This is a genomic window from Robertmurraya dakarensis (assembly GCF_900156875.1).
Classification (GTDB): Bacteria; Bacillota; Bacilli; order Bacillales; family Cytobacillaceae; genus Robertmurraya; species Robertmurraya dakarensis.
Genome location: NZ_LT707408.1, coordinates 1,166,796 through 1,282,138, shown reverse-complemented (window position 1 = coordinate 1,282,138; position 115,343 = coordinate 1,166,796). Strand labels below are relative to the sequence as shown.

Genomic DNA, 115,343 nt, shown 5'->3' with positions numbered 1-115,343 from the left:
TCCCCAAAGGATAGTTCGTTCGCGAAGGAAACCAATGAAGGTTCACAGACGATGGCTGCTCTTAATTTTGTCAGCTCCCCTTCACTCATCATTGGGTACTTTTTATAAAGGAACTTTGAAACGGTAAGTTCTAGAACAGCATCTCCTAGAAATTCCAGCCTTTCATTATCCTCATAAGGCTTTTTGCGATGCTCATTCACATATGATGAATGGGTGAAAGCTTGTTTTAGCAATTTTTCATTAGAAAATTGAACTTCTATTTTTTCTTGAAACTCTTTAAATTGTTTTTCACGATCACGAAATGTTCGTGTGTTCTTTCCTCTGCCGTTCTTCATTTTTGCATCCACCTTGATAAATTTTTCGATACCTACAAGTTTACGAATATTCTCTTTAAAACGCAAAGTTTCTTAGCCTATTTCTCTCGATTTCATTATACAGAAGAAAGCCCCGTTTTAAAACGGAGCTTTTTTCATGGTCTAACGATTATGCATTACTTTTTATGTAATTAACAGCGTCACCAACTGTTGAAATTTTCTCAGCGTCATCGTCAGAAATTTCCATTCCGAATTCATCTTCTAATTCCATTACTAATTCCACTACATCTAGTGAATCAGCGCCTAGATCTTCTTTAAAAGATGCTTCAAGAGTTATCTGTGACTCTTCCACACCAAGGCGGTCAACGATAATTTTTGTTACACGTTCTAAAACATCTGCCATGCTTGTTCACCTCCTCTCAAGACATTATAGAGTATTTAGTGGTAATAATAAACTTTATTTCTAAATTTTTTATTCAAAAATAACTACATGACCATTCCGCCATCAATATGAAGTGTTTGTCCGGTCATATAGCGGCTGTCATCTGAAGCCAGGAATACAACAGCATTTGCAATATCCTTTGGTTCACCTAGACTTCCAAGAGGGATTTGTTTCAGCATTTCTGCTTTCAGGTCTTCACTTAATTTGTCAGTCATATCTGTTGTGATGAAACCAGGCGCGACCGCGTTGACCGTAATTCCTCTTGTGGCCAATTCTTTTGCAGTTGTTTTCGTAAGACCGATTACTCCTGCCTTTGCAGCAACATAGTTTGCTTGACCAGGATTTCCGCTAACTCCCACGATGGAAGAAATGTTGATAATTCGGCCGCTTCTTTGTTTCATCATTTGGCGTGTAACCGCCTTTGTACAAAGGAAGACTCCTTTTAGATTAGTATCAATAACAGCATCCCATTCATCTTCCTTCATTCTCATCAGCAGGTTATCTCTTGTAATCCCTGCATTGTTGACAAGAATGTCAATAGTACCAAACTGTTCAATGGTTTTCTTAACCATTTCAGTAACAGAATCACTGTCAGCTACATTAGCTTGGATAGCAAAAGCCTTGCAGCCAATACTGCGAATTTCTTCGACCACTTCATTGGCACTTTGTTCACTTCCAGAAAAATTAACAGCAACATTTGCTCCTTGCCTTGCTAATTCAATTGCAATTTCACGACCTATTCCACGAGATGCTCCTGTTACTAATGCATTTTTACCTTGAAGTTTCATTTTACTTCCTCCTTTAATGCATTCATAACTGATGTTAGCGACTCTTCATCAGAAATAGCATATGTCTTGGCTGATCGCTCAACTTTCTTAACGAGACCTGATAAAACTTTCCCTGGTCCAATTTCAACGAACGTATCAACGCCAAGTTCGATCATCTTACGAACAGAGTCCTCCCATAGCACAGGTGAATATAACTGTTGGATAAGCTTTTCTTTTATATCCTCTTTTTCAGTCATTTCAGAAGCTGAGACATTCGCAATGACTGGTACTTCAGCATTGATAATATTAATTTCATCTAGAACTCCCTGCAGTCTTTCTGCTGCTGGCTTCATTAGACTAGAATGAAACGGTCCGCTCACCTCTAACGGAAGGACACGTTTAGCACCAGCTTCTTTAGCTTTTTGAGACGCAAGCTCAACCCCTGTACGAGACCCAGAAATAACAATTTGTCCAGGACAATTGATGTTTGCCAGCTGTACGGGATGTCCTTCAGATGTTACATTCTCTGTAACTTCTCGTAGAATGTCTCGGTCTATACCAAGAACTGCTGCCATCGTACCTTCTCTGTTCGGGACAGCTTCTTCCATGAATTCTCCTCTTTTCCGAACAGCATAGACGCCGTCCTCAAAAGAAATCGCATTTGCTGCAACAAGAGCTGTATACTCTCCAAGACTATGACCCGCTACGTAATCTGGTTTGATCCCTGATTTTTTGAATGCTTGCAGAATGGCGATGCTGGTTGTCATTAAAGCTGGCTGTGCATTTGTTGTTAGTGTAAGCTCCTCCTGTGGTCCTTCAAAAATAATAGTTGAAAGAGGATGTTTCAGTTTTTCGTCCGCTTTTTTGAATATAGAATGGACTTCTTCGTTTGACTCTGCAAACGACTTCCCCATTCCAACTGTTTGTGAACCTTGACCTGGAAAAATAAATGCAATCTTACCCATACAATCTCCCCTTCAAAAAAATTTTTATTTACACTCTATTGTTTTTCCACTGCTTCCTTAATCAATAGCGAAACGTCCTTTTCAATCATATTCCTCGTTTGACGTATCGCATTGTAAAGCGCATTTGCATCAGAGGAACCGTGAGCTTTTATCACAGGAGCTTTCAAGCCAAAAAGACCTGCTCCACCATACTCAGAATAATCCAGCTTAGACTTTAGTTCTTTTAGATCCGGCTTTAAAACAGCAGCTGCTAGTTTCGACTTTAAGCTTGACGTAAGAGTGGCTTTGATCATTTTAAACATCGAAAGTGCTGTACCTTCAATGGTTTTCAGTACCATATTACCTGTGAAACCATCTGTTACAACAACATCCGCTACTCCTTCTAGTAAATCCCGGGCCTCCACGTTCCCGACAAACTGAAGTCCTGAATTTTGAATAAGTGTAAAGGCTTGCTTCGTAAGATCATTGCCTTTCTTTTCTTCTGTACCTATGTTCAAAAGACCGACCCTGGGATTCTTTATCCCTCTAACTTTTTCACTATAAATAGAACCCATGATCGCATTTTGCAGCAAGTGCTCCGGTTTTGCATCAACATTCGCTCCCACATCTAAAAGCAGGAAGCCTTCACCGCCAATAGTGGGCAAAGTAGGAGCTAGAGCAGGCCTCTCAATTCCTTCTATCCTGCCTACTACAAACAACCCTGCTGCCATTAATGCACCCGTGTTACCTGCAGAAATACAACCATCAGCTTGGCCGTCTGCAACTAATCCCGCTGCCAGTACCATAGAGGAGTTTTTTTTGCGTCGTACAGCTCTAACTGGTTCATCTGTCGCCAATATCACCTCATCGGTATGAATAATGGAGATTCGCTCATCATTAGAAAGGAACTGTTTGATTTGACTCTCGTTCCCTACAAGTACGATCTGTAAATCATCAAAGGCTTGAACGGCTTTCATAGCTCCTAAGACGATCTCTTTTGGAGCATTGTCACCGCCCATAGCATCCACTGCTAACTTCATGTATGTATCCCATCCTAATTATTAGATTTTGTGTTCTTAACCTGGTGTTCTATATGTTTGAACGATACATTTCAAAATCACCTTTGAAAACAAGTTCACTATTTACAAAGCTATTCACTTCTACTAGCGTTCTGCCGCTGGCTCGATCAATTCTGATCACTTTCGCTTTAGCAACAACTCTTTCATCTTCCTTTACTGCCCGGGTGAATCGAATATTTGCTTTGGCGGTTAGAGCCAGCTCATCATTAATTACCGCTACCGCTAACGAATTAGCCTGTGCGAACAAATGATGGCCTCTTGCTATTTTATTTCTTTTAAAGACATGTTCTTTTTTTATATCAAGAATGGAAATCGCCGCTTGATCGAGTTCCATATCAATTATTTCTCCAATCACTTCATCAATGGGCAAGGATCGAACCTCATCCTCAAATCGTTTTTCTGCAACATGTTTGATTCGTTCCCTCAATTCCGGGATAGACAACTCCAGCCGATCAAGACGAATCGTTTGAACGCTTACTGAAAACTTATCAGCAAGCTCCTCATCCGTAATAAACGGATTTTCTTTAATCGTTTGCGTTAACAAGGATTGCCGTTCTTTTTTATTTCTTTTCATTTTTTCCGCCACCGTCCGAGATATTAAGACTAGGTACTAATAGTAGTATATGATTAAAAAAAGCAGATTGCAAGAGAGAACTCTGTTCTTCTTGTCATCTGCTTTTAGCTGTCTCAAACTCTATGCTTCCTCGTTTTTGACACCTTTAAATCCTAATCTAACTTCTCTCCCTTTAAAACCTCAGATTCTTGCAGATATCCTCTTAAAGTTTCGTATTCAGGTGAATTCCAAAAAGCTTCTGACCGGATTAACTCGGCTGCATCGTTCCTCGCTGTTTCTAATGCTCGGTAATCATGTACCATATCGGCTACTTTAAATTCAGGCAGACCGCTTTGTTTTTTTCCAAAAAAGTCCCCTGGTCCTCTTAACTCTAAGTCTTTTTCACTAAGAACAAACCCGTCGTTTGTTTCTGTCATAATTTTCATTCTTTCCTTGCCGACTTCCGTTTTCGGATCCGCCAGCAATATGCAGTACGATTGTTCACTTCCCCTGCCGACGCGGCCGCGCAGCTGATGCAGCTGGGATAGCCCAAACCTCTCTGCATCATAGATCACCATCATCGTAGCGTTTGGAACATTCACTCCTACCTCAACAACGGTTGTGGAAACAAGAACCTGCACATCATTGCTGCTAAAAGACTTCATAACACTGTCTTTTTCATCCGAAGTCAGTCTTCCATGCATTAATCCAACATGATATCTATTTCCAAAATAAGCAGTTAATGAAGCGTGAACATCGATTGCATTTTGAACATCAAGCTTATCTGATTCTTCAATCAACGGACAAATGACATAAGCTTGTCTGCCTTGTATCAATTCTTTTTCCATAAAGCCTAGAACACGATCCAGCATGTCATGCTTAGCCCAATACGTTTCGATCACCTTTCTCCCGGCAGGCATCTCATCGATGACCGAGACATCCATTTCACCAAACACTGTTATCGCAAGCGTTCTTGGGATTGGCGTTGCAGTCATAAATAGAACATCCGGATTTTCCCCCTTCTCCCTGAGTATCCGCCTTTGCTCTACTCCAAATCTGTGCTGCTCATCTGTAATGACGAGCCCAAGCTTATGAAAGACTACCTCATCTTGGATAAGGGCATGTGTTCCTATTAGTAAATGTATTTTCCCATTAGAAACCTTCTCTAGTATTTCTTTACGCCTTTTTCCTTTAACAGAGCTAGTTAACAAATCACATTCTATATCAAAAGGCTGGAGCATACTCTTCAATGATTCCGCATGCTGTTCAGCAAGAATTTCAGTCGGTACCATAAGAGCCCCCTGAAATCCGGCAGTTATACTTGCATATAAGGCAATCGCAGCTACTGCCGTCTTACCAGAACCAACATCACCTTGAAGAAGCCGATTCATTCGATAAGGAGATTTTAAATCTGCAAGGATCTCATTCACAACACGCTTTTGAGCATTAGTCAGCTGAAAAGGTAAACTCTCTAAAAATAATTTTAGTTTTTCTAGATCATACTTTTGGATAGTACCCTTGGATTGCTCTCTCTCAAATTTCCTCAAAGCTTGCATTTTTAATTGAAAATACAAAAACTCCTCATAAACAAATCTTCTTCTTGCCTGCTTCACATCATTGCTGTTTAGAGGAAAGTGGATAGCACGAATAGCTTCTCTTCTATTCAACAGTTTATAATTAAGAAGAAATTCCTTTGGTAAAGTCTCTGTGATGCTTTCCCCATATTGGTTTAGCGCCAACTGGATGAACCGTCTAACCCCTTTAACAGTAACCGACCCTTTCACATGGTAAACAGGTTCAAATTCATTATTTTTCTTCATTTCACCTATCTTCGTCTGCGATGCAGTTATCGTGCGGCGATGCGCGTCCCATTTACCTGTAACAGTAAGCGTTTCGTTGATCGAAATTTTGTTTTTCATATACGGCTGGTTAAAATACACAACTTGTACCAAAAACTGATTTACTAATAATCGAATCGTTAATCTTGAACGTTTCCTTCCATAATACACCAGGGATGGCTCACTATGGACAACCCCTTCTACAGTAACTTTTTCTTCATGCTTAACTTGCGATAAATCTTTGAGGCGGTAATCCTCATATCTGTAAGGAAAATATTCTAATAAATCTTTAACGGTCCGAATATTCAAATCAGATAATGCTTCTGCCGTTTCTTCTCCAATCCCTTTCACATCCGTAACTGGTTGTTTTAGTCCATTGTCTTTCACTTGTTTTTGAGCGGTACAATTGCCGCCACTCCTCCTCACACAATATCAAAAATTTATAATACAAAAGCATGACTTTGCAGCCATGCTTTCGTAAGTTTTCATTTAAATCTTATTCAATCGAGAAAATAAAAGCATATAATGGTTGTTTGCCATCATGTGTTTCTATTTCAACATCCTCGAACTCTGTCTCTATATACTCAACTAGGGCATTTACATCTTCATCCGATGCATCTTCCCCTTTTAGTATTGTTAATATTTCTGCATCTTCATCGAGCATATTTTTCAAAAGCTCCTTAGCAGCTTTCAGTTTATCTTTATCTTTTATTATGATTTTCCCATCGGCAATTCCCATGAAATCATCTTTTTCAATGCTTAAGCCTTCTATACTTGTATCACGTACTGCATAAGTGATTTGTCCTGTTTTCACATGCTGGATCGCTTCCACCATGCCATCTCTATTTGCTTCTAGATCTGCTGTAGGATTGAACGCTAATAGAGCAGCCATCCCTTGAGGAACCGTCTTCGTTGGTACCACGACAACATCTTCTTCACATACTTCAGCAGCTTGTTCTGCAGCCATAATAATATTTTTATTATTAGGCAGGATTAGCACTCTCTTCGCATTGATTTCTTTAATGGCCTTTACAATATCTTCCGTGCTAGGGTTCATAGTCTGCCCGCCCTCAATCACGGCATTTGCTCCAATACTTCGGAAAAGCTCTGCTATTCCACTTCCCATCGAAACCGTAACGATGCCATACTCTAGTTTTTCTTTTTTCTTTTTAGCTGGTGGCGCAGCAACAGGAGAACCGACAATATTTGAATGCTGCTCACGCATGTTTTCAATTTTCATATTGATTAAGCTTCCATATTGTTGCCCATATGTTAATACAGCCCCAGGCTGTTCTGAGTGAATATGTACTTTAACCACATTTTCATCCGCTATGACTAGTAGAGAATCACCATAACTGCTTAGATCATCTCGAAAAGCCTCTTCCGAAAATGGCTTTTGATTTAATTTATCTTCTTCGAAACGAACCATAAATTCTGTACAATAACCAAACTCAATATCTTCTGTATTGATATGCCCTTGCACGGACTTATGGTGTTCGGCATTTACTAATTCATCCATTGACGGCAGTTCTTCTGGTGAATCCGGGAGTTTTTCTCCCTTTAACTCCGCCAAGAACCCTTCATAAACAAACAAAAGTCCTTGACCGCCACTATCAACGACCCCAACTTCCTTCAAAACAGGAAGCAAGTCAGGTGTACGTTTTAAGGATGCTCTTGCCTCTTTAACAACTTCTTCCATGATGCCGATTATATCATCACTTTTATTTGATGCTTCAATCGCTTTTTTTGCGGAATCTTTCGCAACCGTTAAAATGGTACCTTCAACCGGCTTCATAACTGCTTTATAGGCCGTTAAAACTCCCGCTTCAAAAGCCGCAGCAAATTCAAAAGCATTTATTGATTCTTTATTTTCAATTGATTTTGAGAAACCTCGGAAGAGCTGGGATAAAATAACACCTGAATTCCCTCTAGCTCCCATTAACAGACCTTTCGAAAGGGAAACTCCTACCTTTCCAATATGGTCTTGAACATTATTTTTAACCTCTTTTGCTCCAGAGGTCATAGATAAGTTCATGTTTGTTCCAGTATCTCCATCCGGAACAGGAAAAACGTTCAATGCATCCACATATTTTGCATTTGAGGATAAATGGTTAGCTCCTTGAATGACCATTTCTGCAAAACGCTTTCCGTCTAGAATTTTAATAGACACAAACTTTCCTCCTCACTACGGGTTCGTTACACGAACTCCTTGAACGTAAATATTTACCGAGTCAACGGCTAACCCTACCGTTTTATCTAAAGTGTACTTTACTTTAGATTGAACATTATGAGCAACCTCGGAAATTTTCGTTCCATAACTTACAATAATGTACATATCAATATGTACTTCATCATTTTCTTGACGGACAATTACTCCGCGAGTGAAATTTTCTTTACGTAGAATTTCTGTTAATCCATCTTTAATTTGGTGCTTTGAAGCCATTCCTACTATACCATAGCAATCTATTGCTGCTCCACCTGCAATCGTAGCAATTACATCATTTGAGATATCAATTTGTCCGAAATTTGTTTTTAATTCAATGGACATGAATCGTTCCCCCTTTGGAATTTACTCCTTAGCTAAAGCCATTTTACTATAAGCATCTCAAATTTAAAAGTGTAACCTAAATTTAAACCTTTCTACAGCTTAAAGAAACTATTATATAATCGGGATAGATGCCTATTTAGCAATATCTTTTTGTCAAGGTAATTTTCTTGAAAGACAACTATTGCATTCCAATTAGTTGTGTGATAAATTATTAAGGTATCTTTTAATGACCGAAAAATACATTCATTTTTCGCATTAAATTTTAAAGCAATGAAATATTGCCATAATAACATTGAAAAATTAGCTTCACCTTTCACTGTAAAGGAGGGAAATAATATGCCACGTAAATGTGTTGTAACTGGGAAAAAGACAACTACAGGTAATGCACGTTCTCACGCTATGAACGCTACAAAGCGTAAGTGGGGTGCAAACCTTCAAAAAGTACGTATTCTTGTAGACGGAAAGCCTAAGCGTGTTTGGGTTTCTGCAAGAGCGCTAAGATCAGGTAAAGTAGAACGCGTATAATATGCCGTCCTGCTCACCAAAAAAAGCATCCACTTTGGATGCTTTTTTCTATCTATAGCATAACCACATTAATAAAAAAACACACCCCATAAGTTCATGAGGTGCCTCGAAGTCATTTTTATAGATTGTATCCAATCCGTATGATGAATCGATCATTGCATTAATCCTTTTTAAAAGTCCCTAACATGGCGCGGACAAGGCCGCCTAAAAACTTCGGCAGTTTAATTGTATAAAATTTCATAATGTCCCTCCTTACCATCTCACCCATACAATTCACAACATTTGCCAATATCAGCATATTCAAAGGATAAAAATGAGTACTTTTCATTGAAAAAATTTTTTAATCACAACTTCTTATCACCATTAATATGCCTTCTCTAAAAGAAAAAGTACCATAATCGTTAAGAAGTTCATTACTAATACATAGTGTCGAACCTAAAGGAATATGCCGGTCTTTTAGAGGATATTTGAACCCCTCGAGTGTAAGCCTATCTACAGCTGAAGATACAGGAATAAAAGAAACGTATTTTTTTTCACTTATTTTATTTAAACGATGGATACCTGGATAAGTTACAAATATAATGTTTTTTTGATCGATTATTTCAACTTGATAAGGAAGTTCCTTTAAAGCCGGCTTTAAAATTAACTGAACATTAGCAAAGAAGTGATCTAGACGTCCTCCAGTACCACCAAAAATCCTTATTTTATCTGGATTTTGTCCGATCGCCCAATTTAATGCATGTTCCGTATCCGTTTCATCCTTTTCTTCCTCATATGTCATTAATTGATTTACTTTCTTCTTAATGGCGTATAGTTCATCTGAAGAAACGGAATCAAAATCACCGAAACCGACTGCTGGCTTAATACCTGCCTCCAACAATACTGTGACGCCTTTGTCAACTCCAACCCAAACACAATTATGATCATTATATTGCGTTAAATCAGGAAGATGGTCAGTTGGTCCTCCAGCTACTATATTAATTATCATACAAACCACCTTACTAGAATGATTATAGAAGAAGAGCCAGCTGAAGGGATTTTCAGCTGGCCTAAATAAATGTGCCTGAACAGGGCAGTCAATACTACATTAAGCTCTTAATGCTTCTATGGCTTTCTTACGGTCTGGCTGATTGTATACTGCAGACCCAGCCACTAATACATTTGCTCCTGCTTCAATACAAAGCTTTGCAGTTTCTGTATTAACGCCTCCATCCACTTCTATTTCAAGCTGTAATCCTTTAGAGTCAGCCATTTCCTTTACTTGCTTAATCTTCGTTAACACGGATGGAATGAATTTTTGACCGCCAAAACCAGGGTTTACTGACATTAACAATACCATGTCCACATCCTCGATAATATGCTGTATCGAGTCTGCAGGTGTTGCTGGATTTAATACAACACCAGCTTTTACTCCCTGAGCTTTGATGTTCTGAATGGTACGATGCAAGTGCCGGCACGCCTCAACATGTACAGTTATATAATCCGCTCCAGCTTTCGCGAAGGCTTCTACGTATTGATCAGGATTTTCAATCATCAGATGAACATCAAGCGGGAGCTTCGTTACTGGTCTAATCGCTTCAACAATTAATGGACCAATCGTGATGTTGGGAACAAAATGTCCATCCATTACATCGACATGGATATAATCAGCTCCTCCTCTTTCAACATCTTTAATTTCCTCTCCCAATTTTGAAAAATCAGCTGATAATATTGATGGTGCAATCTTAACCATGATTAATACCTCGGCTTTCTATCTTTAATTTCTTGTAAAAATTGTTTGTAATGATCATACCGATACTGTGGAATTTCCCCAGCTTCTACAGCATCCTTTACAGCACATTTTGGTTCCTTTATATGCAAACAAGCTCTAAATTTGCAGTTTTCGCTCTTCTGTTCAATATCGGGAAAGCAATAATTCAAGTCCTCTGCTTCAATATCTGTGAAATCTAATGAACTAAAACCAGGCGTATCAGCTACCAAACCTGCTCCAACATGGATTAATTCAACGTGACGGGTCGTATGCTTTCCCCGGCCCAAATGGGATGAAATATCATCCGTCTTAATACTTAAATCCGGTCTTAAGACATTTAATAAAGAAGATTTTCCAACACCTGATTGTCCTGCAAAAACAGATATCTTACTTTCTAGCAGCGGGATTAACTGTTCTACTCCATCCTCTGTTTCCGATGAGGTCAATAGCACTTGGTAGCCTGCACTTTCATAATCTTCCTTATATTGCTCAATCGTCTTACGCTCATCACTTGTAGCCAAATCCAGTTTTGTCACACAAATAATAGGGCGTATTCCATTGAACTCCACCAAAACCAAAAATCTATCTAAAAGTGCAGGACTGAAGTCAGGTTCGACAGCAGAAAAGACTAGTATCGCTTGATCTACGTTTGCAATCGGAGGACGAACTAGCTCATTCTTTCTTTTTCCGATTTCTAAAATATAACCTTCTTGGTCATTTTCAGCCTGAAATACAACTTCATCCCCGACTAATGGGGTAACCTTATTCTTTCGGAAAACACCGCGGCCCCTGCATTGAATAACCTCGTTTTCTGCTGTCAAAACATAATAAAATCCGCTTAAGGCCTTAATAATTTTGCCCTCAGGCATACATACACTCCTTTTTAGTTTTCTATTTGATTGATTATTCATCTTCTGGGTAAGGTACAGGCTCCTCAATTATAGCCTCATCATCCCGAACTACTTTATAGCTGCCCGATGTTCCTTCCGCAATCGTTAACGTAATTGTTTTGGTTACGGGACTCGTAATTTCAAAAGAATCAAAAGGAACAGTTATATCATTGTTCATATCCTCAATTAAAATTTGGACAGTTTGAGGCATTCCTTCTTCAATTGGTTCATATGGGATGTCAATTTCGACCTGCACATGTTTGACAAGTACCTCTTTTTTTCCTTTTGATAAAGTAACTGTCACCTTATCTCCCTTTTGTAACTGAGTTCCTGCTGGCGGGTTCTGTTCGATCACTAAGCCGCTTTGAATCGTATCATGATGCTGACCTTCCTCTAAGATAATAATGTTCAAACCACTAGAGTCAGCATATTCCGCTAATCCTTTATCATTATACCCACTTAGATCCTTTAGTCGGATTGGTTCCGGCCCCATACTGACCGTAAATTCTAAAATTTCCTCCTCCGGAATAACTTCATCTCCTTCAGAAAGATTTTGTTCTAAAATCACTCCAACTGCTTTCTCTTCGTGAAAAACTTCTTTTTTTCTAATATCTTTAAAATTCAGATCTTCCAGCTGGCTGTATACATCCTCGTAAGACATGTCTACATAATTTTCTATCACAAATTTATTCTTCCCAGTACTCACATATAAATTAACAGGACTTCCCTCTTTAACAAAACTGTGAGCCTTTGGTTCAGTTTTGAAAACTGCACCTTCCTCAATCTCTTCATGAGGTTCTTCAATTGTTTCTCCAATAATAAAACCATCTTCTTGGAGTTTCTTTTTAGCCTCTTCCAATGTATAGTCTGTAACATCAGGTACCTCGATGTCCTTTGGAACCAATAAATCAGGAAGAACCGTGACTGCTAAAATCATAAGAATAATCAGAATTGCAAAGGTAGATATTAATATAGCCGGCCACTTTTTCCGCTTTTTTTGGGTCTTCTCGGTTATCGATTGATCACCAGGTGAATCTTTAACGGCCACATCATCACTTTGATCCTTGCCATGTACAATGGTTTCATCAAGATTATCAAAAGTTCTGTCATCGGTGATGATTGGGATTGCTTTGGTTGCATCATCATCTACAGGGACCGTAAACTTTTCCTCATCCCATCTTGATGGATCTAGGGCTGTTCTTAGGTCTTGTTCCATTTCTTCCACACTATCATAACGATGAAAGGGATCCTTTGCTGTTGCTTTTAAAACAATATTCTCGACACTTTGAGGGATATCGGGATTCCAGCGTCTTAAAGAAGGTGTTTCAGATTGAAGATGTTTTAATGCGATTGACACGGCAGATTCACCTGAAAAAGGAAGCCTCCCTGTCAATAATTCAAACATAACAATTCCTAAAGAATAGATGTCCGACTTCCTATTTGCCATCCCGCCGCGTGCTTGCTCAGGAGATAAATAATGGACAGATCCGAGAACGGAATTAGTCTGCGTAATACTTGTTGCGCTTAGCGCCATGGCAATCCCAAAATCAGTTATTTTTACATTTTTTTCATAATCTATTAAGATATTTTGCGGCTTTATGTCGCGATGAATAATATGATTTTGATGCGCATGTGAAATTGCGGAGGTTAACTGCTGCATAATTTCCAATGCTTCCTGTATCGGAACAGGAGACTGCTGTTGTATGTATTGTTTTAATGTTTGGCCATCCACATATTCCATGACAAGATAATAAATTGAATCCTCTTCCCCAACATCAAATATATTAACTATGTTTGGATGCGCTAAGCTGGTAGCTGATTGAGCCTCTCTGTGAAATCGACGAATAAACTCTTCGTCATCAGCAAAATCGAGGCGGAGAATTTTAACAGCGACATCGCGATCTAAGATCATATCATGAGCAAGGTATACATTTGCCATACCTCCGCCACCAATCATTTCTAGAATCTTATAGCGGCCGCTTAGTCTTTTTCCTATCAGCATCTATGTCACCCTCTCTCGTTGTAATCATCATATTGGAGAATAATCAGGGTGATATTATCCTCTCCGCCATTTTCATTTGCTATCTTTATTAGGGAGGCTGCTTTCTCTTCTAGGGAGTCTTCACTTTCTAATACTTCAATCATCTTCTTTTCACTAACTTTATTTGACAGCCCATCGGAGCACAAAAGAAGGTAATCTCCTTCTTCGAACATAATCGTCTTAATATCAATTTTGATTTCTAACTCAGTACCTAGTGCCCGTAAAATAACATTTTTCCTTGGATGATGTTCAGCATCTTCTTTTGTTATTTGTCCTGTTCTAACAAGTTCATTTACCAGTGTGTGGTCTTCAGTCAGTTGTTTATATCCAATATCATTGAGGATATAACATCGGCTGTCTCCAACATGAGCAATCGTTGTAAACGTACTCGTCACGATCACTGCTTCAATGGTTGTTCCCATCCCATCGCATTCTGGATTCACCCTGGCATGTTCGTAGACCAGTTTATTGACCTCTTGAATATGATTTTTCAGCCACTGTTCCGCCTGATCGGCCGTTTCAATTCCTTTCGTTTCCTCCCACATCTTTTGGAGATGATTAACAGTCATTGAACTTGCCACATCCCCAGCACGGTGACCGCCCATGCCATCTGCTACAATGGCAAGGCGGTTTCCATCCAGGTTTGTAAAAATTCCTCCGTTATCTTCATTATTTTGACGAATACGACCACGGTCTGTCATAAACACCGCATTCACAGCTTTCACCTCGTCTCCTCTTTTCTCTCCTTTGCACGCAGCTGGCCACAAGCTGCTTCAATATCATGGCCTTGTTCCCTGCGAATCGTTACATTCACACCATGCTGTTTTAGTGTTTTTTCAAATAAAAAGATTTGTTCTTTTGGTGTGCGCACATAATCTCTCTCCGGTACATAGTTAACAGGGATCAAATTGATATGGCACTTAACTCCCTTTACAAGCCTTGCTAATTCTTCAGCATGCTCTACTTGATCATTAACTCCTCCAAATAAACCATATTCAAAGCTGATTCGTCTGCCGGTTTTTTCGATATAATACTTTACGGCTTCCATTAACTCAGGAAGCTTGTATGCTCTATTAATTGGCATTAGTCTGCTTCTAAGTTCAGTATTGGGTGCGTGCAAAGAAATAGCAAAATTAATTTGCATATTTTCATCAGCAAATTTATAGATTTTTGGAATGATTCCACTTGTTGAGACAGTAATATGACGAGCCCCGATATTTAACCCTTTATCATGATTAATGATCTTAAGGAATGACATCATCGAATCATAGTTGTCAAACGGTTCCCCAATTCCCATAATGACAACCGAACTTACTCTCTCATCAGTTTCATCTAGTGCTTGTTGAACTTTTACGACTTGCGATACAATTTCTCCTGCTTCCAGATTTCTTTTTAACCCTCCAAGAGTAGAGGCGCAAAAAGTACAGCCTATCCGGCAGCCGACTTGGGTCGTCACACAAACAGAATTTCCGTAATCGTGGCGCATTAAAACCGTCTCAATGGAAAAACCATCGTGGAGTTCGAATAAAAATTTGATCGTTCCATCAGAAGATGTATGCTGGATGATCGTTTTTAACGCTGTAATAGAGAATTGATCCTCTAGTTTTTCTCGCAATCCTTTTGAAAGGTTGGTCATCTCCTCAAACGTCGAAATTCTTTTTACATAAAGCCAATCAAAAATTTGATCTGCCCTAAAAGGTTTTTCATTATTTTCTTTTAACCATTCCTTTAATTCATGCAATTGTAAGGAATAAATTGATGGTTTCTGTACAATCGTTTCTGCTTTTTCCATAGTTGTTTGTTCCAATTCTTATCCCTTCTTCCTTAAACAAGCAATATAAAATCCGTCAGATCCAAAATCCTGTGGCAAGATTTGTAAAGAAAAGTCTTCCGCTAACGGTCTTACTGCCTCTGGTAGTCGTTCCTTTAGTGTCCTGTCGCCTTCAAACTCTCCATGCTGTTCTAAGAAAAGTTTAATGACATCATCATTTTCTTCTCTATCAACCGTACATGTGCTGTATACGACTATACCATCCTTTTTCAATAACGGCGTAATCGATTCTAAAAGGCTCAACTGGATTTGACTTAGATTTGTCACATCTTCTTCTTTTTTTGTATATTTCATATCAGGCTTTCTTCTCATTACACCTAAACCTGAACAAGGTGCATCGATTAAAATTCGATCAAATGATTCTTTTTGAAAATGTTCTTGAACTTTTCTGCTATCCATCGCATTTGTACTAATATTAGAAAGACCAAGGCGGATAGCATTCTCAGAGATCAGTTTTACCTTATGCTCATGGAGATCCAGTGAAATCACTTCTCCGCTATTTTGAAGCTTTTCCGCTATATGAGTAGACTTGCCGCCTGGTGCTGCACAAGCATCGAGGACCTTTTCATCTTTTTCCACACCAAGAGCATATGCAACGATCATAGAGCTTTCATCTTGAATTGTGATATATCCTTCTCGAAATGCTTTAGAATTAGCTAAATTTCCACGTAAACATTTAATAGCTTCCGGTATGATCGGACTCTCTTCTACCTCATATCCCTCATCTCGAAGCAAGGCTAAGCATTCATCCCGGCTGATTTTTGTTGTGTTTACACGGGCGGTTTGCAGCGGTGCTGTTAGATTGATCTCACACATTTCTTTTGTCTTCTCGAACCCAAACTGTTTAATCCAGCGTTGTACTAGCCAAAGCGGATGACTAGTCTCGATCGAAATTCTTTCAGCACGGTCTCCAATGTTATCCAGGCTCGGAATCCCTTCCCTTTGTATACTGCGCAGAACCCCATTTACCATGCTGGCGATACCTTTATGACCTCTTTTTTTGGCAATCTCAACCGCCTCATAAATAGCAGCGCGATCTGGAATTCGATCCAAATAAATCATTTGATAAAGGGTGAGTCTTAACAGCTGCCTCACCCAGTCATCTATTTTACGTCCTTTTTTTATAAATGCTTGCAAATAATAATCAAGCGTCATTTTTCTTTGCAGTGTTCCATATGTAAGTTCAGTCAGCAGCCCAATATCTTTAGGATCAATTTCGTTTTTCTTAATCGTGTTGTTTAAAAGTAAATTAGAGTACGACTGATTTTTTTCAATGGTTTCTAAAAGAGTTAATGCGCTTTCTCTTACATTCCCTTTACGACTCATGAATATCTCCTAATCTGTCTCCAACAACAAGCTTTGAACCTGCTCCTCTTAAAAAATCTCCAGCTTTCATGCGTTTTTTTCCTGACGGTTGGAGATCGATGATTTTTATTGCTGTATCATTCCCCGTAGATACAATAAATCCATCCTCTTTTATTTCGATAACTTCTCCAGGTTTTCCCTTTTTAGCACCTTGTGTTTTTTCAACCTGCCAAAGCTTAAGAACTGTTTCCTTCAAAATGGTATAAGCTACCGGCCAAGGATTCATTCCGCGAACATGGTTATAGATTTCCTCTCCCGTCTTACTCCAATCCACTTTTTCCTGCTCACGTTTGATCGTATAGGCGAAAGTTGCTTCTTCCTCCCGCTGTTGAATGGGTTGAAGTTCACCATTGATCAGCTTCGGGAGGGTTTCAGAAAGTAGATTTGCACCAGCCTCACTGAGCTTATCATGCAGAGTTCCCACATTATCGTCTTCTGTTATCGGCACTTCAATTTGCGTTAAGATGTCTCCAGCATCAAGCTTTTCAGCCATATACATGATCGTTATCCCTGTTTTCTTTTTACCCTGTATGATCGCATAATGCATTGGTGCACCACCGCGCAGTTCCGGCAGCAAGGAAGCATGTACATTAATACATCCATATTTTGGAGCATCCAATAGCTCCTTCGGCAGAATTTGTCCAAATGCAGCTGTTACGATTAAATCCGCCTTAAGTGCTAGAATCGGTTCCAGGCTCTCACGGTTACGAATCTTTTCAGGCTGTAAGACAGGAATCCTATATTCCTCTGCTGCCACCTTAACAGGCGGTGGAGTCAACACCTTTTTCCGGCCAACTGGGCGGTCGGGCTGCGTCACTACGGCAATCACATCATACCCATCGTCCATCAGCCTTTTTAATACTGGAACAGAAAAGTCCGGTGTACCCATAAATACTATCTTTGTCATTCTTCTTCCACGCCCTCTAATTCTTCTTCTTTTAAATACTTGCTGACTTTTGAAGTAAATAACACCCCGTGCAGATGATCAATCTCATGTTGAATCGCTCTTGCCATATAGTCTTCTGCTTCTATTTGATAATATTTTCCTTTGCGGTTCTGCGCTTTCACTTTTACAAAAAAAGGTCGTGTTACTTCTCCAAACAGCCCTGGAAAACTCAAACATCCTTCTGGGCCTGTCTGCTCTCCTTTTGTTTCCAGTATTTCTGGATTAATTAATTCAATCGTCCCAGTCTCATCTCCGATATCGACAATCGCAATTTGTTTATCAATCCCAATTTGCGGGGCAGCAATGCCGACTCCATCAAACTCAATCATGGTGTCATACATATCATCCAATATTTTTCCAAGTTTCTTATCAAATTGAGTCACAATCTCACATTCTTTTTCTAAAACTTCAGCTGGGTACATTACAATTTTTCGAACAGCCAAACTATTTCCTCCCATTATCAAATATCACAGGCTTCCATCAGCAGGACACCTTGCCAGTCGGTTACCTTCACAACCAATGAGCAAGCCTTTGATGGAAATTTCGCTTTATTCATCTATTTTCAACTAAAATTGAGTTCTTCATTACATTTCGCCCTATTTTAGCAGATTTTCTTCTCACATTAATATATAAGGATTTAAATCAATCGATATTTGCAAGCCGCTTGATGCCATTTCCTGCTGATAATGGTCAAGTAATGACTTTAATATCCTGCTAAGGTCTGGTTCCCGCTTGTATTTTATCAAACATTGATATCGATATCTATTATTGATCCGCGGGATCGGTGAAGCAACAGGGCCTAGTATAATCGCATCCTTCGAAACCCTTGTACCAACATATTTTGCAATATTTTCTGTTACCGATACCACCTTCATGACATTTTCATGAGAGATGGTAATAAGCGTAATATAGTAGAAAGGCGGATAATGATGCAGTTTTCGCATCATCATTTCTCGATCAAAAAAGCGGTCAAAGTTTTGCTCACCAGCTAATTCGATGCTGTAATGTTCAGGAGTATAGGTCTGGATAATAACCTCTCCTTCAAGCTCATGCCTTCCTGCCCGCCCGCTAACCTGCGTTAGAAGCTGAAAAGTTTTCTCTGATGAGCGAAAATCTGGCAGGTGCAGCATTGTATCCGCCGACAAAACCCCCACCAATGTAATATTTGGAAAATCAAGACCTTTTGCAATCATTTGCGTTCCAAGAAGAATATCTGCTTTCCCCGCCTGAAAATCATCCAAAAGCCTCTCGTGAGACCCTTTCCGGCTTGTTGTATCAACATCCATTCTAATAACTCTCGCCTCAGGCAGGATTTTCCCTAGTTCTTCTTCGACCTTTTGCGTACCTGTTCCAAAGTAACGAATATGCTCACTGCTGCATTCTGGGCACTGCTTCGGTACAAAAGATTCATAGCCGCAATAATGACATTTCATTTGTTGATTTGCACGATGGTAGGTTAAGGAAATATCACAATTAGGACAATTAATCACATATCCACAATCCCGGCACATAACAAAGGATGAATGACCGCGTTTATTTAAAAAGAGAACAATCTGCTCTTTTTTCTCTAGTCTTGCTTTTATTCCTTCTAATAATGATCGCGAAAACATCGACCTGTTGCCCTCACGCAGCTCTTCTCTCATATCAATTATTTGAACGGAAGGTAAAGCGTGATTATTCATCCGCTTTGGTAATGTCAACAATTCATATACACCTTTTTTTGCACGAGCAAAGGATTCTAACGAAGGGGTAGCGCTTCCCAATACAACCGGACAGCGGTGAAAGATCGACCGTTGTACCGCTACATCTCTAGCATGGTAGCGAGGGTTATCCTCTTGCTTGTAGCTTGTCTCATGCTCCTCATCAATAATGATGATCCCTAGATTTTCAAAAGGTGCAAAAATCGCTGATCTTGCCCCAACTACAACGCTGACTTCTTTTCTTTGGATTTTTCTCCATTCATCGTATTTCTCCCCTAAAGAAAGACCGCTATGAAGAACAGCCACTTTGTTTCCAAACCTTCCTTTAAAACGTTTGACCATTTGAGGAGTAAGGGAAATTTCAGGAACAAGGACAATCGCCTCTCTGCCTTTTTCAATTACCTGCTGGATCGATTGCAAATAAATCTCTGTCTTTCCACTGCCTGTAACGCCATATAGCAAAAATACTTTCTGAAGCTTTTCCTCAATAGTTGTGAGAATTGGACGTATAGCCTTTTCCTGATCCTCCGACAACGGTAGAGGCTTCGTTGTATCAAACTTTCTGTCTTCGTATGGATCACGGTAAACTTCAAGAGACTTCTCTAACAATATGTTTTTTTTGACCAAGCTTTTTACTGTAGCCGAAGAAATTCCCAATACACTCAACAATTCACGTGACTCTATCTGCTTCGGATGATCTATAAAAAAATTCAAGACTTCCTTTTGCTTTGAAGCATTGGCAGGCATTTCATTCATAAGGTTGATTAATTCTTCCTTAGTAACTTTAGGTAAAAGATATTTGATCGTCTTCTTTTTGATTCTTTCTTTTACTTCGTAAACTACTTCTATCTTCCCTCTGTTAGCTTCTTTTTGCAGAATCGATAATAGTCCTTGATTTGATGCTTCGTCCCAAGAATATGTATCATTGTTCTTAAAGATCGCTTGCAATGGTGCTGCAAGGGATTCCGGAGTTACCGAGGGCATGATTCTTAATTTTTTCTCATATTTTGCTTTTAAAGCAGCGGGCAGCATCACTTGAAAAGCTGAGATTTTATAGGCAAGTGTCTTGTCCGTTAACCAATCTCCAAGCTCTAATAACTCATCCGTCAAGACCGGGTATAGGTCCATCGGTTCAATAATTTCCTTTAATTTCTTAAAATCAGATTGAGGCTTAATAGAAACAACAAAACCTTGTATTTTTCGTGGACCAAATGGAACCACGACCCTCATTCCAGGTTTTATAACATCATTCAAACTTTCAGGTATTTTGTAATCAAAGCTGCGGTCCGTTTGTTTAGCCGGGACATCTACGATGACGCTTGCTATCATTTTTCCTGGCCATCCTTAAAAAATTCAGATGCTTCTATTAGTATTTTTTTTGCAACCTCTTGCTTAGACATTAATGGAAGTTCTAGCGATTTTCCGTTTCTTTTGAATATCGTAACGATATTAGTGTCATGCCCAAAGCCAGCACCTGCCGCTTTCACATTATTTGCTACAATCATATCAGCATTTTTCTTTAACAATTTCCCTTGTGCATACTCTTCCACTTGCGTTGTTTCAGCAGCAAACCCAACAAGAACTTGCTTTGTTTTCTTTTGTCCGAGGTCAAATAATATATCCTTCGTTCTTTCTAGTTCTAACACTTGTTCTCCTGGCTGTTTTTTCATCTTTTCATCATGAGTCAATTTTGGCCGGTAGTCAGCCACCGCCGCTGTCTTAACCACCATATCAACACTTTCGAATTCATTCATCACCGCACCGTACATTTCTTCGGCACTCTCAACTCGAACCACTTTAACCCCTTGAGGGGGTTCAATCGATACAGGCCCTGATACCAAAATCACCTCAGCACCAAGAGCTTTAGCTTGTTCGGCAATCGCATAACCCATTTTACCCGTCGAAAGATTCGTAATATAACGCACGGGGTCAATTTTTTCACGTGTTGGCCCTGCTGTCACCATAATTCGTTTGCCTTTAAGAGTTTCTCCAGGACTTCTAAAAAACTCCCTTAAAATCTCAACGATTTTTTCAGGTTCCTCGAGGCGTCCTTTACCAACATAACCACAAGCTAAATGACCTTCACTTGGTTCAATGAATTGATATCCGAAACGATGCAGTGTGTCGATATTTTTTTTCACAGCAGGATGATCATACATATGAACATTCATAGCTGGCGCGATCCATATCGGTGAAGTAACAGCAAGTAATGTAGTCGTAACCATATTATCGGCAATACCATTTGCCAGCTTTCCTATGGCATTTGCAGTGGCAGGCGCAACTAAGACTAAGTCAGCCCAATCCGCTAGATCGATATGTGCAATCACTTTGGAATTTTTCTCATCAAATGTGTCTATGTAAACGTCATTTCTTGATAGTGCTTGAAAAGTTAATGGAGTGACAAACTTTGCTGCAGAGTCACTCAAGATAACCTTAACATTAACCCCCGCTTGTGATAGTTTACTTGTCAAAGCTGCTGCTTTATAGACCGCGATACCTCCAGTAACGCATAATAGAATATTTTTCCCGTTCAGCATAGTGGACCACCATCCCTTGTCTATCATCTTTATTCCATTATGCAAGAATTGTCGGTTCATTGCATTAATTTTATTCCCACAAACAAAAAACAACCTAGCAATTAGGTTGTCGTTTTGATCTGCCTACTCTTGTACAGCTTCTTCTTTTACAACTCGGTAAGTAAGTGAGTCTGCGTGTATTTCTTCTAGTGCTTTACCAACTTGTTTATGAGAAACATACTTATCAAGGAGAGGTCTTGCACCTTGTTGTAAAATGCGTGCCCTTTTTGCAGCCACTGACACTAATGAATACTTCGAATCAATTTTAGTCATTAATGAATCGATTGATGGATATAGCATACTAATTAACCTCCAGCATTTTTCTATATTTTGGTTCCACTCGCTCTCTGCGCAAATGCTCCGCAATCACGATTGCTTTAATGCGTTCAACCGCATTTTCAACTTGATCATTTTCAACTACATAATCATACAAGTGCATCATTTCAATTTCTTCTTTCGCGACGGTCATTCGATTATTAATAACATCTTCTGTCTCTGTTCCTCTTGTCACAATGCGATTTTTTAATTCTGACAAGCTAGGTGGTACCAAAAAGATAAACAAACCATCCGGGAATTTTTCACGGACCTGCTTTGCCCCTTCAACCTCAATTTCGAGAAAAACGTCTTTACCTTTATCTAAAGTCTGTCGGACATAATCTACTGGTGTACCATAGTAATTCCCGACAAACTCAGCATACTCTAACAATTTTCCCTGGCTGATCAACTCTTCAAATTCTTCTCTTGTCTTAAAAAAATAATCAACTCCATCTACTTCTCCTTCACGAGGAGATCTCGTTGTCATGGAGATGGAATATTCGAAATCTGTATTGCCTTGAGAAAAGATCTCTTTCCGAACAGTTCCTTTCCCCACTCCAGATGGGCCAGAGAGAACTATTAATATACCCTTTTCCTGCATGAATTGATCCTACCCTTCATCCATTATTTCATCACGATCATTTAAACGGGCTGCGACCGTCTCCGGCTGGACAGCAGAAAGAATAACATGATCACTGTCCATGACAATGACTGCGCGTGTCCGCCTTCCATAGGTCGCGTCGATAAGTGAGCCACGATCTCTCGCATCTTGAATAATTCTTTTTATTGGAGCAGATTCAGGACTTACAATGGAGATAATTCGGTTTGCAGAAACAATATTTCCAAAACCAATATTGATTAATTTGATTGACATGTTTCTCCCCCAATTATAGTTATTTATTTTTTCCTTATATACCCGTTTTTAAACGAATACTACTCTATATTTTGCACTTGCTCTTTCATTTTTTCTAGTAAGCTTTTCATTTCGACCACAACATTCGCAATTGCAGAATCATTCGCTTTTGATCCGATCGTGTTTACCTCCCGGTTCATTTCCTGCAGGAGAAAGTCCAGCTTCCTTCCAATTGGATCATGTAATTGCAAGTTTTTTTGAAATTGGTCAATATGGCTTCCTAATCTTGTTAATTCCTCGTTGATATCTGCCTTATCAGCAAAAATAGCTACTTCATTCACTATTCTTGCTTCATCAATGATTCCATTTGTAAACTCTTCCACTCTCTTCTTCAAGCGTTCAGCATAATGCTGAATTACATTTGGAGCATAAACTTTTAAGTCTTCAACCTTACTGCTTAAAAGCTGTAAGTGATGTGAAACATCTTTTGCCAAGTTTTCTCCTTCGTTGATCCTCATTTGCTTCAATTCATTCACAGCTGTTTCAACTGCTTCTATTACTGCATTCTCCAGCTCTTCGTTCCCAGTTTCATCATCTTGTATGGTAATGAATTCGTCACGGTTAACTAAATCTTGAATGGAAAGTTCATTCTCTAGGTTATATTTTTCTTGTATTGTCTGCAGTGCATGATAATACTCTTCTATTAGATTCCAATTCACATTAACACTTGTATTTACATTTACCGTTCCTTCAACGGTTATAAATACCTCAACTCTTCCTCTTGTTACATGACCATTGATTTTCTTTTTAATTTTATCTTCTATTTTTAGTATTTGTCGCGGCATGCGAATATTGTACTCTGAAAACCGATGATTAACCGATTTCATTTCCACTGTAACGGTGAATGACTCGGATTCAAACTTGCCTCTTCCAAACCCTGTCATGCTTACAACCATATGTACACATCCAATCTAGGAAATGGATTTTTCTTATAATCATCTAATATAGGTAATATTTTAAAAATTATTATGTATACAGAACAGAAAAAGGTAATAGAGAATTTCTCTACTACCTTTTGGATTATAACACAATTCACTTCGATTTTCTTGCCAAAAATGAGAAGGCAAGTAAAAAAGTTGGCACTGAAGCTAAACCGAAGATCATTAACCAATCTTTTGCCTCAATTGCTACCGTATGGAAGATGGGCTGCAAAGGAGGATAGTAAATAACAACAAACATTAAGAGTACTGATGAGAGAACGGCCCAAACTAAATACTTATTCCCAAACGGATTTCGAGAAAGTATGGACTTTTCGCTGCGGCAATCAAATACGTGAATTAGCTGTGCTAGCACAAGTGTTGAGAAAGCTACTGTTTGGGCATAAATTAATTCGTCTGGGTTCTCATGATATGAAATCATAAAGGCAATTAACGTCACTATTCCTATCAAAAATCCTCTTGATATGACCTTCCATCCTAATCCTCTAGCAAACACACCTTCTTTTGGACTTCTAGGTTTTCTCTTCATTACATCGCCTTCAGGCTGATCTAAACCTAAAGCCATCGCAGGCAGTCCATCTGTCACCAAGTTCACCCAAAGAATTTGGATAGGTACGAGCGGAAGCGGCAATGCTAACAGCATCGCAAAAAGCATAACGAGGATCTCTCCTACATTGGATGCAAGCAAGTAACGAATAAACTTTCTAATATTTTCATAGATGTTGCGCCCTTCTTTAATGGCTGCTTTTATTGTTGCAAAATTGTCATCTAAAAGAACTAGCGCAGATGCTTCTTTCGCAACATCCGTTCCAGTTATCCCCATTGCAATACCAATATCTGCTGCTTTAATGGCAGGAGCATCATTCACACCATCACCAGTCATCGCAACGATATGACCCTTATTTTGAAGTGCTTTCACAATTTTCAACTTATGTTCGGGTGACACACGTGCAAAAACAGCTACATCATCTACTACTTCCTCCAGCTCATCCACCGTCATATTGGATAATGCATTTCCATCCAAAACCTTACTTTTATTCGTTAAAATCCCTAACTGTGCTGCAATTGCCTTCGCTGTAATCACATGGTCACCAGTAATCATGACAGTTTTAATCCCTGCTTCTTTACATTCTTTTACAGCTTCCTTTACCTCAGGTCTTGGCGGGTCAATCATACCTTGTAAGCCAATAAAGGTTAAATCCTTTTCGGCTTCCTTTTCATCAAGAATTATCGTATTTCCCGAAACCTCTTTGAAGCCGATAGCAATCGTACGTAAAGCTTGTGAAGCAAGATCATTGATTGCTGTTTGAACCTTGTCTTTTACACCATTTGAAAAGTACTGCTTCCTGCCTTCCCAAAGGATGGACTCACTGATACCAAGCAAGACATCTGGTGCCCCTTTTGTAACAATAAATTGCCTTCCATTAGGATCTTTGACGACTACGGACATCATCTTGCGGGCTGAATCAAATGGAAACTCATTAAGGATTTGATACTGCTGCAGCAATTGATTGCGCTGAAAACCAGCTTTCATACCCGCTACCAATAAAGCTCCTTCTGTCGGGTCCCCATCTATAACAAATTCATTTTCTTTTTCTTTTAGCTCAGCGTGATTGCATAGTATTCCAAACATTAGCATCTGCTGCAGAGCCTTTTCTTGATTTAAGTTTATAGGCTGTTCACTGTCCTTTTTATAGAAACTGCCTTTTGGCTCATAGCCTACTCCGTCGACAGTCCAAGTCTTGCCACTGCTCCATAGATGGGTGACAGTCATTTTATTTTGTGTCATCGTTCCTGTCTTATCAGAACAAATAACAGACGCACAGCCTAGAGTCTCCACCGCAGGAAGCTTTCTAACAATTGCATTTTTCCTGATCATTCGTTGAACACCCAAAGACAAGGCAATGGTGACAATCGCTGGCAAGCCCTCAGGAATAGCGGCAACAGCTAATGATACTCCAGCAAAGAACATTGTAAATAAGTCATGTCCTTGCCAAATACCAAGTACAACAACCAGCGCTGTTAGCATTAGGGCAACAATAATTAATATCTTCCCAAGCTGCTCCAATCTTCTTTGTAACGGCGTGGTCATGGTTTCAGCGCTTTGGAGTAAATCAGCAATCTGTCCCATCGCTGTTTTCATACCTGTAGCGACAACGACCCCCATGCCGCTGCCTCTTGTAACCATTGTTCCCATAAAAGCCATGTTTTCAAGATCGCCAATTCCCAATTCGCCCTTGGCCAGCGCTCCTGTTGTTTTCGCTACCGGCAGCGATTCACCGGTCAATGCTGATTCTTCAATTTCAAGACTATTTGCTTCTATTAATCTTACATCTGCCCCAATGCGGTCACCGCTTGTGAACTTTAGAACATCTCCTACGACGATATCTCTTGTAGGAATTTTAATCCACTCACCATTTCTTTTTACATTTACTTGAGGTGCTGAAAGCTCTTTTAAGGCTTGTAGTGATTTTTCTGCTCTTCTTTCTTGAAAAAAGCCAAGAAAAGCATTGATGATTACAATGGCCATGATCGCAATTGCATCTATATATTCGCCTAATATTCCTGAAATTAATATTGCACCTAATAATACAAGAACCATAAAATCTTTAAATTGACTGAAAAACAAGAGCAAAGCAGATTGCTTTTCCCCTTCTTGTAACTCATTATAGCCGTATTGTTTAATACGTTTTTCTACGTCTGTTTCGGCCAAGCCTTGATCAAAGTCGGTATTTAAGGCTTCTTCTGCTTCTCGTTCATTCATTTCATGGAACTTCATCCGGCCATCTCACACCCTCCTCAATAATAGTACAAACTCACTCTAAGGAAAGCATATTCAGCCTTGTCCTAAAAAATGCTACAATTAAAAGAGATACTATTTAAATAAGTAAAGGATGTTCAATATGTCATTTGACGGATTATTTACAAGAGCCATAACCGAGGAGTTCTCCTCCGCTTTAAAAGGCGGGAGAATTAATAAAATACATCAACCATTTAAAAATGAAATCGTCCTGATTATTCGGGCTAACGGAAAAAACCATAGGCTGCTGCTTTCCGTTCATCCCAGCTATGCAAGAGCACAGCTCACAAACGAACAATTTGAAAATCCAAGCGAACCCCCTATGTTTTGCATGCTTTTACGAAAGCACTTAGAAGGGTTTATTTTGGAAGATGTCCGCCAAATCGGCCTTGATCGTATCATTGTCTTTGATGTAAAAGGCAGGAATGAAATTGGGGATATTTCCTATAAACAATTAATTGTTGAGATTATGGGAAGACACAGCAATATTATTCTGATTGATAAATCCAAGAATGTGATACTAGACAGTATTAAACATATTTCTTTTGCAGTTAATACTCATCGTTCTATTATGCCTGGGCATGAATACGTACTCCCGCCAGCACAAAATAAATTTAATCCCTTTGAGGCAAGTGAAGAAGATGTCTTAAAAAGATTAGATTTCAATGCTGGAAAACTAGATAAACAAATCGTTGAACAGTTTGCAGGCATCTCGCCCATTTTTGCGAAGGAAGTCATGTTTCAAGCAGGGCTCGCTAACAGGACAACATTACCTAAGGCCTTTTTAGCAAAAGTTCAGCAGCTAAAAAATCATGAGTACCTACCTGCGATTACATACAATGAGAAAAAAGAATCTTTTTATCTTTTTCCACTGGAACATCTAAAGGGAAAATCTACGGGCTTTGCTTCTCTTAGTGAGCTTCTCGACCGCTATTATTTTGGCAAAGCAGGACGTGATCGAGTTAAGCAGCAAGCAAATGACATCGAACGGTTTATCCTAAATGAAAAGGAAAAAAACGAAAAGAAAATTAAAAAGCTTCAAACTACATTGGAAGAAGCGAAGCATGCGGATGAATTCCAGCTTTATGGGGAATTGTTAACAGCTAATTTATATGCTGTACACAAAGGGATGAAAGAGATCAGCGTCATCAATTACTACGACGAAAATGGCGGTGAAATCGTGATACCTTTGGATCCCCAAAAGACACCATCTGAAAATGCACAAAAGTACTTTACAAAATATCAAAAGGCGAAAACAGCTTCGGTAATGGCCGGTCAGCAAGTGGAAAAAGCGAAAGAAGAAGTTCATTATTTTGAGAGTCTTTTGCAGCAAGTAGAAGCCGCTTCTCCTAAAGATATTGAAGAAATTAGAGAAGAGTTAATTGAAGGCGGTTATTTGCGGGCCCGGCAAAAACGGCAAAATAAAAAAGCACAAAACTTAAAACCAACATTAGAAAAATATCTTTCATCGGACGGAACAGAAATACTCGTTGGGAAAAACAATAAACAAAATGATTATTTAACGAATAAAGTTGCTGCAAAAGACGATATATGGCTGCATACGAAGGATATACCTGGTTCACATGTGGTGATTCGAAGTAAAGAGCCTGCAGAGGAAACGATCCTTGAAGCAGCCACGCTCGCAGCCTATTTTAGTAAAGCAAAAGACTCAAGCTCGGTACCGGTAGACTTTACGAAAATTCGCCATGTAAAAAAACCAAGCGGTGCGAAGCCGGGATTTGTTATCTACGATAATCAACAAACGGTTTATGTAACACCAAACGCAGAAACCGTCTTAAAATTAAAAAATGAAAAGCACCAATGAGGTGCTTTTCATTTTTTAATGATAGATTTTTCCCCACTCTGCAGGGTCCTTCTTCCATTGCGTTAGTTTCGTCATATCTTCTTCTTTTATATATCCTTTTTCTTCCGCTACTTGTACTAGTGTTGAGAAATCAGTTAAAGAATAAGCAGTAATATCTGAATCCTTAAGCAGCTCTTTCCCCTTTTCAAGCTCGTATGTGAAGATTGAGACAACACCCAGCACTTCACAACCAGCTTCTCGTAACGCATTAACAGCTGTAATCACACTGCCGCCTGTTGAAATTAAATCCTCTACCACAACAACTTTTTGGCCTTGCGCTGCTTTGCCTTCGATTTGATTTCCTTTTCCATGTCCCTTTGGCTTTGAACGAACATAACACATTGGCAAATCTAATAACTCACTAACCCATGCGGCATGTGGAATACCAGCAGTTGCAGTCCCAGCTATTAGCTCGACTCCAGAGAAATGCTCCCTAATTAATTCTTGCAGGCCGCCAGCGATTTCTTTACGAATTTGCGGAAAGCTCAGCGTTAATCGATTATCACAATAAATGGGAGATTTTAGCCCGGACGCCCATGTGAATGGGTTATTCGGCTGTAGGGCAACTGCTTCAATTTCTAGTAACCTTGCTGCGATTAATTTCTTCATGATAGAACTCCTTCCCATGCCTGCTTATATAGTAGATAACTTTCTAATGGATTCTCTGCTTTTGTAATCCCCCTGCCAACAACAATGGCAGATGCTCCAGATTCTCTTGCAAACTGAGGGGATGCGACTCTTTTTTGATCTCCCACGCTATCAGAGCTTAGACGGATTCCCGGTGTAACGGTTAAAAAGTCGTTTCCAAGCTTATTTCTGATTAAACTTGTCTCATGTGACGAACAAACTACCCCATCTAGACCTGCTGACCCAGCTAAAGATGCGTAATGAAGAACAGATTCCTGAAGTGTTCGATCAATTAGCTGTTCACTCTGCATTTGCTCTTCAGAAGTACTGGTTAATTGAGTCACTGCAATGATATCAGGTCTTTTCTTCCCTGCTTCAGTTCCTGCCTCTAAACCCTCAAGGGCTGCCATCATCATTTCTTTCCCTCCGGCAGCATGAACGTTTACAAGATCACATCCAAGATGAGCTAGACTTTTCATCCCGCCATACACTGTGTTCGGAATATCATGCAGCTTTAAATCTAAGAAAATACTGTGGTCTTTTTCTTTGAGTTCATGGATAATAGCAGGACCTTCCTGGTAAAACAGTTCCATTCCAACTTTTAAAAATAATTTTTCCTTTTCAAAATGATTCAGAAACTGAAAAACTTCATTTTTATTTCCGAAGTCAAGCGCGATGATTAGATTTTTCAAAAGTTTTCCAGCTCCTTCCCGTAATTTCCGAAATATGATCAACGCCTAGTCTATCTACCAGTTCTGGCAATTCATTAATGATCGATGGACAAACAAATGGGTCCACAAAATTAGCTGTACCTACAGCTACCGCACTGGCACCTGCAAAGAAATATTCAATGACATCTTCTGCAGTCTGTACCCCTCCCATCCCGATGATAGGAAGTGATACTTGCTGAGATACTTCATAAATCATCCGAATCGCAACAGGCTTTATCGCTGGTCCTGAAAGTCCGCCTGACTTATTTGCCAGGATTGGCTGACCTGTTTTTAAGTCAAGTCTCATTCCCAGCAACGTGTTAATCATCGTTAACCCATCCGCTCCGCCGTCTTCAACAGCTTTTGCCATGTCAACAATATTGGTAACATTTGGTGAAAGCTTCACGTAAACAGGAACCTCAGACACCTCTTTTACCTTTTTCGTTAAGTTCTTGGCTACTTCAGGAATGGTTCCAAACGCAATTCCACCTGTTTTGACATTCGGGCAGGATATATTCAATTCAAGAGCATGTACATTAGGAGCTTTTGAAATTTCTCTTGCCACTTGTACATAATCCTCTTCCGTCGAACCAGCAACATTCGCAATGATTGGTACATCAAATTGCGCAAGCCATGGCAGTTCTACATGGTACACCTTTTCCAGCCCCGGATTCTGCAGTCCAATCGCATTCAGCATCCCGGCAGACGTTTCAGCCACGCGAGGAGTAGGATTTCCAAATCGCGGTTCTACCGTAGTTGCTTTAATCATAATCGCCCCAAGCATACTTAAATCATATAAGTCACTGAATTCTCTTCCAAAGCCAAAGCAGCCAGAGGCTGGCATGATTGGATTTTTTAAGCTTAATCCTGGCAGTTCAACTTGTAATCCTTTCATAGTAGAACCTCCCCTGCTTTAAATACAGGTCCATCACTGCAAACCTTTTTATAAGAAAAACCTGTTGGGTCATCAGCAGTGTGACATACGCAGGCAAAACACGCACCGATCCCGCATCCCATCCGTTCTTCAAGTGATAAATAAACTTTATGATTACTAGAATAATTGTTTTCGAGAGCCCTTAACATTGGTGTTGGTCCGCAAGAATAGATAATATCAAAGTTTAGTTCTTCATTATTGATCACATCTGTAACGAACCCTTTCGTACCAGCTGTACCGTCTACCGTCGCAATATACGTTTTACCAAGCTTTGAAAAAGCTTCCTCATAAAACACAACATCTTTTGTTTGAAAGCCTAGAACATGGATAACCCTTACACCCTTTTGGACGAGCTCTTTCGATAATTGATATAGAGGAGGAACTCCGATACCGCCACCAACAAGCAAAGCTGTTTCACCTTTGTTTACTTCTTCAACCGGAAAACCATGACCTAATGGGCCAAGTACATCTACTTTCTCTCCTGGTTGTTTTTCAGAAAGGATTGTGGTGCCTCGTCCATCTTTTCGGTAGATTACCGTGAATTCACTTGCTTTCTTATCAATATTAGCAATAGAAATCGGTCTTCTTAAAAGCGGGTCTAAGCCGTTTGAGACTTTCATATGGACGAATTGACCAGGTTCATTCATGCTGTTAGGAAGCTCACCTTTTAAGGTGAGCTCAAAAATGTCATGGGCAATTTCTTTTTGAGAAGTAATTTGGCAAAGTTCCTTTACAATCACGAAAGTACAGCCTCCTGTTTCACGACTTGTTTATCCATTGCTTCTGCAGAGAATGTCATAGATTCGATGACACGTAACATCGCTTCAGCTGTATCTAAAGAAGTTAAGCAAGGCACTCCATTTTCAACAGATTCCCGTCTAATTCTAAATCCATCTCGTTCCGGCTGTTTTCCCTTTGTTAATGTGTTGATAACGAACTGCGCTTCGCCGTTTCGGATCACATCTAATAAATCTGGGCCTTCTGTGCCAATCTTGCCAACTACTTGAACAGGAATTCCTTCAGCTTGCAGGTAGCTTGCTGTTCCGCTTGTAGCCATTAATCGATATCCAATAGCGGCAAAACGTTTAGCAATAAGCAATGACTCTTGCTTGTCTTTGTCGGCAATCGTCATCAAAACAGTTCCAAACTTTTGGATGGTCATTCCTGACGCCACTAGTCCCTTATACAATGCTTTCTCCAATGTGAAATCTTTCCCCATTACTTCTCCTGTTGATTTCATCTCAGGTCCTAATGTGATATCCACTCTGCGGAGTTTTGCAAAGGAGAATACAGGAACCTTAACATAAACTCCTGTTTTCTCTGGCACCAAGCCAGTTTCATACCCTTGTTCTTTTAACGATTGCCCTAAAATAACCTTTGTTGCGATGTTCGCCATCGGTACATTGGTAATTTTGCTTAAGAATGGAACAGTACGGCTCGAACGAGGATTAACTTCAATAACAAATACTTCACCTTTGGATACTACATATTGAATATTGAGCAATCCAATAATCCCAAGACCCTTTCCAAGTCTTACCGTGTAATCAATCAGCTTTTCTTTTACATCAGCACTGATGCTTTGCGGCGGGTAAACGGCAATCGAATCTCCAGAATGGACACCCGCTCTTTCAATATGTTCCATTATTCCAGGAATAAGTACATTCTCACCATCACAGATTGCGTCAACTTCAATTTCTTTTCCGGTTAAATAACGATCAATTAAAACCGGGTGTTCTGGATTAATCTTCACGGCATTCTTCATATAATGAAGCAGTTCTTCTTCATGATAAACAATTTCCATCGCTCTCCCACCTAATACATAGGAAGGTCTTACAAGCACTGGATAGCCAATATTTGCAGCAATTTCTACCGCTTCAGGTACAGACAAAGCTGTCTTCCCTTTTGGCTGCGGTATTCCTAATCTTGAAAGAGCATGCTCAAATTTATCGCGGTCTTCTGCACCATCGATATTTTCCAGAGAAGTACCCAGTATTTTTACCCCTCTTTGGACAAGTGCTGAAGCTAAGTTGATCGCTGTTTGTCCGCCAAACTGAACAACAACACCTTCAGGCTTCTCTAGGTCGATAATATGCATGACATCCTCAATCGTTAAAGGTTCAAAATAGAGTTTGTCAGAAATACTGAAGTCTGTTGATACAGTCTCCGGGTTGTTATTAACAATAATCGCCTCATATCCTGCCTCTTTAATGGCCCAAACCGCATGTACAGTTGAATAATCGAACTCAACTCCCTGCCCAATCCGAATTGGTCCCGAACCCAACACCATCACACTTTTACGATCTGTCACAAGGGATTCGTTCTCCATTTCATATGTTCCATAATAATAAGGAGTTTCAGATTCAAACTCTGCAGCACAAGTATCAACCATTTTATAGACTGGGACCATACCATTTTCTTTTCTCCAGTTATATATTTCCAACTCAGAAGTATTCCATAGATCAGCAATAGTCTTATCGGCAAATCCCATTTCTTTTGCTTTACGCGCAATTTCTTGATCGAATGGTGACTTTTCAACCTCTTTTTCAAATTTGACTATTTTTTGAAGCTTATTTAAGAAAAATAGATCGATTTCACTCCAGTCATGGATCGTATCGATGCTTACACCGCGTCTTAATGCCTCACCGATATAGAATAGACGTTCATCTCCAGCTTTACGGATACGCTTCTCAATTAGTTCATCTGTGATATCCTCTGCATCATTTAAAGACAGATGGAATACATTCGCCTCCAAAGAACGAACTGCTTTTAAGAGTGACTCCTCAAAGGTACGGCCAATCGCCATTACCTCACCTGTTGCTTTCATTTGTGTTCCGAGCGTTCTGTTCGCTGATTCAAATTTATCAAATGGCCAGCGAGGGATTTTTGACACAATATAATCTAGTGCTGGTTCAAAAGATGCATAAGTTTTTCCAGTAACAGGATTCATCATCTCATCAAGTGTTAAACCGACAGCAATTTTTGCAGCTAGCTTTGCAATTGGGTAGCCAGTTGCTTTTGAAGCAAGAGCCGAAGAACGACTTACCCTTGGATTCACTTCAATAATGTAGTAGTTAAAACTATATGGATCAAGTGCAAGCTGTACGTTACAGCCGCCCTCGATTTCAAGAGCACGGATGATTTTCAATGATGCATTTCGCAAAAGCTGGTATTCACGATCACTTAGGGTTTGACTTGGTGCTACAACGATCGAATCACCGGTATGCACGCCTACTGGATCAAAGTTCTCCATATTACACACTACAATCGCATTATCTTTGCTGTCTCTCATCACTTCATATTCAATTTCTTTAAAACCAGCTATGCTCTTTTCAAGCAAACATTGTGTTACCGGGCTATATTTTAAACCGCTTTGTACGATTTCTCTTAGTTCGTCTTCATCATGGCATATTCCGCCGCCCGTTCCGCCTAGTGTAAATGCAGGGCGGACGATTACTGGATAACCAACTATTTTAACGAATGCTAATGCTTCATCAAGGCTGTGAATAATTTCACTTTCTGGCACAGGTTCTCCAAGTTCATTCATTAGGTTACGAAACAGGTCGCGATCTTCTGCTTTCTCGATCGCTGAAAGCTTAGTTCCGAGTATTTCTACTCCACATTCTTCCAGCACTCCTGATTTCGCTAACTCTACTGCCAAGTTCAATCCTGTTTGTCCGCCAAGTGTCGGAACAAGCGCATCCGGGCGTTCTTTGCGAATAATTCTGCTCACAAATTCTAGTGTAAGTGGTTCGATATAGACTGTATCTGCAATCTCTGTATCTGTCATAATCGTTGCAGGGTTTGAGTTTACTAGAATTACTTTATAGCCTTCTTCTTTTAGAGCTATACAAGCCTGTGTTCCTGCATAATCAAATTCTGCTGCTTGGCCGATCACAATCGGACCAGAACCAATTACTAGTATCGTGTTTATATCTGTACGCTTTGGCATTTTTCTGCACACCCGCTTTCTTCAGTTTCAATCATCTGTAAAAATTGATCAAATAAGTAGTTTGCATCCTCTGGTCCAGGAGATGCTTCTGGATGGTATTGGACTGTGAAAGCAGGAAAATCTTTATGTTTAAGGCCTTCAATACTTCCATCATTTACAGCAATATGTGTGACGTCAAGACGAGTATTTTCAATTGAGTCTTCTTTCACTGTGTATCCATGGTTTTGAGAGGTTAAGGCCACTTTTCCTGTTGCTAAATCTTTCACTGGATGATTAGATCCTCGGTGGCCAAACTTCATTTTTTCTGTGTTAGCACCGCAAGCTAAAGCAAATAATTGATGTCCTAAGCAAATTCCAAACAATGGAACCTTTCCTAATATTCCTTTAATCATTGCAATGGCCTCTTCAACATCTTTTGGATCCCCAGGGCCATTTGAAAGCATTACTCCATCAGGACTAAGTGCTAAAATCTCTTCCGCTGTTGTGTTATAAGGAACAACAATAACATCACAATTTCGATTGTTGAGTTCTCTTAGAATTCCATGTTTCATACCGAAATCAACTAACACCACTCTTTTCCCACGGCCTGGGCTTGGATATGGAGTTTTCGTAGAAACTTGTTTCACCTGATCATGCCTTAGTTGAGTGGCTCTCAATCTTTCTAAAACATCCTCCACTTTTTCTTCAATGTTACAAATCATGCCTTTTAATGTGCCGTATTTTCTAATAATCCTTGTCAGCATTCTCGTATCAATCCCTGCAATTCCAGGAATATTTTTATTTTGAAAATACTCATGTAAAGATAGTTCGTTTCTCCAATTTGATGGGAAATCTGAAGCTTCTTTTACAATAAAACCATTGATAGCAGGAGTAATCGATTCAAAGTCATCACGATTAATTCCATAGTTTCCAACTAGGGGATACGTTAATGTTACGATCTGTCCGCAGTAAGATGGGTCAGATAAAATTTCTTGGTATCCTGTCATTCCTGTATTAAAGACTACTTCCCCAATTGACGAAGTATCACTTCCAAATCCTTCTCCGATAAAAACGCTGCCGTCCTCAAGTATTAATTGCTTTTTCATGCCTTTACACTCTCCCTACTCCAAGCAATTTTCCCATCTACCATCGTTAAAACAGGCCATCCTTTACATTCCCAGCCAGCAAACGGTGTGTTCTTTCCTTTTGATAAAAAGTTCTCTGGATTAATTGTTTCTTTATGGTCCAAATCTAGAATGACTAAATCTGCTGGTGCACCAACTTCGATTTTTCCAAATGGCAAGCCAAATGCATCTGCAGGTTTAATCGTTAAAAAGTCAATTAACTGTTTTAAAGTCATAATCCCTTTTTCTACAAAATGGGTATATAAAAGTGGGAATGCTGTTTCTAAGCCAACAATTCCAAATGGCGCGAGCTGCATCCCTTCAGCCTTTTCCTCAGCAGTATGTGGAGCATGGTCCGTTGCAATAAAGTCGATTGTTCCGTCTAATAGCCCCTCAATTAATGCATGCAGATCCTCTTTCCCTCTTAGAGGAGGATTCATTTTGTAGTTAGGATCAAGTCCCGGAATGTCATCTTCACAAAGCAGCAAATGATGTGGTGTTACCTCTGCTGTTACTTTAATTCCTGCACGTTTTGCATCCCTTACCACTCGTACTGATTCCTTCGTGCTGATATGACAAACGTGGTAGTGACAATCTGCTGCTTCTGCTAATAAAACGTCTCTGGCAATATGTACGGATTCACATACAGAAGGAATTCCGTTTATGCCATGCTTTTTTGAAAATTCCCCTTCATGGACTGCTCCTTTGTTGATCAGCGTATTTTCTTCACAGTGAGCAACAATTGGCATATTAATACTAGAAGCTCGTTTCATGGCCTCTAACATCATCTGAGCATTCTGGACTCCTACTCCATCATCTGTGAACGCAAACGCTCCAGCTTCCTTTAATTCTTCAAAGTTTGTTAGTTCCTGGCCAAGCTCACGAATCGTAATGGATGCATATGGCAGAACACGAACTGCTGCAGTTTCTTCAATACGTTTGTTTAACCATTCTAATTGTTCCTTTGAATCTGGAACGGGTCTCGTATTTGGCATAGGAGCAACAGTCGTAAAGCCGCCTTTCGCTGCTGCAAGAGTGCCTGTTGCAATCGTTTCTTTTTTCTCTCCCCCTGGTTCACGAAGATGAACATGCAGATCAATTAATCCTGGTGCAATCAGTTTTCCTTCTGCATCTATCGTTTCGTCAGCTTCTCTTAAAATCTTTTCGTCAATTTCTTGAACTTTTCCGTCCTCTATATATAGCTCAACCTTTTTGAATTCTCCTTCATTAGTAAGCAACTGGCCATTTTTGATGATGATTCCCATGATTGTATCCCCCTTGTAATTGTAATGATCTTTTTAAGACAGCCATTCTTACAAACACACCATTTTGCATTTGTTTGAAAATTCTTGATCTCTTACATTCTACTAAACTATCAGCAATTTCGACATCCCGATTAACAGGTGCCGGGTGCATAATGATGCTTTCCTGCTTCATTTTTCTTTCTCTTTCAATGGTCAACCCGTAAGCTCGGTGATATTCTTCAGCAATACCCGATCCTCCATCTTCATGGCGTTCATGCTGGATCCGAAGCAGCATGACAACATCTGATGTTGACATTGCTTCGTCCACCTCTTCATAACGTCCATGCTTCAATAAGCTTTTATCGAACCATTCTTCCGGGCCTGAAAATACCACATCAGCACCCAAACGTTGCAGCGCATCTGCATTTGATCTTGCCACCCTGCTGTGACGCAGGTCTCCGATAATCGCTACCTTTAAGCCGTAAAAATGGCCGAATTCTTGTTTGATCGTTAACAAATCGAGCATGGATTGTGTTGGATGATGCCCGCAGCCATCACCCGCATTTATGATGGAAATGCCTGTTTTTCCGATCAGTTCCTCAAAGTACCGGTCGACCTTATGCCGAATCACAACAGCACTTAATCCGATAGACTCTAACGTACGAACGGTGTCGTATAGTGTTTCTCCTTTTTGAACACTTGAAGTAGATGCTTCAAATGGAATAACTTCTAATCCCAGTCTTCTTTCAGCTACTTCAAAACTAGATTTTGTTCTTGTACTGGGCTCTAAAAAGAGGTTCGCAACAAAGGTTTGTTGTTCTGGTCTCCAAATTTCACCTTCAGCAAATTTTTGTGCTTCATATAAAATTTCATTCATTTCATCGATTGACAAGTCTGTAGTCATTAAAAAGTGTTTCATCATGTAGCCTCCCTTTGGAGTTTAGTTTGTAAAAAAACACCCTGACAATTGTCAGGGTGTTATGAAAAGTCAGTCGGTCATAATTTTCTCTATTTTCACTTTCTAGAGAATGCGGCCGACTTGATTTTCCACCCTTGCAAATCTCTCTGGACTTAATTAAAAGGTGATTCTCAAGCTACATCGTTATTATCTTGTTTATCATTTACTGTTTCCTCAAACATACTGTCAGAAGCCATTTCTCTTCCAGGCAGGATTAGATTTAAAAGTATCCCAATAATCGCTGCAAGTGCCATGCCTTGAATTTGAAAACCTTCTGTTACTTTTATAAAAGCCCCGCCGATCCCTACAACAAGAATGACGGATGAAATGACCAAATTTCGATTATTTCCAAAGTCTATTTTACTGTCTACAAGCATTCTTAATCCTGAAGATGCGATGATTCCGAATAATAGGATCGATACGCCTCCCATTACTGGAGTAGGAATTGAACTAATTAACGCTGTTACCTTTCCGACAAATCCAAAGATGATCGCGATCACTGCTGCACCTGCTACTACATACACACTGTATACTTTTGTCATCGCAAGAACCCCAATATTTTCACCATATGTGGTCTTTGGAGGGCCCCCAATTAGGGCAGAAATCATGGTGCCCATTCCATCACCTAGGATTGAACGATGTAAGCCAGGCTCTTTTATATAATCGCGACCAACAATTTTACTTAACACAAGCTGGTGACCGATATGCTCTGAAAGAGTAACGATTGCGACTGGTACCATCAGTAAGGCTATATCTAATGTGACGTTTACTTCGTAGTCCACGAAAGGAATGATGAAATCTGGCATTTCAAACCAGCTTGCCTCTCGCACTAATGAGAAATCTACAATTCCAACTGTAAATGCGTAGATATATCCAACGATTATTCCAGCTAATATCGGGATAAGACTAAGCATTCCTTTTGCATAAAGATTAAAGATAATCGTGGCAATTAAGGTGACCAATGCTACCGAAAAGTGTAATAAGCTATATTCCCCATCCGGGTTGTTCATTGCCATGTCAACTGCAGTTCCGGCTAGCGCCAGTCCGATGACAATAATGACAGGACCTACTACAATTGGTGGCAGTAAATTCATAATCCAACGGTAACCTGCTTTTTTAATAACGAGTGCTACAATTCCATAAACTAACCCCGCCATAAAGCTTCCAATCATTGCAGCACCTGGACCGCCTGCAGCTTTCGCAGCTATAATCGGCGCAATAAAGGCAAAGGATGAGCCCAGATAGGCTGGAACCTGCCATTTTGTGATAATCAGGAACGCAAGTGTCGCTAACCCGCTTGATAATAGTGCAATCGCGGGACTTAATCCGACCAAATATGGAACGAGAATCGTTGCTCCAAACATTGCAAATAAATGTTGTAAACTTAGGGTTACCCATTGAACTTTATTAGGTACATCATTAATGTCTAGTATTGGTTTATTCATCATTACTTCTCCTTTATGAATGTTCTATTCATACAAAAACCTCTTTGAACTATGTTCAAAGAGGCGAGGAAGAACAGTAAAATGAATGAACCTCATTTACCGTCATTCCCTTTTTAGCCTCTCTGGACTACATTTAAAGGTTTGTTATTTTTCATGTATACTTACTTGATCATTTTGATCAACTTCTTTTAATTCCACGACAATTTTTTCTGAGCTTGATGTTGGGATGTTTTTCCCAACATAATCTGCTCTTATAGGAAGTTCACGATGCCCTCGGTCTACAAGTACAGCTAACTGAACAGAAGAAGGTCTTCCTATATCAACAAGTGCATCTAGTGCCGCTCTTACCGTTCTTCCTGTATATAGCACATCATCTACTAGGACAACCGTTTTGTTTGTAATCTCATGTTTGATGTCTGAACCTTTCACTAATGGTTCTTGATCACCTGTTTTCTTGGTTAGATCATCTCGGTATAGGGTGATATCAAGTTCTCCAACCCCAATTGGTTTTCCTTCAATTTGCTGGATACGCTCCGCGAGCCGCTCTGCTAAATAAATCCCTCTTGTGCGAATGCCAACTAGCACACAATCTTCTATCCCTTTATTTTTTTCAATAATCTCGTGTGCTACCCTTGTTAAAGCTCTTCTAATTGCTTGTTCGTCAAGTACCACTGCTTTTTGTGACATTGTCTATCGCTCCTTTCGAACCTTAGAAACGGTTGCTTAAACAGCAAAAATCCTCTCACCTTTTGGATGAGAGGATAGACGAGTGCCAATGTATGTAAATTAAACCCTATACAAGGATTCTCTTTACAATTCCGTTTCCTTCTCAGCCTCACAGGACTGTTTTAAAGGTCTTATTCAACTATTGTTATCTTAATTCACTTATCGTATTTTGTCAACGATTATTTCGAAGCGTCTCAAGGAGCTCTTCAAAATAGGAAGGCAGCGGTGCCTCAAACTCTAAATACTCCTCTGTTCTTGGATGGGTAAACCCTAGAATACCCGCATGAAGTGCTTGTCCATCAATCTGCAGCGTCTTTCGTGGTCCATATTTTGGATCCCCTGCAAGAGGGTAGCCGATATATTTCATATGGACGCGAATTTGATGGGTACGGCCTGTTTCCAATTGGCATTCAACCAAGGTAAAGTCCTTAAAGCGTTCTAGAACTTGAAAATGAGTTACCGCATGTTTTCCATTGTCTACAACCGTCATACTTTGACGATCTTTCGGATCACGTGCAATAGGTGCGTCAATTGTGCCATGGTCATGCGGGATATTTCCATGCACAATCGCTCTATACTTCCTCGTTACTGTTTTTTCCACGAGTTGATTCACTAAGCTTTCATGTGCAATATCATTTTTGGCAACCATAAGCAAACCTGAGGTGTCCTTATCAATGCGATGGACAATTCCAGGACGCAATACACCATTAATCCCAGACAGATCTGTACAATGAGCCATTAATCCATTTACAAGTGTCCCTGTCAAATGTCCTGGTGCCGGATGAACGACCATTCCTTTTGGCTTATTAACGACTAAAACATCTCCGTCCTCATAATAAATATCGAGGTTCATTTCCTCGGGAATAACATCTAGTTCTTCTGGCTCAGGAATGGTAATTTCGATATGATCATCTAAACTGCCTTTATAATTTGTCTTAATTTTTTTTCCATTCACGAGGACCTGTCCATCTTTTATCCATTGTTGCACTTGTGTTCGTGACCATTCATTATTTATGGATGAAAGGACCTTATCTATCCTTTCATTAACCTGTTCATCATTTACGATGTGATTGATTTTCTCCATGAGCTTTCTCCTTTTTTGCTTCCCTCTCTTCAAGCAGCATTTGGATCATTAGAAATGCCACTCCGACAACCAGTGCCGAATCAGCGACATTAAAGATAGGAAAATCATAACCGAAAATATACGTGTTAACAAAGTCGACTACTTCTTTTCGGAAAACACGGTCGATAAAGTTTCCAATTGCACCACCGAGCATTAAGGCCAGTGATACACCCAAAAACCACTTTCCCTTGGCTGCCTTAGACATGTAATAAATAATTCCAACAATGACGATTACTGTTATGATATAGAAAAACCACATTTGTCCTTGCAGAATTCCCCATGCAGCACCACGATTTCGATGGGATGTAATATAAAGAAAGTTTTCAATGACAGGAATACTTTCTCCCAGTTCCATATTTTTTACAATCAGCCATTTTGTCCATTGATCAATAGCAATAATAATAATTGCGAGTATGTAATAATAAAACACAAAGGCAACCTCCAAATGCATAACTTTGTTACCTTTGCATTTTAGCACACTATACATAAAAACGACAGCATCTTAAGAGTAGATCGGTTTGCAATAATACTGTTCCATCTTATCCATATCATCCAGAGACCTGATGGTTGGCATCATTTCAAGCACGTCTTTTGGAATAAACTCACCTGAAATTTCACAGAGTCCATATTGCCCGTTTTCGATCTTTGTCAGCGTTTCTTCAATATCCTTTAATTCTTCCTCAATAATAGGCATTATCGGAGAAGATCCATCTTTCTTATCTAACCTTTCAATTAATTCCTTTCTCATCGTACGGAGTTCTAAATAGAGCTTACGTTCATTTGCATTCATATCTAACCCTCCGTTAATCTTATTTTTACTTAGTATCTCCGCAAGGTCATGATCAACACAGGAAAACATTTGACAGTGAAAACAACTATTTGCGTTTATGGAATTATTTTTATCAGGAACGATTGCATAAGGTCCAAAATAAAAAGAAATCTGCCAAAAACGACAGATTTCTTTTGTTAACCTTTAACTTAGATGACTATAATTTTCCTTAACTACCTGTGCACAACGAGGACATAAAGTCGGATGTTCTTCTACTTTACCAACCTCAGGAGTAACAACCCAGCAGCGTTCACATGTTTCCCCTTCGGCCTTAGAAACGACAATCGCTGCAGTCTCCAATTTCAATGCTTCTTCAGGAGCTTGCTCATAAGAACCTGCTACCTCAAATTCTGAAACAATAAATAGTTGAGCTACATTTTCGGAAATTGATTCAAGTAGTTGCCTTGATTTTTCATTAACATATAATGTTACTTTAGCTGTTAATGATTTTCCAATTACTTTTGCATTTCTTGCTTCTTCTAATGCTTTTAAGACATCGTCACGCAATTTCATAAAAGCAGTCCATTTTTGCTCTAAAGAATCCGCATTTGGAAGGTCGACATATTCAGGGAAGTCGGTTAATTGCACACTTTCTTCTTCAACATGATCGATATATCCCCACACTTCGTCCGTTGTATGCGGAAGAATCGGAGCCACTAGCTTTGTTAAAGCAAGTAAGCATTCATTTAAGACCGTCTGAATAGAACGGCGATCATGATGATCTTTTGCCTCAATATAAAGAACATCCTTTGCAAAGTCGAGATAGAATGAGCTTAGATCCAGGGTACAGAAGTTATTTACAGCGTGGTAAATAGCTGCGTACTCATAGGATTCATAAGCATGGCGAACATTTTTGATTAATTTATTTAATTTAACGAGCATGAATTGATCAACTTCACGCAAGTTTTCAAATGCAACTTTATCAGTATTTGGATCAAAGTCCGCTAAGTTTCCTAATAAGAAACGGAATGTATTTCTAATTTTACGATAAACTTCTGCCACTTGCTTAAGAATAGCATCTGATACACGAACATCTGCTTGATAATCAACAGAGGCAACCCATAATCTTAAGATATCCGCACCTAATTGATTCATAACTTTTGCAGGAACAACAACATTTCCTAATGATTTACTCATCTTTCTGCCATCACCATCAAGAGCAAACCCGTGGCTGAGTACTCCTTTATAAGGTGCCTTTCCTGTGACAGCTACCGCAGTAGATAAAGAAGAGTTGAACCAGCCGCGATACTGGTCGGAACCTTCTAGATATAGATCAGCTGGACGCTGCAGATCTTCACGTTCTTCTAATACGGCTTGGTGCGAGGAACCAGAGTCGAACCAAACGTCCATAATATCATTTTCCTTCGTAAACTGGCCATTTGGACTAGACTCATGTGTAAATCCATCAGGTAATAAATCTTTCGCTTCACGTTCAAACCATACATTTGATCCGTGCTCACGGAAAAGATTTGAAACATGGTCAATCGTTTCATCTGTGATGATTGGTTCCCCATTTTCACCATAAAAGACAGGGATCGGAACTCCCCATACGCGTTGACGGGAAATACACCAATCTCCACGATCTCTAACCATGTTAAATAATCGTGTTTCTCCCCAAGTTGGGACCCATTTTGTTTCTTTAATTGCCTCTAACAGTTCATTACGGAAATCTTTAATGGAAGCGAACCATTGAGCCGTCGCACGATAAATGACTGGCTTTTTCGTTCTCCAATCATGCGGATAAGAGTGCGTAATAAAACTTAACTTTAATAAAGCTCCTACTTCTTCTAACTTTTCAGTTACATTTTTGTTCGCTTTATCATAAAATAACCCTTCAAATCCAGGAGCTTCGCTCGTAAATACTCCTTTGTCATCAAGCGGGCTTAAAACATCTAATCCATATTTTTTCCCAACAAGGAAGTCATCTTCCCCGTGACCTGGCGCAGTGTGAACGCAACCTGTACCTGCATCTGTTGTAACATGTTCCCCTAACATGACAAGTGAATCTCGATCATAAATTGGGTGTTTCGCAAGGATATTTTCAAGTTCTTGACCTTTTACTGTTTTAATAACAGCAGGATTTTCCCAGCCAATTTCGTTTGAAACTGATTCTAATAAATCTTCTGCAACGACATATTTCGTTCCTGAAACATTTACAACCACATAATTTAAATCAGCATGTACAGTAATTCCTAAGTTTGCAGGAATTGTCCAAGGTGTTGTTGTCCAGATAATGATTTTCGTATCTGTATCTAAGACATCTTTTCCATCTTTTACATCAAACGCAACATAAATAGATGGAGATTTTTTATCTTTATATTCAATTTCAGCTTCTGCGAGTGCTGATTCACTAGAAGGGGACCAATATACCGGTTTTAAGCCTTTATAAATATAGCCCTTCTTTGCCATTTCACCAAACACTTTAATTTGCTGTGCTTCATACTCAGGCTTTAGCGTGATATATGGGTTATCCCAATCTCCTCTAACCCCTAAACGCTTAAATTGTGTACGCTGGCTATCAATCTGCTCATAAGCGTATTCTTCACATAACTTACGAAACTCTGCCACAGTCATTTCTTTACGGTTAACACCTTTATTTGTTAACGCCTGTTCAATAGGAAGTCCGTGTGTATCCCAGCCTGGAACATAGGGTGCATGGAAACCCGTCATTGACTTGTGACGTACAATCATATCCTTTAAAATTTTGTTTAAAGCGTGCCCCATATGAATATCACCATTTGCATATGGAGGGCCGTCATGCAGAACGAACATTGGTCTGCCTTTTGTTCTCTCCTGAACTGCTCTATAGATATCTTCTTCTTCCCATTTCGCTTGCATTTCAGGCTCACGTTTAGGGAGATTCCCACGCATCGGAAACTCTGTTTTCGGCATTAATAACGTGTCTTTATACTCCATTTACATATCCTCCTAAAATCTTCACTTTCTTTTATTGCAGCTACATATGGATGAGAAAACAACAAAAAACCTTCACATCCCAGAAAGGGACGAGAAGGTTTTTTCCCGCGGTACCACCCTTGTAGATAGACATTTCTATCCGCTCAAAAGCATTCATAACGTGAATGATCCGCCAAGGCTTACTATTCATAATGGTTTTCAGTCCTGGTACTCAAGGGTGATCTTCCAATTTTCCACTTATGCCGAAATCCCACCACCTTCGGCTCTCTAGAAATAAGCGTCCCTGAAAATTGTACTGTCCCTCTCATTGTATGTAGTATACTTTTTTACCGTATTATATGCTTTTTTGATCTAGTTCGTCAAGCTAACGTATCTTCTTCCTGTGCGGATTTTAATTCTGTTGCATCTACTTCGTATTGGAGCAGATGATCCCAGTCATCATTATTAATAAGGTCGAGCTGTGCTTCAATCAGCATTTTAAAGCGAGTACGGAATACTTTAGACTGCTTTTTTAAGTCCTCAATTTCAAGTGCAATCTTACGGGCTTTTGACAGTGATTCATTTACGATTCGATCTGCATTTTTCTCGGCTTCTTTAATAATGAGCTTTGCTTCTTTTTGAGCATTCCGCTTTACATCCTCTGCTGCTTCCTGTGCTACTACAATCGACTTATGCAAAGTATCTTCTATATTTGAAAAATGTCCGAGACGGTCGTTTAATTCATTAAGCTTTTCTTCCAATTCTTTCTTTTCTCGTATTACTAGCTCATAATCCTTAATAACTTGATCAAGGAATTCATTAACCTCGTCTTCATCATAACCGCGGAATCCTTTATTGAATTCCTTGTTATGTATATCTAAAGGTGTTAATGGCATTGAGGCCACCTCCGTCAAAATTGTCAAATTCTCACTCACTATGTACTTAAGCTAATATTCGACATAAACCTTAATATTCCTGCAAAAATCATGAAGAAATTTTCAATGAGGAACCAGCTTATGGTATCAGCGAATCCGCCTGGGAAACTATCTTTGTTTTCCTGCTACTATCCGCCACTTATCTTTTTTAGTCTTACCTTCGATGCTGATGAGTTTTGCACGTCCATGTCCTCTTACAGAAAGAACATCTGCTACTCCACATTCAACTGCGGGATTTTCAATACTTGTCCAATTTAACTTTACTAATCCCTGTCCAATCAATGTTTGAGATTTTTGTCGTGAGATATTATAAATCGCGGAAACAAGTGCATCTAATCGAAGGGACGAAACCGTCGTAGTCATTTCCTGCCAGCTGCTCTTTACCCCAATCGCTTGATTTAGGGGCAATTCTTTCAGCGAAACAGAGGAACGCCCGATTGATGTAAGCTGAAGCTTAATATAATCGCTTACTTCTTCATTTACAAAAAAATGAATAGTCGAATCCTCCGTTAGAATATCCCCAAATTTACTTCTTTTCAGCCCTAATGACATCAGGCTGCCAAGCACTTGAGGGTGCTCAATGGTTACAAACTTTTTAGGATATTCTATTTCAAATAATACAATTCGAAAATCTTCCTGCTCTGCTTCTATGTATTCTGGAAAAACAAATGCCCTTTTTCTTTCACAGTCTGCAGCTCCGCCAAAGAACTCAACTTTAACAACTCCTTGACTTCCGATTATGGTTCTGACTATCTCTTGTTCTCTTGGATCAAGAAAATCGGTTAGCTTCGGGCTATAGGTGTCCTCTACATTCATTTTCCATTGCAATACCTGATCAATAAATTCACGTTCATGCTTGCGAAAATGCTGATATATATCCATCTTAAATCACCCAATATATTTTCATTATCAATGGAAAAAGGGCTGTTAGAAGCCCTTTAAATACTTAAACAAACCAATAGTATAGCTGGTATAATCCACTAGTCGCAAATCTTAAAACTAAAATAGCTACGATTGGTGATATATCAATCATCCCTAGCGGAGGAATAATTTTTCTGAAAGGTTCTAGGTATGGTTCACATATCCTTGCTAGAAATTGTCCAATTGAAGATTCCCTTGCATTTGGAAACCAAGAAAGCAAGATATAAATTATTAGAGCCCAAGAGTAATAAGAGATTATTGTCGCTAAAATATTAACAACTAAAGCCATGTACTGCTACCACCTCGCATCATCGTATTCTGTTTCTTGTAATATTTGTGTAATAGACCCTGACACTTCGATATTATCTGGGGTACAAAGAAAAATATCTGTCCCAATTTTTTGAATATCTCCCCCAACTGCATAGACAGTTCCACTAAGGAAATCAACAATCCGCTTCGCTTGCTCACGGTCAATCCTTTGAAGGTTAACCACTACTGCACGGCGATTTTTTAATTGGTCGGCAATATCCTGTGCTTCTGCATAAATACGCGGCTCGACTAAAACAACCTTTGATGATTTTTGAACACTTTGAAGACTGACTACGTTTTGCTTTTGAACAGATTGCTTTTGCGTTTTAGGGGCAGTTGCTGGTTCCTCTTCATAACTCTCTTCATCATCATAGTCATATTCGTCATCTAGGAAGAAAAATGTCTTAATTTTAGATTTTAAACTCATGATTAATCACTCCTCTTTTTCGCCAACAAGGGCGGTTCCTATACGTACCATTGTTGCACCTTCTTCAATAGCAATGGCAAAATCGTTGGACATGCCCATGGAAAGTTCGTGACAAGGAGCATATTCTAAGTTAAGATGTTGAACTTGGTTTTGGAGCTCTTTTAGTGTCCTAAAGCAGTTTCTTAAAACGGCTTCATTAGAAGTAAATGGCGCCATCGTCATTAAGCCAACGACCACTATATTTGGAAAATCATTTAGCTTTTTAATAAAATCCAGGACTTCATCAACGGCAAGTCCATGCTTCGTTTCTTCATCAGAAGTTTTTACTTGAACGAAACATTTTACAGGCCCATCCGCTCTTTTATGTATCTCTTTAGCGAGAGAGAGTCTGTCCATTGAATGAATATAGTCTACTTTATCTATAATATTTTTTACTTTTCTCGTTTGCAGTGACCCAATGAAATGCCAAGTAGGCTTGTCCTTTAAAACCTCCCATTTTGGCAGCAAACCTTCTTCTCTATTTTCGCCTAAATGGGTAACACCAGCTTCCACTGCTTCCTTTGCTCTGTTTAGAGAAACATATTTTGTTACTGCAATAATTTTTATATCATCTGGATTTCGATTACTATTTTTGCACGCTGCTTCTATTTGCTTCTGTATCTGTTCTAGATTTTCAGCTACTCGCATGACTGATATTACTCCTCCTTCCAGCCAATAAAGCTCATCATCCGCCCTGTACTCCCATTGTCACGCCTATGGGAATAAAAATGCTGACTGTGGCAGCTGGTACAATACTTCGTGATGGAGATATGTTCATTTTTCACGCCTGTATTGGTCAGGATGATTCTATTCAATTCCTTTAAATCTAATTTATATTGATTTTCTTTTACTAAATTATAAGTTTTTTGTTCGACATTCTCTAGTCTTTTATTGACAAGTTCTATAACCCTGCCATCAACAATATAACAATTTTCGCAAATTGACGGACCAATGACGACGGATAAGTCGCAAGCAGGGATTCCTTCTTCCTCAAATGTCTGTACCATTTCTGCTGCAATTCCATTAACTGACCCTTTCCATCCTGCATGGGCAATCCCAATCGCATGATGTTCTGGTGCATAAAAGTATAGAGGAACACAATCAGCAAAGCAGAGAGTTAATAGAACACCGTCTGCTCTTGTAAAAAAACCATCAATCCCTTTAAAAGCATCGTCATAGGATATAGCTCCTGCCCCTTTATCCTGCTGCGTTATTTTTTTAATCTTTATGTCATGTGTTTGCTGCGCGCCTACCCATGAATCAGTAGGAAACTCAATGTGTTCAGATAGTACTTCGCGATTTTTACAAACAGCGTCTGCTTCATCACCTACATGAAATCCAAAATTAAAGGATGAGTAGGTGGTAGAGCTATAACCGCCATTTTTTGTAGTAAAACCTGCAACTAGGCTGTTCGTTTTTTCAGACCAGCCTTTAATAAGAAAGTATTCTTTATTTTCTAAAAAAAATGGTTCCATATTTCGGTACCTCTTGTTTTCTATAGTTTACCATATAAGCTGTATCGGTCACAGTATTAAGAGGGAATTTTATCGAAGTTTACAGGCATATCACTTAATTTGTCAGATTCTGGCCTGTCCTCTCAACATGCTATTTCTCTTCAATATACTTTATCTCATTTATATCTCTATGACGTACTAAAATGACATCTTCTCCAATTTTTAAAATGTTTTTCCAAGAAATAACAAATTCTTGATCCTTTCCAAAAAGTCCGAGTACCCTGCTTGCTCCGCCAACAATAATCGCTTCTATTCTTCCAGTATTGATATTAATTTCAATATCCTCTATGACCCCTAGCTTTTTCCCATCCGAAATATTTATGACATCCTTGATCTGAAATTCAGAAATTCTCACCAAGATTATCAACTCCCGCTTTTCCCTCTACTCTATATATATGTAAAGGGATAGGGTAAAAATGAGTTTTCTTTGGAATTATTTTTGACGTAAAAAGAGCTGCCATTAAAGGCAGCTCAGCTTTGTATATTCTTATTCATTTGTTTAATTGCTGCTTTTTCTAATCGTGATACTTGAGCCTGAGAAATTCCTATTTCTTCAGCTACTTCCATTTGAGTTTTACCTTGGAAGAATCTCTTGCGCAGAATAAGCTTTTCTCTTTCATTTAAGCGCCGCATGCCTTCTTTTAAAGCAATCTCCTCAATCCATTGGATATCCTTGTTCTTTTCGTCACTAAGCTGGTCCATTACATAGATCGGGTCCCCGCCATCATTGTAAATCGGTTCAAACAATGATACAGGATCTTGAATCGCATCGAGAGCAAAGACGATTTCTTCATGTGGGACATCTAGTACTTTCGCAATTTCTGCAGCTGTTGGTTCCTTCGATGTTTCACTCATCAACTTTTCCCTAACCTGCAGTGCCTTGTAGGCAATATCCCTTAAGGACCTAGAAACCCGGATCGGATTATTGTCTCTTAAATAGCGCCGGATTTCACCAATGATCATAGGGACTGCATAGGTAGAAAATTTCACATTTTGACCTAAATCAAAGTTATCAATTGATTTCATCAGGCCGATACAGCCAACCTGGAATAGGTCATCTACAAACTCGCCTCTATTATTAAAACGCTGAATAACACTCAATACTAAACGTAAATTTCCATTGACGAGTTTTTCCCGTGCGGATAGGTCCCCATTTTGCATTTGCTTGAAGAGCTCTCTCATTTCTTCGTTCTTTAATACCGGAAGCTTTGATGTGTCAACACCGCAAATTTCAACTTTATTTCGAGTCAATTCTATTCCCTCCTCACAGGAGTTGCTGTACAAAAAACAGTATCTCCTTGAAGAGGAAAAATATGCACAATGTGACATGACTCAAATTGTTAACCAAAAGGAATAAATCTCAATAAGACTTGATTTAAAGAGGGTTCCTGCACGTAAAATTTTTTCTAAATCCTGTCATATCCAAAATGTTTTAAAAATTAAACCATTTTATTAAATTCCTTTTTCAAACGCTTTATGATTCTTTTTTCTAATCTCGAGATATAGGATTGTGATATTCCTAACATATCGGCTACGTCCTTTTGTGTTTTTTCTTCACCCGTTCCCAGCCCAAATCTCAGCTCCATAATTTGTTTCTCACGATCAGACAGCTGGTGAAGGGCTTTCATTAATAGCTTCTTATCAACAGTTGCTTCTAAGTTCTTTGTAATAATATCTTCTTCTGTCCCTAACACATCAGAAAGTAATAATTCATTGCCATCCCAATCAATGTTTAATGGCTCATCAAAAGAAACCTCTGACCTGATTTTATTATTTCTTCTTAAGTACATAAGAATCTCATTTTCTATACATCTTGAAGCATATGTAGCTAATTTAATTTTCTTTTCAGGATTAAATGTGTTAACAGCCTTAATTAATCCTATCGTCCCAATGCTGATTAAATCCTCGATGTTTATTCCGGTGTTTTCAAACTTCCTTGCAATATAGACAACTAGTCTAAGATTTCGTTCGATTAAAATAGATCTTGCTGCTTTATCCCCTTTAGGAAGCTTCTCTAACAGTACTTCTTCTTCTTCCTTTGATAAAGGAGGAGGCAGAGCTTCGCTTCCACCGATATAGTATACTTCATCTGTCTTTAACCCTAATTTTATTAAAAGTTTATACCAATAGTAGGAAAAGCGAAGTTTCAATTTTTTCATCTATTTTCCTCCTCGTCATTATGATTTTCTTATTAGGTTAGTTAACTTACTTTTTCTGCCGTTTTAACCTTTTTCGTTTCGGTTAGCATCTTCGGGTGAATAATACATTGAAATGCATCGTCAGATGAGAGCTGCTGTAAAGTAAATGAAACGAGACCTTTTTCAACCGATATCCATTCATCACCCTTTTCAATTAATATTTCATCTGGTTTTAAAGCAATAATAAGCTGATGTTCTTGTCCAACAACCTTATACGGAATAATTTTCATTTTATGTTCAAGCTCTGGTGAAAGCTCTTCATCACCTAAAATGATTGACTCTGAATCACTAGCTATTTTACAAATGGTTTCGGGAGATTCTGTTAATCTATTTTTTAAAGAAATGAACATGACAGGCAACTTTGATATCGGATCATATAATTGATTTCCACTATCGATAAGACCTTTAAAATGCATTTCCGCTTCTAATATTTTGATCTTGACATTAACAAGCTGATCGTATTGAATTTTTGTCATTTCAATTTTTTCCACCCCTCTTTTTGAAAGGTGCCAGGCGATAGGAAAGCCAAGTATGACGAACAGCCAACTGATTGGATCTCCAAATCCTTGTACACTTCCTAATAGAACATTTGTGGATAACTCTAAATCAAATTGAATAAAGTAATGGGCACCAATCAATGCACCACCGATTAAAAATGTCGTTAAATATAGTGTCATAAGACCGCTCACAAAGTAACTTAAACGTTTGTAGCCAAAAACAGCTAAAACCATGAGTGCTGAAAAAAATAATTTACTAAACGGGTGGCTAGAATAGGCATGTAATGGGGTGAGGGATAATAAAATAATGATTGAACCAACAAAGCCGCCAATAAAAAGCCGCCAATAGCTAATATCTCGTTTCAGGATGATAGCTGTTAAGTATAATAACAAACTGTCAAATAAAAAATTGAGTGCCCATATGACATCCAAATAGATGGTCAATATCTTTCCCCCTAACTCACATAGGCGAATAATTCTTAAATCTATATTTTCACCTACCCTAATAGATTAAGAGCAGCACTTAAATGGCATTTGCCTATCTAGCAATCTGTTATGAAAAAGTATAGCGCACCATCACCTTGGAAGTGTGTCACTTTCTGAAACAAAAAAGCAGAAATTTTCACTATTACGTTCGGATTTTGTCAATATTTATTTTTTGAATATTTAGATTTTTGTATTGACGAAATTAACTCCTTTGATCTCTAACCTTAAGTTGACTATTTATGATATAAAAAAGCATGGTCATAGTAACCATGCTTTTTAGACAGTTTATTGTAAGAAGTTCCCATTAGCAGCCTAAAACGCCGCCAAAATTATCTTCTTCGATTTCGGTTTCTTAAGAACGTAGGAATATCTAGTGTATCTTCGTGCTGAGGCTGTTGCGTCGTTCGAACAGGCTCATGGTGTTCTTCTTCTCTCTTTTGTACTCTCTGCGGTTTTTCAACTCCACTCGGCTTTACAGCACCTCCAAATGATGGTCTGATCGGCTTTGGTTGAGCTACTTCTTCACTGAACCCTGTTGCGATGACCGTTACCACGATCTCATCTTTGAGATTTTCATTAATAACGGAACCAAAAATCATGTTCACTTCTTGGTCAGAAGCAGATGCTACAATATCTGCCGCTTCTTGCACTTCATATAAGCTTAAGTTCGAACCGCCGGTAATGTTCATTAATACACCTTGAGCTCCATCAATAGATGTTTCTAGCAATGGAGAAGAAATTGCTTTTTTAGCAGCCTCTGTAGCCCGGTTTTCACCTGAAGAGACACCGATCCCCATAAGAGCGGAACCTTTATTAGACATAATTGTTTTTACGTCGGCAAAGTCAAGATTAATAAGCCCTGGTACAGCAATTAAATCTGAAATACCCTGTACACCTTGTCGCAGTACATTATCTGCTTCACGGAACGCTTCAAGCATTGGCGTACTCTTATCAACGATTTCTAACAGTCTGTCATTTGGAATAACAATTAATGTATCTACTGCCTCTTTCATCGCTTGGATTCCGCCAGCAGCCTGTGTCGAACGCTTTCTGCCTTCAAATGTAAAAGGTCTAGTTACTACTCCAACCGTCAAAGCACCTAAATCTCGGGCAATTTGGGCGATTACTGGAGCTGCACCAGTTCCTGTTCCACCACCCATTCCAGCAGTAACAAACACCATATCTGCACCGTTCAATGCTTGTTCAATTTGCTCTTTACTTTCTTCAGCTGCTTTTTTACCTACTTCAGGGTTAGCTCCGGCTCCAAGGCCTCTCGTTAGCTTCCCGCCGATTTGCATTTTCACTTCAGCTTTAGATAAGTTTAATGCTTGCGCATCAGTATTAACGGCAATAAATTCTACACCCTGTACCCCGTGCTCAATCATACGGTTTACCGCATTATTCCCGCCGCCACCAACGCCAATAACTTTTATCGTTGCTAATGAATCTAAATTTGTATCAAATTCCAACATGACAAATCCTCCTAATTCGTCGATATTCCTGATAGCCTAATAATCGGTCCCACAAGTGAATAACTCATGCTCTTAAAACAGAGGTTGTCCACTTGACAGTTTCAATTTTGAATAGATACTGCAAAAGCAAACTGCACCATACAGCAATCAATTATTCAAAAAAGTAACCAAAGAACTTTTTAACTCTAGATGTTATTTTTTCCTCCGGCTCTTTTTCCGGCTTTGGTTTCGGTTGCGGTTGTTTTTGAATCCTCTTTTCATTAGGCTCGAAAGCTGAAGAATGACTGTTTAATGCTCTGCCCTGTACTTTTGCATTCTTATAGGCAAATTTTATTAAACCAACAGCTGTTGTGTATTGCGGTTCACGAACCCCTATGTAATCTGGTATAGCAATTCGTACTCGATTTTGAAAAATAACCTGAGCTAATTCAAGAATTCCTTCTGTATTAGCCACTCCACCTGCAAGAACATAGCCTCCAGGCAGATCCTGAATGCCCATCCTTCTGATTTCAGATTGAATCAGATCAAAGATCTCTTCCATCCTTGCTTCAATGATATCAGAAACCTCAAGCTGATTAAATTGCTGGTGTTGATCACTCCCAATAATTGGTACGCTAAAAACTTCCTCTTCTGATGCATGATCATAAAAGGCATAGCCATGCTTAACTTTAATCTTCTCCGCATCTTCTGTGGAAGTTCGCAGTCCAATCGAAAGATCTTTTGTAATATGATCTCCTCCAATTGGAATCATACTTGTTGCCTTTAAATGTCCTTGTTCAAAAACTGCGATTGTTGTCGACCCTCCGCCAATATCAACAAGTGCCACACCCAAATTTTTTTCATCCTTTGATAGGGCAAATGAACCTGCAGCTAATGGCTGAAGAGTGATATCCAAAATTTCAAGTCCTGCTTTTTCTACACATCGTAATGTATTGTGGAGGTTTGTTTTAGAACCTGTTATAATTGTACCTTCCATTTCTAATCGGACACCAATCATCCCTCTTGGGTCACTAATTTCATCAAGGCCATCCACGATGAATTGTTTTGGTATTACATCAATGATTTCTCGTTCAGGAGGAATTGATACGACCTGGGCAGCATCAATCACTCGGGCAACATCATCATCCGTAATCTCTCGATTATCGCTTGAAACAGCTACAACACCATGACAAGGCTGGAGCATTACGTGATTTCCGGCCACACCTACAATCACTTGATTAATCTCCATTCCTATCATTCTTTCAGCCTGTTCAACTGCTCTTTTAATCGAATGAACGGTTTCATCTATATCAACAATGGAGCCTTTTCTTAATCCTTCTGATTTTACATTACCAACACCAATAATATTCAAAGCATCATTGACCATTTCACCAATGATGACTTTTACACTGGATGTACCGATGTCAAGACTTACGTATATGTCGTTGCTGTTCATTCTCTCTGGCACCTCCTCTTATGCAATTCAATTATTGAACAACAATCCTTGCTAGAAAAATAATTATCATTAGGGTTATCTATAAAATTATTCGGCAAAACTGGTATTTTCCCTTTTAAAAAATCAATTTTTTTCTATTTTTTATTCTTTTGCAGACCATTTTGTAATTAATATTCTACGAATAACCGCAATGTTTTGAAATAGCCTTACTCCAAATGCAAAAACTGCTGCTAAATACAAGTCTACACCAAGATGAACACCGAGAAAAGCTAAACTTGCAGCTAACAAAATATTAAAGAAGAAACCCGAAACAAATACTTTTTCATCATAGATATTTTGCAGGTGTGCACGAATTCCGCCAAATAATGTATCCAATGCAGCAAGTATAGCTATGGAAAGATAATCTGAATATTCCACTGGAATACTAAAATCTGTTAGAAAGCCTAAGAGTACCCCTATTATCAAGCCTAACACAGGAAGCCACATGTTCACTTTCTCCTTTTTTCAAAGTTACGCCGAAATAATGATTCCAGTAAACATCGTTACTTATTCTGATTTCACGGCTTCAATATTTCTTACACGAATTACATCTTCATAGGCAGGAACAGTAATCTTCATCTCAGGCTTAAGAACATTTACAGTCAAGTTATCAATAAAAAACTCCTCCGCAACTTCGGAGACCTCCATGCGGTTAGCTAATTTCTTTGCTGTTTGGAAGTCTTCCGTTACGATTAGTATTTCGATTGGAAACGATTTAAGAGATCGTCCATTGATTTTTGTTTCACCTGCAATCTCCCGTATCACTGTCGTATTGATTACTCTCTGCCCGCCTACCGAAACATGTTTTGCCCCATACATATTGATTTCATTCAGTAATCTCTTTAATGAATCGGGTGATATAGATGCCTCAACATTTTCCAGATATAATCCTTCATTGACTTTATCTATGTACAATTTCACTCCGGGTCCCGTTACATCTGTTAAACCGACTTCTTCCTTTAGTTCATTTAATGTGTTTCTTAAAGCTTCTTCTTTGCTTTGCTTTCTCTCAGTTTCGTATTGGGCGAGTTTTTCTTCATTAGAACGTATTTCTCTAATCAGTCTCGCTTGAAGATCCTTTTCCTTTTGCAAATCTTCACGCAGCTGCCACGTATCACGGGTGTCACGCACAACAGGTTCCTGAACACTTTGGAATTGAATCGCCAGCATGAAACCCACGATTAAAGTAATAAACGTTAAGCTGATGCTTTTTTTGCCCACGGAATCACCTAACCTTCTACTTTTTTGTGGACATGGAGAGATATGCGCGGATAGCAGAAATGAAATGTGGAAAGAAAGATTTTTAAATCACTTTCACCCATTTCTTGTCCAATACCTAATATCTCTATACAGAGATTCAAGTACCTAGGAGTGGATCTAAAACAATTTCCTGCTTCTTTTCCAATTTAAAATCGATGTTCTCATTTACTAATCTATCTTTAACCCCGCCGATTAAATCCAACGCGGAAGATAGCACTTCCGGATCACCGATTGCTGTAATTTCAAATGGTGCTGGATGAGGATAGCCATCAACCTCGATGACAGGACCATTACACACAATATAAGAATTATGCGATAACCTTTGTCCGTTAACAGCAATCGCAGCAGCACCTGAAATATAAAGCTCATTAATAACACTAAATACATGATGTTCATGAACAATATAATTATTAATATTGGTTTCATTTGGGTTATACTGGCCATCTCTAAGTGTTACGGTAACTCCTGGACCTTTTACTTTTACTTTCCCGAGAAATATTCGATATCTTTCCGCATCTTCAGCAAGATTAAAAAAGACTTGTTCTTCCTGCGAAAGTTGTTCTTCAATCTCAACTACCTTCTCCTGCTTATTATTTAGTTCTTTTTGCAGCTCTCGATTTCTTTCTTCTTGTGCAATCAATTCATTCCTCAAGTCCATATCCCGTTCCCATTGTCGATTAGAAATCTCGCGATTATCAGTTTTCTGCGTTAAATGGTATGAAAATGCAACTAAAAAGCCTAATACTAAACAAACTAACGAGAGAATGACGTAACTACCCTTCTTCTTTTTCACTCTCTTCCTCAGCACCTTTCAATTCATACGGACTGAAATAGGGAACTTCAAGATCAATTATCCCTTTTATTGCTGGATCCAATTGGCTGACAATAGAAGGGTAATGGATCATATTTTCAGCAAAGGTCCTAATAGAGGCACTTACTTCAAAGCCATCATTCATAAATAGGGTAATATGAGTTTTATCTGTTTCCTTTGGTGAATAATGAATTTCTGAAATTGAGTTGAGAACTTCTTCAGGTATTGTCTCTAATCCCCTGATCATCTCCTCAGTTACATCTCCTTCAGGAAAACTGAAGAGTATAGGAGCACTCACAGGTGTCTTACCAGTCTCTTTTTCAAGAATATCTCCATTTTCTAAAATAGGCAAAAAATCGCCTTCATTTAACAAATAGGCAATTCTTCTCCATTCCTCCACACTAATGACAACAGCATTTGGCATCTTAGTCCTAACATCAACCGATTTAATTTCAGTTAGTTCTGATATTTTAGATTTTATCCCTTTTTCATCAACATTCCAAATACTTGAATTTTTTGATACACTGCTTTTTGAAATAATTTCTTCATCAGTGTACACCCGATTCCCTTCTACCTCTATTTTGTTAACATGACTAAGTGGTGATTGGAAATAAACAACACAAGCAATCAGCACAAAAAAGAGTAGTAAGAGAAAAATAAGCCTCTTATTAGCTTTTTTCCGTCTTTGTTGTTTAAGCTTAGGAATACGATCTTCCAAGGAGACGACCTTTTCGTTATCCAATCCTTTCACCCCTCTTCAGCGCATTTATCTTATGAGCTTGTCCAATTCTAAACAGCGTAATTCTTCTATCTAAAAAGAGAAAACAACGGCACGATCTCTCATGCCGTTATCCCTGCTTTCCACCCATTAACATAGGTCATATCTAGAAAAATATTATACCATAAATATGGTAGAAGTAAGAAGATATTTGTTACTTTTTTCCGATAATCTCTACTTCAGTTTCCATCTTAACCTGATACAATTCATAAATTTTATCTTTCACATACTGTATAAGATCAAGAACGTCTTCTGCTTTTGCATCTCCGTTATTAACTATAAAATTCCCATGCATTTCGGAAATTTTCGCCCCGCCGATAGAATGGCCTTTTAGCCCGGCATCTTCAATCAGCTTACCCGCATAATGTGGCAGCGGGTTACGAAAAATACTGCCTGCACACGGAAAGTTCCAAGGCTGTGTTTCTTTCCGGTAATCCTTATTTTTTTGCATCACAGCTGTTATTTCTTCCTTATTCCCCTCTGTTAACTGAAAAACAGCAGATAGCACGATTCCAGGCCGCTTTTTTTGTAAACAAGAGGTTCTATAGGAAAATTCCAATTCTTTATTTGATAGCCACTCTAAATTTCCATCTTCAAATAAAATAAGAGCTTTCGTAAGAATTTTAGAAATATCGGAACCATGGGCGCCTGCATTCATATAGACTGCTCCCCCAACTGAACCGGGAATACCACTTGCAAATTCCAATCCTGACAGGCCCTTTCTACTTAACGTAGTTGCCAGCCTGACCAAGGAGTAGCCCCCGCCGGCTTCCACCTCTGTTCCATTGATCTCTAATTGGTCTAATCCAGCTCCAAGCTTTATAACAATCCCTTCGATTCCCTGGTCGGAAACAAGTAAGTTCGAGCCTCTGCCAATCGCTCTCCATTTTACGCCAAACTTTCGGATCAGCTCCATGGTTTTTTGAATATTTTCTATGGAAGAAGGTTCAATTAGATAATCAGCTGGACCACCAATTTTAATCGTTGTATGTTTTGATAATGGTTCATTTTCCTTAATGACGCCAACATTCAGTTGTTTTAGTTCTGAAATTAGCTCGTTCATATTACCCTCCCTTTCAAAAAATGGGTTATTTCATCATATGCAAGGAGGAAATGAAGGCTACATTCATTTCTGTACAGTAATCTCCTCCATTAATTTATACACTCTCATTGCAGCATCTGGTATTCCCAATTCCTTGGCACTCTTTTTCATTGACTTTAACCGGTTTTCATCCATTAGTACTGAGTCTATTTGTTCTACTAGTTTATGACCTGTTAAGTCTTTTTCCAGCAACAGATATGCTGCATCACGTTCACTTAAAGCTCTTGCATTTTTTTCTTGATGATTATTAGTAACGTAAGGGCTTGGTATTAAGATGCTTGGTATTCCAAGTGATGTTAATTCAGCGAGTGTAGTAGCACCCGCCCGTGAAACCGTCAAATCAATACCAGCCAATACTTCAGGCATATTATCTATATAAGGTTTTATCACAACATTATCTGGATTGCCAACCAGTTCAATCTCTTTTTGAACTTCACTAAAATGGGCATCTCCAGTCACATATAAAACCTGGTATGGTTTCGCACCAAGCTCTGAGAGTGATTTTACTACGGCCTCATTTATGGGTCTAGCTCCTCTGCTGCCTCCAAAAATTAAAACAGCCGGTAGATCGGCTTTTAATCCAACTGAAAGACGTCCGCGGATTCCATCTTGACCCAATACTTCAGACGCACGTGGATTTCCTGTTAAAATCACCTTTTCCTTAGGAAAGTACTCCTTTGCATCATCAAAACAAATAGCTATTTTATTGACATAACGGCTTAAAAATTTATTAGTTAAGCCAGGGACACTATTTTGTTCATGGATAATAGTCGGTATTCCCATCTTGGCTGCTGCATACACAACCGGCCCGCAAACATATCCCCCTGTACCTATTACGACATCTGCTTTAAATTCCTTCAACATTTTTTTACTATCACGAACACCCTTTAAAAATCGCAAAATCGTTTTCACATTATCAAACGAGATTTTCCTTTTGAATCCGGTTATATGTATCGATTTAAATGGTATTTGTTCCTTTTTTACAATCCGGCTCTCTAACCCTTGTTCAGTACCTATATACAAAAACTGATGCGAGCCTTCTTGCTTTTTAATCTCCCGTATTAAAGCTAAAGCTGGATAAATATGGCCTCCAGTACCTCCGCCACTGACTACAATGCGCATTTTTTCACCTCTTCAAAGAGAGTAATATGGATTAATTAGAAGGTTTAACCTTCCCCATTTTACTATATGATCGTCAAACTACAGACAAACAAATGATTTTGTCATTTAATTTTAATATGGCTGCAATCAAAGTTGCAGAACAAAAAGATGTGCTATTTCATTGTACAAAAAAAAAGATTATTTTGCGAAGTATATAATTCGTTCCAAAACATAAAGAAACCCTGATTAACAGGGCTCTAACTTACGTTAATATCTTGAATGGCGGCTGACATTTAGCAAAACACCTATTGCCATGAGCATTAGCGTTAAAGACGATCCCCCATAGCTTAGGAATGGCAGCGTAATCCCTGTGACAGGCATTAATCCTGTAACAACGCCAATATTAATCATAACTTGAATGGCAATCATTGCGATTATCCCAACTGCTAAAAAGCTGCCAAATAAGTCAGGAGCTCCTAGTGCTATCCTAATTCCCCGCCATAACAAAAGAGCAAATAATAGGAGTACGAATGATCCACCGATAAATCCTAATTCTTCAGCAAGAATCGCAAATATAAAATCTGTTTGTGGTTCAGGTAAATAAAAGAACTTTTGCCTGCTTTGTCCAAGCCCTAATCCAAATAACCCTCCTGGTCCAATCGCATATAATGACTGGATGATTTGGAAACCGCTGCCTTGCGGATCTGACCATGGATCTAAAAAGGAAGTAATCCTCTTAATTCGATATGGGGCGGAAGCAATTAGAGCTACAAACCCTATTAGCCCGACAAATCCCAATCCAATAAAGTGACTTATCCTGGCACCAGAAATAAAAATCATTACAATACAGGTGCCAACCATTACCGTACCTGTTCCTAAGTCCGGCTGAAGCATAATCATTCCGAACGCTAGAAATACTAAGCTCAAAGAAGGAACAAGTCCCTTCTTAAAAGAAGTAATATTCTTTTGGTTTTCTGACAGATATTTTGCTAAAAAAGCAATCATTGCAAGCTTCATGAATTCCGAAGGCTGTATGGAGAAAGCTCCCACTCCAATCCAGCTTCTTGAACCATTTCTTACATTCCCTATTCCCGGAATTAAAACAAGGATTAAGAGGACGAAACATACTATTAGCATGACTTTAGCGAATTTCTTCCATGTCCAATAGTCAACGTTCATAAAGACAAACATGGTTACAATCCCGACACCTGCAAATAATAGCTGTCTCTTTGCGAAGAAAAATGAATCATCAAATTTGTACTCTGCCCAAATGGCGCTTGCACTATAAACCATGATTAATCCAGTGGCAAGCAAAGTAAAAGTAACGATAATTAAGATCAGATCGGGAGTAGCTCGTTTGGTCGGCAACTTAAACACACCTCGAAGAAAAGTTTAAAGGGCCCGAGTTGGTTTCATCGCTGACTGGATACATACTTGACATGATCTAGGAAGAGAAGTACATATCGTGGACAAGCCCTTACTTAAGCTTATGCACGGCTTCTATAAAAATGTCTCCCCTTACCTCAAAAGTTTTATATTGATCCCAGCTTGCACATGCAGGTGATAAAAGAACAACGTCACCCGAAGTAGAAACCTTATAAGCAGCAGGCACGGCTTTTTCTACATTGTCGACACGCACGATTGTTTTTATTCCCGCATCACGAGCAACTCTTTCAATTTTTTCTGCTGTTTGACCAAAAGTAATGATTGCCTTTACCCCTTTGAATGAAGGGATAAGCTCGTCAAATTCATTTCCTCGATCAAGCCCGCCAGCAAGCAGTACAACTGGCTGCTTAAATGCAGCTAGCGCATGTTTTGTCGCTAGAATATTGGTTGCCTTAGAATCATTGTAGAACTTTCTTCCTTCAACCTCACCGATATATTGGAGGCGGTGTTTGACACCCTTGAATGTATTTAACACTTGAAAAATTGCCTCATTTTCTACACCTGATAACTTAGCAGCTGATATTGCACAAAGGATATTCTCCAAATTATGGGCTCCCGGCAGGACAATATCCTTTGTTTCAACCACCTTTTCACCTCGGAACCAAATCACACCATCTTTTACATAAGCACCATCTTCAAGCACTTTTGTCGTGGAGAAAGGAATGATGTTCGCGCGTGAACTCTTTGCAATTTCCATTACTTTCTCTTGGTCAGCATTCACAATGAAAAAATCATTTTCTGTTTGATTTTTTGTAATAGCAGCTTTAGCAGCACTATATTCATCCATAGTACCGTGGTAATCTAAATGAGCTTCATAAAGATTCGTTAGCAATGCGATCTTTGGTCTAAAAGAATGAATCCCCATTAACTGAAATGAAGAAAGCTCAATAACAATCGTATTTTTCCCTGTTGCTTCCTGCACAACGTCAGAAGCAACCGTTCCAATATTTCCGGCAATAAGCGGCGATTTGTCTCCCGCACTTAACATCTCAAAAATTAGTGTTGTAGTCGTCGTCTTCCCATTTGTACCGGTAATACCGATAAAAGGAGCCTCACTGACTTGGTAAGCCAATTCAACCTCTGTAACGACGGGAATCCCCTTTTCTTCAGCTTTTACAATCATAGGATTATGATAAGGAATACCAGGGTTCTTAACAACCAGCTCGAATCCTTCTTCTAAAAGCTCAATTGGATGATCACCGCAAATCACCGTAATCCCCTGCTCAAGCAATCCCTGTGCTTCCGGATTTTGAGATAAAGGCTTCATATCATTTACCGTTACAAATGCCCCCATCTTATGCAAAAGCGTGGCCGCACTCACCCCACTCTTTGCTAAACCCAGCACTAAAATTTTCTTATGGTAATACGTCTTAATCTCTTTCAATTACATCCACACCTCAATATAGATTCCTAGCACAGCAAATATTAAACCGACTGTCCAGAACGTAACAACAACACGCCACTCCGACCAGCCGACAAGTTCATAATGATGGTGAAGCGGACTCATTCTAAAAATTCTTTTCCCTGTTGTTTTAAAAGAAATAACTTGCAGAATAACAGATAATGTCTCAATAACAAACACTCCGCCAATAATAAGCAGAAGAATTTCAAGCTTTAACATGATCGCCACAGCAGCAATCGCACCGCCAAGTGCTAAGGAACCCGTATCACCCATAAACACTTTCGCTGGGTGGGCATTAAAGACAAGGAAGCCTAACACAGCCCCAACAACAGAGACGGAAAATACGGATACTTCTAGTAATGATTGATTCCATGCCAACACAGCAAATGCTCCAAATGCGATTGCTGCTGTACCTGATACTAGACCATCCAGTCCATCCGTTAAGTTAACTGCGTTCGAAAAGCCAACTAGCCAAAAGATAATGAAAAGAACATAAGTCCAGCCTAAATCGAATGAAATACCTGTTAACGGAATAGAAATTTCTGTTGAAAACTCACTTTGTTTTAGGAAAAAATAGAAAACAATTGAAATAATAATCTGCCCTAATAGCTTTTGTTTTGAAGTTAATCCTAAATTCCGCTTCATGACCACTTTAATAAAATCATCTAAGAATCCAAGCAATCCGAACCCCAGTGTGACAAAAATTAATAAATAGCTTTCCATCGTCGGTTCAGCATACTTGCCTGTCATAGTAAACGTGGTCACTACTATAGAGAGGAGAATGATAATTCCTCCCATTGTCGGCGTACCAGATTTCTTTTGATGAGATTTTGGTCCTTCTTCTCGAATACTTTGTCCAAATTTCAACCTTCTTAAGAAAGGGATGAAAATAGGGGAAAAAATAACCGAAATAATAAACCCTAAGAGAATCGTAAAAAGAATCACTTGCTCAAGCATTCTCTTTCCCCCCTTTCTTTATAATAGTATCGAGAATAATTTTCCATTGATCCTCAATTTCAACAATATCCGTCTTCTGATAGTACTCTTCAGGGACTTTATTTTCAAAAAAAGTAAAATTTGTTATAATCCCATTTTCCAATTCGATATTTTGTATCTTCGTCTTGTATTGATAAAGAATCTTCTTAATTCCCTCTATAAGATTATCTGTATAAAATATTGGGAAATGGTTTGGTGTATAAGTTGGTATTTCTCGTCCTTCCAGCCAAATGGCAGCAACTGCTCCATTAGCAATTGCTGTCTGCAGATCTTCTACCTGGTCTAACATAGGAATATAAAGGCCCTTTGGTTGAAGAGTTTCAGCCAAAAAAGACACAGTTCGAAATGAAAGGCTATAATCCCTTATCCCTGAGGATTTCGGAAAAATGCCAGCCAAATCATCATAAGTCAAAAACATATTATCTCCCCTCTAAAGCCTCTTTCGCTACCAATCGATCATCAAAATCGAACACTTGATTTCCAATTATTTGATACGTTTCATGTCCTTTCCCTGCAATGAGGATGACATCATTCTTGTTTGCCTGCCCCACTGCATGGTAGATAGCGGCCTTTCGGTCTTCTATCACTTCATACTTTTCACCTGCTGCGCCATCTTCCATATCTTTAAGAATAGCAGCAGGATCTTCACTTCTAGGATTATCAGAGGTGAAGATTGGACGGTCACTGTATTGACAAGCAATCTTCGCCATTAGCGGGCGTTTAGTACGATCACGATCACCGCCGCAGCCGACAATTACAAAGACCTTCCCTTCAGCAAATTGTTTCACGGTCTTCAAAGCATTCTCCAAACTGTCAGGTGTGTGTGCATAATCAACGATGACAGTAAAATCTTGGCCCGCGTGAACTAATTCAAAACGCCCTGAAACTCCCTTTACTTGTTCAATAGAAGAAATAGCTTCGTCTAAAGGAATACATGAGGCAATTGCCGCCCCTAAACTAGCGAGAACATTATAGACACTGAATTTTCCAATTAACTGAAGTGATACTTTATTCGTTCCAAAGGGACTTATTAAATCAAATTCCGTCCCCTTTGCAGTCATCACAATATTTCTAGCTTGGAGCGTCGCATCCTTATCAATTCCGTATGTAATGACATGTGCTGTTGTAGATTCCACATATATTTCAGAGGCAGGATCATCCGCATTTAACACAGCAAATTTCGGCTTATCGATATTGAACGTATTCCCAAGCTGCGAAAATAATAAGCTTTTTGCCCTTTTATATTCGTCCATCGTATGGTGGTAATCCAAATGGTCTTGAGTTAAATTCGTAAAGACTGCCACATCAAAATCCGTGCCATGTACCCTTCCCTCTACTAGGGCATGCGAAGAAACCTCCATGACCGCAGATTGAACTCCCTTATCCACCATTTCATTAAACGTTTTCTGGAGAGTTAAACTTTCTGGTGTTGTATTCTTTGTCTCTAGTACATCGTTGTCAATCTTTGTATACATCGTTCCAATTAATCCTGTTTTACGACCAGCATCTGCTAGGATTTTTTCTATCAGATGACTTGTTGTCGTTTTACCATTTGTACCAGTTATACCGATCATATGAAGTTTATGACTTGGCTGGTCATAAAATGCATCTGCTAGAACAGCCATTGCTCTTTTTGTATTCGCGACCACTATGACCGGTACCGGCAGTACCAATTCTTCCTCTGCTATCACAGCCGCCGCACCACTAGCTACAGCTGCCTCTGCGAAACGGTGGCCATCTACTGTATACCCCTTTATACAAATAAAAAGGCTTCCTTTTTGCACTTTACGGTTATCATTTTCGATACTCATAATCTCAGGATTTTCCCCATCATATGGGGTGAAGGGATGAAGGTGTTTTAACAATGTATGTAATTTCATTTTTATCAAATCCTCTCAAATTGTAACGACACTTCCTTTATCAAAAGAAGTGTTATTCAAGATTTTATTTGTTTAACCAGCCTTTCATATTTGGTTAAAATCTTGTATACATTCCCTTTTCAAAACTAGCGATTATTATTTTACATGATATCTATACTTTTAGCTATTTTATTTAAAAAAAGGGCGGCGATTTTTCATTGCCGCCCGCTCAGGTTATTCTTCTTCTTTTTCTCCAAAATAAAGCCTAACTGTTGATCCTTCCTTAAGTTTGATACCGCCTGGAGGTGTCTGCTTTACCACCACATCTCCTTCTCCGCTGGCATCAATTTTTAAGTTTACGAAAATTTCTTGAATTTCTCTTTTGCTCATCCCTACCACATTAGGCACCTCAACCATGACCGGATCGGTCCAATCTTTTCTTTCCTTTTCTACTTGTTCTTTACGCGGTTCAACCCCTAAAGTTCGCAAGCTATCTCCCATAATTGCCCCGACAATCGGTGCGGCTACGACACCACCAAATTGAATCGTGCCTTTAGGATTATCGACGGCCACATAAACAACAAGCTCCGGTTTATCTGCAGGAGCAAAACCAATAAATGAAACAATATGATTGTTTTCCATGTATCGCCCATCTTTTACTTTCTGAGCAGTTCCCGTCTTTCCTCCTACCCGGTACCCATCAACGAATGCCTTTCCGCCGGAACCTTTAGCAACTACGTTTTCCAATGCGTATCTAACCTCTTTTGACGTATCTTCTGAAATAACTTTCCTCTTAGCCTGCGGTGTATTCTTCATGACGACTTCGCCTGTCAGCGGATCTATCAGTTCCTTTGCGATAAAAGGCGTGTACAATGTTCCGCCGTTTACTGCTGCTGAAAGGGCTGCTACCTGTTGAATCGGCGTCACCGAAACCCCCTGTCCAAAAGATGTAGTAGCTAATTCAACTGGCCCTACGCGATCTAAGCTAAAAAGAATCCCTTTCCCTTCACCTTGAAGATCAATCCCAGTTTTTTCACCAAATCCGAATTCTTTAATATATTTAAATAGCGTTTCTTTTCCCAATCTCTGTCCTAACTCAACAAATCCTGGGTTACATGAGTTTTGCACTACCTCAAGGAATGTTTGATCTCCATGTCCTCCGCTTTTCCAGCAATGAATAGTCGCTCCATCCACTTTGACATAGCCGGGATCATGAAAATGCTCCTCTTCTAAGTCTACTTTTCCCTCTTCCAAGGCTGCTGCAAGAGTGATAATTTTAAAAGTTGATCCTGGCTCATAGGTACTCCATACCGGTAAATTTCGATTAAAGACTTCAGGTGCAACATCTTGAAAATTAGTCGGATCAAAATCAGGTCTGCTCGACATAGCCAATACTTCACCTGTATTTGGGTTCATCGCAATCGCAATAAGCCCATCTGGATTATACTTGGCCTCTGCAATATCCAGTTCACGTTCCACGATCGTTTGAATGCGTGAGTCGATGGTTAATTTAAGGTCTAAACCATCAACAGGCGGCCGATAATCATCAGCTTTATCGTTCATGCGATTATGCTTTGCGTCCGCATAAAATTGCACAGACCCTTTTTCCCCTTTTAATTCTTTATCATACTGAAGTTCTAATCCCATTAATCCTTGATTATCAATTCCCGCAAACCCTAACACATGAGATAAATAGTCACCGAAAGGATAGTAACGCTTTGAATCTTCACCGATGTAAACACCAGATAACCCAAGATCCCTGACTTCTGAAGCTTTTTCATGGGAAATTTTTCTGCCATCCGGTATTTTAACATTGAGTTCTTTCTTCGTGATGAGCTTGTATATTTCTTCCTTTGACCCGTCCAATACTGCAGCTAATTTCTCTGCAGTTTCTGCCGGGTCCTTAACCTGTCTTGGAAATACATAAACAGTTGGCGCACTCATGTTGGTTGCTAGAGCTACACCATTGCGATCAATAATTTCTCCTCTTTCAGGTTCAAATGGGATTTCGCGGCTCCACAGATTTTCAGCACCATCTGTTAACCAATCCCCTAGGAAAAACTGAACATAACCAAGCCTGACATCAATAATAAAGAAAATCAAAAATCCAATTAACAGTGATATTGTCAATCTCTTTCTTACCGTAACATTAGACACTCGCATCTCTCAACGAACCTCCCTAAAATATGGGTCGTTCAAATATATGCTTGTACACTACTGAATAGAACAAGCTGTCTCAGAAGGAAAAAAGCAATCGGTCAATGACCGATTGCTTTTTCTCAATCCTTATTTTCTTGTTCTTCTAAAGCCATTAATTCTTCACTTTCCGGAACAACAGGTTCTTCCTTTTGATTGTGAGGAAGAAGGTGAACAACTAAATAGTCTCCTTCAGAGAGCTTAGCTCCCGCTTGTAGGTTTTGTCTAACTACGTAGCCGCTGCCTGTCATATTTAATTCCAACTTCATTAAGTTTGCTATTTTCATGACGTCCCGTAAAGACCAGCCTGACATGTCAGGTACAGTCGGCTCACTATCTGTTACAAGAATGACCTTTTCTCCTTCCAAAAGCTGCTGTCCTTTTTCAGGCAGCTGGCGGGTAATTTGTTTACCATTACCTAAAACAACCGCCTCTGCGCCCAATTCTACTATTTTAGAAGCTGCTTGATCAGCACTCATTCCTACTGCATCGGGTACTTTTACTATTTTGGCTTTTTCTTGCTGTGTTGGTTGAATCTTTAAGTACTGAAGACTGTTTTTCATGATTTGGTTAAAAACAAGAGAAACAGGGGTCGATCCTTCAGAATAACTATCAATTTCCGGCTGCTGAACAGCGACGTAAACGACTAATTGCGGATCATCAGCAGGTGCCATCCCTAAAAAAGAGAAAACATAATCATTAGGCCCCGTAAGATATCTCCCGTTTTCTGTCATGTTGGCAGTTCCTGTTTTACCCGCTACCTGATATCCATCAATATGATATTTCTTACCCGTACCCTTCGGTGAAGTGATAACCGTCTCTAAAACCTCTCTTACTTCTTTTGCGGTATTTTCTGAGATTGGCTTTCCTACAACAACAGGCTCAGCCTTTTGTATCACCTCATCTGTTTGGGGGTCTATTATTTTATTAATAATTTGCGGCTTCAACATACTTCCATTCCCTGCGACGGCTGTTGCAGCTTGAATTTGCTGGATAGGAGTAATAGCTGTTCCTTGTCCATAACCGGTTGTAATTTTATCAAGGGGATATTGATATACAATTTTCCCGCTCGCTTCATTTGGCAGCTCTATTCCAGTTGGTTTATCGAATCCAAAACTTGTTAAATATTCTCGATATTTTTCAAACCCTAATTTGTCTTGAACAATTTTAGCAATAGCCGTGTTAGAAGAACGCTGAATTCCTTCTAAATAACTAATTTGTCCCCAGCCTACATAGTTATGGTCATGGATTGCTTTTGAGTTCTTTGTCGGCTTATAAGAACCAGATTGAAAAGTTTCATTCAGATTCAGCACTTGCTCTTCCAATGCTGCTGCTAATGTAAAAATTTTCATAGTAGATCCAGGCTCAAATGAGTTTTCCACAGCTTCATTATGCCAAGTGTCTGCAATCCCCTCTCTTGTTTTTGGATGAAAAGTAGGTCTTTGTCCCATCGCCAATATCTCACCAGTATCTGGATCAGCAACAATGGCAATCATTTTCGTTGGCTTGTATTCCTTGTCCACTACATTTAAAGCTTCCTCTACGAAAGTTTGAATTTTTTTATCGAGCGTTAAATAAACATCTTTGCCGTGTTGGGCAGGGGTGATCTTTTCATCACCCTTTGGCAGAAGATATCCCCATAGATCACTTTCATATTCAATTTTTCCATTCTTACCCGTAAGGACATCATTTAGAGACTTTTCAATTCCCAATTGGCCAACCGGTTTTGTCCCGCCTTCCTCTGTGTCCACATATCCAATAACGTGTGATGCAAAGATTCCATTTGGGTAGAATCTTTTTGATTCTCTAATAAAAGTAATACCGGGAAGTTTTAATTCCTCGATTTCTTGCTTAGTCTGAAGAGCTATATCTTTTCCCGCAGGACCGAACTCAACTTGAAACGGCCCTTCTTTTGAAAGAATTCTAAATATCTCTGACTCTTCTAAATCAATATATTTAGCGAGCTCACGACTAGTCATTTCCTTGTCTACAACATGTTGAGGATCCTTTTTATTCGTTGTCATACTTTCATCTAGTATTGCCACTAACGTATAAGACGCAGTATCCTCTGCAATTACTTCACCATTGCGATCATAGATGGTCCCTCTTTTCGCTTCAAGCACGCCTTCTCTTAAGTATTTCTGCTGTGCTTTTGCAGCTAAAGGCTGACCAGCAGCCTCCCCACTAACTTGGATAGAAACAAAGCGAAACAACAAGACAAAAAAGAGCAGGCAAAAGAATAGAAATAAAAGCGCTGCTCCAACATTCATATTTGGCTGTTTTTTCATCATTACTATTGCACAACCTTAACATTGTTTTCATTTAGATTCAGACCTAGCTCTTTTGCTTTAGCTAAAATTCTCTCGTATGTACTTAATTCCTCTACCTGCATTTCTAAATCATTATTGACCTTTTTTTGATCTTGTATTTGAGACGCAGTTACTTGAATACTTTTGTTTGTATCGTAAATAGCAGCTTGATTGGAAAGGATTTGAACAGCCCCAAAACAAAGAGCGGCACAAAAGGCAACACTTAATATTTTTTCTCCAGGAGATAACGCTAATTTAAATTTTCTTGCTTTCTTTTGTTTTTGCGGTTGAACCATCTCTTTTTGTTGTTCTTGCTGCAGCTTCCTTGCTAAATTCCCCATTCTTTTCCCTCCTAGACGGTTTTATATCTTCTCAGCAATCCTCAACTTTGCTGACCGGGCACGATTATTTCCTTCTAATTCTTCTTCTGATGGAAGAATTGGTTTTCTCGTAATAAGCTTTAACACTGGTTTATATTCATCAGGTATCACGGGAAGGCCATGTGGCAGCTCCGGTGTTTCACTTGCCTTTTTAAACGTTACTTTACAAATGCGGTCCTCTAGGGAATGAAAGGTAATCACACTAATTCTTCCGCCAGGGTTTAATAATTGAATCGCTTGCTCGAGTGACTTCTCGAAAACGCCTAATTCATCATTAACTGCGATTCTAATCGCTTGAAAAATTCGTTTCGCCGGATGACCGCCTTTTCTCCGAGCAGGTGCAGGAATAGCATCCTTAATTAATTCTACTAGCTCCCCTGTTGTCTCAATTGGCTTTTTTTCCCTCGCGGCTTCAATTTTTCTGGTAATTTGTTTAGAAAACTTCTCCTCACCATATCTAAAAAAGATCTTAACTAGCTCTTCGTAGCTCCATTTGTTGACAACATCATAAGCGGATAATTCTGCATCTTGATCCATCCGCATATCTAACGGTGCGTCGTGATGATAGCTAAACCCTCTTTCCGGGGTATCTAACTGAGGTGATGAAACTCCCAGGTCATAAAGAATTCCATCTACTTTATCGACGCCATGCTCCGCCAGCATTTCTTTTAAATGGAGAAAATTACTCTTGATGATCGTAATACGGTCTCCATACTGTGCTAATTTTTCCTTTGCATTAGCAATCGCTGTTTCATCTTGATCAAATGCGTATAATTTTCCTTCGTCAGAAAGCTTTGATAGGATAAGTTCGCTATGTCCAGCCCCACCCATCGTACAATCTACATAAATACCATCACTCTTAATATTTAGTCCATCTACCGTTTCCTGCAGCAGCACTGTTGTATGTTCAAACATGTATTTCCACCTTTCGAATTAACATATGACCATTTTGGGAAAAAAATTAAATATCAAACCCAATCATATTTTCTGCAATTTCCGCAAAAGATTCCTCGGACTCTGTAAAATAGTCTTCCCAAAGATTCTTACTCCATATCTCAATTCGATTGGAAACACCTAAAACTACACATTCTTTGTCGAGTTTAGCGTATTGCATGAGGGGAGACGATATATTTATCCGTCCTTGTTTATCGAGTTCACATTCTGTGGCACCAGAAAAGAAAAATCTAGTAAAAGCACGGGCATCCTTTTTCGTTAACGGAAGCCCTTTTAACTTTTCCTCAATAATGGTCCATTCACTGAGCGGGTATCCAAATAAACATTGATCCAAACCGCGAGTTAAAATAAAAGTCTCACCAAGATGTTCACGGAACTTCGCAGGCACGATTAAACGACCTTTGGTGTCAATGTTGTGATGGAACTCACCCATAAACATGCCCACTACCCCCACTCTTTATCCTAAATGTACCACAATCCCCCACTTTCCTCCACATGTTTTTATAGATTCTACCCAAGCTCTCAAAATCCTCCCTAAAATCAAATATTTTAGGCATTTTTTTAAGTATCATTTTAGGTACCAGGTACCTAAAGAAGACATTAGTCCACGACGAGCGGACAGTGGAGTTAATAAAAAAGACTTTATCATCGCGATAAAGTCTTTTTTTATTAAAGTTTTACTACTTTGTGGTTCCCATCAAATTCAAATGGAAGTTTTGTTAGGTCGTCTACAAAATTAAGACCATATTTATTCAAGAAATAATATATATTCCATGTGCGTTCTTGCGGACCGTCTGAAGGTCTTAAAGATGTCTCGATGCGGCGGTATTTTTCCAGCATAACTCCATGCTTTTGCAGAACCGCCTCCTCCAGCTTGCCTTCCATGAACTGAATTTGCTTTAGCAATATATCTTTATTCTTTTTGAGCAATGGGACTAATCCACGATATTCTTGTTCTGTTTTCTCTTCAATTCGCAGGTACTGTTCCGTTAACATCTCTTTTGTTTCATGAAAGAGGAGCTCAAAGCTTTTATCCTTAATACTGTCGAGATACGAAGTTCTTTCATCCGTAACCCCCGACTGAAGTACCTTTAGTAAATCTAACTGCAGTTCCGTCAATTCTGATTCAACGTCTCTTTCTAAAAGTGTAATGTTTAGTCTCGGAACAATCGGCGGCATTTTCATACCAAAGCCTTCAAATACCTTTTTCAATTCAGCCCAGTACGATATCTCCCCTGGTCCAGCGATAAAAGCTAAAGTAGGAAACAACAATTCCTGCATGACCGGTCTTGTTACCACATTATTACTCAATTTTTCAGGGCTTTCACTTGCCATCCTAAGCAATTCATCTTTAGTGAAAGAAACCAAACCGTTCTTACCAACAAAGGTATTAGCGGTAACATCATATTCTAATAAAACACGTTCATAGTTCTCTTCATCATAGTAAAATAAATTAGCAGCATTAGCTGTGATTTCAATAGCTTGATTGAAACCTGCATTTTGGAGAATCGTTTGCTGATTCTTCACTGCAGCAGTAATTCCTTCTGCATCATGGATTTGTTGAATAAAGAAATCTTTTTCCATACTGCGAAGCTGCTTATTCCCAGAATCTACTAACAAGAGTCCATGCTTCTTGAATAACTCCATTGTAATGAATGCAAAAAAATCCACAAAACTTTGTGAATGCTTAATAGCATTTTCTGAAAAAGCTAAAAGTTCATTCGTATACTCCGTCTCACCAAATGACTCAATAATCTCCCTTACCCACGAAAGACATGTATTCCGATCAAGCAGACAATCAGAAACCATTCGTTTATCATGGATTTTTTCCGGATACACACATTTTTGCAATCCCTGGTCATCCTCGAGATATACATGGTTTACTTCCATATAATCATGATCTTCTCCAGCAATCCAAAAGATTGGTACAACAGGTACACCTAATTCTTTTTCCTTTTCTTTAGCAAATGCAATAATAGAAATAACTTTATGTATTGAATATAGGGGACCCGTTAGTATTCCCGCTTGTTGGCCGCCGATTACAACAACACTATTGTTCTTTCTCAGTTTTGCAAGAGATTCATCCACTTCGTTTGAGCCAGGGTAATGCTGCATAAAGGACTGTATATGGTCTGCTAATTCATTCCTCATGAAAGACCGGCCCGTCAACTCTTTTACTCGTTCCTCATACTCTTCTGGTCGTTTATAATTATAGTGAAAATACTCCTGCATTTCAGGTGTTTGAGCATAGTAATCTGTTGCAAACCTGTTTGTAGCTGGGAGAAAGAGATTGACAATCTCCATAAATTACTTCCTTTCTGGTCAACAATTTCTTCGTAATGAGTATAGCATTGTATGAACATATTTTAAAAATCTTTGCCTATACAAATTACGGAAGGGGAGAATATTTCATCATCATGAAATGGAATTCGTTACACTTTGAATGATCCCGATAATGATTAACACCATATAGGCTGAAAAAAACAAAAGAAAATTCACGCGCCAAAAACCTCTGAACACCTTTTGAAAATCGACTTCTTGTTTTAGCTTCCAATGCGCTAGTACAACTACGATTCCAATGGAACTCATCATTAATAGAATGAGCCATAAAAATGATTTTTCCCATATCGTCACTATTAAGAAATGGACCGAAATAATAAATAATACCGTACTTACATCTAATGCTAGATGAACAGACCGCCGATGCTGCTTTGTTACTTGTTTGCTGACAATAAAAATGATGAGGTACCCGAGTAAAGGTATCGTAACAAATGTTGCAGCAATAAAAGATAAAAATGCTGACAAGATTAATTCACCTCTCCCTGTATCTCACTCCCTTTAATAAGGTGATAAAAAGTATGTACAAGCGGAGCCTCCATTTTTTTACTTCTTGCTTCCTCTAATAAGTAACCTAAAATCGCATCAATTTCTGTTGGACGATTTTCTTCTAAATCTTTCAGCATTGATGATCGATTTAGAGCCGTGCTTTTACAAACACCTACCAAATTTTCATAGTAAGCGTCATCATTTTCTATCTGAAGAATCACACTAATTTCTTTAAATAACCGATTGAATATTTGAAGGTAATAAGTATTTGACAGCAGTTCTCCATTAGGTACTTTCAATGCAGCTGTTAAAGGATTAATAACACAATTAACAATGAATTTTCTAGTCAGCATTTCTTTATAATCCCCCTCAATAACAAAAGGAAAATTTCCTTTTAAAGGTTCTGTAAACTCTGAGAAGAAAGCTTCATCGTGGACACCTTTGTAGACCGCTAAATTCGTTTTCCCCGAACCTGTATGGGAAACAGTATAATTACTTAAGCGATATGCACCATGTTCAACCGTCCCTACGTATATATTCTTGGCTTTTAGACCCTCTAGCCATTTCAAATGCCCCATACCATTTTGCAAAAACAAAAGGCGGGGAGATTGCGCAAATGAAACGCTGTGAATTAAGTCTTTAAGCTGATACTGTTTAACACAAATGATGGTAAGATCCTCGTTTGCTCCTTCCCACTTGGAAATCACTTTTGTTTTTAGTATTGTCCTAGAAGAAACATCTCCCTTTTGCATAAGTAATCCATTGGTCTCGAGGTTTTCCTTTTGTTGTTGTGTTCTAACATATAAGACTACGTCATGCACTTGATTTAGATAAAATGCAAACAATAGACCTATTGAACCGCCACCAATTATTCCAATTTTCATAGTACCGACCTCATCTAATTTAATACTCATATTTTACCAGAAGATAAAATAGGTTTGTTCTAATATTAGAAAGTTTTTTTACTGACTGCGGAAGATTAATCCCTGACAAACAGCACAACCTTTTTTCTAACACGGTAAATTTGCTGAATTTTGCGTGTCTTTATTGTATAATAAAATAAGTCGGAATGCTTTCTTCTGAACCCGATTTCTAATCAACTACGATAAAGGGGAATGCTTGATGGTATATACAGTACAAAAATTAAAAGTGAACTATAAAACATTAGAGGAATTTAAGCAGTTTAGGGAATATGGGTTACAAGAGCTTTCAATGCTTGAAGATTTACAATCAAATATTATCGATAATGATAGCGAATCTCCTTTCTATGGAATTTATTACGGGGATACTTTAGTTGCCAGAATGAGTCTTTACACTGTTAACGCAAAGTTTGATCAATACTTCGAACCGCCAAATGATTATCTAGAGCTTTGGAAGCTCGAGGTTTTACCGGGATTCCAAAAAAAGGGACTTGGAACAGCACTTGTAGAATTTGCAAAGAGTTTCAATATGCCGATTAAAACAAACCCCAGGGTAAACTCACATGAATTTTGGACAAAGCAAGGCTTTGCTCCTGTTCAATATGACACCAAAAGAGATTTAGGAGAGAATCCGCTTATTTGGACTCCAAAGGGAGTAACAGAACATACACAATAAAATGAAACTGCAATGGTGGATACAAGAGGCTTACCGCCAGCCAACAGGTAATAAAAGCATACAATAAAAATAAGCGGACAATGTCCGCTTTTTTCATTCCATTATTTTTCTATTCTTTCTAGATTCCCATTTTTGTCCATTTGAAATTTTACTTTCTGTTGACGGTCTTCATCTTGCAGGACTACCATTTTTCTTGCCCTTTCCATAATTTCTATTAATGCTTTATAATCCTGTTCGACTGTTTTCAATTCCTTTGAAAGCTTTTCATTTTCCGAAGCTAAATAATAAACTTTCCTTTCTAGTTCCTTGATTTTGTTTTCATATTCCTTTACTTCGTTCTGCTGACCTTTCGACTCCTCAATCCTTTGATATAAATCCTTCAAATAACCAACCAGTTCTTCAAAGCTCACGACTTGTTGTTCTGACTGATCTGAACTTACGGTAACAGGTTCTGAATATTGCCCTGCTTCCTCCACCTCAATTTCAGCAGGTGCTTTTGATTGGTTTCTTTGCTCTTTTCTTTGCTTCTTTGCTAATTCAATTCCTGATTTATATTGCTTGCGCACATAAGAATTCCAACGGAAACCGCACGCTGCAGCTGTTCGTGATAATTGTTTTCCAACTTCTTCAAAAGCCTGCAGCTGTGTTCCGCCTTCACGTATATGTCGTAAAACTACCTCTGCAAGGAGCAAATCCTCATCTTCAGACCAGGCATCTTGACGATTAGTGGGCATCAGCAAATCCCTCCTAGTGTTTTTATTCATACATATGCATCTACTAGAAGAGATAGACTGTCAAGATACTGTTTTAAAACAATTTAATATGCTAATTACTGCTTTTTTATAGATGGACGGTTTAAGAAAGAGTCTACCCGCTGATGGTGTGCATCACTTGCCCAAAGCTTTGAACACTTTCTGATTTCTTTTTCTATTTTTTCCTTAATATTTTTTTCTTCCCATTTTCTGATCATCATTTCCTTATACGCCCTTAGGACCCCTTCTTCCATCAAAAATTTCTCACTCATGTTTTCTTTAAAACCTACTTCTGGTTCACTTTCATATATGTATTGAGCAAACCCCATATGGATTAATTCTTCAGCGGTATAGCGTTTCGCTTCATAAAGCATTTTCATTCCGATAGAAAGCGGAACCTTTTCTAGCAGGATTGTCCCTCCTCCCCAGCCTGTCGTAATAGCTAAATCCCCCTGAACGAAACCAGCACGGATTCCTTTACGAACCACACGAAAATCACAGGCAGTAGCCAGCTCGCAGCCTCCGCCTAAAGCAGTACCATTCATAAGGGCCACAGTCGGCTTAGGCAAGACTAATAATTCGTATAGAATATTAGCCATTTTTGAAAGCATCTCATAGGCTTGTTCTTCTGTTCTTAAATTTTGAAAGACAGACAAATCTCCACCTGAACAGAACGCTTGATCTCCTTCACCTGTAATTACCAGCCCCTTAACATTTTCTTTTTTAGTAAAATTTATGGCATCTCGCAGACCATCCATTACCTCATAATTAATGGCATTTCTTTTTTGAGGCCTCATTATTGTAAAAAATAAAACATCTTCGTTTACTTTCATCTGATACGGCTTCATTTTCTTCCTCCAAATACTATTTTCTTAATTGTAAATAAATTCGGAACAAATTAACACTATTATCAGAGAAAAATTCATGAAACGACAAAAGCACAGGAATGAAATCATTCCTGTGCTTTTTATCCGAAAGGATTAGTTGTTTACAACATCTTTTCCTTTGTATGTTCCACAAGCTTTACATACGCGGTGAGCAAGTTTCATCTCACCACAGTTTGGGCATTCTACCATACCTGGCACCTGTAGTTTAAAATGAGTACGACGTTTTCTTTTCGCAGTTTTAGAAGTTCTTCTAAAAGGTACAGCCATTCTTCCCACCTCCTTAAAGAGAATTAAGAAAGTCATGAAGATCAGAAATCTGATTCTTCAAATGTTTCTTTTTTTGCTTCTTCTATATCTATGAATTAGAAGAAGGATCATCTTGATCAAGTAGTTTTGCAAGTCCTGCTAACCGAGGATCAATCTTGTCTTTTTTATCTTGCTCTTGAATGACCTCCCAGTCTTTACCAGATTGAGGAGCTCCTTCTTCGCTTGATTGATCATCATCAGAGAAAACTTGAATCGGAACTTCAAGTACAAGAATTTCATGTAAGATCGGCATAAGATCAATTACATCTCCTTGAACTTGATGAACTTCCTCATCGGTTTCATAATCGTAACCTTTTAAGAGGAATGTTTCTGTTGTTTCTACATCAATTGGATAATTCACGTCAACTAAAGTACGAGAACAAGGAAGAACTAAATAACCCTTTATTCTTATGTGAAAGGTTACTCTCGTCGAGGCAATGTCTGCACGACCTGTTATATGCATTGGTGAAACATTACGTATCGTCTGATCCATTTTCTTTAGGTCATCTACGTTTACGTTTACTATTTCATCAATAGGAAAATCCTTGCTTCGATGTTTTTGTAACTGACTTATTGTCCATTTCATTCGAATCACCCCAAGGCAACAAAGGTAATTATAGCTTTCAAACAATTATTTGTCAATAAAATTTCTTTACACTATAATATAGTCATTATAAGTCTGATTTAATCGACAAAGCTTTGATTATAAAAACCTTTATTAAATTTACAATACATAACCATAACATACAACTGCAAAATTTTGAAAGCAAAGGAGCAGAAAATGAAAGCTGTTGGAATTGTAGTAGAATATAATCCATTCCACAATGGGCATGCTTTCCACCTAGAAAAAACAAGAGAGAAAGCAAATGCTGATGTTGTTATTGCCGTCATGAGCGGTCAGTTTCTACAAAGAGGCGAACCAGCCCTATTACCAAAATGGTCACGGACTAAAATGGCACTGCTTGCAGGGGTCGACATTGTATTAGAACTCCCCTATCAGTTCGCAACACAGAAAGCCGATACATTTGCACACGGTGCTGTTTCCATCTTAGCATCTGCAGGATGTGATGCTTTATGCTTTGGAAGCGAATCTGGCGATATTGCTGCCTTTAATCATACCATTAATTTCCTTGAAAGTAATCATGGTGAATACCAGAGTAGATTCAAATTACATATTGAGAAAGGGGTAAGCTATCCAAAAGCATTGTCTTCCGCCTTTAATGATCTAAACCCTTCAGAATCTTTAGTTGACCTTTCAAAACCAAATAATATATTAGGTTATCAGTATGTAAAAGCAATAAGGGACCAAAATCTTCATATGAAACCTATAACGATTTCAAGAACAAATGCCGGTTACCATGACGAAGACTTTTCATCAGAAACCATTGCAAGTGCTACAAGTATCCGTAAGGCTTTATTTTCAAAAGATGGCAGAATTGAAAATGTACTTCCCTATGTTCCTGCTGCAACCGCTGAACTCCTCGAAGACTACTACATCCAGGCGGGCCAGCTCCACCAATGGGAAAACTATTGGCCGTATTTAAAGTTTCGTCTTCTCCAGTCAACTCCTGAAGAACTAAGAATGATTTATGAAGTAGAGGAGGGGTTAGAAAACAGAATTTTAGCAAAGGTATTAGAGGCAGAGTCTTTTTCTGAATTTATGAAAGCGATCAAAACAAAACGTTACACATGGACTAGATTGCAAAGAGTGTGTGTTCATATTTTAACTAATACAACGAATGATGAAATGAAAATTAGAATGAAGAACCCCTCCTATATTCGCCTGCTAGGTATGAACGATGTGGGAAGGAGTTATCTAAATAAGTGGAAATTACACACACAAATTCCAATTATATCAAAGATGTCCTCCTATCAAGAAAATGACATACTTCTTGATATTCGCTCCTCTCGAATTTATGCACTTGGTGCATCTCCTGCGATGAGAAGTAAATTAATGAAAATGGACTATGAACAGCCGCCAATATACATTAAATAAGCAGAGGGATGCCCTCTGCTTATTTAACTTAGATTTTCAAGATAGGCGATTGCTTCATCAAAATTGTCTACAGGAACAATTTCCATCTTAGAACCAATATCTTCAGCCGTTCTGATAGCTGCACGATAATTTGAATCCTCGGCACCTTCCTCAAATGGAGCAAAAAAGATATCAGCACCCGCACGATCTGCTGCAACTATTTTCTGCTCTATTCCGCCTATTCGGCCTATTTTACCATTCGTTGAAATCGTTCCTGTACCAGCAATTTGATAGCCTCGAGTCATATCTTCCTCTGTTAATTGATTATAGATTTCTAAAGCAAACATGAACCCTGCGGATGGGCCGCCAATTTCCTCCGAATCTATTTCAACCTCTGGTTCTACTTGTATTTCCTTATCATCCACCAAGCCTATCCCAATTCCCACTTTACTTTTATCCTCTGGGAATGTCTGCACAGCAACTTCCACTTCGCCTTCTTTATTTCTCCGCTCGTATGTCAGTGTAAGTACTTCTCCTGCATCTTTCTCACTAACATAGGATATAAACTCCTCGGAAGACGTAAAATCGAGGTTATCCACCTTAAAAATGCGATCCCCTGGCAGAAGCTTTTCATGTGCAGGCATGCTCTCAACGACATTCAGAACATACACACCTTTATATTCATATTGCACCGGTATACCAGCTTTTTTGTAGGCTACTTCAATTGCTGATAGCTTTGAACTATCCATGAGATGAAGCTGTCTAACATTATATTCTTCTTCAGATTCTTCTTCTCCCCTGATATCTTCTAAAGGATATATCTTTTGATAGTCACTTAATTTCGCCAGCAAAAACGAATAAATATTTGCCCTCCCCATTCTAACGGTTGTCAGCATAAAACTCCCTTCTTCATCAAAACCATTCTCAACCTCAATGATGGGATGAAGTTCTTTTGCCATTCCTGGTTTTGTAACATAGTAAGGGAGCGAATAGAATGTGCCTATAAGCAGGATAAGTACAACTGGTATTAGTAAAAATTGCACCCTTAGCTTTTTGTTCATCATGGTTGCTCCTTCCACTGCTCTAACAAATCTTTTATACTCTGAACATGGTTCTTGGTTGCTTCTTCACCTATCGCAATAATTTCATCAATATTGGTAAACGCTCTCGAGCTAAACATCTCAACACGCGGCCTTATCATAATATCAGAGGCGATCTCCCGATTAGCAACCAGCTCCATTTGCATGATGTCAATACTTTGCATGATGACATCATAAATTGTAGAGATCTCAGCTTGTTGATTTACATTCGAGACATCAACCGCTATAACTATATCAGCGCCCATATCTTTAACGACCGAAACAGGTACCCGGTCAACAACCCCGCCGTCTACTAAAACTTTCCCATTGTATTTCTCTGGAACAAAAATACCTGGAATGGATATACTTGCCCGGACGGCCTCTGCAATTGGACCATTGTCAAAAACCACTTTTTCACCCGTTATTAACTCAGTAGCAACTACCCGTACGGGAATATCCAATTGTTCAATGGTTTTACCGTGAGTGAAAATTCGGATAAGCTCTTTAATTCGATTTCCGGCAATAAACCCCATCTTTGGGACGGTAAAATCTAAATAGTATTTCCGCTTGAAAACCTTTGATAATTTATATAAACGATCAATATCAAGACCTGCTGCATAAAAGCAGCCGACCATGGCCCCCATGCTGCTTCCAGCAATTAAATCGATGGGGATTCCCTCATCTCTTAACACTTTTATGACTCCAAGATGAGCAAACCCCCTTGCTCCTCCGGAACCTAATGCTAACCCTACTTTCGGACGACGCACCAATATGTCCTCCTTTATATCTCAATTTTTTTACGTTTTGGATTGAGGCCCGCTGAACAGTCGCCTCCGCTTTTTATCAATCTAGCTCCAGCTCCTAGCTCCTCGGCCATTTCAACCCAAGCATTCAAATCCAAAAGCGGGATTTGTATGCTTGGGTCTCCAATGTCTCTCGGAGCTGAACAGTCGCCTCCGCTTTTTATGTAATCTTATGGTCTAATTTTGTTTTCTATGAGTATATTGAGTTATATGAGGACAGGACCTGTATTGTTGTTTTTTTCACATAGTAATCTTACCATTATTTGCAATTACTTGCACAGTAAGTAAATATTAGGAGGCTTAAGTTTGTGGTTCGATCAAAATTAAAAACGATCATTCTTGCATTATCTGTCACCATAATGGCCATTTCAATTATCGCATTTCCACAGGAATCAGTTGATGCCTCTATAAGAGGGTTAGATATGTGGTGGGAAATTGTCTTCCCCTCGTTACTCCCATTCTTAATCGTTTCCGAAATCCTCATTGGTTTCGGTGTTGTTAGGTTTTTTGGAGTCCTTCTAGAACCATTAATGAGACCGCTCTTTAAAGTTCCGGGGGCTGGAGGATTTGTCTGGGCTATGGGAATGGCATCTGGCTATCCTGCCGGTGCCAAACTAACAGCCCGCCTGCGTCAGGAAGGACAGCTTTCAAAGATAGAAGCAGAAAGGCTAGTCAGCTTTACAAATTGTTCAAATCCATTATTTATTTTTGGTGCCGTGTCTGTTGGGTTTTTTTTAAACCCAAAGCTCGGGATTATTCTTGCTCTAGCCCATTACCTTGGGAATTTTACAATTGGAATACTAATGCGGTTTTACGGAAAAAATGAAGATCAAAAAAACAGTAAAACTCGCAAAGTATCTTTAAAGATAGCTTTTGACGAACTTCACCGTTCTCGTATTAACGATAAGCGTCCCATCGGAAAATTACTAGGAGACGCTGTAATTTCCTCCATAAACACACTTTTAATGATTGGCGGGTTTATCATTTTGTTCTCTGTGGTAAATAAGATATTATACCACCTGCACATCACTGAATTTGCTGGAGAATTCGTTGAAGTAATTTTGCGAGTTTTACACTTGCCTGAAGCACTAAGTATCCCATTTATCTCGGGTCTATTTGAGATTACACTAGGAAGCCAATTAACCAGTCAGGTTTATGATGTTTCACTTATGAATCAAGCTATGATCGTAAGCTTCATCCTGGCCTTTAACGGTTTCAGTGTTCAAGCACAAGTAGCAAGTATACTAGCAGAAACAGATATCAATTTTAAGCCCTACTTCATTGCACGTATTTTTCACGGTATTTTTGCCAGTATCTATACATTAATTCTTTGGAAACCGATTTATGAACATTTCTATAACAACGACCCTTCTCCGAACTCAATTCCAGTCAGTATCTTTTATGAAGAAGCATGGTTTCTTAAAGCTCTCACGATGTTTAAGGAAACAGGCCCCCTGATCACAATAGCAGGTTTACTTCTTTATGTAATCGTTTATTACAAAAGAACAGCAAATTAAAAAAGAGCGCGATCAGAAACTGATCGCTGCTCTTCATTATTCAATCGGAAACTTTAATCTTAAGGCTTTTTCAACTTGCGGCGGTACTAGTTCCGCTATCTTTCCATGATATTGTGCAACTTCCTTAACAATGCTTGAACTTAAGAATGAATATTGATTATTTGTCATAATGTAGAAAGTTTCAATATCTTCATTTAAAAACTTATTCATTGATGTTAATTGCATTTCATACTCAAAATCAGATACGGCCCTTAACCCACGAATAATGGAATTGGCACCTATACTTTTAGCATAATGGATTAGAAGTCCGTCGAAGGAATCTACCTTTACATTTGGGATATGTTTAGTCACTTCTTCAATTAATTCAACTCTCTCATCCACAGAAAATAAAGGCTGTTTGTTTTTATTATTCAAGATTGAAACATAGACAACATCAAATACCCTTGAAGCTCTAGAAATAATATCCAGATGCCCGTATGTAATCGGATCAAAGCTTCCTGGACAAATAGCTATACTAGCCATCGAACTCCCCCTAAATGAATTTGTATGTATAAATTTTTAATAAGTATAGATCGAAATAGTAATGATGCCATATGTCTCTGATTTTACTTGCTGCAGCCGGCCGACCACGGCTGGTAATTTCACATCCGTACCGTGTTCGCAGACAATAACCCCATTTTCCTTAAGAAGCGAGTGAGAGTCAACTGTCTCAAGAATATCCTTTAGCTGCTGTTTAGCATAAGGCGGATCTAGAAAGATGTAATCGAAAGCTAGTTCACGCTTTATGATTGCTTTAAGGGCTCTTGCTGCGTCATTTCGGTAAACTTCTGTGACATCCTCAAGGGAACATGTTTTAATATTGTCACGAATCGTTCCAATCGCTTTTCCATCTCGATCTACAAAAATGGCCTTCTCGACACCACGGCTGATAGCTTCTATCCCCAAACCGCCGCTTCCGGCAAACAAATCAAGACAAATCCCGCCATCAAAGTACGGACCAATGATGTTAAATATCGCCTCTTTCACTTTATCCGTTGTTGGTCTAGTTGAATTACCTGGTACTGCTTTCAATGATTTTCCTTTATATTTTCCGGAAACCACTCTCATGTATTAATCACCACAATCAAGTTGTAAACTTCTCTCATAATCCTACCACAACTAAAAGACAGTAGCCAACCCATTTTTGAAAGCGATTTCCAACTTTTCTCTTAAAAATTATCCTAAAATATGTATATTGAAATTTAATATGGAAATAATGTTATTAACAACATCTATTCGAGGATGTTGTTGCCAACCGCGGAGAAGACTTACGTTTCCCCATAAGTTCTTCCTCCGGTTTCTCCTCTCCCTTTGCCTTCTTTCCTTTTTAGGATATGGAAGGACCCTGCTGAATTATTTCTGCAGGGTTTTCTTTTATTTTTCTAATAAAGAAAGTTTTATTTGTGTTTCTCCTTCGGTAATTTCTACTTGAAACAACGAATCCAACCATTTATCTTTCATATAAACTCTTCCATCAATCATGATCAATGGATTTTCAAGAAGTCCGTAATCCTCTTCATTATAAATAAAAATGTTTTGATCGACATAGAATCGATAACGATTATGGTCTTTATTAATAAGAATGGTATCCTGGCTTCCTAATGTATGAATATTAAAACCTAGATTATTCATCGATTCAATAAAAGGGAAATACAATTCATCCCTCACAAGAATAGCATGCTGATCCTTCAAGACGGTGTCCTTAATAAGAATTTCCCTTAAATCAAGATAATAAAGTGGAATCAGCTTCGAATTTTGATTTCTGTTTAATGAAAAATAGCTGGTTTGTTTACCTTTTAATGAGCCAAGTATCTCATCCAATTTCTGAACAGAAAGTGTTTCTGCATCTAAAACGCCCTGAACAAACTGAGTCCATTCATCAGATGATAATCTCCCCTTCAACTCTTGAATAAGCTCATTCCCTTTTATTGTGTTAGCATCTTTCCCCATTGCCGCCGAGGCAAGAAGATCTACTAACCATATTTCCTCTTCCGAAAGGGGATCGAATCTGTTAAAAAAGTATTGATAAACCACTTTTCTTTCCATATCTTCTGTACTCAATCCAGGACTTAGAACGAGCAGGCCTTGTCCAGCCGCTTCAGGGTGAAGGTCAGAAAGAACAATTGCAGAAACCGGTGAAGCTGGAAGAATGTTTAGTAATTCAAATGAACGGGATGGCAAACTTCTATCTTCACCAGAATAATATACCTGAATATCTTGATATTTCTTTCCAAACAGCGGATCTGGCTGCCAATAAATAGAGGCATTCCTCTCTTCACCTGAAAAAACATAGTAATCGATATAATTTAGCTCCTTATAAGCTTTCAGCGGAAGCCCCGCTGCCCAGGAGCCTTCCCTTTTTGACAGATCTACAAGTTCAATTGTGGTCTCCTTCATATGGACATTATGTAATTGTACGATCCAATCATGAAGTAAAAATGCTGAACTTTTATTATTCAATTGTATTCTATAGATTAGCGATAAAGTCGACTCCTCCGTAAAGATAGAAAACGGATCTTCCTCCTCAGACATACAGTCTGTACCATCTTCGTTTAAACAAACCCATTCTGAAATCGTTTCAGGAACGAGAACCGTATAGGTTTTTCCTGGTATAATACCGTTAACCTTTTGTGTAATCTGAAGTTGATTATGATTAGTCTCTATACTTATATGCTGAGACGCTTTTTCATTTAACTCACCATTTGTAGAAGCACTTTGGTTCACATAAGTGTTCCATTGCCATAACAACATGCCCCAAATGAGGAAAATCAAAATAATCAATGTCGAAAATGATATCCTCCACATCGGCATTCTCCCCTAAAACATTTATATATCAATACAATACCAGATGAACAAAAATCCGTCATATGAAATCTAGATTTTCATGATAATGACTTTATTTTCTAGAATAAAACATGGTAAAGTATGGGTTGATACAAACGTAAGGGACAAACTGGAGGTGATTTTTGTGATTCAACGTTTCATCGAACTGGGAGAAGGTTATTCAGACCTTTATGAATTAATCCATTTAGCAAAAGCAAATCAACACAGGCTCGCACATATGATGGCATTAAATACTGAGATCGAAGGACGAGAGGTAATTTCATTAGCCATTGTACTTAATCCCACTGATCCTGGTGATTTCCAACCGATATATATATGCAGAGAAGGGATACCAAATCCAATTGCCAACCCAAACAAGCGCTATGACCTATTTGCTTCCTTAAGTGAAGAACTTGGAAAAAATATCATTGAATTAACAGTCAAACCCTCAAAGCAATTTTCTGAAAAAGATCTTTACTATCAGTATTTAATCGGTATATTGAGGATGAACCGCTTTATACCGCCGCTACAGTAGCCCTAAAATATAAAGGGTGAAGCCTAAGCTCCACCCTTTACAAAATCAGATTCCCATTCGATAGTCATATTCTTTTGCCTTATCTGGCTTGGAGTTTTCAAACTCCATTTTTAAGAAAGGTTTAAACGATGGTTCAACTTTTTTAACGAATGAATAGGATTGTATTTTTTCCATAAGCCTTTCTGTATCTTCTAGATTACAGTATAGTACGACATATTTTAACCGCTTGGAAACATAATGAACATTTCCAAATTTCCTTAGCATTTTGGCTTGCTTTAGTGAATAAAGCCAAACAATAATGCCCTGACGTTGCCCTAGCATACTCATTTTCCCCTCATAAACACCTATTTTTTTTAGTCTAGCAAAGAAAACGCTTTTTTTCAATGAAAAGTAAGGACCTAAACCACATATTTCCCTTAAAAAGGAAAAAAAGGTTTAGACTTATTTTTTGTCTAAACCTTCCTTTGTACCTTTTATGCACAACCACAGCTGCCGCCGGATCCACATCCGCCGCCGCAGCTTGAATCAAAAAAGGGATTTCCTGTAGGTACTTTTATTTGAGGAGATACGGCTCCGCCGATAATCACACTAACTTCATCAAGCAATGCTTGCAGGTCATTTTCAGCTTTCTTAAATTCGGCCACATTTTCATCCAGGTCCATATTTCGTTTTAACTCACGAATTTCCTTCATGACTTTTTTATAGTCAGGATGATACCTTCCAAATCTTTGAACCTCTTCGTAAAGTTCTTTCATCTTTACAAAAGCTTTTATCTTATTTTGTGTTTCTTTATTGGACTTTAATTTATTTAAACAAAAATAGTAATATTCAACCACATCGGATTGTAAAATCATTTTTGAAAGGAATTCAGCTCTATCTAGTATTTCCATTCTTTCAATCGTAGCAAGCAAGCTAGCTCACCTCCGCTTATAGTTTACCATGAAATGAAATCAAAAGCGAAGTTAAATACTTACTATGGGATGTCTACTGTAAATTCCTTTTCCATGGATGCCGTTTGATCATTGTCTGATTTGAAGACAGAAAGTTTAATTTTATGCGTTCCTGGTGTTAGACCTTTTATAATAAAGGCGGCTGTTTTGATTTCTTCCTTTTTTTCACCATCAACATATAGAACCATTTTCCCTTTATTTTTATGATGCTCTCTAAAAGAGAAATTTGGAATCATACACTCCACAAAGACATTTTGGTTTTTAACGTGGTGTTGGACTGAAAATGATTGATTGTCCTCTCTCCCAACCACCGGTACATCCTGACTAGTTTCAACGGAAACCATTGGGATAACTTTTGACTTTGCCTCTGGTTCTGGCAAATCCTTATGACATGCTGTTAATAAAAGCATGAAAAGATTTAATAACAGAAATTTACTCTTAGTTTTTCTCATATGAATCCCCCTCGTATAGTACTAGTAAGAGCTCTTTCTAGAAGAATTTCCAGTTGATCCGGATCCTCTAAAATTCACTCTAGATTCCTATAGGTTATCAAGGTTAGCCTTTCGGCTTCCCCATCTTAAATATTTTAGTTTTACCCTTGTTTCACCCACCTGATGGGGAAGCCGAGGTAAAGTTCAAACTATCAATAATAGATTAATGTGTTGTTCTTATTTCGCAGGGGGATAGTTTCCCTACTGCTTCTTTGAAATGCCTTTAACTGAATATCGAGAAATGGCGGAGAATGGAGGAAGCTCCAGCGTTTTACTCCGTCATTTTTTTATAGCGTTCATAGACCTGCTCATGGGACAATGGAACCGACAGGATCGTATCAGGATATTGCTTCTCCCCCTTGCGGACACTTTGGTGTACTGCTTCATAAGCCTGCTACCCATGGTTCATTATTGAAGGTCTAACCACTGGTTGCGCCGCCGTAAAAGAAGTGAGTGTAGCGCTCATGATGGACTTCTTTTCTTTGAGTGCTGATGACGAGGAAGACATCGATGATTCCCGTGGGCACCCAGGTCTGAACGTTCTTGATTAACTTACATACTGGAGGTGATTGGTATGTCACAAATGCTTGTTGGTGTAGATGTAAGCTTGAAGTCCCATCATGTCCATTTCATGAAGGAGGACGGGTCCACACTCGCCGACTTTTCTGTTTCTAATGATCAAACCGGGGCCGAAACCCTGATCAAACGAATGCTAGAAACTGCGGAAAAAAGTCAGGCCAACCAATTGAAGATTGGGATGGAAGCCACTGATCTTTACAGTTGGCACCTTGCCCATTATCTACAAGACCAAATGAAAGGCTATGAACCTAAGTTTCAAGCCTCTATCTACGTACTAAATGCGAGAAAAGTCGCTCGTTTCAAAAAAGGGTATGATTCTCTTGTAAAAAACGATCGCATAGATGCCTGGGTCATCGCTGACCACTTGCGCTTTGGCCGACTGCCAGCCCAAATGAAAGATGCCATACAATATGAAGCTCTTCAGCGCTTAACGCGAACAAGGTTTCATTTTATGCGGGAGATTGCCCGAAATAAAACGTATTTCCTTAACCAGCTCTTTTTAAAGTTCAGTGGACTGAGACAGGATAATCCATTTTCAGATAAATTCGGAGCTACGAGTATGGCTGTCATGGAGGAACTAGAGCCCGAAACGATCGCTGAAATGAGCCTCGAGGAACTCGTCGAGTTCCTGCAAGATAAAGGAAAAAACCGATTTGAAAAGCCAGAGGAAATCGCAAAATACCTTCAAAAGTTGGCTAGATCATCTTACCGGCTGAATAAGGCTATGCAGGACCCCGTAAATATTTCGATGTCTGTTACTTTAAGTACCATTCAACATATCGAGTCACAGGTAAAGCGTCTGGATAAAGAAATTGCCAAGTTAATGAAAGGCATACCGCAAACCCTAACGTCTGTAAAAGGAATTGGAGACGTTTATGCGGCAGGGTTGATAGCTGAAATTAGCGATATAAAGCGATTTAAAGATCATCATGCCTTAGCGAAATATGCAGGTTTGGTATGGAACCAGAACCAATCAGGCGAATTCGAATCCCAGGAAACGGCTAGAATGAGGACAGGTAATAAATACCTGCGTTACTACCTTATTCAAGCTGCCGATAAGATCCGAAAGTACGACTCTGAATATAAAGCTTTTTACACAAAGAAGTACGATGAAGTTCCAAAACATAAACACAAACGCGCTCTCGTCTTAACCGCAAGAAAACTGGTACGATTGGTGTTTTCGCTACTACGCACCAATCAGTTGTACACACCACCCGAAAGGAGAGATTAAAACTTCTNTCCCCCTCGTATAGTACTAGTAAGAGCTCTTTCTAGAAGAATTTCCAGTTGATCCGGATCCTCTAAAATTCACTCTAGATTCCTATAGGTTATCAAGGTTAGCCTTTCGGCTTCCCCATCTTAAATATTTTAGTTTTACCCTTGTTTCACCCACCTGATGGGGAAGCCGAGGTAAAGTTCAAACTATCAATAATAGATTAATGTGTTGTTCTTATTTCGCAGGGGGATAGTTTCCCTACTGCTTCTTTGAAATGCCTTTAACTGAATATCGAGAAATGGCGGAGAATGGAGGAAGCTCCAGCGTTTTACTCCGTCATTTTTTTATAGCGTTCATAGACCTGCTCATGGGACAATGGAACCGACAGGATCGTATCAGGATATTGCTTCTCCCCCTTGCGGACACTTTGGTGTACTGCTTCATAAGCCTGCTACCCATGGTTCATTATTGAAGGTCTAACCACTGGTTGCGCCGCCGTAAAAGAAGTGAGTGTAGCGCTCATGATGGACTTCTTTTCTTTGAGTGCTGATGACGAGGAAGACATCGATGATTCCCGTGGGCACCCAGGTCTGAACGTTCTTGATTAACTTACATACTGGAGGTGATTGGTATGTCACAAATGCTTGTTGGTGTAGATGTAAGCTTGAAGTCCCATCATGTCCATTTCATGAAGGAGGACGGGTCCACACTCGCCGACTTTTCTGTTTCTAATGATCAAACCGGGGCCGAAACCCTGATCAAACGAATGCTAGAAACTGCGGAAAAAAGTCAGGCCAACCAATTGAAGATTGGGATGGAAGCCACTGATCTTTACAGTTGGCACCTTGCCCATTATCTACAAGACCAAATGAAAGGCTATGAACCTAAGTTTCAAGCCTCTATCTACGTACTAAATGCGAGAAAAGTCGCTCGTTTCAAAAAAGGGTATGATTCTCTTGTAAAAAACGATCGCATAGATGCCTGGGTCATCGCTGACCACTTGCGCTTTGGCCGACTGCCAGCCCAAATGAAAGATGCCATACAATATGAAGCTCTTCAGCGCTTAACGCGAACAAGGTTTCATTTTATGCGGGAGATTGCCCGAAATAAAACGTATTTCCTTAACCAGCTCTTTTTAAAGTTCAGTGGACTGAGACAGGATAATCCATTTTCAGATAAATTCGGAGCTACGAGTATGGCTGTCATGGAGGAACTAGAGCCCGAAACGATCGCTGAAATGAGCCTCGAGGAACTCGTCGAGTTCCTGCAAGATAAAGGAAAAAACCGATTTGAAAAGCCAGAGGAAATCGCAAAATACCTTCAAAAGTTGGCTAGATCATCTTACCGGCTGAATAAGGCTATGCAGGACCCCGTAAATATTTCGATGTCTGTTACTTTAAGTACCATTCAACATATCGAGTCACAGGTAAAGCGTCTGGATAAAGAAATTGCCAAGTTAATGAAAGGCATACCGCAAACCCTAACGTCTGTAAAAGGAATTGGAGACGTTTATGCGGCAGGGTTGATAGCTGAAATTAGCGATATAAAGCGATTTAAAGATCATCATGCCTTAGCGAAATATGCAGGTTTGGTATGGAACCAGAACCAATCAGGCGAATTCGAATCCCAGGAAACGGCTAGAATGAGGACAGGTAATAAATACCTGCGTTACTACCTTATTCAAGCTGCCGATAAGATCCGAAAGTACGACTCTGAATATAAAGCTTTTTACACAAAGAAGTACGATGAAGTTCCAAAACATAAACACAAACGCGCTCTCGTCTTAACCGCAAGAAAACTGGTACGATTGGTGTTTTCGCTACTACGCACCAATCAGTTGTACACACCACCCGAAAGGAGAGATTAAAACTTCTCATTCACACCCTTTCAAACACCCAGCTTCACACTTGAAAGTATTGGTAAAAAATTGAAAATAGTGTGAGGTTTATTAGGTATACTCTTTTTTAAACACTTTTCAATGAAAGACAATATTAATTTCCAATTCATTGAATTTTAGTGCTTGACATATTACCACTGGGCTTTATTTTAAATTCGTATGTAAACGATCCTATCTTCGACAACTAACGCCTGAACGTGTATGATTCATATTGTTTACTACTTTCTAATTTTTACTCTTACGAAACAACGCTTGAAATAAAAAAAAACAGCCTTCTATTTAGATAGAAAGCCGCTTATTATGATTGCCCATTATTCATTGCCTGGAACATGCTCATCATCATGGAAGCCATTTGAACACCATTTGAAATCCTTTCAACTTGATGCGGGATTGTCTTCTTATAATAATGAAGTGCAGATATTTCAAATGTTTGCAGTTCATTTGGGTTCCGCGCTAACCTCCTGTACCAATGCGGTTGATCATGCAAAAATTGTTGCAATTGTTTTTGACGACGGATGTATTCGATTATGTCTTTCCTCATGGTGATCCCTCTTTAATCTTTTCTAAAATGAAAAGGATGCGTTATTTTAGGTTCTCCACCTTGATTTTTCACTTCTTGGTTTCCATTATGAAACTGGGAAATCACTCCTTGAATTGCACCTAATGCTTGACTTAAATTCGCAATATGACCTTGCACTTGATTTGGGTCCATGTTTTTAATGGCACCTAAAATTTGTGGAAACCACTCTTTTGATGTTTCCTTTTTCACTTCAGTTTTGTGACCTTTTCCTTCTTTATATGGTTCCCAGCGAGCGTCTTCTTCCCCAAGCAAATACCAGTCTTCGTACAACTCTTGCCAAGTAAAATGACCAGCTCTAACTTCTTTAATTAAATTTGGGTGTTCTTTTACAAATTCTTTGAACTTTTGAACAGAGGGATGAAGTTTCTTCTTTGACATTAATATCACCTCTTACTAAAACAATCGCCTATGATACGATATGATGAACACATAAAATGGTGATAGCTTTAAATTAAATATAGCTGCGATAGGCCTTCTTTTTTATATACTAATTTACTGAATGTTATGATAATATAAGTTATAAATGGAATAGAAAGGTGACACAAAATGAATAACGAAATAATGGCACTTGTTGACAAGTTATTGAGTGAAGGATCCCAGCGTGATTTACAGGCATTAAAACATGTCTTAGAAGGATTAAATAATAAACCCTTTATTTACATGGATGAAATTCTGCATTTGGAAGGTGAAGTAGTAGACAATACATGCGAACTAACAATGCCTTTAAACCCTCTCGTTAATAATCCGTTAGATATTGTACATGGCGGTGTTACGGCTACTATGATTGATGCAGCAATGGGAAGATTAATACATACTATCCTTCCTCGTGACCAGGCGGGAGTTACCACACAATTAAATGTTCAGTACATTGCCCCTGGGATAGGCGATTCCATCACATGTAAAGCAAGAATTGACCATCAAGGTGCTAAAACGATGCTGTTATCAGCTGATGTATTCCGTTCAGACGGTCAAAAAATCGCCCAAGCCACAGGCAGCTTCTTCATTATAAAAAGAAAATAATCTAAGTTGTATAAAATAAACAAGACAAGCACTTACAATTAGTAAAATGCTTGTCTTATTAATGGATAACAATGCTAACGAATCTTAATGCTGAACTTGACCATTTCCATGCTCAGAAATTTCCGAAAGAGCTCTTCCAGCTTGTTCATCGGACAGCTTTCTAACGGCAAAATCCCCCAAAGAGACAATGCCGACTAGTTTCCCACTTTCAACTACCGGCAGCCTTCTAATTTGATGTTCTGCCATTATAGCGGAGGCTTCTTCTGAAGTTGCATCAGGAGAAATCGTAATCATCTCACTACTCATAATCTTTTCCACTTTTGTTGAACCAGGGTTCTTTTCTGCGACTCCGCGAAGAACAATATCACGGTCAGTAATCATACCAACTAACTTATCATTATCAACAATCGGGACGGCCCCCACATCCCATTCCTTCATTTTAACAGCTACCTCATACATATTATCTAGCAATGTACAACATTCAACATCTGTAGTCATAATTTCATGAACTTTTTCCATTACTCTACCTCCCAAAGTTGTATTTACTTCACTTTTTAAAAATGAGTTTATTATTACTTTTGTAAGTAATTTACATGTAGTTATACTTTCCTTTCAAAACAAAACTATTCATATTAACAAACTCAACTTGTCTCTAGGTTTTTTCTGTATGTTGTCGTTGCAACTTTGTCGTTTTTCCACTATTATTAGATTTGAGATTATTTGTTTATATACTCTACATAACATATTTACGGGAACGATATAGGAGGGACCAATATGAAGTTTGAAAACTTAGGGTATGAAAATTTTAAAGCTGATTTAAATCGCCTAGATGATGTAATGTCAGAACATGGCTTAGTTCGTGCAGAACAATGGGATTACGAACGTGTTGCTTACGACCGCAAATTCGAATTAAAAGAAGGCGTTTTCTACTTGCGAGTACTAGGTTATGCAGTTGAAGGTGATGTAGGTTCACATCGTGCTGTAATTCAGCTGCTTACACCACTGCTTGGCAAACACTACTATCCTCATGGTGTTGAATATGGTGAAGGTGAAACTTTCCCTAAGTCTTTAGTTAATCAATGTGAAAAAATATTAACTGACGTTAAAGCAGAGATTGAAAATTTTGTTGCTTAACATAGAATAAAAGCCCCTATTCATATTCATAGGGTCTTTTTTCTTTATCTAAGACTAACTTCATTGATTTTGAAAGGAGCTATAACTTGTCTGGATTATTTTCAAAACGTTTTTTTATTACTGCAATTGTCGTTGTATTAGCTGTAATCCTTCTTTATTTTATTCTGCCTGTTTCAATACCATTAATTTTAGCCTTTATCACTGCCTTATTTTTACATCCACTCGTGAAGTTTCTACAGGGGAAATCAAAAATAAATCGCCACTTATCAGTTTTAATTGTTTTTCTAATATTTTTATTTTTCATTGGAATCAGCGGCTACTTTATTACTACAAAAGTAGTCACAGAAGCCATTAAAATAGTAGAGAATTCTCCCTATTATATTAATGAAATTACAAGAGCATGGCTAAAAGCTGAAAAAGATTTCGCAACAGCTTTAAAGGATGTCCCTCAAGAAGTTGTTGTTGAAATTAGTCAACAAGTTCAAACGTTTCTTAATACTACTAAAAACGAATTGATTGCTTATGTGAATATAGATAATGTAAAAGCGTTATTAACAAATATCCCTAATTATTTAGTCAGCTTTGTCGTTTATTTAATTGCATTGTTTCTATTTTTGTTAGAGTTACCTAGATTACGTGAGGGTTTTTACAACCTTCTAACTGACAAGACAGCACAAAAAGTCAATTTCATGTCATCGAAACTAGGCTATGTTGTCTTTGGTTTTTTTAAAGCTCAATTCTTGGTAAGTGTGATTATATTCTTTGTATCCCTAATCGGATTGTATTTTATTGCACCTGATTTAGCTCTTGTCATGTCACTGATTATTTGGATTATTGATTTTATCCCAATTATAGGTTCGATCGTTATCCTTGGACCTTGGGCACTATTCCATTTAATAACTGGAAATATCGCTTTAGGAACTCAATTGGCTGTCCTAGCTGCAATTTTGCTTGTTATTCGAAGAACCGTTGAACCAAAGGTAATGGGAAGCCACATTGGTTTATCGCCACTAGCCACCCTGATCGCTATGTATTTAGGCTTAAAATTACTTGGAATATTAGGTTTTATCATTGGACCATTGCTGCTAATCGCCTTCAATACAGCTAAAGAAGCGAATATAATAAAATTCAACTTTAAAATTTAGAATATAAAAAGCGCTGCTCAGATGCAGCGCTTTTTATATTCTAAAATCCTAAGATTGCTTTAATAACCGATGTTGTTTCTCCTCCATGATAAAATACATAAAGCAGCAAATAAACAGCTACTCCTGTAATACCAGTAAAAAACCATACGATACTTGTAATCGGCCCTAATTTTTTATGAAGAGCTAAGTTATTTTTATAACCAGATACTAATGAAGTGATACCCAAACCTGCTCCAACTGTCGCAAGGATAATATGAAAAATCAAGAAAACTGTATAATAAATTTTAATATCATCAGGACCACCAAATGCGGTATTCCCAATGAAAATAGTTCTTGAGGCATAAATAATGAAAAAGATAATCGCAAAAACGGCCGCTAATGTCATTGTTTTCCGATGTGCCTCAAGTTTACGTTTACGAATTTGACCCCATCCTATCGCGACTGTGATCGCACTCAGGACAATAAAAGTAGTACTAATTGTAGGTAAGATAGGTACTGCAAAGTTCATCTTAAAATCCTCTCATTCTCAAATCTAAGCTTCCTAATACTTCTATGTTCATTCTATTGGACAAGTAGATTGTTTGCAATATACATTTAAAGACATCGGCAAAGATTGCTAAATTCGACACAATTCCAATACATAAAAGTGATAAATTTAACAACATTAATCATTCAAGTATGTTCCGCTCTCAATGAAAAAGCACCTTAATTAAAAGGTGCTTTTGGCTTATTCAGCAAACTGCGTTTTTAAACGATGCTCCTTTTCAGCCACTGATTCTTCCTCCTGCTCTTTTCTATACCAGGCAGCAAAAACTTGGAACAATACTACTCCATAGACGATTTCTTGGATTACTTTCATGAGTACCCCGCCTAGCTGCTGATCATGCAGTAAAGACATAGAATTAAACATTTCAGGACCACTTAAATTTAATGTTGCCAAAATGCTAGGAGAGACACATAGTGTCAAAGCTTCTGCCCATGCACTAGGATCAGAGAATGTTGCATACATCGGAGTATCAGCAAAGATAATTAACGCACAGGCAGGCGTAAGCAGGATGCCATCAGCGAAAATATAGCCTAGTTTCCTGACTCCTGAAAGTTTCTGATGGTCTGCTACTTCATTTACAAGCGGCCACCACATAAAGACAGCCACTACAAATAGTAGTGAAGTATAGCCAGCATGCAGCAAGATATCTGTTTTGACTACGTCAAAAATTAATGGAATATGATAAAAAGAAAACATCCCATTAAAAACAATAAGCGCAATTAGCGGCTTAGTGAAAAATGAAAACAACTTATTAATCACGTTAACACTAAAGACTTTTCTCCAGATCCATTGAGGAGTACCAATAACCACTAATGGAGGAATCACTAGATAAAGTACTGCCATTTGAATCATATGTGCGTAGAACATAAGATGTCCCATTAAATCTAAAGGTGATCCTTTAATAGCATATAGAAGAATCATCCCTACTGAGAAATAAACTCCTTGTCTAATCGTTAATGGGTCACTATCTTTAAAGCGATGTCGGAATTTAACTGTAAGAAGGAAGTAACCAATAACAACTAGTAAAACAGAAAGAAAAAAATATGGACTCCATAATGCCCTAAAACCAAACATTTCTAACGATAACATCTGCTAATATCACCTCTTAAAATTCGAGAAATCATTCTATTTAATTATACTCTTAACAAAAAGGATTCTCAAAGAAATGGATCAAATATCCTCACAAGAAATGAATGGAAGTTTTGTGATAAAAAGAAAATCGGCTCAAAGGGCCGATTTTCTTCTTTTGATTACCACCAGATAATCGTTAGAAAGCAAATAATTGTTAAGAATGCAACCAGAACACCAGAGTACATAAATAATGCAGGAGCCTCGTGACCCTTATGACTCATATGCATAAAGTAGTATAATTGAAAACCTACTTGAACAACAGCTAATACAAGGATAAATGGTACAGCGAACCAAGCAGAAAATCCTTCATATCCTACTGCTAAAAACGCTATTAGCGTAAAGACGATCATTAAGGCAAAAGAGATTACTTGATGTCTCATTTCCTCTGCATTTTTCTTACGGCGATATTTAAGATCTGTTTCTGGGTTACCTGAGTTTGTTTGAGTATTAACCATCAGTTTATCCCACCATCCCCATTAAATATACTACAGTAAAGATAAAGACCCATACAACGTCAATGAAATGCCAATAAAGACTTGCTACATAGAACTTTGGAGCATTATATAAGTCCAATCCTCTTCTAGCATTACGAACCATCAATGCAATAATCCACGCAAGTCCAAACGTAACGTGAGCTCCATGGAAACCAACTAATGTATAGAAGGCAGAACTAAACGCGCTACTTGTAAAGGTATGATGAAATTCATGTACGTAATGATTAAATTCGTAGATTTCAAGTCCTAAGAATGCAAAGCCAAGAAGAACTGTAATTCCTAACCATAGCTGCATTTTCTTAAAATCAAAATTCTTCATATGATACATCGCGTAAACACTTGTTAGTGAACTTGTTAATAGAATCATCGTCATAAGAAATACCAATGGCATTTCGAATAAGTCTTTAGCTAATGCATGGTCTGCACTAGGAACTCTATCTTTTAAAGCAAGATAGGTTGCGAAGAGAGAGGCAAACAAAACCGTCTCTCCCCCAAGGAAAAACCAAAAACCAAGGAATTTATTTTTTGCTTCAAGGGTTTGTTTCTCAGGCGCAGCAGGCCATTTTTCATATGTCATTTTTTCTTCAGCGTGCATTATGCCTTAACCCCCTTTTCATTATCATCATCGATTAAATCTTCCTTATGGATATGGAAACCATGATCATCTTTTAAGGAACGAGCTAACATTGAACCAAATGTAATGACTAAGCCTATGATTAGAACTGGAAGTCCCCAAGCATAATCTAAGCGATACATTACCCCAAATGCGGATACGAATAACCCGAATGACATGATGAATGGAATGATTGATGAATTAGGCATATGAATATCTCCAAGCGGTTCTGCAGGAGTCATGCCTTTCTTTCCTTCCATTTTTTCGATCCAATATGGATCTAAACCACGAACAAGTGGTAATTGCTTAAAGTTATAGAACGGAGCTGGAGATGGAATAGCCCACTCTAGTGTACGTCCATCACCCCATGGGTCATTTCCTATTCTTTCATTTTTCTTAACGGTGATAATAATATTGATCACTAGAACAACCGTTGCAACGGCCATCAATAACGCACCAATCGTACTTACTAAGTTGGATAATTCATATCCTTGACCAGGCAAGAATGTATAAATACGTCTAGGCATACCCCATAATCCTAAGAAATGCTGAATAAAGAACGTTAAGTGGAATCCAGCAAAGAAGAGCCAGAACGTAATTTTACCAAGAGTTTCATTTAACATTGTACCGAACATTTTAGGCCAGTAGAATTGTAATCCACCAAGGACAGCAAACACAACCCCGCCAACAATTACATAGTGGAAGTGAGCAACAACAAAGTAAGTATCATGATACTGATAGTCAGCTGCTGCTACCGCAAGCATAACTCCTGTAACCCCACCCATTAAGAATGAAGGGATAAATGCTAAAGCATAGTGCATTGGAGTTGTAAAAGATACACTTCCGCCCCATGCTGTAAACAGCCAGTTGAATATCTTAATACCTGTCGGTACTGCAATCGCCATAGTAGCTACTGCAAAAATAGCGTTAGCAATTGGCCCTAGACCAACTGTAAACATATGGTGAGCCCATACCATGAAACCTAAGAAACCAATTAAGACTGTTGCGAAAACCATTGAAGAGTAACCGAACAATCGCTTCCTTGCAAATACTGGTATTATTTCCGAGAAAATACCGAATGCTGGAAGAATTAAAATATAAACTTCCGGGTGACCAAATATCCAGAAGAAGTGCTCCCAGATAATTGTATTTCCACCTGCTGCTGTTACAAAGAAGTTAGACCCAAAAAGTCTATCAAACATCAACATGAAAATACTTACAGTTAATGGCGGAAACGCAAATAAAATTAATGATGAAGCAACAAATGTTGTCCAAGTAAACAACGGCATACGCATATAAGTCATACCAGGTGCTCTCATATTAATAATCGTTACAAGGAAGTTAATTCCCCCCATGAGTGTTCCAAAACCTGAAATCTGTAACCCTAATACGTAGAAATCAATTCCATGCCCTTCTGATGCTAATGAAAGTGATGCATATGAAGTCCAACCTGCATCTGGTGCACCACCAAGGAACCAAGATAAGTTTAGGAAAGTTCCTCCAAAGAAAAATAACCAAAAACCTAATGCATTTACAAACGGGAATGCAACATCACGTGCACCAATTTGTAATGGCATGATAGCATTCATAAAACCAAACAAAAGCGGCATCGCAGCCAGGAAAATCATTGTAGTTCCGTGCATGGTTAAGATCTCATTATAAAAACCAGCACTAACAAAATCATTATTCGGAATCGCAAGCTGAATACGGATGATCATCGCTTCTATTCCACCGAGTACAAAGAAAAATCCACCTGCAATAAAATACAATATGGCAATTTTCTTGTGATCAACGGTTGTTAAATAATCCCAAAGCGTTGCACCGAATCCTCTTTTCTGAGCATAGGTACTCACAATTTTACCTCCCTTTAAAACTAACCCCTTATTATTCTTGAACTTTCAATCCTAGCAGATACTCAGCTAAAGCATCTAGTTCATCTTCACTAAGTTCTCCATAAGTGCCAGTCATCTTATTTGCTGGTTTATACTTTTCTGGATCACGAAGCCATTCTTTAATGTTCTCTTCATTATTTTCCATAGTAATTAGTCCAGCAACATAATCTCTTTCACCGAAGTTTGTTAAATTCGGAGCCATACGAGCTGCTTCCGGGGTTGTATTTGCTGGTGTAACAGCATGACAACCGATACAGCTATTATTAAAAATTTCTTGACCTTGCTGAGCTTTTGGTGTTTGTGCTACAGCTGGTTCTTTAACATCCTGCATATCTGCTACCCATTGATCAAACTCATCACGTGGAAGAGTTTTTACTTTAAAGTCCATTAAGGCGTGAGAAGGGCCACATAGCTCAGCACATTTTCCATAGAAAAGTTCTCCTGCCTCGTCTGCTGCTGCAGAATCAAATTCTAACCAGAACTTATTTACGTTGTCTGTGTTTGTATCCATCTTACCGCCAACTGCTGGAATCCAGAAAGAATGTTTAACATCAGAAGCCTTCAAGTTAAAATACACTTTTTCATCTGTAGGAACGACGAGTTCTTGACTAGTAACAATTTCTTCATTTGGATATTCAAATTCCCACCAATAAAGATTAGCACGTACATTCACGACAAGTGCATCTGTTTTTCCTTCTTCATTTTTTTGATCCATTGCTTCAACATCTGCTAAATCAAATGTTGCTTTTACTGTTGGTACAGCAAGTACGAGAAGTAATAAAATTGGAATAACAGTCCAGATAATTTCTAGTTTGTGACTTCCTTCAACCTGTTTAGGGATTTTGTCGTCTTTTCGACGGAATCGGAAAAGAACAATCAAGAAGATCACCGTTACGACAACAATTACCCCCACCATAATTGCTGTACTAAGCACCATTAAATCATATTGGGTTTGAGCAACCTCTCCGGCTGGCTGAAGCGTTGATAAATGCGGTAATCCACAACCGGATAATACGAACGCCAACATCGTAAATAATGATAAAAGGCGCCACTTTGATAGCCATTTCATAGCCAAATCATACCCCTCTTTCATAAAAGATTTCTTTTGTAATTATTGAAAATGTATAGATAACTTCTCTTTACTTTCGTAAAGAAAGATTCTCCCAAAATAAATTATAGAAGTGTGACAATTACCATAGATACAAACATAATAGTCATATATTGTAGTGAGTATACAAACATGGATGTAGCCCATTTCATATCATCACGCTTATTGTATCGGTATATTCCTAAAACTAGCCAACCTATATTTAAAATTGTTGCCAAGATTACAAAGGGCATACCCATTGATGTGATTAACAGGAATGGGATTGGAAATAAGGCAATAATCCAAGCTAGTGTGTGCTTTTTCGTTGTTTCGAAACCTTTGACTACTGGAAGCATCGGTACACCAGCTGCTTTATATTCTTTAACCCTTCTCATCGCTAGGGCATAAAAATGTGGCGGCTGCCACGCAAACATTATAAAAAACAGTGCCCACGCAATGATATCCAAATTCGGATCAACAGCAGCCCAGCCGATTAGTGGAGGGACGGCACCAGAAATACTTCCTACGATGGTATTAGACACATATCTGCGTTTGGACCACATTGTATAGAGAACAACATAACTGAACACTCCAATTACACCAATGATAGCAGCTGAAATCGTTGTCATTAATAAAGACATAAGTCCGAAAATAATCAAGATGACGCCAAAAGCTGCTGTCTTTGCAGGACTAGCAGTCCCTGTGACTGTAGGTCTATCCTTTGTTCTCTCCATCAAAGGATCAATATCACGATCATACACATTATTAATTACACATGAACCTGCTATGATGAACGATGACCCCATCAAGGTAAGCAGGACAATTCCCCAATTGGCTAAAAAACCTTGGTTCGTGAAATGTAAAGCCAGCCATAAGCCAGTAAAAGTTGTAATCATATTTGAATTCACGATACCAATCTTAATCAATGACGAGAAGTCTTTCCATGTGTTTGCCTTTGAGACATTGGAATTCAGGCTTTGTTCACTGCTATCAATAGCAGACTCACTTAAAGCCCTTAAATCAGCCATTTCCTTTCCTCCTTTTTACATATTGTAAATATAACAAATTTTGACAGATCTTATGTATGAGGTTTAACTGCTATATTTGCTATATTTACAATTAAATGTGGTGCTGCCCACATTTAATTTTCAGGAGATAGTATTCACTATCACTATAGTGGTAATATTGTTTAACATTCACACAAATAAATAAAATTACTTTCTATATATTTAACCACATTTTTCAGTGCTTTTGTGAACTTTTTTTAAATTTTTTGTGACTAATTTATGACTAATTCATATAATTGTCTCTAAAAACCGTTATTCTTTCACTATAATAAAAGAAAACTGCTACTTAAGATGTGAAATTTTGGTGTAATTTCAGGTATTTTATCACTTTCTGTCAATATATATTATATTGTAAAATCTATATTCTTTAATGATAGATTAAGTAACTCTCCTATATTTCTAGCAAACTCTTATAACTTTTTCAACCTTTTTTAACTTCCTAATGTGAATAAATAGTTTTTTGGTTGTAAATTTCTCAATTATTGTGTAGTATTCAGTATTGTGTAGGTTCTAAAATATAGTAAGAAAAGGATCGTTTTGTATTCTTTTTTTAGCGTTTTAGTTATATTTAAGATAAAATATATTTTTTATTTCCTTTTAGTCTTATTTTTATACTTATTGTAAGATTCAATCTTATATTATGACAAATTTGTGAACATTCACTAGAGAAGGTGGTAAAAATTGAAGCGCTCTCTTAAATGGTTTGCCGTCCTGACTACAATCGGTATGCTGTTCATTCTTCTTGGAGGAGCATTAGTAACAAAGACAGATTCTGGAATGGGTTGCGGTCGGTCTTGGCCATTATGCAACGGAGAATTTATTCCAAGCGAAATAACGATAGAACTTGTCATCGAGCTGGCTCATCGGCTTGTGTCAGGTGTCGTTGGGATTATGGTATTAATTTTGTCAGTTTGGTCTTGGAAAACAATCGGACATATCCGTGAAACGAAATTCTTATCTCTATTATCTTTTTTCTTCCTCGTACTTCAGGGACTTATTGGCGCGGCAGCTGTAATGTGGGGACAATCAGATTTTGTATTAGCTGTTCATTTCGGCATATCCCTTATCTCTTTTGCAGCCGTATTGCTTTTAACACTCCTTATTTTCGAAATCGATAAAAAATTCGAAGCTGAGAAATTGATCTTAGATAACAGAATGCAAAAACATATTATCGGCGTATCTTTGTACAGTTTTGTTGTTGTATACACAGGCGCACTCGTTAGACATGTGAATGCCAGTTTGGTATGCCGCGATTGGCCATTATGTATCAATTCTGAATTTGGTCTTCCATCAAACTTTTATGAGTGGGTACAGATGGGCCACCGATTTGCAGCAGGTCTCATTTTTATTTGGATAGGCTATATCACCTACCTCGCAATTAAACATTATCGACATCAAAAGGTTATCTATTGGGGATGGATCATCTCCTTCACATTAGTTTCCCTTCAGGTCGCATCAGGAGCTTTAGTTGTTCTTACTCGATTAAATTTAGGGATTGCTTTGGCACATGCATTCTTTATCTCTTGTTTATTTGGAGTTCTAAGTTATTTCATTCTTCTTTCTTCGCGCAGCAAGAAAAATGCAGTGCTCATTAATCAACCTAAAGAAGCAGAAAACAAAAAGGTATCTGCTGATACCATTACAGTTCAATAAATAAAAAAAGTTGCAGCATATGCTGCAACTTTTTTTATTTATTATTTAGAAAACTCTATGAGCAGGTCTCCAGTTTGGATAGCTTCCCCATTCGTAACATAAATATCTTTAATCGTTCCAGAGAAAGGTGCTTGAACAGTAGTTTCCATTTTCATAGCTTCTGTGATCATTAAATGGTCTCCTCTTTCAACCTTCTCACCTTTTTCAACAAGAACTTTAATCACTGTACCCGGCATCGTTGCTCCAATATGGTTTTCATTTTTAGGATCTGCTTTAACCTTTGCAGCAACAGTTGTTTTAATGCTCTCATCTTTTACCACTACTTCACGCGGCTGTCCATTTAGTTCAAAGTAGACAACTCTCGTTCCGTCAGCCTGTGCTTGACCAATTGAAAGCAGTTTAACAATTAATGTTTTTCCTGTTTCAATTTCTACTTCAATTTCTTCACCCAGCCTCAATCCATATAGGAATGTAGGTGTATCAAGAACCGAAATATCCCCGTATAACTCTACTGCTTTCGTATAATCCTTAAAGACTTTTGGATATAAAGCATATGCAAGCTTTTCAAAGCTTGTTATCGGGCGCCCTAACTCTTCAAATAGTTCTTTTTCAATCGCTTTAAAATCGACATCTTCCATCAATTCCCCAGGTCTTACCGTAATCGGTTGCTTGCCTTTAAGAATTACCTTTTGTAATTCCTCTGGGAACCCGCCAACCGGTTGTCCTAAATAACCTTCGAAAAATTCAACGACAGAGTTCGGGAAATCAATACTTTCACCTTTTGCGATAACACCCTCTTCGGATAAATCGTTTTGAACCATATACAGGGCCATATCCCCTACTACTTTAGAAGATGGGGTAACTTTTACAACATCACCAAACAGATGATTAACACGAGCATACATGTCCTTAACTTCATCCCAGCGGTCCCCTAGGCCCACTGCTTTCGCCTGCTGCTGAAGGTTGCTATATTGACCTCCTGGCATTTCATGCTGATAGACTTCAGTATGAGGCGATTTCATGCCGCTTTCAAAATCCTGATAATATTCTCTAACATCTTCCCAGTAATGCGCTAGTTGTTCAAGTGCATTTATATTGATATCTGGCTTGCGTTCAGAACCCTCTAAAGCATAATATAAAGAATTTGCACTTGGCTGCGAAGTTAAACCTGCCATCGTACTTAGAGCAACATCGACAATATCCACACCAGCTTCTATTGCTTTAGCATACGTATAAATTCCGTTACCGCTAGTATCATGAGTATGGAGATGGATTGGAATGTCAATTACATCTTTTAACTCAGAAATTAGGGTATAAGCAGCTTGAGGTTTTAATAAACCTGCCATATCTTTAATACCTAGAATATGTGCACCTTGTTGTTCTAATTCCTTAGCTAAATTTTTATAGTATTCTAGATTATATTTTTTTCTGGTAGGATCAAGTATATCTCCTGTGTAGCAAATCGCAGCCTCTGCTATTTTTCCAGTTTGGCGAACTGCATCAATCGCTACTTCCATACCCTTAACCCAGTTAAGACTATCAAAAATTCTAAATACATCAATTCCAGCATGTGCTGATTTAATGACAAATTCCTTAATTACATTGTCAGGATAATTCTTATATCCAACAGCATTTGAAGCTCTTAACAGCATCTGCAGTAACACATTAGGCATCTGTTTGCGAATAGTTAATAATCTTTCCCACGGATCTTCTTTCAAGAAATTATAAGCTACGTCAAAGGTTGCCCCTCCCCACATTTCATAGGAGAACATTTCTGGAAGTAACTTTGCGGTAGGTTCGGCAATATGCTTAATATCTGTAGTTCTAACACGAGTAGCTAATAAAGATTGATGCGCATCACGGAAAGTGGTATCAGTCAACAAGACTTTCTTTTGGTCTTTGACCCATTGAACCAATCCATCTGCGCCTTTTTCTTTTAGTATCTGCTTCGTGCCATCTTGATAAGTAATATCGGTTTTAAGTTTTGGTATTCTCGGCTTCTCAAATACTGGTCTCTTCTTCTTCTCAATACCAGGGAAACCATTTACCGTAACGTTAGCAATATAGGAGAGCATCTTTGTACCCCTATCCTTACTAACTGGGAAAAGAAATAATTCAGGTGTCTTGTCAATAAAAGATGTATCATATTCTCCAGTAATAAACTTTCTATGTCTAACAACATTTACTAGAAACGGGATATTTGTTTTAATTCCACGAATTCGAAACTCTTGAAGATTTCTGACCATTTTAGATGCAGCTTGTTCAAATGTAAGTGCATGTGTTGAAAGTTTTACTAGAAGCGAATCATAGTACGGTGTGATAACTGCCCCTTGAAAACTATTACCTGCATCAAGTCTTACGCCAAAACCGCCGCCTGAACGATAAGCCATAATTCTTCCTGTGTCAGGCATAAAGTTATTTAATGGGTCCTCTGTCGTTACACGTGATTGGATCGCAAACCCATGAGTTTTAATTTCTTCTTGCTTTGGAATTCCAACTTTTTGCGAATGCAATGAATGTCCTTCAGCCACCATAATCTGTGTTTGAACGATATCAACACCTGTGATCATTTCAGTAATCGTATGCTCAACTTGGACACGAGGATTTACCTCGATGAAATAAAATTCTTTCCCTGAAACTAAGAATTCAACTGTCCCTGCATTCAAATAATCTACATTTTTCATTAAGCTGACAGCTGCTTCACAGATTCTTTCCCGCAGATCATTATCAAGCGAGACACTAGGAGCAACTTCTACAACCTTTTGGTGACGCCGCTGAACGGAACAATCCCTTTCATAAAGGTGAATAATATTTCCTTCTTCATCCCCAATAATTTGCACTTCAATATGCTTTGGATTTTCAATAAACTTCTCTACATAAACTTCATCATTTCCAAAAGCCGCTTTTGCTTCCGATTTGGCTCTATCATATGATTGTTCTACCTCTTCAAGGCTTTTTACAATACGCATTCCACGTCCGCCGCCGCCTAGTGAAGCTTTAATAATGATAGGGAACCCATAGGTTTGACCAAAATCTACTACTTCTTCTAAACTCCTAACCGGACCATCTGTGCCTGGAATTACAGGAATTTCAGCGAGCATTGCTTGAGTTCTAGCTTTCACCTTGTCTCCAAACATATCAAGATGCTTAGATTTCGGACCGATAAAAATAATTCCTTCTTCTTCACATCTTTTAGCAAAATGTATGTTTTCAGATAAAAAGCCATATCCCGGGTGGATTGCATCGACATCGCGTTCTTTTGCGATTTCGATGATTCCATCTATATCCAAATATGCATCTATTGGTTTTTTATCTTCTCCTACTAAATAAGCTTCATCGGCTTTATAACGGTGGTAAGATCCAGAATCTTCTTTTGAGTAGATAGCTACCGTTCGAATATTAAGTTCTGTACAAGCCCGGAAGACTCTTATTGCAATTTCTCCTCTGTTAGCAACTAATACCTTGTTGATTTTTCTAGCCAAAAAAAACACCTCATCTTATCTTAAAAAGTTAAGAGTTCAATATCTGAACTCATGTCAAAAGTTATTTTTATGATTTTAAGTATAATATCATAAAGTTCAGTATAAAATGAACAAAAATTTAGAAAAAAGCTAAATTTTGATATAAAAAAGGGAGCTTCAAGGGATACTTGAAGCTTATTTTCTTAAGTAATACGTACTGTTGTTATTTCCTGAAATAGTTGATTGAACTTCTTTGTTTTCTTTATTCTTGTATTTTTTCTCATAATTAATAAACATTGAAACATTTACCAATATCCCCATAGAAATTGACAATTGGAGTAATGAAGAGCCTCCGTAGCTCAAAAACGGGAGGGGAACCCCTGTCAGCGGGATAAGCCCAGATATCCCAGCCAGATTTACAAAGCTTTGAATTCCAATCATACTTGCGATTCCGATTGCAAGCAGACTGCCAAATGGATCTTTACCTTTCAAACCAATGTAGATCCCTTTTAAAACGATATACCCTAATGAACACAGGACGAATAACACTCCTAGAACACCTAGTTCTTCAGCTATGATAGCCATGATAAAATCCGTGTGAGGTTCAGGTAAATAACCTAGCTTTTGAATGCTTTGTCCCAAACCAAGCCCTTTTAGTCCTCCTGCCCCTAATGCTAGAAATGAGTTTACTAGATGATACCCTGAAGTTTGCGCAATCTCTTCAGCAAACGGATTCGAAAGCACTTGAAATCTCTCAAGTCTAGTTTCTGAGAATATATGATCTTTTAAAATAAGGATAGCTGGTATGGACAAGACAATCCCTAAACTTATTAATTTTACAATATTCTTTAAGTTCATTCCTGAAGAAAGGATGATGGACCCGGATATTAGTACGATTAACAAAGCTGTTCCATAATCCGGCTGAAGCGCAATAAAAAAACAGACTAATACCAATAGCACAAGAGGGGGTAAAACTCCTTTATTGAATTCATTTATGTAAGGTTGTTTTTTAGCATAAACAGCTGACAAATAAACAATAATCCCTATTTTAACAAACTCTGCAGGCTGCAGACGGACCGGCCCAATTTGATACCAGCTCTGAGCATTACCAGCAACCGTACCAAATGCTAAGACACCCATTAAAGCACCTAATAAAAGTACCACAAGAGGAACAAGTATCTTATTATTGAGGTACATTTTATACGGAACAATAGCAAAAAATATAAAGGCTAAGGCTGAAGCAAGCAAATAAATTCGCTGCCGGTCAAAAAAATGATCACTTTCGTAACCATATCTTTGTATAGCAGTCACCATACTTGCGCTGTATATCATGATAAGACCAAATACTGCTAGCAATATTACGACCACTACCAGAGAATAATCATATGATTTTAGAATTTTTTTTAACATTCAACCGCTTCCTTATCTTCTTCATTGTATAACTTATTCTATTATAGAATTTAAAATCCTGCACAGATTGATATGAAGATAATATATACAGGCTGCAGCGGTAAATGGAAGCTGCCCACAAAAAATTTAACCTGTTATGTTATGTTCAATGATGAAAAAAACTCAAACAATCTTACTTCAGACGTTTGAGTTTTTTTATTATTATTTTTTTTGTGAAGCTTCATGCAGGGCAGAAAGTTCCCTTTCTAATTGACCTAAAATAGCTTTACCCTCTTCATTGTCAATTAAACCAAGACGAACAGCAAAATCTATTTCACGTGAAAGCCCAAACATTTGCGTATCTAATACTTCTTCGTATAAAGGACATTGAGGCATGGTTAAATTGTCCATCTGTACTTTAATGAGCTTTAGTATTTTATCAGCGTCAGCCTTAAGCAAGGCATTTGCTTTATCTCGATGATTCACTATGATTTCAGATGCCAACATCGATCCCCCCGTTTCCGAGCGATTATCCTATCTATAAATTTTAACCTGCAATGAGAAAAAAATCAAGAAATAACAGATTGTTAAGTAGCATGATTCATCTGTTTATTGGAGAATGGAGAATGAAGAATGTATGACAATTTGTAAAAATATCGATATACTGGTACTAGATTCTAGGAATTATACGGGAGGCACAAATGGAAAACATTATATTACTCACTGGGAAAGTTAAATATACTATAACATTAGATCCAAGTGTTTGGATCTTTGATGATCGAAGAAAAGATTTAGAAACCATCTTTCATGACAAAGAAGAAAGAAAAGATGAGCTCGAAGAATATAAAAAGTCTGTTTCCAAGCATTGGGACCGTGAAATTATGGAAGGAGCTATCTATCCTCCAACCCTAAAGACCGAGAAAAAATATGAAAAAGAAAAAATGATTACAGGAACGTTTTGTATGCCCTTAAAACCTTTTTTAAACAATGCGCAATTATTAAAAGATGCACAGTACTTAATTATAGAAACAGTAGATGGTGAAGTGGAAATTCCTCTAGTAACAGCCGAGGAAATGTTGTTAGGTTTTTCAAAAGAAGGGAAACCATTAAAAGAAGATGGGCCTGTACATGCGTACTACGGGGACGGCTCAAATGCAGATAATCCAATTAAAAATGTTAAAGCATTTAGGGTTGAATAAATATAAAGCAATAATTGTCGGTGTAAGAGACCAGAGTCGATAAGGATGATAGATCCTTATCGACTCTGGTCTCTTTTCTAGGAGTTCTTTCATCTTTAGTTTAAAGCAAGTCTGCTGCTAACTGAGCCAGCCCCGATCTTTCTCCCTTATACAGCTTTACATGACCTGAAATAGGCTGGTCCTTGAATTTCTCAACGACATAGGTCAGACCATTATTGTATGCGTCAAGATAAGGATGATCAATTTGTTCCGGGTCACCCATTAGAACAATTTTACTACCTTCTCCCACACGTGTGAGGATTGTCTTAATTTCATGCTTTGTTAAATTTTGAGCTTCATCGATAATAATAAATTGATCGGGAATACTTCTACCCCTAATATAAGTTAATGCTTCTACTTCAATTGAACCCATCCCAGCCAAAATGGCATCTAGTTCTCCTGGTTTTTTCGCATTAAACAAGTACTCTAAATTATCGTATATTGGCTGCATCCAAGGTCGCAGTTTCTCTTCCTTCTCTCCCGGCAAAAACCCGATGTCTTTCCCAACCGGTACTATTGGTCTAGCGACGAGCAGCTTTTTATATGCTCCGTAATCTTCCGTTTGCATCAAACCTGCTGCTAATGCTAACAGTGTTTTTCCAGTTCCAGCTTTTCCTATTAATGTAATTAACGGGAGATCCTTTCTTAGAAGCAGCTCAATTGCCATCGTTTGCTGAACATTCCTAGGACGAATTCCCCATATATGGTCATGATCAAAGATTAATTTCTTGACCCTTTTTCCTGTGTGATCCACCATACCAATTGCAGAGGATGATGACCCTAATGAATCTTTCATGAGTAAAAACTGATTTGGATAAAAAGGATGGTTTGTAATTTCACTTAAGGAAAGTTCTCCCTTTTCATAAAAGCGGCTTAATAAATCTACACTAAGAAACAGTTCTAATATCCCTGTATAGATATGATCATTCTCGACCACTCTATCACTTAAAAAGTCCTCTGAGTAAAGTCCGATTGCATCTGCCTTTACTCTAACTAGAGCGTCCTTGCTGACTAGAATAACTTGTCTGCCATTATTCTTGGAATCCTCTTCTAAAGAAAGATTTTTGGCAACCGCAAGGATCCGGTTATCATTTGTTTTTTCTACAAATACATCTTGAAGCTGATGAAATGAACGGTGATTAAGTTCAATTCGAAGAGCACCGCCATTTTCAAGAGGAATTTTTTCATGAAGCTTTCCGGTTTGTCTTAAACCGTCAATAAGTCTTGATACTTGTCTTGCGTTTCTTCCGATTTCATCCATATAACGCTTTTTAGAATCGACTTCTTCAAGTACTACTGCTGGTATAACCACTTCATTATCTTCAAAGGAAAAGATGGAATACGGGTCTTGTAACAAGACATTAGTATCTAACACATATATTTTTGTCAAGTCTATGCCTCCTGCTCCTTTTAAGGTCTTTATGTAGAGATTGATTAACCGTTGTTAGGAAGAGCTTTGTAAAATATATGATTACCCGCATAAAGATAGAAGAAGTTTTACACAATAATCGTAATGAATCTTTTAATTTATATTAACTGCCATCTGTATTAACATTTTTTGGAGGTGAACAGGAATGAAAAAATGGCTATTCTGTCTGGCAGCAGCCATTATCTTTATAACTGGATGTAATGCGAACAACCAAGCGGGCGATGATCAAAATAACGGACAGCAAACTATCAACGTGAAAAACAGTACTGTCGAAAGTGTTGACCGAGATACAGGACAAAAGGTTTCACAGCACTTAGTGGATTTAGCCACTAGTATCCCAAATGTAAATGATGCAACGGCAGTAGTGCTTGGTAGATATGCAATTGTCGGAATCGATGTAAAAGAAGATATTGAACGTTCTCAAGTAGGCTCAATTAAGTATTCTGTTGCAGAAAGCTTAAAAAAAGATCCACACGGAGCTAGAGCAATCGTAGTAGCAGATCCTGATATAACAGCAAGACTAGAGGAAATTCAAGAGGATATTAGGAGCGGTGCCCCGATTCAAGGTATCATTAACGAATTAGCAGATATCTCTGGAAGATTAATGCCGGAAATACCAGCTGATATTATTGATCCTAATGTGAAAAAAAATACCGTTAACCAGCCGAATGATAAACTTAACAACAATGAGAAACAAAAATTAGAAAACCAGCAAGAAGAGCAATCTAATCACAAAATGAACGAAGAGAAATAACTCTCAAGATCGTTTCACACAAAAATCCTTTTTTATTAAGAAAAGCTTAGTCAGAAACAAGACTAAGCTTTTCTCATAATATCCATCACTTGTTTATCTAGACGTGCTGCTGCTGCAGGATCATAAGTTTTATCATATTTAGGTTCTGCTATAATTTTAGAACCATAAAACATTACATCACGTACTTCATTGACCTTTAATTCGACTAAGGCAAGTTTTAGAGGTACTTCATCGATTCTTTCTGTTTTTATTAATGCTTCACCACTAATAGCATAAGTAGTTTCATTCGTAATGACCGTTATGACAATTTGATTATTTTCTTGAATGTTTTGGATAATTCGCGAACGATTATCCACCGCAAAATAAATGCTTTTCTCATCCTTTGCCAAAACCCAAGATAGAGCACTTACATTTGGGCCCCCTGTTTCATAATCAACTGTCGCCAGAATGACAAAACGTTCTTTTTGCAATTCATCATATAAAGGTTTTATTAACATTGGTTCCACTTCGTTAGCCATGTACATCCTCCTTACGACCTTCAACCATCATATTTTATGATATAATATAGCCTACATTACGAACGTTCCTGTAACTATATTCGTTATCATTATCTTACTACTATTGCTCCTGCTGAATCAAATATGCTCTGCCATTTTTAGAATAAAAAGACATATTTCAAACGTAATGATATAATACTCCTATACAGCTAGTTTTTTTAATTGTTTTAACGAGGTGTTTATAATGAGAGTTAAATGTGTTATTTGCGATAAAATAGAATCCATCAAAGATGAATCCTTCCAAGCGAAACGGCTGCGTAATCGACCGATTCACACATTTATGTGCAAGGTGTGCGAGGATAGGATTACCGAAAGAACGAATGCAAGAATTGCGACTGGAAATTTCCAGCTCTACCGTTCTAAAACAGAAGAAGATGAATGGTAAAAAAAAACCAGGCACTTTATGAAGAGGGCACTGAAAAAGCCCCTTAAAGGAAAAAAGGGAAGGATTTCTCAATTATTTTGAGGAATCCTTCCCTTTTTGTTTTATAATTAGGTTAACAATTTTAAGCGGGTGGTTTCAATGATTCAAAAACAACAATCAATGGCATTAAGTCCATATATGGAACTCTATAACTTAATCGTTCCTGCAGACAATATGTTACGAAAAATTAATGAACTAATTGACTTCTCTTTTGTTTATGAAGAATTGAAAGATAACTATTGCTTGGATAACGGGCGAAATGCCATTGACCCTATTCGTATGTTCAAATATTTATTTTTGAAGACCGTCCATGACCTATCTGATGTTGATATAGTAGAACGTTCTAAGTATGACATGTCTTTTAAATACTTTCTCAACATGGCACCAGAGGAGCAAGTAATTGATCCTAGCTCTTTAACAAAGTTTAGAAAATTACGGTTAAAAGATATTAATCTTTTAGATCTGCTTATCAATAAGACTGTAGAAATAGCTATTGAAAAGGAAGTCATCAAAAGTAATTCTATTATTGTTGATGCCACCCATACAAAAGCTCGGTATAACCAAAAAACTCCTAAAGAGGTCCTTATGGACCGTTCCAAAAAACTGAGAAAAACGATATATCAAATAGATGAAAATATGAAGAGTAAGTTTCCATCCAAAACGACAACGGATGTACTAGAGGATGAAATCAAATATTGCCAAGATCTCATTGATGTGATTAAAAAGGAAGAAGTTCTTGTTCAATATCCAAAAGTAAAAGAACAGTTAAATCTTCTGGAAGAAACCGTTGCCGATGATGTTGAACAATTACAGATATCAGAAGATAAAGACGCAAAAGTTGGACATAAAAGTGCGGATTCCGCATTTTTTGGATACAAAACACACCTTGCCATGAGTGAAGAGAGAATTATCACAGCGGCAACAATAACCACTGGCGAAAAGAATGACGGAAAGCAATTAGAAGCGCTAATTGAAAAAAGTATCGAAGCTGGAATGGAAGTTGAAACTGTAATTGGTGATGCAGCATATTCTGAAAAGGGAAATATAGAATATGCCAATAAAAATGAAATAAAATTAGTAGCTAAACTAAACCCTTCTGTCACACAAGG

At 38.4% G+C, this 115,343-nt stretch carries 114 protein-coding genes and 1 other annotated feature (1 of these 115 only partly in view); of the genes, 16 read left to right on the top strand and 98 right to left on the bottom strand.

The genetic code is table 11. The features are described 5' to 3' along the window. The 9 genes from rnc to CZ487_RS07410 all read right to left on the bottom strand — a co-directional run. Positions 1-335, bottom strand: partial view of a ribonuclease III gene (rnc, locus tag CZ487_RS07450; protein WP_077211492.1) — the 5' portion only. It extends 403 nt beyond the left edge of the window; the window shows 335 of its 738 coding nt (coding positions 1-335); the start codon lies at positions 333-335; the stop codon falls past the left edge of the window. Between the two features lie 148 nt (positions 336-483). Further along, a complete protein-coding gene (acpP, locus tag CZ487_RS07445) occupies positions 484-717 on the bottom strand; it encodes an acyl carrier protein (protein WP_077211491.1) in 234 nt (77 codons plus the stop codon). An 83-nt stretch (positions 718-800) separates the two neighbouring features. Beyond that, positions 801-1,544 (bottom strand): 3-oxoacyl-[acyl-carrier-protein] reductase, encoded by a 744-nt coding sequence (gene fabG, locus CZ487_RS07440; RefSeq protein ID WP_077211490.1) that lies wholly within the window; start codon positions 1,542-1,544, stop codon positions 801-803. Then, positions 1,541-2,488 carry an ACP S-malonyltransferase gene (fabD, locus tag CZ487_RS07435; protein WP_077211489.1) on the bottom strand — a complete coding sequence of 316 codons (948 nt, stop codon included), beginning with the start codon at positions 2,486-2,488 and terminating at the stop codon, positions 1,541-1,543. Before fabD ends, fabG begins: the two co-directional genes overlap by 4 nt. A gap of 35 nt (positions 2,489-2,523) precedes the next feature. Next, on the bottom strand, positions 2,524-3,507 hold the full coding sequence (plsX, locus tag CZ487_RS07430) for a phosphate acyltransferase PlsX (protein ID WP_077211488.1): 984 nt from the start codon (positions 3,505-3,507) through the stop codon (positions 2,524-2,526). A gap of 49 nt (positions 3,508-3,556) precedes the next feature. Beyond that, complete coding sequence (fapR, locus tag CZ487_RS07425) at positions 3,557-4,120, bottom strand: transcription factor FapR (protein ID WP_077211487.1); 564 nt, start codon at positions 4,118-4,120, stop codon at positions 3,557-3,559. 152 nt (positions 4,121-4,272) lie between these two features. Further along, positions 4,273-6,324 (bottom strand): ATP-dependent DNA helicase RecG, encoded by a 2,052-nt coding sequence (gene recG, locus CZ487_RS07420; RefSeq protein ID WP_077211486.1) that lies wholly within the window; start codon positions 6,322-6,324, stop codon positions 4,273-4,275. Positions 6,325-6,433: 109 nt separating this feature from the next. Next, positions 6,434-8,107 carry a DAK2 domain-containing protein gene (locus CZ487_RS07415; RefSeq protein ID WP_077211485.1) on the bottom strand — a complete coding sequence of 558 codons (1,674 nt, stop codon included), beginning with the start codon at positions 8,105-8,107 and terminating at the stop codon, positions 6,434-6,436. A 15-nt stretch (positions 8,108-8,122) separates the two neighbouring features. Further along, the gene (locus CZ487_RS07410) at positions 8,123-8,485 is read right to left on the bottom strand and encodes an Asp23/Gls24 family envelope stress response protein (RefSeq protein WP_077211484.1); all 363 of its coding nucleotides are present in this window, start codon (positions 8,483-8,485) and stop codon (positions 8,123-8,125) included. 336 nt (positions 8,486-8,821) lie between these two features. Between CZ487_RS07410 and rpmB the strand changes: the two genes are divergently transcribed. Beyond that, positions 8,822-9,010 (top strand): 50S ribosomal protein L28, encoded by a 189-nt coding sequence (gene rpmB, locus CZ487_RS07405; RefSeq protein ID WP_077211483.1) that lies wholly within the window; start codon positions 8,822-8,824, stop codon positions 9,008-9,010. A gap of 160 nt (positions 9,011-9,170) precedes the next feature. Here the strand turns inward: rpmB and spoVM are convergent, their stop codons facing one another. The 17 genes from spoVM to CZ487_RS07320 all read right to left on the bottom strand — a co-directional run bounded on the left by spoVM (position 9,171) and on the right by CZ487_RS07320 (position 27,054). Continuing rightward, entirely contained in the window at positions 9,171-9,251 is an 81-nt protein-coding gene (gene spoVM, locus CZ487_RS07400) for a stage V sporulation protein SpoVM (RefSeq protein ID WP_077211482.1), read from the bottom strand. Positions 9,252-9,350: 99 nt separating this feature from the next. Then, positions 9,351-9,998 carry a thiamine diphosphokinase gene (locus CZ487_RS07395; RefSeq protein ID WP_077211481.1) on the bottom strand — a complete coding sequence of 216 codons (648 nt, stop codon included), beginning with the start codon at positions 9,996-9,998 and terminating at the stop codon, positions 9,351-9,353. A gap of 99 nt (positions 9,999-10,097) precedes the next feature. Next, positions 10,098-10,742 (bottom strand): ribulose-phosphate 3-epimerase, encoded by a 645-nt coding sequence (gene rpe, locus CZ487_RS07390; RefSeq protein ID WP_077211480.1) that lies wholly within the window; start codon positions 10,740-10,742, stop codon positions 10,098-10,100. A gap of 2 nt (positions 10,743-10,744) precedes the next feature. Further along, a complete protein-coding gene (rsgA, locus tag CZ487_RS07385) occupies positions 10,745-11,629 on the bottom strand; it encodes a ribosome small subunit-dependent GTPase A (protein WP_077211479.1) in 885 nt (294 codons plus the stop codon). A 34-nt stretch (positions 11,630-11,663) separates the two neighbouring features. Beyond that, the gene (gene pknB / locus CZ487_RS07380; protein ID WP_077211478.1) at positions 11,664-13,652 is read right to left on the bottom strand and encodes a Stk1 family PASTA domain-containing Ser/Thr kinase; all 1,989 of its coding nucleotides are present in this window, start codon (positions 13,650-13,652) and stop codon (positions 11,664-11,666) included. A 5-nt stretch (positions 13,653-13,657) separates the two neighbouring features. Next, positions 13,658-14,407 carry a Stp1/IreP family PP2C-type Ser/Thr phosphatase gene (locus CZ487_RS07375; RefSeq protein ID WP_077211897.1) on the bottom strand — a complete coding sequence of 250 codons (750 nt, stop codon included), beginning with the start codon at positions 14,405-14,407 and terminating at the stop codon, positions 13,658-13,660. 5 nt (positions 14,408-14,412) lie between these two features. Beyond that, complete coding sequence (rlmN, locus tag CZ487_RS07370) at positions 14,413-15,483, bottom strand: dual-specificity RNA methyltransferase RlmN (RefSeq protein WP_139339543.1); 1,071 nt, start codon at positions 15,481-15,483, stop codon at positions 14,413-14,415. An 18-nt stretch (positions 15,484-15,501) separates the two neighbouring features. Next, the gene (gene rsmB / locus CZ487_RS07365) at positions 15,502-16,848 is read right to left on the bottom strand and encodes a 16S rRNA (cytosine(967)-C(5))-methyltransferase RsmB (RefSeq protein ID WP_077211476.1); all 1,347 of its coding nucleotides are present in this window, start codon (positions 16,846-16,848) and stop codon (positions 15,502-15,504) included. Then, positions 16,838-17,794: a methionyl-tRNA formyltransferase gene (fmt, locus tag CZ487_RS07360; RefSeq protein ID WP_077211475.1), complete on the bottom strand. Its 957-nt coding sequence runs from the start codon at positions 17,792-17,794 to the stop codon at positions 16,838-16,840. The genes rsmB and fmt overlap by 11 nt, the downstream gene beginning before the upstream one ends. Then, positions 17,791-18,276 (bottom strand): peptide deformylase, encoded by a 486-nt coding sequence (gene def, locus CZ487_RS07355; RefSeq protein ID WP_077211474.1) that lies wholly within the window; start codon positions 18,274-18,276, stop codon positions 17,791-17,793. The genes fmt and def overlap by 4 nt, the downstream gene beginning before the upstream one ends. Before the next feature lie 174 nt (positions 18,277-18,450). Then, on the bottom strand, positions 18,451-20,862 hold the full coding sequence (gene priA / locus CZ487_RS07350; protein ID WP_077211473.1) for a primosomal protein N': 2,412 nt from the start codon (positions 20,860-20,862) through the stop codon (positions 18,451-18,453). Beyond that, positions 20,859-22,070, bottom strand: a complete 1,212-nt coding sequence (coaBC, locus tag CZ487_RS07345; RefSeq protein ID WP_077211472.1) for a bifunctional phosphopantothenoylcysteine decarboxylase/phosphopantothenate--cysteine ligase CoaBC — start codon at positions 22,068-22,070, stop codon at positions 20,859-20,861. Before coaBC ends, priA begins: the two co-directional genes overlap by 4 nt. 123 nt (positions 22,071-22,193) lie before the next feature. Then, entirely contained in the window at positions 22,194-22,409 is a 216-nt protein-coding gene (rpoZ, locus tag CZ487_RS07340) for a DNA-directed RNA polymerase subunit omega (protein WP_077211471.1), read from the bottom strand. 1 nt (position 22,410) lies between these two features. Then, positions 22,411-23,025: a guanylate kinase gene (gene gmk / locus CZ487_RS07335; RefSeq protein WP_077211470.1), complete on the bottom strand. Its 615-nt coding sequence runs from the start codon at positions 23,023-23,025 to the stop codon at positions 22,411-22,413. 9 nt (positions 23,026-23,034) lie between these two features. Further along, positions 23,035-23,298: an extracellular matrix/biofilm regulator RemA gene (gene remA, locus CZ487_RS07330; protein ID WP_077211469.1), complete on the bottom strand. Its 264-nt coding sequence runs from the start codon at positions 23,296-23,298 to the stop codon at positions 23,035-23,037. A gap of 59 nt (positions 23,299-23,357) precedes the next feature. Further along, complete coding sequence (locus tag CZ487_RS07325; protein WP_077211468.1) at positions 23,358-24,233, bottom strand: YicC/YloC family endoribonuclease; 876 nt, start codon at positions 24,231-24,233, stop codon at positions 23,358-23,360. 136 nt (positions 24,234-24,369) lie between these two features. Then, on the bottom strand, positions 24,370-27,054 hold the full coding sequence (locus CZ487_RS07320; RefSeq protein ID WP_077211467.1) for a calcium-translocating P-type ATPase, SERCA-type: 2,685 nt from the start codon (positions 27,052-27,054) through the stop codon (positions 24,370-24,372). Between the two features lie 124 nt (positions 27,055-27,178). On the opposite strand from CZ487_RS07320, the gene CZ487_RS07315 reads away from it, so the two are divergent. Then, positions 27,179-28,900 (top strand): Rqc2 family fibronectin-binding protein, encoded by a 1,722-nt coding sequence (locus tag CZ487_RS07315; RefSeq protein ID WP_077211466.1) that lies wholly within the window; start codon positions 27,179-27,181, stop codon positions 28,898-28,900. Positions 28,901-28,915: 15 nt separating this feature from the next. Here CZ487_RS07315 and pyrE read toward each other — a convergent pair whose 3' ends face one another. The 45 genes from pyrE to CZ487_RS07090 form a co-directional block, all read right to left on the bottom strand. Continuing rightward, positions 28,916-29,548 carry an orotate phosphoribosyltransferase gene (gene pyrE / locus CZ487_RS07310; protein ID WP_077211465.1) on the bottom strand — a complete coding sequence of 211 codons (633 nt, stop codon included), beginning with the start codon at positions 29,546-29,548 and terminating at the stop codon, positions 28,916-28,918. After that, positions 29,545-30,258, bottom strand: coding sequence for an orotidine-5'-phosphate decarboxylase (gene pyrF, locus CZ487_RS07305; protein ID WP_084783146.1), 714 nt, complete (start codon positions 30,256-30,258; stop codon positions 29,545-29,547). The genes pyrE and pyrF overlap by 4 nt, the downstream gene beginning before the upstream one ends. Further along, positions 30,233-31,171, bottom strand: a complete 939-nt coding sequence (locus CZ487_RS07300) for a dihydroorotate dehydrogenase (RefSeq protein ID WP_077211464.1) — start codon at positions 31,169-31,171, stop codon at positions 30,233-30,235. The genes pyrF and CZ487_RS07300 overlap by 26 nt, the downstream gene beginning before the upstream one ends. Further along, on the bottom strand, positions 31,168-31,950 hold the full coding sequence (locus tag CZ487_RS07295) for a dihydroorotate dehydrogenase electron transfer subunit (RefSeq protein ID WP_077211463.1): 783 nt from the start codon (positions 31,948-31,950) through the stop codon (positions 31,168-31,170). Before CZ487_RS07295 ends, CZ487_RS07300 begins: the two co-directional genes overlap by 4 nt. Continuing rightward, positions 31,947-35,159, bottom strand: coding sequence for a carbamoyl-phosphate synthase large subunit (gene carB, locus CZ487_RS07290; RefSeq protein ID WP_077211462.1), 3,213 nt, complete (start codon positions 35,157-35,159; stop codon positions 31,947-31,949). Before carB ends, CZ487_RS07295 begins: the two co-directional genes overlap by 4 nt. Then, complete coding sequence (locus CZ487_RS07285) at positions 35,138-36,244, bottom strand: carbamoyl phosphate synthase small subunit (protein ID WP_077211461.1); 1,107 nt, start codon at positions 36,242-36,244, stop codon at positions 35,138-35,140. Before CZ487_RS07285 ends, carB begins: the two co-directional genes overlap by 22 nt. Then, positions 36,241-37,527: a dihydroorotase gene (locus CZ487_RS07280; protein ID WP_077211460.1), complete on the bottom strand. Its 1,287-nt coding sequence runs from the start codon at positions 37,525-37,527 to the stop codon at positions 36,241-36,243. The genes CZ487_RS07285 and CZ487_RS07280 overlap by 4 nt, the downstream gene beginning before the upstream one ends. Continuing rightward, positions 37,490-38,425, bottom strand: a complete 936-nt coding sequence (locus tag CZ487_RS07275; RefSeq protein ID WP_077211459.1) for an aspartate carbamoyltransferase catalytic subunit — start codon at positions 38,423-38,425, stop codon at positions 37,490-37,492. Before CZ487_RS07275 ends, CZ487_RS07280 begins: the two co-directional genes overlap by 38 nt. A gap of 170 nt (positions 38,426-38,595) precedes the next feature. Next, complete coding sequence (locus tag CZ487_RS07270; protein ID WP_077211458.1) at positions 38,596-39,909, bottom strand: solute carrier family 23 protein; 1,314 nt, start codon at positions 39,907-39,909, stop codon at positions 38,596-38,598. A 144-nt stretch (positions 39,910-40,053) separates the two neighbouring features. Continuing rightward, complete coding sequence (gene pyrR, locus CZ487_RS07265; protein ID WP_077211457.1) at positions 40,054-40,596, bottom strand: bifunctional pyr operon transcriptional regulator/uracil phosphoribosyltransferase PyrR; 543 nt, start codon at positions 40,594-40,596, stop codon at positions 40,054-40,056. 211 nt (positions 40,597-40,807) lie between these two features. Beyond that, a complete protein-coding gene (locus CZ487_RS07260) occupies positions 40,808-41,719 on the bottom strand; it encodes an RluA family pseudouridine synthase (protein WP_077211456.1) in 912 nt (303 codons plus the stop codon). Further along, on the bottom strand, positions 41,691-42,209 hold the full coding sequence (gene lspA / locus CZ487_RS07255) for a signal peptidase II (protein WP_077211455.1): 519 nt from the start codon (positions 42,207-42,209) through the stop codon (positions 41,691-41,693). The genes CZ487_RS07260 and lspA overlap by 29 nt, the downstream gene beginning before the upstream one ends. A 51-nt stretch (positions 42,210-42,260) precedes the next feature. Further along, on the bottom strand, positions 42,261-42,548 hold the full coding sequence (locus CZ487_RS07250; RefSeq protein WP_077211454.1) for a TraR/DksA family transcriptional regulator: 288 nt from the start codon (positions 42,546-42,548) through the stop codon (positions 42,261-42,263). A 183-nt stretch (positions 42,549-42,731) separates the two neighbouring features. Further along, positions 42,732-45,503, bottom strand: a complete 2,772-nt coding sequence (gene ileS, locus CZ487_RS07245; RefSeq protein WP_077211453.1) for an isoleucine--tRNA ligase — start codon at positions 45,501-45,503, stop codon at positions 42,732-42,734. Positions 45,504-45,585: 82 nt separating this feature from the next. After that, positions 45,586-45,820, bottom strand: a binding site (T-box leader). Positions 45,821-45,862: 42 nt separating this feature from the next. After that, a complete protein-coding gene (locus CZ487_RS07240; RefSeq protein ID WP_077211452.1) occupies positions 45,863-46,378 on the bottom strand; it encodes a DivIVA domain-containing protein in 516 nt (171 codons plus the stop codon). Positions 46,379-46,525: 147 nt separating this feature from the next. Beyond that, positions 46,526-47,299, bottom strand: a complete 774-nt coding sequence (locus tag CZ487_RS07235; protein ID WP_077211451.1) for a YlmH family RNA-binding protein — start codon at positions 47,297-47,299, stop codon at positions 46,526-46,528. Between the two features lie 64 nt (positions 47,300-47,363). After that, the gene (locus CZ487_RS07230) at positions 47,364-47,627 is read right to left on the bottom strand and encodes a YggT family protein (RefSeq protein ID WP_077211450.1); all 264 of its coding nucleotides are present in this window, start codon (positions 47,625-47,627) and stop codon (positions 47,364-47,366) included. Positions 47,628-47,633: 6 nt separating this feature from the next. Then, a complete protein-coding gene (locus CZ487_RS07225; protein WP_077211449.1) occupies positions 47,634-48,074 on the bottom strand; it encodes a cell division protein SepF in 441 nt (146 codons plus the stop codon). A gap of 6 nt (positions 48,075-48,080) precedes the next feature. After that, complete coding sequence (locus CZ487_RS07220) at positions 48,081-48,761, bottom strand: YggS family pyridoxal phosphate-dependent enzyme (RefSeq protein ID WP_077211448.1); 681 nt, start codon at positions 48,759-48,761, stop codon at positions 48,081-48,083. Positions 48,762-48,769: 8 nt separating this feature from the next. Beyond that, the gene (gene pgeF, locus CZ487_RS07215; RefSeq protein WP_077211447.1) at positions 48,770-49,588 is read right to left on the bottom strand and encodes a peptidoglycan editing factor PgeF; all 819 of its coding nucleotides are present in this window, start codon (positions 49,586-49,588) and stop codon (positions 48,770-48,772) included. Between the two features lie 130 nt (positions 49,589-49,718). Continuing rightward, positions 49,719-49,985, bottom strand: a complete 267-nt coding sequence (locus CZ487_RS07210) for a YlmC/YmxH family sporulation protein (protein ID WP_077211446.1) — start codon at positions 49,983-49,985, stop codon at positions 49,719-49,721. Between the two features lie 113 nt (positions 49,986-50,098). Next, on the bottom strand, positions 50,099-50,878 hold the full coding sequence (gene sigG / locus CZ487_RS07205) for an RNA polymerase sporulation sigma factor SigG (RefSeq protein WP_077211445.1): 780 nt from the start codon (positions 50,876-50,878) through the stop codon (positions 50,099-50,101). Positions 50,879-51,066: 188 nt separating this feature from the next. Continuing rightward, complete coding sequence (sigE, locus tag CZ487_RS07200) at positions 51,067-51,786, bottom strand: RNA polymerase sporulation sigma factor SigE (protein WP_077211444.1); 720 nt, start codon at positions 51,784-51,786, stop codon at positions 51,067-51,069. A gap of 41 nt (positions 51,787-51,827) precedes the next feature. Further along, entirely contained in the window at positions 51,828-52,766 is a 939-nt protein-coding gene (gene spoIIGA / locus CZ487_RS07195; protein WP_077211443.1) for a sigma-E processing peptidase SpoIIGA, read from the bottom strand. A gap of 371 nt (positions 52,767-53,137) precedes the next feature. Beyond that, positions 53,138-54,280 carry a cell division protein FtsZ gene (gene ftsZ / locus CZ487_RS07190; protein WP_077211442.1) on the bottom strand — a complete coding sequence of 381 codons (1,143 nt, stop codon included), beginning with the start codon at positions 54,278-54,280 and terminating at the stop codon, positions 53,138-53,140. 151 nt (positions 54,281-54,431) lie between these two features. After that, entirely contained in the window at positions 54,432-55,715 is a 1,284-nt protein-coding gene (ftsA, locus tag CZ487_RS07185; protein ID WP_077211441.1) for a cell division protein FtsA, read from the bottom strand. Positions 55,716-55,856: 141 nt separating this feature from the next. Next, complete coding sequence (locus tag CZ487_RS07180) at positions 55,857-56,201, bottom strand: small basic family protein (RefSeq protein WP_077211440.1); 345 nt, start codon at positions 56,199-56,201, stop codon at positions 55,857-55,859. A 60-nt stretch (positions 56,202-56,261) separates the two neighbouring features. Further along, a complete protein-coding gene (locus CZ487_RS07175) occupies positions 56,262-56,975 on the bottom strand; it encodes a DUF881 domain-containing protein (protein WP_237562813.1) in 714 nt (237 codons plus the stop codon). A 136-nt stretch (positions 56,976-57,111) separates the two neighbouring features. Beyond that, complete coding sequence (locus CZ487_RS07170) at positions 57,112-57,807, bottom strand: DUF881 domain-containing protein (protein ID WP_237562812.1); 696 nt, start codon at positions 57,805-57,807, stop codon at positions 57,112-57,114. Continuing rightward, positions 57,788-58,576, bottom strand: a complete 789-nt coding sequence (locus tag CZ487_RS07165) for a cell division protein FtsQ/DivIB (RefSeq protein WP_337189732.1) — start codon at positions 58,574-58,576, stop codon at positions 57,788-57,790. Before CZ487_RS07165 ends, CZ487_RS07170 begins: the two co-directional genes overlap by 20 nt. 181 nt (positions 58,577-58,757) lie before the next feature. Further along, positions 58,758-59,666 carry a UDP-N-acetylmuramate dehydrogenase gene (murB, locus tag CZ487_RS07160; RefSeq protein ID WP_077211438.1) on the bottom strand — a complete coding sequence of 303 codons (909 nt, stop codon included), beginning with the start codon at positions 59,664-59,666 and terminating at the stop codon, positions 58,758-58,760. A 63-nt stretch (positions 59,667-59,729) separates the two neighbouring features. After that, complete coding sequence (murG, locus tag CZ487_RS07155; protein ID WP_077211437.1) at positions 59,730-60,827, bottom strand: undecaprenyldiphospho-muramoylpentapeptide beta-N-acetylglucosaminyltransferase; 1,098 nt, start codon at positions 60,825-60,827, stop codon at positions 59,730-59,732. A gap of 246 nt (positions 60,828-61,073) precedes the next feature. Then, the gene (gene spoVE, locus CZ487_RS07150; protein WP_077211436.1) at positions 61,074-62,174 is read right to left on the bottom strand and encodes a stage V sporulation protein E; all 1,101 of its coding nucleotides are present in this window, start codon (positions 62,172-62,174) and stop codon (positions 61,074-61,076) included. 109 nt (positions 62,175-62,283) lie between these two features. Then, complete coding sequence (gene murD, locus CZ487_RS07145; RefSeq protein ID WP_077211435.1) at positions 62,284-63,636, bottom strand: UDP-N-acetylmuramoyl-L-alanine--D-glutamate ligase; 1,353 nt, start codon at positions 63,634-63,636, stop codon at positions 62,284-62,286. After that, complete coding sequence (gene mraY / locus CZ487_RS07140; protein WP_077211434.1) at positions 63,637-64,611, bottom strand: phospho-N-acetylmuramoyl-pentapeptide-transferase; 975 nt, start codon at positions 64,609-64,611, stop codon at positions 63,637-63,639. It lies immediately after the preceding gene. Then, complete coding sequence (locus tag CZ487_RS07135; protein ID WP_077211433.1) at positions 64,604-65,068, bottom strand: hypothetical protein; 465 nt, start codon at positions 65,066-65,068, stop codon at positions 64,604-64,606. Before CZ487_RS07135 ends, mraY begins: the two co-directional genes overlap by 8 nt. Before the next feature lies 1 nt (position 65,069). After that, a complete protein-coding gene (locus tag CZ487_RS07130; protein ID WP_077211432.1) occupies positions 65,070-66,530 on the bottom strand; it encodes a UDP-N-acetylmuramoyl-L-alanyl-D-glutamate--2,6-diaminopimelate ligase in 1,461 nt (486 codons plus the stop codon). Between the two features lie 213 nt (positions 66,531-66,743). Further along, positions 66,744-68,672, bottom strand: a complete 1,929-nt coding sequence (locus CZ487_RS07125; RefSeq protein ID WP_077211431.1) for a stage V sporulation protein D — start codon at positions 68,670-68,672, stop codon at positions 66,744-66,746. 116 nt (positions 68,673-68,788) lie between these two features. Continuing rightward, positions 68,789-70,996, bottom strand: a complete 2,208-nt coding sequence (locus CZ487_RS07120) for a penicillin-binding protein (RefSeq protein ID WP_077211430.1) — start codon at positions 70,994-70,996, stop codon at positions 68,789-68,791. A 2-nt stretch (positions 70,997-70,998) separates the two neighbouring features. Beyond that, positions 70,999-71,355, bottom strand: coding sequence for a cell division protein FtsL (gene ftsL / locus CZ487_RS07115; RefSeq protein WP_077211429.1), 357 nt, complete (start codon positions 71,353-71,355; stop codon positions 70,999-71,001). A gap of 21 nt (positions 71,356-71,376) precedes the next feature. Continuing rightward, positions 71,377-72,309: a 16S rRNA (cytosine(1402)-N(4))-methyltransferase RsmH gene (rsmH, locus tag CZ487_RS07110; protein WP_077211428.1), complete on the bottom strand. Its 933-nt coding sequence runs from the start codon at positions 72,307-72,309 to the stop codon at positions 71,377-71,379. Positions 72,310-72,355: 46 nt separating this feature from the next. After that, positions 72,356-72,787, bottom strand: a complete 432-nt coding sequence (gene mraZ, locus CZ487_RS07105) for a division/cell wall cluster transcriptional repressor MraZ (RefSeq protein ID WP_077211427.1) — start codon at positions 72,785-72,787, stop codon at positions 72,356-72,358. A 230-nt stretch (positions 72,788-73,017) separates the two neighbouring features. Continuing rightward, positions 73,018-74,652 carry a bacillithiol biosynthesis cysteine-adding enzyme BshC gene (gene bshC / locus CZ487_RS07100; RefSeq protein ID WP_077211426.1) on the bottom strand — a complete coding sequence of 545 codons (1,635 nt, stop codon included), beginning with the start codon at positions 74,650-74,652 and terminating at the stop codon, positions 73,018-73,020. Positions 74,653-74,763: 111 nt separating this feature from the next. Next, positions 74,764-75,153, bottom strand: coding sequence for a DUF3397 domain-containing protein (locus CZ487_RS07095; protein WP_077211425.1), 390 nt, complete (start codon positions 75,151-75,153; stop codon positions 74,764-74,766). A gap of 2 nt (positions 75,154-75,155) precedes the next feature. Then, positions 75,156-76,058 (bottom strand): 2-dehydropantoate 2-reductase, encoded by a 903-nt coding sequence (locus CZ487_RS07090; RefSeq protein ID WP_077211424.1) that lies wholly within the window; start codon positions 76,056-76,058, stop codon positions 75,156-75,158. Positions 76,059-76,296: 238 nt separating this feature from the next. Here CZ487_RS07090 and CZ487_RS07085 point away from each other — a divergent pair, with 238 nt between their 5' ends. Beyond that, positions 76,297-76,770, top strand: coding sequence for an N-acetyltransferase (locus CZ487_RS07085; protein WP_077211423.1), 474 nt, complete (start codon positions 76,297-76,299; stop codon positions 76,768-76,770). Between the two features lie 101 nt (positions 76,771-76,871). Here the strand turns inward: CZ487_RS07085 and CZ487_RS07080 are convergent, their stop codons facing one another. From CZ487_RS07080 to CZ487_RS07065, 4 genes are all read right to left on the bottom strand, one after another. Beyond that, the gene (locus CZ487_RS07080) at positions 76,872-77,504 is read right to left on the bottom strand and encodes an RsfA family transcriptional regulator (RefSeq protein ID WP_077211422.1); all 633 of its coding nucleotides are present in this window, start codon (positions 77,502-77,504) and stop codon (positions 76,872-76,874) included. Positions 77,505-77,599: 95 nt separating this feature from the next. Then, a complete protein-coding gene (locus tag CZ487_RS07075) occupies positions 77,600-78,370 on the bottom strand; it encodes an enoyl-CoA hydratase/isomerase family protein (protein WP_077211421.1) in 771 nt (256 codons plus the stop codon). 132 nt (positions 78,371-78,502) lie between these two features. Next, the gene (gene rpmF / locus CZ487_RS07070) at positions 78,503-78,676 is read right to left on the bottom strand and encodes a 50S ribosomal protein L32 (RefSeq protein WP_058002541.1); all 174 of its coding nucleotides are present in this window, start codon (positions 78,674-78,676) and stop codon (positions 78,503-78,505) included. Positions 78,677-78,764: 88 nt separating this feature from the next. After that, on the bottom strand, positions 78,765-79,301 hold the full coding sequence (locus CZ487_RS07065; protein ID WP_077211420.1) for a YceD family protein: 537 nt from the start codon (positions 79,299-79,301) through the stop codon (positions 78,765-78,767). Positions 79,302-79,496: 195 nt separating this feature from the next. Here CZ487_RS07065 and CZ487_RS07060 point away from each other — a divergent pair, with 195 nt between their 5' ends. Further along, entirely contained in the window at positions 79,497-80,711 is a 1,215-nt protein-coding gene (locus CZ487_RS07060; RefSeq protein ID WP_077211419.1) for a nucleotidyltransferase, read from the top strand. Positions 80,712-80,734: 23 nt separating this feature from the next. On the opposite strand, the gene CZ487_RS07055 is transcribed toward CZ487_RS07060, so the two are convergent. Continuing rightward, a complete protein-coding gene (locus tag CZ487_RS07055; RefSeq protein WP_139339542.1) occupies positions 80,735-81,751 on the bottom strand; it encodes a SepM family pheromone-processing serine protease in 1,017 nt (338 codons plus the stop codon). Further along, positions 81,751-82,536 (bottom strand): patatin-like phospholipase family protein, encoded by a 786-nt coding sequence (locus tag CZ487_RS07050; protein ID WP_077211417.1) that lies wholly within the window; start codon positions 82,534-82,536, stop codon positions 81,751-81,753. Before CZ487_RS07050 ends, CZ487_RS07055 begins: the two co-directional genes overlap by 1 nt. 344 nt (positions 82,537-82,880) lie before the next feature. Between CZ487_RS07050 and ylbJ the strand changes: the two genes are divergently transcribed. Beyond that, positions 82,881-84,089 (top strand): sporulation integral membrane protein YlbJ, encoded by a 1,209-nt coding sequence (ylbJ, locus tag CZ487_RS07045; RefSeq protein WP_077211416.1) that lies wholly within the window; start codon positions 82,881-82,883, stop codon positions 84,087-84,089. A gap of 36 nt (positions 84,090-84,125) precedes the next feature. Here the strand turns inward: ylbJ and coaD are convergent, their stop codons facing one another. The 3 genes from coaD to CZ487_RS07030 all read right to left on the bottom strand — a co-directional run bounded on the left by coaD (position 84,126) and on the right by CZ487_RS07030 (position 86,933). Next, positions 84,126-84,611 carry a pantetheine-phosphate adenylyltransferase gene (gene coaD, locus CZ487_RS07040; protein ID WP_077211415.1) on the bottom strand — a complete coding sequence of 162 codons (486 nt, stop codon included), beginning with the start codon at positions 84,609-84,611 and terminating at the stop codon, positions 84,126-84,128. A 36-nt stretch (positions 84,612-84,647) separates the two neighbouring features. Continuing rightward, entirely contained in the window at positions 84,648-85,196 is a 549-nt protein-coding gene (rsmD, locus tag CZ487_RS07035) for a 16S rRNA (guanine(966)-N(2))-methyltransferase RsmD (protein ID WP_077211414.1), read from the bottom strand. Between the two features lie 306 nt (positions 85,197-85,502). Continuing rightward, positions 85,503-86,933 carry a stalk domain-containing protein gene (locus tag CZ487_RS07030; protein WP_077211413.1) on the bottom strand — a complete coding sequence of 477 codons (1,431 nt, stop codon included), beginning with the start codon at positions 86,931-86,933 and terminating at the stop codon, positions 85,503-85,505. Between the two features lie 163 nt (positions 86,934-87,096). On the opposite strand from CZ487_RS07030, the gene CZ487_RS07025 reads away from it, so the two are divergent. Next, positions 87,097-87,486: a DUF7147 family protein gene (locus CZ487_RS07025; protein ID WP_077211412.1), complete on the top strand. Its 390-nt coding sequence runs from the start codon at positions 87,097-87,099 to the stop codon at positions 87,484-87,486. Between the two features lie 45 nt (positions 87,487-87,531). Here the strand turns inward: CZ487_RS07025 and CZ487_RS07020 are convergent, their stop codons facing one another. From CZ487_RS07020 to CZ487_RS07010, 3 genes are all read right to left on the bottom strand, one after another. Beyond that, entirely contained in the window at positions 87,532-87,807 is a 276-nt protein-coding gene (locus tag CZ487_RS07020) for a YlbG family protein (protein WP_077211411.1), read from the bottom strand. A gap of 152 nt (positions 87,808-87,959) precedes the next feature. Continuing rightward, positions 87,960-88,397 carry a YlbF/YmcA family competence regulator gene (locus CZ487_RS07015; protein WP_077211410.1) on the bottom strand — a complete coding sequence of 146 codons (438 nt, stop codon included), beginning with the start codon at positions 88,395-88,397 and terminating at the stop codon, positions 87,960-87,962. Between the two features lie 62 nt (positions 88,398-88,459). Further along, entirely contained in the window at positions 88,460-88,888 is a 429-nt protein-coding gene (locus tag CZ487_RS07010; protein WP_077211409.1) for a hypothetical protein, read from the bottom strand. A 613-nt stretch (positions 88,889-89,501) separates the two neighbouring features. On the opposite strand from CZ487_RS07010, the gene CZ487_RS07005 reads away from it, so the two are divergent. Then, positions 89,502-90,737 (top strand): IS110 family RNA-guided transposase, encoded by a 1,236-nt coding sequence (locus CZ487_RS07005; protein ID WP_077210804.1) that lies wholly within the window; start codon positions 89,502-89,504, stop codon positions 90,735-90,737. A 616-nt stretch (positions 90,738-91,353) separates the two neighbouring features. After that, the gene (locus tag CZ487_RS07000; RefSeq protein ID WP_077210804.1) at positions 91,354-92,589 is read left to right on the top strand and encodes an IS110 family RNA-guided transposase; all 1,236 of its coding nucleotides are present in this window, start codon (positions 91,354-91,356) and stop codon (positions 92,587-92,589) included. Between the two features lie 328 nt (positions 92,590-92,917). On the opposite strand, the gene CZ487_RS06995 is transcribed toward CZ487_RS07000, so the two are convergent. Together CZ487_RS06995 and CZ487_RS06990 are read right to left on the bottom strand one after the other, a co-directional pair. Continuing rightward, positions 92,918-93,160, bottom strand: a complete 243-nt coding sequence (locus CZ487_RS06995) for a YlbE-like family protein (RefSeq protein ID WP_077211408.1) — start codon at positions 93,158-93,160, stop codon at positions 92,918-92,920. A 12-nt stretch (positions 93,161-93,172) separates the two neighbouring features. Beyond that, the gene (locus tag CZ487_RS06990) at positions 93,173-93,577 is read right to left on the bottom strand and encodes a YlbD family protein (RefSeq protein ID WP_077211407.1); all 405 of its coding nucleotides are present in this window, start codon (positions 93,575-93,577) and stop codon (positions 93,173-93,175) included. A gap of 168 nt (positions 93,578-93,745) precedes the next feature. Here CZ487_RS06990 and CZ487_RS06985 point away from each other — a divergent pair, with 168 nt between their 5' ends. Continuing rightward, complete coding sequence (locus tag CZ487_RS06985) at positions 93,746-94,219, top strand: PaaI family thioesterase (protein ID WP_077211406.1); 474 nt, start codon at positions 93,746-93,748, stop codon at positions 94,217-94,219. A gap of 84 nt (positions 94,220-94,303) precedes the next feature. Here the strand turns inward: CZ487_RS06985 and CZ487_RS06980 are convergent, their stop codons facing one another. Further along, positions 94,304-94,738, bottom strand: coding sequence for a CBS domain-containing protein (locus CZ487_RS06980; RefSeq protein WP_077211405.1), 435 nt, complete (start codon positions 94,736-94,738; stop codon positions 94,304-94,306). A gap of 255 nt (positions 94,739-94,993) precedes the next feature. Between CZ487_RS06980 and CZ487_RS06975 the strand changes: the two genes are divergently transcribed. Then, the gene (locus CZ487_RS06975) at positions 94,994-95,353 is read left to right on the top strand and encodes a YugN family protein (RefSeq protein ID WP_077211404.1); all 360 of its coding nucleotides are present in this window, start codon (positions 94,994-94,996) and stop codon (positions 95,351-95,353) included. Positions 95,354-95,439: 86 nt separating this feature from the next. Further along, a complete protein-coding gene (gene ytvI, locus CZ487_RS06970) occupies positions 95,440-96,498 on the top strand; it encodes a sporulation integral membrane protein YtvI (protein WP_077211403.1) in 1,059 nt (352 codons plus the stop codon). Between the two features lie 40 nt (positions 96,499-96,538). Here ytvI and CZ487_RS06965 read toward each other — a convergent pair whose 3' ends face one another. From CZ487_RS06965 to cyoE, 7 genes are all read right to left on the bottom strand, one after another. Further along, the gene (locus CZ487_RS06965; RefSeq protein WP_077211402.1) at positions 96,539-97,006 is read right to left on the bottom strand and encodes a DUF420 domain-containing protein; all 468 of its coding nucleotides are present in this window, start codon (positions 97,004-97,006) and stop codon (positions 96,539-96,541) included. A 219-nt stretch (positions 97,007-97,225) separates the two neighbouring features. Beyond that, the gene (ctaG, locus tag CZ487_RS06960) at positions 97,226-98,134 is read right to left on the bottom strand and encodes a cytochrome c oxidase assembly factor CtaG (RefSeq protein WP_077211401.1); all 909 of its coding nucleotides are present in this window, start codon (positions 98,132-98,134) and stop codon (positions 97,226-97,228) included. A 161-nt stretch (positions 98,135-98,295) separates the two neighbouring features. Beyond that, a complete protein-coding gene (gene ctaF / locus CZ487_RS06955; protein ID WP_077211400.1) occupies positions 98,296-98,631 on the bottom strand; it encodes a cytochrome c oxidase subunit IVB in 336 nt (111 codons plus the stop codon). Positions 98,632-98,635: 4 nt separating this feature from the next. Then, positions 98,636-99,265, bottom strand: a complete 630-nt coding sequence (locus CZ487_RS06950) for a cytochrome (ubi)quinol oxidase subunit III (RefSeq protein WP_077211399.1) — start codon at positions 99,263-99,265, stop codon at positions 98,636-98,638. After that, positions 99,265-101,136, bottom strand: coding sequence for a cytochrome c oxidase subunit I (gene ctaD / locus CZ487_RS06945; protein WP_077211398.1), 1,872 nt, complete (start codon positions 101,134-101,136; stop codon positions 99,265-99,267). Before ctaD ends, CZ487_RS06950 begins: the two co-directional genes overlap by 1 nt. A 31-nt stretch (positions 101,137-101,167) precedes the next feature. Then, complete coding sequence (coxB, locus tag CZ487_RS06940) at positions 101,168-102,244, bottom strand: cytochrome c oxidase subunit II (protein ID WP_077211893.1); 1,077 nt, start codon at positions 102,242-102,244, stop codon at positions 101,168-101,170. A gap of 104 nt (positions 102,245-102,348) precedes the next feature. Then, positions 102,349-103,290: a heme o synthase gene (gene cyoE, locus CZ487_RS06935; protein WP_077211397.1), complete on the bottom strand. Its 942-nt coding sequence runs from the start codon at positions 103,288-103,290 to the stop codon at positions 102,349-102,351. A 720-nt stretch (positions 103,291-104,010) separates the two neighbouring features. On the opposite strand from cyoE, the gene CZ487_RS06930 reads away from it, so the two are divergent. Next, positions 104,011-104,982: a COX15/CtaA family protein gene (locus tag CZ487_RS06930; protein ID WP_077211396.1), complete on the top strand. Its 972-nt coding sequence runs from the start codon at positions 104,011-104,013 to the stop codon at positions 104,980-104,982. 41 nt (positions 104,983-105,023) lie between these two features. Here the strand turns inward: CZ487_RS06930 and pyc are convergent, their stop codons facing one another. The 3 genes from pyc to CZ487_RS06915 all read right to left on the bottom strand — a co-directional run bounded on the left by pyc (position 105,024) and on the right by CZ487_RS06915 (position 110,336). Then, complete coding sequence (pyc, locus tag CZ487_RS06925) at positions 105,024-108,464, bottom strand: pyruvate carboxylase (RefSeq protein ID WP_077211395.1); 3,441 nt, start codon at positions 108,462-108,464, stop codon at positions 105,024-105,026. 174 nt (positions 108,465-108,638) lie between these two features. Further along, entirely contained in the window at positions 108,639-109,853 is a 1,215-nt protein-coding gene (locus CZ487_RS06920; protein ID WP_077211394.1) for an FtsW/RodA/SpoVE family cell cycle protein, read from the bottom strand. Positions 109,854-110,054: 201 nt separating this feature from the next. Then, positions 110,055-110,336, bottom strand: a complete 282-nt coding sequence (locus CZ487_RS06915; RefSeq protein WP_077211393.1) for an Fpa/YlaN family protein — start codon at positions 110,334-110,336, stop codon at positions 110,055-110,057. A gap of 197 nt (positions 110,337-110,533) precedes the next feature. Here CZ487_RS06915 and CZ487_RS06910 point away from each other — a divergent pair, with 197 nt between their 5' ends. Further along, complete coding sequence (locus CZ487_RS06910) at positions 110,534-111,031, top strand: hypothetical protein (protein WP_077211392.1); 498 nt, start codon at positions 110,534-110,536, stop codon at positions 111,029-111,031. 100 nt (positions 111,032-111,131) lie between these two features. Here the strand turns inward: CZ487_RS06910 and CZ487_RS06905 are convergent, their stop codons facing one another. After that, entirely contained in the window at positions 111,132-112,460 is a 1,329-nt protein-coding gene (locus CZ487_RS06905) for a PhoH family protein (RefSeq protein WP_077211391.1), read from the bottom strand. Between the two features lie 184 nt (positions 112,461-112,644). Between CZ487_RS06905 and CZ487_RS06900 the strand changes: the two genes are divergently transcribed. Then, positions 112,645-113,253: a YhcN/YlaJ family sporulation lipoprotein gene (locus CZ487_RS06900; protein ID WP_077211390.1), complete on the top strand. Its 609-nt coding sequence runs from the start codon at positions 112,645-112,647 to the stop codon at positions 113,251-113,253. Between the two features lie 62 nt (positions 113,254-113,315). Here the strand turns inward: CZ487_RS06900 and CZ487_RS06895 are convergent, their stop codons facing one another. Beyond that, positions 113,316-113,771: a pyridoxamine 5'-phosphate oxidase family protein gene (locus CZ487_RS06895; RefSeq protein WP_077211389.1), complete on the bottom strand. Its 456-nt coding sequence runs from the start codon at positions 113,769-113,771 to the stop codon at positions 113,316-113,318. A gap of 223 nt (positions 113,772-113,994) precedes the next feature. On the opposite strand from CZ487_RS06895, the gene CZ487_RS06890 reads away from it, so the two are divergent. Continuing rightward, entirely contained in the window at positions 113,995-114,195 is a 201-nt protein-coding gene (locus CZ487_RS06890; RefSeq protein ID WP_077211388.1) for a YlaI family protein, read from the top strand. A gap of 138 nt (positions 114,196-114,333) precedes the next feature. Further along, positions 114,334-115,343: IS5/IS1182 family transposase (locus CZ487_RS06885; RefSeq protein ID WP_077211892.1), on the top strand; the 1,010-nt coding region annotated here is incomplete at its 3' end.

Coding starts and splice junctions, on each gene's coding strand:
- CZ487_RS07235 (WP_077211451.1), bottom strand. CDS start 47,299: ATGGATATATATCAGCATTTTCGCAAGCATGAACGTGAATTTATTGAT.
- ctaG (WP_077211401.1), bottom strand. CDS start 98,134: ATGTTATCGTTAGAAATGTTTGGTTTTAGGGCATTATGGAGTCCATAT.
- CZ487_RS07315 (WP_077211466.1), top strand. CDS start 27,179: ATGTCATTTGACGGATTATTTACAAGAGCCATAACCGAGGAGTTCTCC.
- fabD (WP_077211489.1), bottom strand. CDS start 2,488: ATGGGTAAGATTGCATTTATTTTTCCAGGTCAAGGTTCACAAACAGTT.
- CZ487_RS06950 (WP_077211399.1), bottom strand. CDS start 99,265: ATGCACGCTGAAGAAAAAATGACATATGAAAAATGGCCTGCTGCGCCT.
- CZ487_RS06895 (WP_077211389.1), bottom strand. CDS start 113,771: ATGGCTAACGAAGTGGAACCAATGTTAATAAAACCTTTATATGATGAA.
- CZ487_RS07090 (WP_077211424.1), bottom strand. CDS start 76,058: ATGAAAATTGGAATAATTGGTGGCGGTTCAATAGGTCTATTGTTTGCA.
- rpoZ (WP_077211471.1), bottom strand. CDS start 22,409: ATGCTATATCCATCAATCGATTCATTAATGACTAAAATTGATTCGAAG.
- CZ487_RS07065 (WP_077211420.1), bottom strand. CDS start 79,301: ATGAAATGGACAATAAGTCAGTTACAAAAACATCGAAGCAAGGATTTT.
- CZ487_RS06890 (WP_077211388.1), top strand. CDS start 113,995: ATGAGAGTTAAATGTGTTATTTGCGATAAAATAGAATCCATCAAAGAT.
- CZ487_RS06920 (WP_077211394.1), bottom strand. CDS start 109,853: ATGTTAAAAAAAATTCTAAAATCATATGATTATTCTCTGGTAGTGGTC.
- bshC (WP_077211426.1), bottom strand. CDS start 74,652: ATGGAGATTGTCAATCTCTTTCTCCCAGCTACAAACAGGTTTGCAACA.
- coaD (WP_077211415.1), bottom strand. CDS start 84,611: ATGGCTAGTATAGCTATTTGTCCAGGAAGCTTTGATCCGATTACATAC.
- CZ487_RS07300 (WP_077211464.1), bottom strand. CDS start 31,171: ATGAAAGGATTACAAGTTGAACTGCCAGGATTAAGCTTAAAAAATCCA.
- CZ487_RS07280 (WP_077211460.1), bottom strand. CDS start 37,527: ATGGGAATCATCATCAAAAATGGCCAGTTGCTTACTAATGAAGGAGAA.
- ftsL (WP_077211429.1), bottom strand. CDS start 71,355: ATGGGGAATTTAGCAAGGAAGCTGCAGCAAGAACAACAAAAAGAGATG.
- CZ487_RS07075 (WP_077211421.1), bottom strand. CDS start 78,370: ATGAAGCCGTATCAGATGAAAGTAAACGAAGATGTTTTATTTTTTACA.
- CZ487_RS06965 (WP_077211402.1), bottom strand. CDS start 97,006: ATGAACTTTGCAGTACCTATCTTACCTACAATTAGTACTACTTTTATT.
- priA (WP_077211473.1), bottom strand. CDS start 20,862: ATGATAGCAAGCGTCATCGTAGATGTCCCGGCTAAACAAACGGACCGC.
- CZ487_RS07060 (WP_077211419.1), top strand. CDS start 79,497: ATGAAAGCTGTTGGAATTGTAGTAGAATATAATCCATTCCACAATGGG.
- ctaF (WP_077211400.1), bottom strand. CDS start 98,631: ATGGTTAATACTCAAACAAACTCAGGTAACCCAGAAACAGATCTTAAA.
- carB (WP_077211462.1), bottom strand. CDS start 35,159: ATGCCAAAGCGTACAGATATAAACACGATACTAGTAATTGGTTCTGGT.
- CZ487_RS07270 (WP_077211458.1), bottom strand. CDS start 39,909: ATGAATAAACCAATACTAGACATTAATGATGTACCTAATAAAGTTCAA.
- CZ487_RS07395 (WP_077211481.1), bottom strand. CDS start 9,998: ATGATAATTAATATAGTAGCTGGAGGACCAACTGACCATCTTCCTGAT.
- rsmD (WP_077211414.1), bottom strand. CDS start 85,196: ATGAGAGTGGTTTCCGGAAAATATAAAGGAAAATCATTGAAAGCAGTA.
- rsmH (WP_077211428.1), bottom strand. CDS start 72,309: ATGTTTGAACATACAACAGTGCTGCTGCAGGAAACGGTAGATGGACTA.
- remA (WP_077211469.1), bottom strand. CDS start 23,298: ATGTCAATCAAATTAATCAATATTGGTTTTGGAAATATTGTTTCTGCA.
- ftsA (WP_077211441.1), bottom strand. CDS start 55,715: ATGAACAGCAACGACATATACGTAAGTCTTGACATCGGTACATCCAGT.
- CZ487_RS07225 (WP_077211449.1), bottom strand. CDS start 48,074: ATGAGTTTAAAATCTAAAATTAAGACATTTTTCTTCCTAGATGACGAA.
- CZ487_RS06985 (WP_077211406.1), top strand. CDS start 93,746: ATGAATAACGAAATAATGGCACTTGTTGACAAGTTATTGAGTGAAGGA.
- cyoE (WP_077211397.1), bottom strand. CDS start 103,290: ATGGCTGATTTAAGGGCTTTAAGTGAGTCTGCTATTGATAGCAGTGAA.
- CZ487_RS07080 (WP_077211422.1), bottom strand. CDS start 77,504: ATGCCCACTAATCGTCAAGATGCCTGGTCTGAAGATGAGGATTTGCTC.
- CZ487_RS07285 (WP_077211461.1), bottom strand. CDS start 36,244: ATGAAAAAGCAATTAATACTTGAGGACGGCAGCGTTTTTATCGGAGAA.
- CZ487_RS06980 (WP_077211405.1), bottom strand. CDS start 94,738: ATGGAAAAAGTTCATGAAATTATGACTACAGATGTTGAATGTTGTACA.
- CZ487_RS07125 (WP_077211431.1), bottom strand. CDS start 68,672: ATGCGAGTGTCTAATGTTACGGTAAGAAAGAGATTGACAATATCACTG.
- acpP (WP_077211491.1), bottom strand. CDS start 717: ATGGCAGATGTTTTAGAACGTGTAACAAAAATTATCGTTGACCGCCTT.
- CZ487_RS07005 (WP_077210804.1), top strand. CDS start 89,502: ATGTCACAAATGCTTGTTGGTGTAGATGTAAGCTTGAAGTCCCATCAT.
- pgeF (WP_077211447.1), bottom strand. CDS start 49,588: ATGGAACCATTTTTTTTAGAAAATAAAGAATACTTTCTTATTAAAGGC.
- CZ487_RS07020 (WP_077211411.1), bottom strand. CDS start 87,807: ATGCTAGGGCAACGTCAGGGCATTATTGTTTGGCTTTATTCACTAAAG.
- CZ487_RS06900 (WP_077211390.1), top strand. CDS start 112,645: ATGAAAAAATGGCTATTCTGTCTGGCAGCAGCCATTATCTTTATAACT.
- CZ487_RS07130 (WP_077211432.1), bottom strand. CDS start 66,530: ATGAAATTACATACATTGTTAAAACACCTTCATCCCTTCACCCCATAT.
- CZ487_RS07325 (WP_077211468.1), bottom strand. CDS start 24,233: ATGGTTGTAAGCATGACAGGGTTTGGAAGAGGCAAGTTTGAATCCGAG.
- rsmB (WP_077211476.1), bottom strand. CDS start 16,848: ATGAGTCGTAAAGGGAATGTAAGAGAAAGCGCATTAACTCTTTTAGAA.
- CZ487_RS06995 (WP_077211408.1), bottom strand. CDS start 93,160: ATGAGGAAAGACATAATCGAATACATCCGTCGTCAAAAACAATTGCAA.
- CZ487_RS07180 (WP_077211440.1), bottom strand. CDS start 56,201: ATGTGGCTTCCTGTGTTAGGCTTGATAATAGGGGTACTCTTAGGCTTT.
- CZ487_RS07250 (WP_077211454.1), bottom strand. CDS start 42,548: ATGAATGCAAATGAACGTAAGCTCTATTTAGAACTCCGTACGATGAGA.
- fabG (WP_077211490.1), bottom strand. CDS start 1,544: ATGAAACTTCAAGGTAAAAATGCATTAGTAACAGGAGCATCTCGTGGA.
- CZ487_RS07010 (WP_077211409.1), bottom strand. CDS start 88,888: ATGAGAAAAACTAAGAGTAAATTTCTGTTATTAAATCTTTTCATGCTT.
- coaBC (WP_077211472.1), bottom strand. CDS start 22,070: ATGCTGAACGGGAAAAATATTCTATTATGCGTTACTGGAGGTATCGCG.
- CZ487_RS06990 (WP_077211407.1), bottom strand. CDS start 93,577: ATGTCAAAGAAGAAACTTCATCCCTCTGTTCAAAAGTTCAAAGAATTT.
- CZ487_RS07220 (WP_077211448.1), bottom strand. CDS start 48,761: ATGCGAGTAGCTGAAAATCTAGAACAGATACAGAAGCAAATAGAAGCA.
- CZ487_RS06975 (WP_077211404.1), top strand. CDS start 94,994: ATGAAGTTTGAAAACTTAGGGTATGAAAATTTTAAAGCTGATTTAAAT.
- rpmB (WP_077211483.1), top strand. CDS start 8,822: ATGCCACGTAAATGTGTTGTAACTGGGAAAAAGACAACTACAGGTAAT.
- CZ487_RS06910 (WP_077211392.1), top strand. CDS start 110,534: ATGGAAAACATTATATTACTCACTGGGAAAGTTAAATATACTATAACA.
- lspA (WP_077211455.1), bottom strand. CDS start 42,209: ATGCATTTGGAGGTTGCCTTTGTGTTTTATTATTACATACTCGCAATT.
- CZ487_RS07240 (WP_077211452.1), bottom strand. CDS start 46,378: ATGCCATTAACACCTTTAGATATACATAACAAGGAATTCAATAAAGGA.
- CZ487_RS07260 (WP_077211456.1), bottom strand. CDS start 41,719: ATGGAGAAAATCAATCACATCGTAAATGATGAACAGGTTAATGAAAGG.
- CZ487_RS07135 (WP_077211433.1), bottom strand. CDS start 65,068: ATGTTTTTGACTTATGATGATTTGGCTGGCATTTTTCCGAAATCCTCA.
- rpe (WP_077211480.1), bottom strand. CDS start 10,742: ATGGTTAAGATTGCACCATCAATATTATCAGCTGATTTTTCAAAATTG.
- mraZ (WP_077211427.1), bottom strand. CDS start 72,787: ATGTTTATGGGTGAGTTCCATCACAACATTGACACCAAAGGTCGTTTA.
- coxB (WP_077211893.1), bottom strand. CDS start 102,244: ATGAAATGGCTATCAAAGTGGCGCCTTTTATCATTATTTACGATGTTG.
- pyrE (WP_077211465.1), bottom strand. CDS start 29,548: ATGAAGAAATTAATCGCAGCAAGGTTACTAGAAATTGAAGCAGTTGCC.
- murG (WP_077211437.1), bottom strand. CDS start 60,827: ATGCGCATTGTAGTCAGTGGCGGAGGTACTGGAGGCCATATTTATCCA.
- mraY (WP_077211434.1), bottom strand. CDS start 64,611: ATGCTTGAGCAAGTGATTCTTTTTACGATTCTCTTAGGGTTTATTATT.
- CZ487_RS07275 (WP_077211459.1), bottom strand. CDS start 38,425: ATGAAACACTTTTTAATGACTACAGACTTGTCAATCGATGAAATGAAT.
- spoVM (WP_077211482.1), bottom strand. CDS start 9,251: ATGAAATTTTATACAATTAAACTGCCGAAGTTTTTAGGCGGCCTTGTC.
- ftsZ (WP_077211442.1), bottom strand. CDS start 54,280: ATGTTGGAATTTGATACAAATTTAGATTCATTAGCAACGATAAAAGTT.
- CZ487_RS07030 (WP_077211413.1), bottom strand. CDS start 86,933: ATGTGGAGGATATCATTTTCGACATTGATTATTTTGATTTTCCTCATT.
- rlmN (WP_139339543.1), bottom strand. CDS start 15,483: ATGGAAAAAGCAGAAACGATTGTACAGAAACCATCAATTTATTCCTTA.
- fmt (WP_077211475.1), bottom strand. CDS start 17,794: ATGACAAAGATAGTATTTATGGGTACACCGGACTTTTCTGTTCCAGTA.
- CZ487_RS07000 (WP_077210804.1), top strand. CDS start 91,354: ATGTCACAAATGCTTGTTGGTGTAGATGTAAGCTTGAAGTCCCATCAT.
- plsX (WP_077211488.1), bottom strand. CDS start 3,507: ATGAAGTTAGCAGTGGATGCTATGGGCGGTGACAATGCTCCAAAAGAG.
- fapR (WP_077211487.1), bottom strand. CDS start 4,120: ATGAAAAGAAATAAAAAAGAACGGCAATCCTTGTTAACGCAAACGATT.
- CZ487_RS07120 (WP_077211430.1), bottom strand. CDS start 70,996: ATGATGAAAAAACAGCCAAATATGAATGTTGGAGCAGCGCTTTTATTT.
- gmk (WP_077211470.1), bottom strand. CDS start 23,025: ATGCAGGAAAAGGGTATATTAATAGTTCTCTCTGGCCCATCTGGAGTG.
- rpmF (WP_058002541.1), bottom strand. CDS start 78,676: ATGGCTGTACCTTTTAGAAGAACTTCTAAAACTGCGAAAAGAAAACGT.
- sigE (WP_077211444.1), bottom strand. CDS start 51,786: ATGAAAAAATTGAAACTTCGCTTTTCCTACTATTGGTATAAACTTTTA.
- CZ487_RS07230 (WP_077211450.1), bottom strand. CDS start 47,627: ATGGCTTTAGTTGTTAATATTTTAGCGACAATAATCTCTTATTACTCT.
- ileS (WP_077211453.1), bottom strand. CDS start 45,503: ATGGAGTATAAAGACACGTTATTAATGCCGAAAACAGAGTTTCCGATG.
- CZ487_RS07410 (WP_077211484.1), bottom strand. CDS start 8,485: ATGTCCATTGAATTAAAAACAAATTTCGGACAAATTGATATCTCAAAT.
- murB (WP_077211438.1), bottom strand. CDS start 59,666: ATGAACGAGCTAATTTCAGAACTAAAACAACTGAATGTTGGCGTCATT.
- CZ487_RS07085 (WP_077211423.1), top strand. CDS start 76,297: ATGGTATATACAGTACAAAAATTAAAAGTGAACTATAAAACATTAGAG.
- pyrR (WP_077211457.1), bottom strand. CDS start 40,596: ATGTCACAAAAAGCAGTGGTACTTGACGAACAAGCAATTAGAAGAGCT.
- CZ487_RS07320 (WP_077211467.1), bottom strand. CDS start 27,054: ATGAAGTTCCATGAAATGAATGAACGAGAAGCAGAAGAAGCCTTAAAT.
- pknB (WP_077211478.1), bottom strand. CDS start 13,652: ATGCTGATAGGAAAAAGACTAAGCGGCCGCTATAAGATTCTAGAAATG.
- rsgA (WP_077211479.1), bottom strand. CDS start 11,629: ATGCCTGAGGGCAAAATTATTAAGGCCTTAAGCGGATTTTATTATGTT.
- CZ487_RS07055 (WP_139339542.1), bottom strand. CDS start 81,751: ATGAACAAAAAGCTAAGGGTGCAATTTTTACTAATACCAGTTGTACTT.